The sequence below is a fragment of the Acidovorax sp. GW835-FHT14B10 genome (genome assembly GCF_058793725.1).
This window is the reverse complement of record NZ_JBXAGC010000015.1, coordinates 9,967-122,249: the sequence shown is the minus strand read 5'-3', so window position 1 is coordinate 122,249 and position 112,283 is coordinate 9,967. Positions and strand designations below refer to the sequence as shown.

General features: G+C 63.2%; 99 protein-coding genes, 5 tRNA genes and 3 pseudogenes. 45 read left to right on the top strand and 62 right to left on the bottom strand.

The features are described from left to right. Positions 1-77: 77 nt before the first annotated feature. Positions 78-317: pseudogene (locus AC1Q5S_RS13440) on the top strand (Tn3 family transposase); the annotation flags it as partial. A 103-nt stretch (positions 318-420) separates the two neighbouring features. On the opposite strand, the gene AC1Q5S_RS13435 reads toward AC1Q5S_RS13440, so the two are convergent. From AC1Q5S_RS13435 to guaB, 3 genes are all read right to left on the bottom strand, one after another. Continuing rightward, the gene (locus AC1Q5S_RS13435; protein ID WP_492239003.1) at positions 421-1,623 is read right to left on the bottom strand and encodes a tyrosine-type recombinase/integrase; all 1,203 of its coding nucleotides are present in this window, start codon (positions 1,621-1,623) and stop codon (positions 421-423) included. A gap of 307 nt (positions 1,624-1,930) precedes the next feature. Beyond that, positions 1,931-3,544, bottom strand: a complete 1,614-nt coding sequence (gene guaA / locus AC1Q5S_RS13430) for a glutamine-hydrolyzing GMP synthase (protein WP_492239002.1) — start codon at positions 3,542-3,544, stop codon at positions 1,931-1,933. Positions 3,545-3,615: 71 nt separating this feature from the next. After that, on the bottom strand, positions 3,616-5,085 hold the full coding sequence (gene guaB / locus AC1Q5S_RS13425; protein WP_303833346.1) for an IMP dehydrogenase: 1,470 nt from the start codon (positions 5,083-5,085) through the stop codon (positions 3,616-3,618). A gap of 107 nt (positions 5,086-5,192) precedes the next feature. Between guaB and AC1Q5S_RS13420 the strand changes: the two genes are divergently transcribed. After that, entirely contained in the window at positions 5,193-5,717 is a 525-nt protein-coding gene (locus AC1Q5S_RS13420; RefSeq protein WP_303833345.1) for a DUF4124 domain-containing protein, read from the top strand. 34 nt (positions 5,718-5,751) lie between these two features. Here the strand turns inward: AC1Q5S_RS13420 and AC1Q5S_RS13415 are convergent, their stop codons facing one another. Further along, positions 5,752-6,099: an RnfH family protein gene (locus AC1Q5S_RS13415; RefSeq protein ID WP_303833344.1), complete on the bottom strand. Its 348-nt coding sequence runs from the start codon at positions 6,097-6,099 to the stop codon at positions 5,752-5,754. Further along, positions 6,092-6,532, bottom strand: a complete 441-nt coding sequence (locus AC1Q5S_RS13410; protein ID WP_303833343.1) for a type II toxin-antitoxin system RatA family toxin — start codon at positions 6,530-6,532, stop codon at positions 6,092-6,094. The genes AC1Q5S_RS13415 and AC1Q5S_RS13410 overlap by 8 nt, the downstream gene beginning before the upstream one ends. 133 nt (positions 6,533-6,665) lie before the next feature. On the opposite strand from AC1Q5S_RS13410, the gene smpB reads away from it, so the two are divergent. The 4 genes from smpB (at position 6,666) to AC1Q5S_RS13390 (ending at position 8,991) form a co-directional block, all read left to right on the top strand. After that, positions 6,666-7,139, top strand: a complete 474-nt coding sequence (gene smpB / locus AC1Q5S_RS13405; protein WP_026437053.1) for an SsrA-binding protein SmpB — start codon at positions 6,666-6,668, stop codon at positions 7,137-7,139. Positions 7,140-7,238: 99 nt separating this feature from the next. Next, positions 7,239-7,604 (top strand): COG4315 family predicted lipoprotein, encoded by a 366-nt coding sequence (locus AC1Q5S_RS13400; RefSeq protein WP_492239001.1) that lies wholly within the window; start codon positions 7,239-7,241, stop codon positions 7,602-7,604. A 29-nt stretch (positions 7,605-7,633) separates the two neighbouring features. Continuing rightward, entirely contained in the window at positions 7,634-8,152 is a 519-nt protein-coding gene (locus tag AC1Q5S_RS13395) for an RNA polymerase sigma factor (RefSeq protein WP_303833339.1), read from the top strand. A 14-nt stretch (positions 8,153-8,166) separates the two neighbouring features. Next, complete coding sequence (locus AC1Q5S_RS13390) at positions 8,167-8,991, top strand: anti-sigma factor family protein (RefSeq protein WP_492239000.1); 825 nt, start codon at positions 8,167-8,169, stop codon at positions 8,989-8,991. Positions 8,992-9,037: 46 nt separating this feature from the next. Here the strand turns inward: AC1Q5S_RS13390 and AC1Q5S_RS13385 are convergent, their stop codons facing one another. The 16 genes from AC1Q5S_RS13385 to AC1Q5S_RS13310 all read right to left on the bottom strand — a co-directional run bounded on the left by AC1Q5S_RS13385 (position 9,038) and on the right by AC1Q5S_RS13310 (position 29,901). Then, the gene (locus AC1Q5S_RS13385) at positions 9,038-10,141 is read right to left on the bottom strand and encodes an enoyl-CoA hydratase/isomerase family protein (RefSeq protein WP_303833336.1); all 1,104 of its coding nucleotides are present in this window, start codon (positions 10,139-10,141) and stop codon (positions 9,038-9,040) included. Next, positions 10,138-11,010, bottom strand: a complete 873-nt coding sequence (locus AC1Q5S_RS13380; RefSeq protein WP_303833335.1) for a DMT family transporter — start codon at positions 11,008-11,010, stop codon at positions 10,138-10,140. The genes AC1Q5S_RS13385 and AC1Q5S_RS13380 overlap by 4 nt, the downstream gene beginning before the upstream one ends. Before the next feature lie 108 nt (positions 11,011-11,118). Beyond that, positions 11,119-12,942 (bottom strand): translational GTPase TypA, encoded by a 1,824-nt coding sequence (gene typA / locus AC1Q5S_RS13375; protein ID WP_303833333.1) that lies wholly within the window; start codon positions 12,940-12,942, stop codon positions 11,119-11,121. Continuing rightward, a complete protein-coding gene (gene truB, locus AC1Q5S_RS13370) occupies positions 12,939-13,931 on the bottom strand; it encodes a tRNA pseudouridine(55) synthase TruB (RefSeq protein WP_303833331.1) in 993 nt (330 codons plus the stop codon). The genes typA and truB overlap by 4 nt, the downstream gene beginning before the upstream one ends. 2 nt (positions 13,932-13,933) lie before the next feature. After that, positions 13,934-14,305 (bottom strand): 30S ribosome-binding factor RbfA, encoded by a 372-nt coding sequence (gene rbfA, locus AC1Q5S_RS13365; RefSeq protein ID WP_303833329.1) that lies wholly within the window; start codon positions 14,303-14,305, stop codon positions 13,934-13,936. A gap of 15 nt (positions 14,306-14,320) precedes the next feature. After that, entirely contained in the window at positions 14,321-17,182 is a 2,862-nt protein-coding gene (gene infB / locus AC1Q5S_RS13360) for a translation initiation factor IF-2 (RefSeq protein ID WP_492238999.1), read from the bottom strand. Positions 17,183-17,205: 23 nt separating this feature from the next. Next, the gene (nusA, locus tag AC1Q5S_RS13355; RefSeq protein WP_492238998.1) at positions 17,206-18,690 is read right to left on the bottom strand and encodes a transcription termination factor NusA; all 1,485 of its coding nucleotides are present in this window, start codon (positions 18,688-18,690) and stop codon (positions 17,206-17,208) included. A gap of 77 nt (positions 18,691-18,767) precedes the next feature. Next, on the bottom strand, positions 18,768-19,361 hold the full coding sequence (rimP, locus tag AC1Q5S_RS13350; RefSeq protein WP_303833324.1) for a ribosome maturation factor RimP: 594 nt from the start codon (positions 19,359-19,361) through the stop codon (positions 18,768-18,770). A gap of 363 nt (positions 19,362-19,724) precedes the next feature. Beyond that, on the bottom strand, positions 19,725-23,156 hold the full coding sequence (locus AC1Q5S_RS13345; RefSeq protein ID WP_492238997.1) for a DEAD/DEAH box helicase: 3,432 nt from the start codon (positions 23,154-23,156) through the stop codon (positions 19,725-19,727). A 123-nt stretch (positions 23,157-23,279) separates the two neighbouring features. Continuing rightward, positions 23,280-23,666, bottom strand: a complete 387-nt coding sequence (locus AC1Q5S_RS13340) for a thioredoxin family protein (protein ID WP_303833323.1) — start codon at positions 23,664-23,666, stop codon at positions 23,280-23,282. A gap of 14 nt (positions 23,667-23,680) precedes the next feature. Further along, positions 23,681-25,042 (bottom strand): cytochrome c, encoded by a 1,362-nt coding sequence (locus AC1Q5S_RS13335; protein ID WP_492238996.1) that lies wholly within the window; start codon positions 25,040-25,042, stop codon positions 23,681-23,683. A 12-nt stretch (positions 25,043-25,054) separates the two neighbouring features. Then, positions 25,055-25,825, bottom strand: a complete 771-nt coding sequence (locus AC1Q5S_RS13330; protein ID WP_303833321.1) for a c-type cytochrome — start codon at positions 25,823-25,825, stop codon at positions 25,055-25,057. Between the two features lie 94 nt (positions 25,826-25,919). Next, a complete protein-coding gene (locus AC1Q5S_RS13325; protein WP_303833320.1) occupies positions 25,920-26,498 on the bottom strand; it encodes an acetate and sugar kinases/Hsc70/actin family protein in 579 nt (192 codons plus the stop codon). 65 nt (positions 26,499-26,563) lie between these two features. Next, a complete protein-coding gene (locus AC1Q5S_RS13320; protein ID WP_492238995.1) occupies positions 26,564-27,100 on the bottom strand; it encodes a flavin reductase family protein in 537 nt (178 codons plus the stop codon). A gap of 53 nt (positions 27,101-27,153) precedes the next feature. After that, the gene (locus tag AC1Q5S_RS13315; RefSeq protein ID WP_303833318.1) at positions 27,154-28,626 is read right to left on the bottom strand and encodes an RNB domain-containing ribonuclease; all 1,473 of its coding nucleotides are present in this window, start codon (positions 28,624-28,626) and stop codon (positions 27,154-27,156) included. 54 nt (positions 28,627-28,680) lie between these two features. Next, positions 28,681-29,901, bottom strand: a complete 1,221-nt coding sequence (locus AC1Q5S_RS13310) for an MFS transporter (protein ID WP_492238994.1) — start codon at positions 29,899-29,901, stop codon at positions 28,681-28,683. Between the two features lie 267 nt (positions 29,902-30,168). On the opposite strand from AC1Q5S_RS13310, the gene AC1Q5S_RS13305 reads away from it, so the two are divergent. Beyond that, positions 30,169-30,795, top strand: coding sequence for a class I SAM-dependent methyltransferase (locus tag AC1Q5S_RS13305; RefSeq protein ID WP_303833315.1), 627 nt, complete (start codon positions 30,169-30,171; stop codon positions 30,793-30,795). Between the two features lie 40 nt (positions 30,796-30,835). Continuing rightward, on the top strand, positions 30,836-31,069 hold the full coding sequence (locus AC1Q5S_RS13300; RefSeq protein WP_492238993.1) for a P-type ATPase actuator domain-containing protein: 234 nt from the start codon (positions 30,836-30,838) through the stop codon (positions 31,067-31,069). Positions 31,070-31,226: 157 nt separating this feature from the next. Here AC1Q5S_RS13300 and AC1Q5S_RS13295 read toward each other — a convergent pair whose 3' ends face one another. Together AC1Q5S_RS13295 and dmeF are read right to left on the bottom strand one after the other, a co-directional pair. Beyond that, entirely contained in the window at positions 31,227-32,195 is a 969-nt protein-coding gene (locus AC1Q5S_RS13295) for a cation diffusion facilitator family transporter (RefSeq protein ID WP_422205526.1), read from the bottom strand. 90 nt (positions 32,196-32,285) lie between these two features. Further along, the gene (dmeF, locus tag AC1Q5S_RS13290; RefSeq protein WP_303833310.1) at positions 32,286-33,257 is read right to left on the bottom strand and encodes a CDF family Co(II)/Ni(II) efflux transporter DmeF; all 972 of its coding nucleotides are present in this window, start codon (positions 33,255-33,257) and stop codon (positions 32,286-32,288) included. Positions 33,258-33,324: 67 nt separating this feature from the next. Between dmeF and AC1Q5S_RS13285 the strand changes: the two genes are divergently transcribed. After that, positions 33,325-33,600 (top strand): metal/formaldehyde-sensitive transcriptional repressor, encoded by a 276-nt coding sequence (locus tag AC1Q5S_RS13285; RefSeq protein WP_303833309.1) that lies wholly within the window; start codon positions 33,325-33,327, stop codon positions 33,598-33,600. A gap of 40 nt (positions 33,601-33,640) precedes the next feature. Here AC1Q5S_RS13285 and AC1Q5S_RS13280 read toward each other — a convergent pair whose 3' ends face one another. From AC1Q5S_RS13280 to AC1Q5S_RS13255, 6 genes are all read right to left on the bottom strand, one after another. Further along, positions 33,641-35,248: an ABC transporter ATP-binding protein gene (locus tag AC1Q5S_RS13280; protein ID WP_303833348.1), complete on the bottom strand. Its 1,608-nt coding sequence runs from the start codon at positions 35,246-35,248 to the stop codon at positions 33,641-33,643. 95 nt (positions 35,249-35,343) lie between these two features. Next, complete coding sequence (locus AC1Q5S_RS13275; RefSeq protein ID WP_303833308.1) at positions 35,344-36,390, bottom strand: ABC transporter permease; 1,047 nt, start codon at positions 36,388-36,390, stop codon at positions 35,344-35,346. Next, on the bottom strand, positions 36,387-36,791 hold the full coding sequence (locus AC1Q5S_RS13270) for a type II toxin-antitoxin system VapC family toxin (RefSeq protein ID WP_303833306.1): 405 nt from the start codon (positions 36,789-36,791) through the stop codon (positions 36,387-36,389). The genes AC1Q5S_RS13275 and AC1Q5S_RS13270 overlap by 4 nt, the downstream gene beginning before the upstream one ends. Before the next feature lie 14 nt (positions 36,792-36,805). Continuing rightward, entirely contained in the window at positions 36,806-37,120 is a 315-nt protein-coding gene (locus AC1Q5S_RS13265) for a type II toxin-antitoxin system Phd/YefM family antitoxin (protein WP_303833304.1), read from the bottom strand. A gap of 58 nt (positions 37,121-37,178) precedes the next feature. Continuing rightward, positions 37,179-38,210, bottom strand: a complete 1,032-nt coding sequence (locus AC1Q5S_RS13260; protein ID WP_026437367.1) for a microcin C ABC transporter permease YejB — start codon at positions 38,208-38,210, stop codon at positions 37,179-37,181. A 116-nt stretch (positions 38,211-38,326) separates the two neighbouring features. Then, a complete protein-coding gene (locus AC1Q5S_RS13255; protein ID WP_422205514.1) occupies positions 38,327-40,126 on the bottom strand; it encodes an extracellular solute-binding protein in 1,800 nt (599 codons plus the stop codon). A 278-nt stretch (positions 40,127-40,404) separates the two neighbouring features. Between AC1Q5S_RS13255 and fabI the strand changes: the two genes are divergently transcribed. Together fabI and AC1Q5S_RS13245 are read left to right on the top strand one after the other, a co-directional pair. Beyond that, the gene (gene fabI / locus AC1Q5S_RS13250) at positions 40,405-41,205 is read left to right on the top strand and encodes an enoyl-ACP reductase FabI (RefSeq protein ID WP_026437365.1); all 801 of its coding nucleotides are present in this window, start codon (positions 40,405-40,407) and stop codon (positions 41,203-41,205) included. An 82-nt stretch (positions 41,206-41,287) separates the two neighbouring features. Continuing rightward, positions 41,288-42,139 (top strand): DNA ligase, encoded by an 852-nt coding sequence (locus AC1Q5S_RS13245; protein ID WP_026437364.1) that lies wholly within the window; start codon positions 41,288-41,290, stop codon positions 42,137-42,139. A 78-nt stretch (positions 42,140-42,217) separates the two neighbouring features. Here AC1Q5S_RS13245 and AC1Q5S_RS13240 read toward each other — a convergent pair whose 3' ends face one another. Continuing rightward, positions 42,218-44,581: an arginine/lysine/ornithine decarboxylase gene (locus AC1Q5S_RS13240; RefSeq protein ID WP_026437363.1), complete on the bottom strand. Its 2,364-nt coding sequence runs from the start codon at positions 44,579-44,581 to the stop codon at positions 42,218-42,220. Between the two features lie 140 nt (positions 44,582-44,721). Between AC1Q5S_RS13240 and AC1Q5S_RS13235 the strand changes: the two genes are divergently transcribed. The 4 genes from AC1Q5S_RS13235 (at position 44,722) to AC1Q5S_RS13220 (ending at position 47,102) form a co-directional block, all read left to right on the top strand. Next, positions 44,722-45,147, top strand: coding sequence for an NfeD family protein (locus AC1Q5S_RS13235; RefSeq protein WP_026437362.1), 426 nt, complete (start codon positions 44,722-44,724; stop codon positions 45,145-45,147). Positions 45,148-45,183: 36 nt separating this feature from the next. Then, the gene (locus tag AC1Q5S_RS13230) at positions 45,184-46,098 is read left to right on the top strand and encodes an SPFH domain-containing protein (RefSeq protein ID WP_026437361.1); all 915 of its coding nucleotides are present in this window, start codon (positions 45,184-45,186) and stop codon (positions 46,096-46,098) included. Between the two features lie 73 nt (positions 46,099-46,171). After that, positions 46,172-46,261: transfer RNA gene (locus tag AC1Q5S_RS13225), tRNA-Ser, on the top strand. A gap of 223 nt (positions 46,262-46,484) precedes the next feature. Continuing rightward, entirely contained in the window at positions 46,485-47,102 is a 618-nt protein-coding gene (locus tag AC1Q5S_RS13220) for a type IV toxin-antitoxin system AbiEi family antitoxin domain-containing protein (RefSeq protein ID WP_303833286.1), read from the top strand. 234 nt (positions 47,103-47,336) lie between these two features. On the opposite strand, the gene AC1Q5S_RS13215 is transcribed toward AC1Q5S_RS13220, so the two are convergent. Further along, positions 47,337-48,251: a LysR family transcriptional regulator gene (locus tag AC1Q5S_RS13215; RefSeq protein WP_092696604.1), complete on the bottom strand. Its 915-nt coding sequence runs from the start codon at positions 48,249-48,251 to the stop codon at positions 47,337-47,339. A 186-nt stretch (positions 48,252-48,437) separates the two neighbouring features. On the opposite strand from AC1Q5S_RS13215, the gene AC1Q5S_RS13210 reads away from it, so the two are divergent. From AC1Q5S_RS13210 to AC1Q5S_RS13200, 3 genes are all read left to right on the top strand, one after another. Further along, complete coding sequence (locus tag AC1Q5S_RS13210; protein WP_492239005.1) at positions 48,438-49,373, top strand: Bug family tripartite tricarboxylate transporter substrate binding protein; 936 nt, start codon at positions 48,438-48,440, stop codon at positions 49,371-49,373. 89 nt (positions 49,374-49,462) lie between these two features. Continuing rightward, on the top strand, positions 49,463-50,437 hold the full coding sequence (locus AC1Q5S_RS13205) for an NAD(P)H-dependent flavin oxidoreductase (protein ID WP_092696603.1): 975 nt from the start codon (positions 49,463-49,465) through the stop codon (positions 50,435-50,437). A 21-nt stretch (positions 50,438-50,458) separates the two neighbouring features. Further along, positions 50,459-52,342, top strand: coding sequence for an acyl-CoA synthetase (locus tag AC1Q5S_RS13200; protein ID WP_492238992.1), 1,884 nt, complete (start codon positions 50,459-50,461; stop codon positions 52,340-52,342). 343 nt (positions 52,343-52,685) lie between these two features. Here the strand turns inward: AC1Q5S_RS13200 and AC1Q5S_RS13195 are convergent. From AC1Q5S_RS13195 to AC1Q5S_RS13100, 20 genes and pseudogenes are all read right to left on the bottom strand, one after another. After that, positions 52,686-52,787, bottom strand: a pseudogene (locus AC1Q5S_RS13195) (IS5/IS1182 family transposase); the annotation flags it as partial. Between the two features lie 85 nt (positions 52,788-52,872). Next, a complete protein-coding gene (locus tag AC1Q5S_RS13190; protein ID WP_492238991.1) occupies positions 52,873-53,706 on the bottom strand; it encodes a glycosyltransferase in 834 nt (277 codons plus the stop codon). 92 nt (positions 53,707-53,798) lie between these two features. After that, entirely contained in the window at positions 53,799-54,677 is an 879-nt protein-coding gene (locus AC1Q5S_RS13185) for an alpha-1,2-fucosyltransferase (protein ID WP_492238990.1), read from the bottom strand. 22 nt (positions 54,678-54,699) lie between these two features. Continuing rightward, positions 54,700-55,605, bottom strand: coding sequence for a glycosyltransferase family 2 protein (locus AC1Q5S_RS13180; RefSeq protein WP_492238989.1), 906 nt, complete (start codon positions 55,603-55,605; stop codon positions 54,700-54,702). 86 nt (positions 55,606-55,691) lie between these two features. Then, positions 55,692-56,894, bottom strand: a complete 1,203-nt coding sequence (locus tag AC1Q5S_RS13175; RefSeq protein WP_492238988.1) for a hypothetical protein — start codon at positions 56,892-56,894, stop codon at positions 55,692-55,694. Between the two features lie 63 nt (positions 56,895-56,957). Further along, on the bottom strand, positions 56,958-57,833 hold the full coding sequence (locus tag AC1Q5S_RS13170; protein WP_492238987.1) for a glycosyltransferase: 876 nt from the start codon (positions 57,831-57,833) through the stop codon (positions 56,958-56,960). Then, on the bottom strand, positions 57,834-59,357 hold the full coding sequence (locus tag AC1Q5S_RS13165; protein ID WP_492238986.1) for an O-antigen translocase: 1,524 nt from the start codon (positions 59,355-59,357) through the stop codon (positions 57,834-57,836). A 2-nt stretch (positions 59,358-59,359) separates the two neighbouring features. Beyond that, positions 59,360-60,457 (bottom strand): DegT/DnrJ/EryC1/StrS family aminotransferase, encoded by a 1,098-nt coding sequence (locus AC1Q5S_RS13160; protein ID WP_492238985.1) that lies wholly within the window; start codon positions 60,455-60,457, stop codon positions 59,360-59,362. Next, the gene (locus tag AC1Q5S_RS13155; RefSeq protein WP_492238984.1) at positions 60,454-60,870 is read right to left on the bottom strand and encodes a sugar 3,4-ketoisomerase; all 417 of its coding nucleotides are present in this window, start codon (positions 60,868-60,870) and stop codon (positions 60,454-60,456) included. The genes AC1Q5S_RS13160 and AC1Q5S_RS13155 overlap by 4 nt, the downstream gene beginning before the upstream one ends. Then, on the bottom strand, positions 60,870-61,349 hold the full coding sequence (locus AC1Q5S_RS13150) for an acyltransferase (RefSeq protein WP_492238983.1): 480 nt from the start codon (positions 61,347-61,349) through the stop codon (positions 60,870-60,872). The genes AC1Q5S_RS13155 and AC1Q5S_RS13150 overlap by 1 nt, the downstream gene beginning before the upstream one ends. Before the next feature lie 313 nt (positions 61,350-61,662). After that, positions 61,663-61,800 (bottom strand): hypothetical protein, encoded by a 138-nt coding sequence (locus AC1Q5S_RS13145; RefSeq protein WP_492238982.1) that lies wholly within the window; start codon positions 61,798-61,800, stop codon positions 61,663-61,665. Continuing rightward, a complete protein-coding gene (locus tag AC1Q5S_RS13140) occupies positions 61,797-62,963 on the bottom strand; it encodes a DegT/DnrJ/EryC1/StrS family aminotransferase (protein ID WP_492238981.1) in 1,167 nt (388 codons plus the stop codon). Before AC1Q5S_RS13140 ends, AC1Q5S_RS13145 begins: the two co-directional genes overlap by 4 nt. Continuing rightward, complete coding sequence (locus AC1Q5S_RS13135; protein WP_492238980.1) at positions 62,960-63,892, bottom strand: GDP-L-fucose synthase family protein; 933 nt, start codon at positions 63,890-63,892, stop codon at positions 62,960-62,962. Before AC1Q5S_RS13135 ends, AC1Q5S_RS13140 begins: the two co-directional genes overlap by 4 nt. Before the next feature lie 14 nt (positions 63,893-63,906). After that, positions 63,907-65,037, bottom strand: coding sequence for a GDP-mannose 4,6-dehydratase (gmd, locus tag AC1Q5S_RS13130; protein ID WP_492238979.1), 1,131 nt, complete (start codon positions 65,035-65,037; stop codon positions 63,907-63,909). Positions 65,038-65,075: 38 nt separating this feature from the next. Next, positions 65,076-66,509 (bottom strand): mannose-1-phosphate guanylyltransferase/mannose-6-phosphate isomerase, encoded by a 1,434-nt coding sequence (locus AC1Q5S_RS13125; protein ID WP_492238978.1) that lies wholly within the window; start codon positions 66,507-66,509, stop codon positions 65,076-65,078. After that, entirely contained in the window at positions 66,506-67,615 is a 1,110-nt protein-coding gene (locus AC1Q5S_RS13120; RefSeq protein ID WP_492238977.1) for an MraY family glycosyltransferase, read from the bottom strand. The genes AC1Q5S_RS13125 and AC1Q5S_RS13120 overlap by 4 nt, the downstream gene beginning before the upstream one ends. Positions 67,616-67,638: 23 nt before the next feature. After that, positions 67,639-68,367, bottom strand: coding sequence for a polyprenyl diphosphate synthase (gene uppS, locus AC1Q5S_RS13115; RefSeq protein ID WP_492238976.1), 729 nt, complete (start codon positions 68,365-68,367; stop codon positions 67,639-67,641). Positions 68,368-68,369: 2 nt separating this feature from the next. Further along, the gene (locus tag AC1Q5S_RS13110; protein ID WP_492239004.1) at positions 68,370-70,589 is read right to left on the bottom strand and encodes a polysaccharide biosynthesis tyrosine autokinase; all 2,220 of its coding nucleotides are present in this window, start codon (positions 70,587-70,589) and stop codon (positions 68,370-68,372) included. 42 nt (positions 70,590-70,631) lie between these two features. After that, a complete protein-coding gene (locus AC1Q5S_RS13105; RefSeq protein ID WP_492238975.1) occupies positions 70,632-71,075 on the bottom strand; it encodes a low molecular weight protein-tyrosine-phosphatase in 444 nt (147 codons plus the stop codon). Between the two features lie 13 nt (positions 71,076-71,088). Next, entirely contained in the window at positions 71,089-72,333 is a 1,245-nt protein-coding gene (locus AC1Q5S_RS13100) for a polysaccharide biosynthesis/export family protein (protein WP_492238974.1), read from the bottom strand. A gap of 540 nt (positions 72,334-72,873) precedes the next feature. Between AC1Q5S_RS13100 and AC1Q5S_RS13095 the strand changes: the two genes are divergently transcribed. Then, a complete protein-coding gene (locus AC1Q5S_RS13095) occupies positions 72,874-73,056 on the top strand; it encodes a hypothetical protein (protein WP_303835810.1) in 183 nt (60 codons plus the stop codon). Between the two features lie 220 nt (positions 73,057-73,276). Here AC1Q5S_RS13095 and AC1Q5S_RS13090 read toward each other — a convergent pair whose 3' ends face one another. The 5 genes from AC1Q5S_RS13090 to AC1Q5S_RS13070 form a co-directional block, all read right to left on the bottom strand. Beyond that, positions 73,277-73,861 carry a hypothetical protein gene (locus AC1Q5S_RS13090; protein WP_303835808.1) on the bottom strand — a complete coding sequence of 195 codons (585 nt, stop codon included), beginning with the start codon at positions 73,859-73,861 and terminating at the stop codon, positions 73,277-73,279. Positions 73,862-74,031: 170 nt separating this feature from the next. Further along, positions 74,032-76,140, bottom strand: a complete 2,109-nt coding sequence (locus tag AC1Q5S_RS13085; protein ID WP_492238973.1) for a YjbH domain-containing protein — start codon at positions 76,138-76,140, stop codon at positions 74,032-74,034. Positions 76,141-76,462: 322 nt separating this feature from the next. Then, positions 76,463-77,155, bottom strand: a complete 693-nt coding sequence (locus AC1Q5S_RS13080; protein WP_303835805.1) for a hypothetical protein — start codon at positions 77,153-77,155, stop codon at positions 76,463-76,465. After that, on the bottom strand, positions 77,152-78,150 hold the full coding sequence (locus AC1Q5S_RS13075; RefSeq protein WP_492238972.1) for an MlaD family protein: 999 nt from the start codon (positions 78,148-78,150) through the stop codon (positions 77,152-77,154). The genes AC1Q5S_RS13080 and AC1Q5S_RS13075 overlap by 4 nt, the downstream gene beginning before the upstream one ends. A gap of 34 nt (positions 78,151-78,184) precedes the next feature. Next, positions 78,185-78,985: an MlaE family ABC transporter permease gene (locus tag AC1Q5S_RS13070; RefSeq protein ID WP_492238971.1), complete on the bottom strand. Its 801-nt coding sequence runs from the start codon at positions 78,983-78,985 to the stop codon at positions 78,185-78,187. Positions 78,986-79,283: 298 nt separating this feature from the next. Between AC1Q5S_RS13070 and AC1Q5S_RS13065 the strand changes: the two genes are divergently transcribed. The 7 genes from AC1Q5S_RS13065 (at position 79,284) to AC1Q5S_RS13035 (ending at position 84,421) form a co-directional block, all read left to right on the top strand. Further along, positions 79,284-79,943: a YitT family protein gene (locus tag AC1Q5S_RS13065; RefSeq protein WP_303835800.1), complete on the top strand. Its 660-nt coding sequence runs from the start codon at positions 79,284-79,286 to the stop codon at positions 79,941-79,943. A 47-nt stretch (positions 79,944-79,990) separates the two neighbouring features. Further along, a complete protein-coding gene (locus tag AC1Q5S_RS13060) occupies positions 79,991-80,389 on the top strand; it encodes a hypothetical protein (protein ID WP_303835798.1) in 399 nt (132 codons plus the stop codon). Positions 80,390-80,514: 125 nt separating this feature from the next. After that, a complete protein-coding gene (locus tag AC1Q5S_RS13055; protein ID WP_303835796.1) occupies positions 80,515-81,012 on the top strand; it encodes a cupredoxin domain-containing protein in 498 nt (165 codons plus the stop codon). Positions 81,013-81,053: 41 nt separating this feature from the next. Further along, positions 81,054-81,578 carry a DUF411 domain-containing protein gene (locus AC1Q5S_RS13050; protein ID WP_422204250.1) on the top strand — a complete coding sequence of 175 codons (525 nt, stop codon included), beginning with the start codon at positions 81,054-81,056 and terminating at the stop codon, positions 81,576-81,578. Continuing rightward, a complete protein-coding gene (locus tag AC1Q5S_RS13045) occupies positions 81,575-81,961 on the top strand; it encodes a copper-binding protein (RefSeq protein WP_422204252.1) in 387 nt (128 codons plus the stop codon). The genes AC1Q5S_RS13050 and AC1Q5S_RS13045 overlap by 4 nt, the downstream gene beginning before the upstream one ends. 99 nt (positions 81,962-82,060) lie before the next feature. Further along, positions 82,061-83,065: a P1 family peptidase gene (locus AC1Q5S_RS13040; protein WP_303835791.1), complete on the top strand. Its 1,005-nt coding sequence runs from the start codon at positions 82,061-82,063 to the stop codon at positions 83,063-83,065. A gap of 33 nt (positions 83,066-83,098) precedes the next feature. Beyond that, on the top strand, positions 83,099-84,421 hold the full coding sequence (locus tag AC1Q5S_RS13035) for a TAXI family TRAP transporter solute-binding subunit (RefSeq protein ID WP_303835789.1): 1,323 nt from the start codon (positions 83,099-83,101) through the stop codon (positions 84,419-84,421). A 62-nt stretch (positions 84,422-84,483) separates the two neighbouring features. Here the strand turns inward: AC1Q5S_RS13035 and AC1Q5S_RS13030 are convergent, their stop codons facing one another. Then, entirely contained in the window at positions 84,484-86,874 is a 2,391-nt protein-coding gene (locus AC1Q5S_RS13030; RefSeq protein WP_492238970.1) for a DUF1631 family protein, read from the bottom strand. 54 nt (positions 86,875-86,928) lie between these two features. Further along, positions 86,929-88,590 (bottom strand): energy-dependent translational throttle protein EttA, encoded by a 1,662-nt coding sequence (ettA, locus tag AC1Q5S_RS13025; protein ID WP_303835785.1) that lies wholly within the window; start codon positions 88,588-88,590, stop codon positions 86,929-86,931. Positions 88,591-88,833: 243 nt separating this feature from the next. On the opposite strand from ettA, the gene AC1Q5S_RS13020 reads away from it, so the two are divergent. Both AC1Q5S_RS13020 and AC1Q5S_RS13015 read left to right on the top strand, forming a co-directional pair. Then, positions 88,834-90,594, top strand: coding sequence for a DEAD/DEAH box helicase (locus tag AC1Q5S_RS13020; RefSeq protein WP_303835784.1), 1,761 nt, complete (start codon positions 88,834-88,836; stop codon positions 90,592-90,594). A gap of 344 nt (positions 90,595-90,938) precedes the next feature. Continuing rightward, the gene (locus tag AC1Q5S_RS13015) at positions 90,939-92,798 is read left to right on the top strand and encodes a M14 family metallopeptidase (RefSeq protein WP_422204314.1); all 1,860 of its coding nucleotides are present in this window, start codon (positions 90,939-90,941) and stop codon (positions 92,796-92,798) included. Between the two features lie 98 nt (positions 92,799-92,896). Here AC1Q5S_RS13015 and AC1Q5S_RS13010 read toward each other — a convergent pair. After that, positions 92,897-93,475 (bottom strand): annotated as a pseudogene (locus tag AC1Q5S_RS13010) (NAD-binding protein); the annotation flags it as partial. A gap of 157 nt (positions 93,476-93,632) precedes the next feature. Between AC1Q5S_RS13010 and AC1Q5S_RS13005 the strand changes: the two are divergent. The 17 genes from AC1Q5S_RS13005 (at position 93,633) to AC1Q5S_RS12925 (ending at position 111,730) form a co-directional block, all read left to right on the top strand. Beyond that, positions 93,633-93,709: transfer RNA gene (locus AC1Q5S_RS13005), tRNA-Arg, on the top strand. Between the two features lie 175 nt (positions 93,710-93,884). After that, complete coding sequence (locus AC1Q5S_RS13000; RefSeq protein WP_492238969.1) at positions 93,885-95,126, top strand: tyrosine-type recombinase/integrase; 1,242 nt, start codon at positions 93,885-93,887, stop codon at positions 95,124-95,126. A gap of 570 nt (positions 95,127-95,696) precedes the next feature. Further along, positions 95,697-96,017, top strand: a complete 321-nt coding sequence (locus tag AC1Q5S_RS12995) for a helix-turn-helix transcriptional regulator (RefSeq protein WP_492238968.1) — start codon at positions 95,697-95,699, stop codon at positions 96,015-96,017. Between the two features lie 9 nt (positions 96,018-96,026). Next, complete coding sequence (locus AC1Q5S_RS12990) at positions 96,027-98,483, top strand: AICE element replication initiation protein (protein ID WP_492238967.1); 2,457 nt, start codon at positions 96,027-96,029, stop codon at positions 98,481-98,483. Then, positions 98,480-98,851: a hypothetical protein gene (locus AC1Q5S_RS12985; protein WP_492238966.1), complete on the top strand. Its 372-nt coding sequence runs from the start codon at positions 98,480-98,482 to the stop codon at positions 98,849-98,851. The genes AC1Q5S_RS12990 and AC1Q5S_RS12985 overlap by 4 nt, the downstream gene beginning before the upstream one ends. After that, positions 98,844-99,272, top strand: a complete 429-nt coding sequence (locus AC1Q5S_RS12980; RefSeq protein ID WP_492238965.1) for a DUF5681 domain-containing protein — start codon at positions 98,844-98,846, stop codon at positions 99,270-99,272. Before AC1Q5S_RS12985 ends, AC1Q5S_RS12980 begins: the two co-directional genes overlap by 8 nt. After that, entirely contained in the window at positions 99,259-99,471 is a 213-nt protein-coding gene (locus tag AC1Q5S_RS12975; protein ID WP_492238964.1) for a hypothetical protein, read from the top strand. Before AC1Q5S_RS12980 ends, AC1Q5S_RS12975 begins: the two co-directional genes overlap by 14 nt. Beyond that, entirely contained in the window at positions 99,458-99,673 is a 216-nt protein-coding gene (locus AC1Q5S_RS12970) for a hypothetical protein (protein ID WP_492238963.1), read from the top strand. Before AC1Q5S_RS12975 ends, AC1Q5S_RS12970 begins: the two co-directional genes overlap by 14 nt. Before the next feature lie 9 nt (positions 99,674-99,682). Next, complete coding sequence (locus AC1Q5S_RS12965) at positions 99,683-99,871, top strand: hypothetical protein (protein WP_492238962.1); 189 nt, start codon at positions 99,683-99,685, stop codon at positions 99,869-99,871. A 35-nt stretch (positions 99,872-99,906) separates the two neighbouring features. Further along, the gene (locus AC1Q5S_RS12960; protein ID WP_492238961.1) at positions 99,907-103,227 is read left to right on the top strand and encodes a site-specific DNA-methyltransferase; all 3,321 of its coding nucleotides are present in this window, start codon (positions 99,907-99,909) and stop codon (positions 103,225-103,227) included. Beyond that, positions 103,227-104,447, top strand: a complete 1,221-nt coding sequence (locus AC1Q5S_RS12955) for an AAA family ATPase (protein WP_492238960.1) — start codon at positions 103,227-103,229, stop codon at positions 104,445-104,447. Before AC1Q5S_RS12960 ends, AC1Q5S_RS12955 begins: the two co-directional genes overlap by 1 nt. Further along, positions 104,444-104,974: a hypothetical protein gene (locus AC1Q5S_RS12950; protein WP_492238959.1), complete on the top strand. Its 531-nt coding sequence runs from the start codon at positions 104,444-104,446 to the stop codon at positions 104,972-104,974. Before AC1Q5S_RS12955 ends, AC1Q5S_RS12950 begins: the two co-directional genes overlap by 4 nt. Continuing rightward, on the top strand, positions 104,974-107,841 hold the full coding sequence (locus AC1Q5S_RS12945) for a BPTD_3080 family restriction endonuclease (RefSeq protein WP_492238958.1): 2,868 nt from the start codon (positions 104,974-104,976) through the stop codon (positions 107,839-107,841). Before AC1Q5S_RS12950 ends, AC1Q5S_RS12945 begins: the two co-directional genes overlap by 1 nt. A 2-nt stretch (positions 107,842-107,843) precedes the next feature. Next, the gene (locus AC1Q5S_RS12940) at positions 107,844-108,392 is read left to right on the top strand and encodes a hypothetical protein (protein WP_492238957.1); all 549 of its coding nucleotides are present in this window, start codon (positions 107,844-107,846) and stop codon (positions 108,390-108,392) included. Positions 108,393-108,485: 93 nt separating this feature from the next. Next, positions 108,486-109,343, top strand: a complete 858-nt coding sequence (locus tag AC1Q5S_RS12935) for an ImmA/IrrE family metallo-endopeptidase (RefSeq protein WP_492238956.1) — start codon at positions 108,486-108,488, stop codon at positions 109,341-109,343. A gap of 436 nt (positions 109,344-109,779) precedes the next feature. Further along, a complete protein-coding gene (locus AC1Q5S_RS12930; RefSeq protein WP_492238955.1) occupies positions 109,780-110,832 on the top strand; it encodes an extracellular solute-binding protein in 1,053 nt (350 codons plus the stop codon). Between the two features lie 139 nt (positions 110,833-110,971). Beyond that, complete coding sequence (locus AC1Q5S_RS12925) at positions 110,972-111,730, top strand: 3-hydroxyacyl-CoA dehydrogenase (RefSeq protein WP_422204318.1); 759 nt, start codon at positions 110,972-110,974, stop codon at positions 111,728-111,730. A 93-nt stretch (positions 111,731-111,823) separates the two neighbouring features. Here the strand turns inward: AC1Q5S_RS12925 and AC1Q5S_RS12920 are convergent. The 3 genes from AC1Q5S_RS12920 to AC1Q5S_RS12910 all read right to left on the bottom strand — a co-directional run bounded on the left by AC1Q5S_RS12920 (position 111,824) and on the right by AC1Q5S_RS12910 (position 112,143). Then, positions 111,824-111,900, bottom strand: a tRNA-Asp gene (locus AC1Q5S_RS12920). 51 nt (positions 111,901-111,951) lie between these two features. Next, positions 111,952-112,027: transfer RNA gene (locus tag AC1Q5S_RS12915), tRNA-Glu, on the bottom strand. A gap of 40 nt (positions 112,028-112,067) precedes the next feature. Beyond that, a tRNA-Ala gene (locus tag AC1Q5S_RS12910) sits at positions 112,068-112,143 on the bottom strand. Between the last annotated feature and the right edge of the window lie 140 nt (positions 112,144-112,283).

The window sequence follows — 112,283 nt, the reverse complement described above, 5'->3', positions numbered from 1 at the left end:
CGATCTACCAACACCACCTCCGCGCCAGTGCTAGCTTTTCGTACCGTCACTTATTGCACTGAAAACGAGGAGACCCCTACCGGGCTAGCGGCCTCAATCTGGTAACGGCTGCCGTCGTGTTGTGGAACACGGTCTATCTGGAACGGGCTGCGCACGCGCTGCGTGGCAACGGCCATGCCGTTGATGACGCGCTGTTGCAGTACCTGTCGCCGCTCGGTTGGGAGCACATCAACCTCACCGGCGATTACCTCTGGCGCAGCAGCGCCAAGATCGGCGCGGGCAAGTTCAGGCCGCTACGACCGCTGCAACCGGCTTAGCGTGCTTTATTTTCCGTTTTCTGAGGCGACCCCCTCAAGTGTCAATGACAGCCGAGGCCAAGGTCGCTGTTCTGGAGGCGCTGCCTACCTGCCCTCCTCTGACTTACGCCTTCGGCCGCTTGAGCGTCCATTCGTCGATCATGTCCGCCCAGTCCTGCAACATCGCCGTCCGCTGCTCGCGGTACTCGGCCTTGTTGTAGACGGCCCTGACGCCTCTCTGTTCGTGCGCCAGGCACTTCTCGATCCAGTCCGTGTTGTAGCCGGCCTCGTGCAACAACGTGCTGGCCGTGCGCCGCAAGTCATGCGGCCCGAACTTGGCGAGCGGCTTTCCCTCCTTCTGCGCCAGCCGATACGTCAGCGTCAGCACCTGGTTGAGCGTGGCGCTGCTCATGGGTAGGTCCGAGTCGTACCGCGACGGCAGCACGTAGTCCGATCCACCGGCGAAGGTTTTCAGGGCAATGAAGATATCCAGCGCCTGGCGGGACAGAAACACCAGGTGCGGATTGCGCCGCTTCATCCGCTCCTTCGGGATCGTCCAAAGCGCGTCGCTGAAATTGATCTCGCTCCAGGTCGCGTTGGTCAGCTCGCTCTTGCGCACCATCGTCAACAGCAGCAGTTTGGCCGCCGCCCGAATGGATGGAGCTGTGCCAATGCGTTCCATGTACTGGTACATCAGGCCGATCTCGTCGGGCGTCAGCGCACGGTCGCGCGGCTCGAATTTGGCGATGGACGTTGGACGCACCAGTTCCGCCGGGTTCTCGACCTTCTGGCCACGCTCGATGGCCCAGCGATAGACCTGCATCACCACCTCGCGGACATGCACTGCCGTTGCCGGCGCGCCGCGCTCCACGATGGCATCGGTCAGTGCCCGCAAGTCCTCGTGGGTAATCTCCACCAGCTTCTGGTTGCCGAATTTCGGCTTCAAGTCGCGCTCGTAGACTGAGCGGCGCATGTCGCGGGTGGAGTCGGCCATCTGGTAGCCGCGCAGCCACTTTTCCGCCCAGGCCCCGAACGTCTCCGCGTCCTTGACGCGGGCCTTCTCCCGCGCCTTCTCCTTGGCCGGTGACTTCCCGGCCGCGATCATCTTCTTGGCCTCGCCCAACCGCTCGCGGGCTTCCGCCAGGGTGATGCCGCCGACACCGTAGCGGCCGAAGGTGATGGTCTCCTGCCTGCCGTGGATCGAGTAGTTGTAGCGGAACGAGATCGCTCCGGCGGCCGTGACGGCTACATAGAGGCCGTCACGGTCATTCACCTTGTAGAGCTTGTCCTTCGGCTTGAGGTTGCGCAGCTTGGTATCGGTCAGCATGGTTCTCGCCCTGATTCAGCTCAAATACCATGATCCGAAAATCGGCCAATCATGGCGTAAAACAACAACAAAATCATTGTGTTACGCCAATTCAATACCATGAACATCCGCAAGGTGGTTGCATGGTATCGGCGACTTCTCATGGCATAGAAGCATTTAATGCCATCCATCATGCCATGAAAAAACGGTGCTTGGCGATGCCAAATGTTGCCAGGCGGTGCCGAACGAAATCACAAAAAAGCCCGCATTGACGCTGGCTTAGGTGTGTTTTCGTGCCACTAGGTGCCAGCCAGTGCCAGACGCCGAATCACTCCCACTCAATCGTCGCCGGGGGTTTGGAGCTGACGTCGTAGGTCACGCGGTTGATGCCGCGTACTTCGTTGATGATGCGCCCCGACACTTTCTTGAGCAGGGCGTAGGGCAGCTCGGCCCAGTCGGCGGTCATGAAGTCGCTGGTCTGCACGGCGCGCAGGGCCACCACATAGTCGTAGGTGCGGCCGTCGCCCATCACGCCCACGCTCTTGACGGGCAGGAAGACGGTGAAGGCCTGGCTGGTGAGGTCGTACCAGGTCTTGCCAGTGGCCTCGTCCACGTGGTTGCGCAGCTCTTCGATGAAGATGGCATCGGCACGGCGCAGCAGGTCGGCATATTCCTTCTTGACCTCGCCCAGGATGCGCACACCCAGGCCGGGGCCGGGGAAAGGGTGGCGGTAGACCATTTCGGGCGGCAGGCCCAGGGCCACGCCCAGTTCACGCACCTCGTCCTTGAACAGGTCGCGCAGCGGCTCCAGCAGCTTGAGGCCCAGTTGCTCGGGCAGGCCGCCCACATTGTGGTGGCTCTTGATGGTGACGGCCTTCTTGCTCTTGGCACCGCCCGATTCGATGACGTCGGGGTAAATGGTGCCCTGGGCCAGCCACTTGGCGCCCTTGGCGCCGTCGCCCTTGAGCTTGGCAGCTTCCTGCTTGAACACGTCGACGAACAGGCCGCCGATGATCTTGCGCTTTTGTTCGGGCTCGCTGACTCCTGCCAGCTTGCCCAGGAACAGGTCACTGGCGTCCACGCGGATGACCTTGGCGTGCAGCTTGCCAACGAACATGTCCATGACCATGTCGCCCTCGTTCAGGCGCAGCAGGCCGTGGTCCACGAACACGCAGGTAAGCTGGTCACCGATGGCGCGGTGGATCAGCGCAGCGGCCACGGACGAGTCCACGCCGCCCGACAGACCCAGGATCACTTCTTCATCGCCCACCTGCTGGCGGATCTGCTCCACCGCCTCGGCGATGTGGTCGCGCATCACCCAGTCGGGCGAGGTGCCGCAGATGCCGAGCACAAAACGATCCAGCAGCGCCCTGCCCTGCACGGTGTGCGTGACTTCGGGGTGGAACTGCACGGCATAGAAGCGGCGGTCTTCGTCGGCCATGCCGGCGATGGGGCAGCTCTCGGTGCTGGCCATGAGCTTGAAGCCCGGGGGCAGCTCGGTGACCTTGTCGCCGTGGCTCATCCACACGTTGAGCATGCCGTGGCCTTCGGGCGTGGTGAAGTCGGCAATGTCTTTGAGCAGCGCGGTGTGGCCGCGTGCACGCACCGCCGCAAAACCGAACTCGCGCTTGTGGCCGCCTTCGACCTTGCCACCGAGCTGGTGCGCCATGGTCTGCATGCCGTAGCAGATGCCCAGCACGGGCACGCCGAGCTGGAACACCGCCTCGGGGGCCTTGTCGGTGGTGTCCTCATACACGCTGGCGTGGCTGCCCGAGAGGATGATGCCCTTGAGCGAGCCGTCCTTGGCGTAGTCGCGCACCCACTCGTCCGTCACGTCGCAGGGATGCACTTCGCAGTACACATGGGCTTCGCGCACGCGGCGTGCGATGAGCTGGGTGACTTGCGAGCCGAAATCAAGGATGAGGATCTTCTGGTGTTGCATGGTGGGCCACAGGAAAAAGACAAAGGCCCGAACACCTGGACATCGGGTTCGGGCCTGTGGTTGCTGAAAAATCAGTCCGCGCGGTAGTTGGGCGCTTCCTTGGTGATCTGCACGTCGTGGACATGGCTTTCGCGGATACCGGCGGTGGTGATCTCGACGAATTCAGCCTTGTTGTTCATGTCCTCGATCGTGGCGCAGCCGCAGTAGCCCATGGCGGCACGCACGCCTCCGGCCATCTGGAACACGATGGAGACCATCGAGCCCTTGTAGGGGACGCGGCCTTCAATACCCTCGGGCACCAGCTTGTCGGCATTGGGGTTGCCCGTGGTCGATTCCTGGAAGTAGCGGTCGGCACTGCCCTGCTGCATGGCGCCAATGGAGCCCATGCCGCGGTAGCTCTTGTAGCTGCGGCCCTGGAACAGGATCACCTCGCCCGGCGCCTCTTCGGTTCCGGCAAACATGCCGCCCATCATGATGGTGCTGGCACCCGCGGCCAGTGCCTTGGCAATGTCGCCGCTGTAGCGCACGCCGCCGTCGGCAATCAGCGGCACGCCCGTACCGCGCAGCGCCGTGGCCACGCTGTCGATGGCCATGATCTGCGGTACACCAACGCCTGCCACAATGCGCGTCGTGCAGATGGAGCCAGGGCCAATGCCGACCTTGACAGCGTCGGCACCGGCCTCGACCAGCGCCAGCGCGGCCGCGCCCGTGGCGATGTTGCCGCCAATCACATCGACCTGTGGGTAGTTCTGCTTGACCCAGCGCACGCGCTCGATGACGCCCTTGCTGTGGCCGTGGGCCGTGTCCACCACGATGGCGTCCACGCCGGCCTTCACCAGGGCCTCGACGCGTTCTTCGGTGCCCTCGCCCACGCCCACCGCCGCACCCACGCGCAAGCGGCCGTTGCTGTCGCGTGCGGCATTGGGAAAGCTGGTCTGCTTGGTGATGTCTTTCACCGTGATCAGGCCCTTGAGCACAAAATCATCATTGATGACCAGCAGCCGCTCCAGCTTGTATTTGTTCAGCAGGGCCTTGGCCTCGCTGGCCGTGGCGCCCTCCTTGACCGTGATGAGTTTTTCACGGGGCGTCATGATCTGGTGCACCTTGACGTCGTAACGGGTTTCAAAGCGCAGATCGCGGCTGGTGACGATACCCACCACCTTGCCACCATCGCACACCGGAAAGCCCGAAATACCCAGCTGCTCCGACAACTCCAGCACCTGGAGCACGGTGTGCTCGGGGGTGATGACGACCGGATCGCGCACCACGCCCGACTCGTACCGCTTGACCTTGGCCACATGGGCGGCCTGCTCCTGGGGCGTAAGGTTCTTGTGCACGATGCCGATGCCGCCCTCCTGGGCGATGGCGATGGCCAGGCGCGCCTCGGTCACGGTGTCCATGGCGGCGGACACCAGCGGCAGGTTCAGCTGGATGTTGCGGGAGAGTTTTGTCGCGAGGGACGTGTCCTTGGGCAGGACCTGGGAGTACGCTGGCACCAGCAACACATCGTCGAAGGTGAGCGCTTTTCCAAGAAGGCGCATGAGAAAGCTCCAAAAAATGGATTGTACCCGCGCGGCCTGTGGCAAAAACGCTGCCACGGAAAGCAACTTGCTGGCAGCGCCATGGAGGCACAGCTAAACTTGCCGCCATGAAAATTCACAAGCTTGTGCTGCTGGCATTCGCCTGCACCTGGTCACTGGGCGCTTCGGCCCAATGGCAATGGATCGATAAGGATGGCCGCAAAGTGTTCAGCGACCGTGCGCCGCCTCTGGACATCCCGGACAAGAGCATCCTGAAGCAGCCGGGAAGCAAGCAGGGAGCCCGTATGGACCCAAGGCCCGCCCTGCCGGCTGGAGCCGCAGAGCCCGCGGCCGCCGCATCCACCCCCAAACTGCCGGCCCTTGCTGCCGGTGGCAAGGACAAGGAACTCGAAGAGAAAAAGGCACAGGCAGAGGCTGCGGAAACGGCCAAGAAAAAATCCGAAGAAGAGAAGATCGCAAAAACCAGGACGGACAACTGCACCCGCGCCCGCCAGGCCAAGGCCACACTCGGCTCTGGCCAGCCCATGATGCACACCAATGCCCAGGGCGAACGGGTTTACCTTGATGAAGCAAGCCGCGCCTCAGAATCCCAACGCATCGACAGCGTCATTGCATCCGATTGCGCGCGGTGATGGTCGGGCTGCCGCCGCCCCCGTTGTCGAGACTTCAGTAGCCCGATTTCCCGCCGGGACGCTGCCGCGCAAACAGGCCGGTGGTGCGGGCGCCCTGGCGCGCAAAGCGCTCGCGCCGGGCCACCTTGGGGTCCACCTTCAAGGGGCGATACACCTCCACCCGATCCCCCGAGGCAAGCATGCAGTCCGGTGCGACCTGACGCCCCCAGACACCGACAGCGGAAGAAGTCACCTCTGCAGCCAACGGTTGCAAGGCCGCGCACATGTTCAGCGCATCGGCCACCGTGGCCCCCTGTGGCAGCTGCAATGCCCACTCGACCGCACTGCGCGGTGCTGCGCAAACCACCACGGTGATGTGCAGCAACCCCTTGTCGTCACCCATACACCTGCTCCGCGCGCTTGACAAAGGCGTCCACCATGCTGGCGGCGATGCGGTCAAAAATGGGGCCCACCAATGCCGCAAGGGTGGCGCTGTCAAACCCGTAGTGCAGCAACAGCTCGACCTTGCAGGCGCGTTGACTGCCATCCGCCACCGGGTGGAAATGCCAATCGCCCTCCAGCCGGGAGAACGGGCCCTTGACCAGGTGCATCTGCACGCGCCGGCCCGCCTCATGGATGTTGCGGGTGACAAAGGTCTGGCGCAAACCGGCCATCGCGATGCCCACCTCGGCCGTCATCCCGTCATCGCCGCGTTCCAGCACCGCCGAGCGGTCGCACCAGGGCAGGAACTGGGGGTAGTGCTCCACCCCCGTCACGAGGGAAAACATTTCTTCGGGGCTGTACCAGATAAGGACGGATTTGTGGACGGTTTTCATGCAGATACGGCTTCGGCGCAACGGAGCGACGGAATCAGCCAGGGGATCCGGGGGAATTTAGAATCGCTCTAGCGAGACCCAACCATTGTAGGGAGGCCTTTTATCTCCCCGTTTGCGCCGCATCTAATCTCTCATGGCCAAAAAACCCGATCCCACGTCCCGCATTGCCGACAACAAAAAGGCTGCCTTCAACTACTTCTTCGAAGAACGCCACGAGGCCGGCATGGTGCTGTATGGCTGGGAAGTCAAGGCGCTGCGCGAGGGCAAGGTGCAGCTGACCGATGGCTATGTGCTCATCCGTGATGGCGAGTTGTACCTGCTGGGCTGCCTGATCAATCCCCTCAAGACCGCCTCCACCCACGTCAACCCCGAGGCAGCACGCACCAAGAAGCTGCTGCTCAAGAAGGACGACATCAAACGCCTGATCGGAAAGGTCGAGCAAAAAGGCTACACCCTGGTGCCCATCAACCTGCATTGGAAAAATGGTTTTGTGAAATGCGAGATTGCCCTGGCCAAGGGCAAGGCGGAACATGACAAGCGCGACACCATCAAGGACCGCGAAGGCAAGCGCGAGGTCGAACGCGCCATGAAAAGCCGCAACCGCTAGCGATCCTGGAGGGTGGCGGGAATAAATCACCGCCCCCATGTGTTTATCCGCATGCAGGCCGCATTTCGCGTTCGCCTGCCCCCTTGTCCGGAGAAACCCATGAAAAAACTCTTGCCCATCACCGCGCTCTTTGCGCTTGCCGCCTGCTCCTCCATGGCCCAGTCACCCGTCAAACCCATGGATGGCGTGCTGGTCGGTGCAGGCAACATGACGCTCTACACCTTTGACCGCGACATCGCGGGCAGCGGAAAGTCCGTCTGCAACGGCCCCTGTGCCACCAACTGGCCACCCGTGATGGCGGCCCCCGCACAAGCCGGCGGCGACTACAGCGTCATCACCCGCGACGACGGAAAAACCCAGCTGGCTTACAAGGGAAAACCGCTGCACTACTGGTCCAAGGACGCAAAACCCGGCGACAAGACCGGTGACGGCTTCAACCAGGTCTGGCACGCTGCACGCCCCTGAATCCTTCCCCCGGCCACTGACATCGCGCCATGGATCGCACCCAGGTTGTCGAGCAGCTTCCCGGTCTGCGCCGCTATGCCCGGGTGCTGACGGGCGACTCCTGGGCGGCCGACGATCTCGTGCAGGACACGCTGGAGCGGGCCTGCAGCAAATGGCGGCTGTGGCGCAGCGGCAGTGATTTGCGCGCCTGGCTGTTCACCCTGATGCACAACCTGTATCTCAACCAGCGCCGCGCCATGCCCTCCCTGCAGCGGCTGGAGCTGGAGGACGTTCAGGACACCCTGCAAGCCAGTGCACGCCCGTCGGACGATGCGCTCGATCTGGAGCGCTGCCTGCAGCGCCTGCCTGCCGAGCAGCGCGCCGTGCTGCTGCTGGTGACGCTGGAAGACCTCAGCTACGAGGACACGGCCCGCATTCTGGACATTCCGGTGGGTACCGTCATGTCGCGGCTGTCGCGCGCACGCAGCCGCCTGCGCGCACTCATGGAACGCACACCCGCGACCGCGCCCGTACCAGGCCAGCCCCCCGTGCTGCGCCGCCTCAAATGATTCCGGCCTCTGCCATGGACCACTCCACCCCCTTCCCTGCCGGCTCCGACCCTGCGTGGCACGCACTGGTGGATGGCCGGCTGCCCCCCGCCGACGCCCGGGCGCTGCAGCAGCAACTGGCCGCCGATGCCCCGGCACAAGCCACTGTCGCGCAATGGCAGGCGCAGCGCCGGCAGTTGCGCGCCCTGCACCAGGACATGCTGGATACGCCCGTGCCGGATGCGCTGCTGCAGACCCTTGCGCGCGCCACGGCGCGCAGGGCCGAGCGGCATCGCCAATGGTGGCGCTGGGGCGGCATGGCGGCCTCGGTGCTGGTGGCGTTTGCACTGGGATGGGCGGGCCGGGGCCAGTGGCCGGCGGCGGCACCCACCGGCCTCCTGGCCCTGAACGCAGGTACACCCCAGCAGCGATTTGCGGTGCAAGCCGCCATGGCCCATGCCGTGTACCAGCCCGAACAACGCCATCCCGTGGAGGTGCCGGCCGCCCAGCAGGAGCATCTGGTGCAATGGCTTTCCAAGCGCCTGGGGCGCCCCCTGACAGTGCCGGTGCTGACGGCACAGGGCTACGATCTGGTGGGGGGACGGCTGCTGCCCGGTGATACCGGCGCACGCGCGCAATTCATGTACCAGAACGGCGCAGGCGAGCGCGTCACGCTGTACCTGGGTGCGCTGGCGCCAGCGACCCAGCCCAGACATTCCGAAACCGCCTTTCGCTTTACCCAGGAAGGCACTGTCTCCGGTTTTTACTGGACGGATCAGGGCTTTGGCTATGCGCTCAGTGGACAGATCCCCCGCCCTGCACTGCAGGCGCTCGCCACTGCGGTGCACCAGCAGCTCTGAAGCGAGGCACCCGCCTTGGCGACACGCACCCAGCGCCGCGCGCCCGTCAGCGCAGCGCGGCCAGGGGATGTGCGTAGGCAGGCCAGGGGCTGGCGAAGAACGGGGCCACCATCTCCGGCGCCACGTCTTCGATGCGCGCAGGGTTCCATTGGGGGGCATGGTCCTTGTCCACCGCCAGGGCGCGGATGCCTTCCACCGTCTCGCTCTGGCCGGCACGCAGGAAAAAGCAGTGGCGCACCATGTCGCGCTCCATGCGCAGATCGTCGGCCAGGCCCATGCCGCGCGCACGGCGGATCTGCTCCAGCACCACATGCAGCATCAGCGGCGAGCGCTTGCGCAGCGTGGCCGCCGTGCTGCGCGCCCATTCGCTGTCTGCGGCGTCCAGTGCAGCCGTGATGGCGGCCACGCTGTCCAGCGAAAAATACTGATCGATTTGGCCTCTGATGCCCGCCATTTTTTCGTCAGCAGCTACCATTTTAGAAGCAATCAAGGCCTTCACGGCGGCACCGTCGGCAAAGGTCTGCGTGCTCAGGGCGTCCCAGACCGTGGCCTGTGCGTCCAGCGGCAGGCAGCCGTCAGCCAGGCCGAAGGCGATGGCGTCACCGGCGCCAATGGTGTCGCCGGTCAGGGCCAGCCACTCGCCCACATGGCCGGGGCAGCGGCTCAGGAAATAGCCGCCACCCACGTCGGGAAACAGGCCAATCGCCGTCTCGGGCATGGCCATCTTGGTGCGCTCGGTCACCACGCGCAGGGCTGCACCCTGGCTGATGCCCATGCCGCCGCCCATGACGATGCCATCCATGAAGGCGATGTAGGGCTTGCCGTAGTTGTGGATCAGGTGGTTGAGCGCATATTCCTCGGTGAAGAAGTCTTCGAGCAGCGGATTGCCCTGGCTGCCCGCCTGGTGCAGAAAGCGGATGTCGCCGCCCGCGCAAAAGGCCCCGAACGGGCCATCCTTGTTGCTGCCACGGATGGCCACGGCCAGCACGCGCGCGTCGTCCTTCCAGGCCAGCAGGATGGCCATGAGATCCCGCACCATGCCCAAGGACAGCGCGTTGAGCGCCCGCGGACGGTTCAATGTAATGAAGCCCACCTGGCCTCGCACCTCGCTCAGCACCTCACTCGATATCTGCATTGTCATCTCCGTCATTTTTGTTCCTTCCAAGCTAAAAACTCATTGAGCACCAGGGCGCCAACCACCAGCAGGCCCCCGGTGAGCACGGTCGAACCGGGGCGCTCACCGGCACCGGCCCAGGCCAGCAAGATGCCGAAGATAACCTCCAGCAGGCCCAGCAATGCCATTTCGGGCGCCTTGAGCACGCGTGCACAGCGCACCGCCAGCACGCACGGAATGGCCAGCTGAAACAGCCCGAGCAACGCCAGCAGCAGGATATCGTGGCCGGTGGCCTGAAACGGCCACGCCAGCGGCAAGGTGGCCAGCGCCGAAAACACGGCCCCCACCAGGACCGCAGGCACCAGGTCCACGGCATGGCCATGCTGCTGTGAAGATTGGACCACGGTCCAATTGGCAGCGGCCGCCACCGGTATGCACAAGGCTACCAGGGTACCCACCAGCGGCAGCCCGGCCATCTGCGCGCCGTACATCCACGCCATGCCCACGCCGGCAATGGCAATCGCCACCCAGGTGCGCAGCGCAATCCGGTGCCCGATGAAGATGCGCGCAAACAGGGCCGTGAGCAGAGGCCCCGCCGCCATGGTCACCAGCACATTCGCCACCGGCATGAGCATCATGGCGACCATGAAGGTGGTGAACATCACGCTCCAGCACAGGCCGGAGAGCCACAGGGCAGCGCCGCCGCGGCGCATGGCCGACAACACGCCGCGTCCCTGCGCCGCCGGCAGGATCACCAGCAGCGAGATCACGGTGAAAAAGCTGCGCCAGAAGGTCACTTCAAAGCTGCGCGCATGCTCCAGGTGGCGCGTCACCACGCCAGCCATGGACCACAGCAGCGTGATCAGGAGCATCAACACAACGGCCCGGGAATGCGTGAGTTTCATGAAAATTGCGCTGAACGGAAAACCTTCAAACGACAAAAAGGCCACTGCACTGCAGTGGCCCCTCGGAACCTGCCGCCTTCAAGGCCTCAGGCCCCGGGGAACGGCAGCTCAGCTGCGGCCAGCGCGCTTGCGCTCGTTCTCGGTCAGGTGGCGCTTGCGCAGGCGCACGGACTTGGGCGTGATCTCGACCAGCTCGTCGTCCTCGATGAACTCCACGCCGTATTCCAGCGTGAGGTCGATCGGAGGCGTGATCTTGATCGCGTCTTCCTTGCCGGAAACGCGGAAGTTGGTCAGCTGCTTGGTGCGCGTGGCGTTCACCACCAGGTCGTTGTCGCGGCTGTGGATGCCGACGATCATGCCTTCGTACACCGGATCGTTGGCCTTCACGAACATGCGGCCACGGTCGTCCAGCTTGCCCAGGGCGTAGGTGAAGATTTCACCGTCGTCCATGGAAATCAGCACGCCGTTCTTGCGGCCGCCGATGTCGCCCTTGTGCGGCTCGTAGCTGTCGAAGATGTTGCTGATCAGACCCGAGCCGCGCGTCAGGTTCAGGAATTCGTTGGTGAAACCGATCAGGCCACGGGCCGGGATGCGGTATTCCAGGCGCACGCGGCCACGGCCGTCGGACTCCATGTTCACCAGCTCGCCCTTGCGCTCACCCAGGGCCTGCATCACGCCGCCCTGGTGGCCTTCTTCGATGTCGGCCGTCACCAGTTCGATGGGCTCGTGCTTGACGCCGTCGATGTCCTTGAACACCACGCGGGGCTTGGACACGGCCAGCTCGTAGCCTTCGCGGCGCATGTTCTCCAAGAGGATGGTCAGGTGCAGTTCACCACGGCCCATCACTTCGAAGATGCCTTCCTCGGCGGTCTCGTTCACGCGCAGGGCCACGTTGTGCTGCAGTTCCTTTTGCAGGCGGTCCCAGATCTGGCGGCTGGTCACGAACTTGCCTTCACGGCCTGCCAGTGGCGAGGTGTTCACGCAGAAGTTCATGGTCAGCGTGGGCTCGTCCACCTTCAGCATGGGCAGGGGCGCGGGGTTGGCGGGGTCGGTCACGGTCACGCCGATGCCGATGTCCTCGATGCCGTTGATCAGCACGATGTCGCCAGGGCCGGCCATCGGCGTCTGCATGCGATCGAGGCCCTGGAAGGTCAGCACCTGGTTCACACGGCCCTTGACAGCCTTGCCGCCTGGGCCTTCCATGACGACCACGTCCATCATGGGCTTCAAGGTGCCCTGGCTGATGCGGCCCACACCGATGCGGCCCACGAAGGTGGAGAAATCGAGTGCCGAGATCTGCAGCTGCAGCGGAGCGTCTGGGTTGCCCGTGTTCGGTGGCACGTGCTTCAGGATGGTGTCGAACAGGGCCGACATGTCGGGACCCCACTGCTCACCGGGCGCGCCTTCTTCCAGCGACGACCAGCCGTTGATGCCCGAGGCGTACACCACGGGAAAGTCCAGCTGCTCATCGGTAGCGCCCAGCTTGTCGAACAGATCGAACGCAGCGTTCACCACCTTGTCGGGGTTGGCACCGGGCTTGTCCACCTTGTTCACCACCAGGATGGGGCGCAGGCCCAAGGCCAGGGCCTTCTTGGTCACGAAACGCGTCTGGGGCATGGGGCCTTCCTGCGCGTCAATCAGCAGCACCACGCTGTCCACCATGGACAGCGCACGCTCCACTTCACCGCCAAAGTCCGCGTGGCCGGGGGTGTCCACGATGTTGATGTGCGTGCCCTTCCAGCTCACGGCGCAGTTCTTGGCCAGGATGGTGATGCCGCGCTCTTTTTCAATCGCGTTGTTGTCCATCACGGTATCGACGACCTTTTCGTGGTCGGCGAAGGTGCCGGACTGGCGCAGCAGCTGGTCGACCATGGTGGTTTTGCCATGGTCAACGTGGGCGATGATGGCGATGTTGCGGATTTGTTTGCTCATAATGTTTCCATAATGCCGGCAGCCACTGGGCCCGGCGTACTTTGCAGGATTTGTTGAATTTCGATGGGGCTCAGCAAGCGATCAGGGATCAGCTCGCCTGCTACCGTATGGGCCACGCCCAGCAGCGCGCGCGGCGCCTGACCAAACACGGCCACGGCGCGGGCATCGGGCCACTGGCCACGTCGGCGCACCCCGGACAGGAAGCGTGCAGCATCTTCGCTGCCCAGTGTGACGGGCAGGTGATCGGCCAGCAGGGATTCTGCCGGCAGCAGGCAGGCCAGCCGCTGCGCTTCGTCCATGGCCTCGAGTGCGGGCAAGGTGACGCAGCGCGCGATGCCGAGACCGCCCGTGTCAATGCGGCGCAAAGAGGTCAGGTGGGCGCCACAACCGAGTGCCGCTCCGATGTCTTCGCCCAGCGTGCGGATATAGGTACCTTTGCTGCATGTAACTATTAATTTGAGAGCTGGTTGCGCTTGACCATCAAGCGCCAGAGCCACATTCAATGCATAAATTTGGACATTGCGCGCCGGGCGCTCGATCTCAATGCCCGCACGCGCGTACTCGTACAGCGCCTTCCCGTCTTTCTTGAGCGCGCTGTGCATCGGCGGTACCTGCGAGATCGGGCCGGTGAACCGGCGCTGCACATCGGCCAGTCGCTCGGGTGTCAGCATGGACCCATCGACCGCACACTCGCGCACCACCTCGCCCTCGGCATCCCCTGTGCTCGTGACCACGCCCAGACGCGCAACGGCCTCGTAGGTCTTGGGTGCATCCAGCTGCAACTGGCTGAACTTGGTGGCAGCGCCAAAGCACAGTGGCAATACACCGGTGGCCAGAGGATCCAACGTGCCGGTATGGCCCGCCTTTTCCGCGCGCAGCAGCCACTTCACCTTTTGCAAGGCGTCGTTGCTCGACAGGCCGAGCGGTTTATCGAGCAGCAACACCCCATGCACAGGGCGCCGCTGCACCCTGGTGCGTGGCGCGTTCATGGTCAGTCTTCCTTGGCGCGCGAGGAAACGGCCTTGGCGATCAAGGCGTTCATGTCGGCGGCACGCTCGGAAGTGCGGTCAAACACGAAATGCAGCGTGGGCACCGTGTGGATGTGCAGGCGCTTGAACAGCCCATTGCGCAGGAATCCCGCAGCCTGGTTGAGCGCTGCCTGCGTTTCCACGGGGTCGCCCATCAACAGGCTGAAGAACACCTTGGCGTGGGCGTAATCGGGGGTGACCTCCACGCCCTGCAGCGTCACCATGCCCACGCGCGGGTCTTTCAACTCGCGCGCGATCAGCTCCGTCAGATCGCGCTGGATCTGATCGGCCACCTTGAAGGCGCGGTTGGGGGTAGAGGATTTCTTCGCTGCCATAGAGTCGTCGTTGCCTTACAGCGTCCGGGCGATTTCCTTGATGTCAAAGAATTCGAGGTGATCACCTTCCTTGATGTCGTTGTAGTTCTTGAGCTTGATACCGCACTCAAAACCTTCCTTGACTTCCTTGACATCGTCCTTGAGGCGCTTGACCGAATCGACGTCGCCGGTGTAGACCACCACGTTGTCGCGCAACAGACGGAACTTGGCATTGCGGTGCACCATGCCGGACGTGATGTACGAACCCGCAACGGTACCGATCTTGGACGCCACGAACACGGTACGGATCTCGGCCGTGCCGATGATTTCCTCGCGCTGCTCGGGGGCCAGCATGCCGGACATGGCCACCTTCAGCTCATCGACGGCGTCGTAGATGATGCTGTAGTAGTGCAGATCCACACCATTGCTCTCGGCGAGCTTGCGCGCACCGGCGTCGGCACGCACGTTGAAGCCGATCACGATGGCCTTGGAGGCAATCGCCAGGTTGATGTCGGACTCGCTGATGGCGCCCACGGCGGCATACACCAGCTGCACCTTGACTTCATCCGTCGACAGTTTGAGCAGCGACTGGGCCAGTGCCTCCTGCGAACCCTGCACATCGGCCTTGACAATGATGGGCAGCATCTTGACTTCGCCCGCCGTCATGTCGGCAAACATGTTCTCCAGCTTGGCCGCCTGCTGCTTGGCCAGCTTGGTGTTGCGGAACTTGCCGGCACGGTAGGTGGCAACTTCGCGCGCACGGCGCTCATCGGTCAGCACCATGAAATCGTCACCGGCCTGCGGCACTTCGGTCAGACCCTGGATTTCAACCGGGATCGACGGACCCGCCGTCTTGGCGACCCTGCCGCCCTCATCGAGCATGGCGCGCACACGGCCATAGGTCTGGCCCGCCAGCACCACGTCGCCCACCTTCAGGGTACCGGACTGCACCAGCACGGTCGCCACAGGGCCGCGGCCCTTGTCGAGCTTGGCTTCGATCACCAGGCCCTTGGCCAGCGAATCGACGGGGGCCTTGAGTTCCAGCACTTCGGCTTGCAACAGCACCTGCTCCAGCAGCGTGTCGATGCCCATGCCGGTCTTGGAAGACACCGGCACGAAAGGCGAATCGCCACCGTACTCTTCGGGAACCACCTCTTCCACCACGAGCTCCTGCTTGACGCGGTCGGGGTTGGCATCGGGCTTGTCGGCCTTGGTGATCGCCACCACGATAGGAACACCGGCCGCCTTGGCGTGCTTGATGGCTTCCTTGGTCTGGGGCATGACGCCATCGTCGGCCGCCACCACCAGAATCACGATGTCGGTGGCCTGGGCGCCACGGGCACGCATGGCCGTGAAAGCCTCGTGGCCCGGGGTATCGAGGAACGAAATCATGCCGCGTGGCGTTTCCACGTGGTAGGCGCCAATGTGCTGCGTGATGCCGCCCGCCTCGCCCGAGGCGACCTTGGCACGGCGGATGTAGTCCAGCAGCGAGGTCTTGCCGTGATCGACGTGACCCATCACGGTGACGACCGGCGCGCGCGGCAGAACGGCCACGTCCTGCTGCGCCGAATCCTCGTCGGTGAAGGCTTCCGGATCGTCCAGCGCCGCCACCACGGCCTTGTGGCCCATTTCTTCCACCACGATCATGGCGGTGTCCTGGTCCAGCGGCTGGTTCATGGTGACCATCTGGCCCATCTTCATCAGCGCCTTGATGACCTCGGAAGCCTTGATGGACATCTTGTGCGCCAGTTCGGCCACCGTGATGGTTTCAGGCACATGCACTTCAATGGTGCGCGCTTCCACCGGAGCGGACTGCTGGTGGTTGTCGTCGCGGTGATCGCGACCGTCGCCACGGCGGCCACGCGGGCCACCACGCCAGTTGTTGCGACCGACACCGCCGCTGCTGTCGCCGCGGGTCTTGATTTCCTTTTTCTTGGCCGTGTCATTGGCCCAGCTGGAAGACAGCTTGGCCGACTTGACTTCCTTGCCGGCGGCAGCTCCCGGAGCGGCAGGCGTGCCCGGACGCGCAGCCACACCAGTCCCCACTGCAGGCTTGTGCAGCGTGCCTTTCTTGGCGTCACCCACGGCCGCAGGCTTGGCAACAGGCTTGAGCTCTTCCGGCTTCTTGGCCACCATGACCGCCTTCTTGGGCGTGGCCATCATGGAGCGGATGGCCGCAGCTTCTGCTTCGGCCTTGCGGCGACGTGCGTCGAGATCCGCCGCACGGGCCGCTTCCTCGTCAGAGCGGGCTTTCGACTCCACGGCAGCCTTCTCGCGTGCTTCGTTCTGTGCCGCAGCGCGCGCAGCCGCTTCAGCAGCCTGCTCGCGGGTAGCCTCCTGCTTGACGGCCGAGGCCTGGGCCTTCTTGCTGGCCTCCTGGGCGGCGTATGCGGCGGCGCGCTCTTCGGCTTCGCGCTCGCGCTGTTCACGGGCTTCGCGCTCGGCGCGCTTTGCGACCAGTTCGGCCTCCTGGCGGCGAATCAGCTCGGCCTGGCGGCTGGCCTCTTCCTCACGGCGGGCCAGTTCAATGTCTTCGCTGGACACAGCCGTTGCTTCTGCCATGGATTCTGTGGACTCGGCAGCCGCCTCAACACCTTCATCACGCTGGATGAACGTGCGCTTCTTGCGCACTTCCACCTGGATCGTGCGTGCCTTGCCGGTGGCGTCGGCCTGCTTGATCTCGCTGGTGGACTTCTTCACCAGCGTGATCTTCTTGCGATCGACCGAGGCCGTGCCATGGCTGGCCTGCAGATAGGCGAGCAGCTTTTGCTTGTCCGACTCGGTCAACGCGTCGGAAGGGGCAGCCTTGCCCACGCCCGCAGCCTTGAGCTGATCAAGCAGGATTTCAGGTGATTTTTTGAGTTCGGTTGCAAACTCGGCGACAGTATTACTGGACATATGTGGTTCGTGCCTCCCTGACCTTACTCTTGCCCTGCGAACCAGTGTTCGCGCGCCTTCATGATCAGGGCTTTGGCATCTTCTGCGGACTGTCCGGTCAGGTCGGTCAGTTCATCAATGGCCAGATCGGCCAAGTCGTCACGCGTGTGCACACCGTTTTCTGCCAGCTTGGCAATCAACTCGGGCGTGAGGCCTTCAAGGTCGCGCAGATCCTGCGAGACCTCGCCAACGCTTTCCTCGCGGACGATTTCCATGGTGAGCAGCGCATCCTTGGCGCGTGCACGCAATTCGTTCACCGTGTCTTCGTCGAAGCTTTCGATTTCCAGCATTTCCTGCAGCGGCACATAGGCCACTTCTTCCAGGCTGTTGAAACCTTCGGCGATCAGGATGTCGGCGATTTCCTCGTCCACATCGAGCTTTTCCATGAACAGGCGGCGGGCCGTGTCAGACTCGTTGGCCTGCTTCTGGGCCGACTCGGCGGCGTCCATGATGTTGATCTTCCAGCCGGTCAGATCGGAGGCCAGACGCACGTTCTGACCACCACGGCCAATGGCGATGGCGAGGTTTTCCTCGTCCACCACCACATCCATGGCGTGCTTTTCCTCATCGACCACGATGGAGGACACGTTGGCCGGGGCCAGCGCACCGATCACGAACTGGGCGGGGTCCTCGGACCACAGCACGATGTCCACGCGCTCGCCAGCGAGCTCGTTGGTCACGGCGTTGACGCGCGTGCCACGCACGCCGACGCAGGTGCCGATGGGGTCCACGCGCTTGTCGTGGCTCAGCACGGCAATCTTGGCACGCGAGCCGGGGTCCCGGGCGCAGGACTTGATCTCCAGCAGGCCCTGCTCGATCTCGGGCACTTCCTGGCGAAAGAGTTCGATCATGAATTCAGGGGCCGAGCGCGACAGGATGATGGGGGCACCGCGCAGGGTCAGGTCCACTTCCATGATCATGGCGCGCACGCGGTCACCGCTGCGCAGGTTTTCCTTGGGGATCATCTCGCCACGGCGCAGGCGGCCTTCCACACGGCCGGATTCGACAATGATGTCGCCCTTGTCCATGCGCTTGACGGTGCCGGTGAAGATGCGCTCGCCACGCGACATGAAGTCGTTGAGCAGCATCTCGCGCTCGGCGTCGCGGATCTTCTGCAGGATGACCTGCTTGGCGGCCATGGCGCCAATGCGGCCGATCGGCACCGACTCGACACCTTCTTCAATGTATTCCCCGACCTCGATGTCCGCAATGCGCTCCCTAGCGTCCATCAGCAGCTCCTCGGCTTCGGGGTTCTGCAGACCCGCCTCGTCCGGCACAACCAACCAGCGACGGAAAGTCTCATAGTTGCCGCTGTCGCGATCGACGGACACGCGAATGTCCACCTCGCCCTGGTACAGCTTCTTGGTAGCCTGGGCCAGGGCCGATTCCACGGCGCCCAAGACCACATCGCGCTCCACGTTCTTCTCGCGCGAAATGGCCTCAACCAACATCAACAATTCGCGATTCATGCGACGACTCTCCTGTTTCTATCACCCGCGGGCGGCAGCTGCCAACAGCGTCCACCCACTCCAAACCATCCAGCGACTCAGTCCGGTACCTGACCAGCCTTCGCCCCCCGCCCCTTGAAATCCACTATGGGCGCCAGCCGGGCATCCCGGAGTTCATCCAGCGCAAACCCCAGCGCCTGCAACGGGGCTGGGACACGTTTTTTGCTGATTTTCTGACCAGGCTTGGCAGCCGGCTCATCACTCCAGACGATCTGCCAGCCACCCGATTCGGCACGCTCCAGGGTGCCGCGAAATTTCTTGCGGGTGGCGTTGACCTGCCCGACTGCCGCAGCGCCGATGGGCGCTTTCAGGGTGAGGTCAATGACCGCGCCCTCAAAACGCACGAAATCCTGCTCATGGCGCAACGGACGATCGATACCGGGCGAGGAGACCTCCAGCCGCTTGTACTCGACACCATCCACCTCCAGCGCAAACTGCAGCTGGCGGGTGACCTTTTCACAGTCTTCAACCGTGACAAACTGATCCACCACGGGCTCGGGCGCATCGGCGGCCGGCTGCACCCAGGGCAAGTCGATGGTGACACGCAGCAAGCCACCGGCAGAGCGCTCAATCTCCACCAGGTCATACCCCAGACCCGTCACAATTTGTTCAACGACTTGCTGTAGTGCCACGTGTTCAGTTCAATCCCGGAAAAACAACACGACTTACGCAATGAGGAACAAGCCAATCGCCCGCCCCATGGAAGCACCCTGGGCGCATCCTTGTTTGCGTAAGTCCAAAACAAAAAACCCGATAACCCCCGGAGACCCTCCCCCGACAGCTTCGAGCTCCAAAAGCATTCGACCAAAAAAAACGGGCGGTAGGTACCCGCCCGTTTGGTCGTGAGATTCATATTGTAGCGCGTAAAGCATTGATTTGCAAAGACGAATCGGGGCAAAACTGTTGCCTGCGATTCGCCCCAGCCTGCGCATGCCAACCGCTCTCGGTTTTTCCGTAAAAAATGTGCTCAGTGCAAGCACAAGCAGCGCGGGCAGCTATGACAGTGATAGCGGTTGCAGCAACTCCGCCAGGTCGGTCTCGGTGAACAGCGGCTCCCTGCGCGCCGCAGACCCGCTGTAGAGGCTACCCGCCAGCTGGGCCTTGCGTTCCTGCAGCGCCAAGATCCGCTCCTCAATGGTGCCCTGCGCCACCAACTTGATCACCCACACGCTCTGCGTCTGGCCGATGCGGTGGGCGCGGTCGGTGGCCTGGGCTTCAACGGCCGGGTTCCACCAGGGGTCGAAGTGGATCACCGTGTCGGCCTGCGGCAGGTTCAGCCCCACCCCGCCCGCCTTGAGGCTGATCAGGAACAACGGCACCTGCCCGCTGGTGAACTGCTCGATGATCGCATCGCGCCGCTGGCTCTGCCCCGTGAGCTTGACCCAGGGCAGCTTGCGCTTTTTCAGCTCGACCTCGATCAGCGTGAGCATGCTGGTGAATTGCGAGAACAGCAAAATGCGCCGCCCCTCGGCCAGCATTTCAGGCAACAAGGCCATCAGCTGCTCCAGCTTGGCCGAGGCCTTGACCTTCCTGGCGGCATCCAGCGGCAGCAGCTGCGGGTCGCAGCAGACCTGGCGCAGCTTGAGCAGCGCATCGAGGATGGTGATCTGCGATCGGGCCAGCCCCTTGGACTGCAAGGCTTCACGCACGGTTTTTTCCATGCCCAGGCGGATGGTTTCGTACAGGTCGGCCTGCGCACCGGCCAGTTCCACCGGCATCACGGTCTCGATCTTCGGCGGCAACTCGCCGGCCACCAGCGCCTTGGTGCGGCGCAGCAGGAACGGTGTGATGCGCGCACGCAGCTGTGCCATGCGGGCGCTGTCGCCCAGTTTTTCAATGGGATTGCGAAACAGCTCCCTGAAGCGCTGCTGGCTGCCCAGAAAACCGGGCATCAGAAAGTGAAACAGGCTCCAGACCTCGCCGAGGTGGTTTTCCAGGGGCGTGCCGGACAGGCACAGCCGGTGCCGCGCATTCAACTGGCTGACCACCTGCGCGGCATGCGTGCTGGCATTCTTGATGTTCTGGGCCTCGTCGAGCACCACCAGGTGCCATGGTTGTGCCAGCCAGCGCTCGCGGTCGCGCTGGAGCAGCGAATACGGGACGATGACCAGATCGTGCCCGGCCGCCGCATGGGCCATCCCATGCCGGCCCGCGCCGTGCAGCACCAGGCTGCGCAGGCCCGGGCAAAACCGCGCCGCCTCGCGCTGCCAGTTGCCCAGGAGGCTCACGGGCGCAATGATGAGCGCGGGGTGCGTCAGGCGCCCCGCCTCTTTTTCCACCTGGATATGCGCCAGGGCCTGCAAGGTTTTGCCCAGGCCCATGTCGTCGGCCAGCACACCGGCCAGGCCGTGGGCACGCAGGAACTGCAGCCAGTTCAGGCCCTGCTGCTGGTAGGGCCGCAGCGTGGCGTGCACGCTGGCGGGCAATGGGACTTCGGGCAACGCCTTGGCCCCCCGCAGCTGCATCACCATGGCGCGCAGGGTGTCCGCCCCCTCCCACACCGCGCCCTCGCCCAGCGCGGCACTGGTGCGCAGGGCGTCCATGCGCGCAAGCCTGAGGTGGCCGCCATTGAAATCATGGGCCCGGTCACCCACCAGGTCGAGCAGCGCAGCCAGCCAGGGCCGCAGCGCATCGGTGGGCAGGCGCACAAAACCGGTCCCCGCCTGCGCCGGCAGATACACATGCGACGGCAGCTGGGGCAGGCCGGTGGCGGGGTCCGGCGGCTGGGTCGCAGCAGCCGCAATCAGGTCGGGCAGCCACGGCAGGATGTTGTGGCGCACCCCATCGATCTCCATGCCCAGCGACAGCGCAAACCAGGGCGAGGTGGCCTCCTCCTCGCCTTCGGGCTGCAGCGCCACATCCAGCGTGTCGGCGTGCCTGATCCAGCCGTTCAGCGCCGCATCCCATGTGACTGCGAAGCCCGCGCCACGCAGCACCCCGAAACCGTTGTCGGCCCAGTGCATCCAGTCGTGCTGCGGGCGTTCGCCGGGGATGCCGAACAGGCCGTCGTCGGTGGCCAGCAGGCCCAGGGCCATCAGCCGCTCGATGGCGCCGAGCTCGGCCCTGGGATCGCGCTGCAGCAGCACCTGGCCGCCGTCCTCCGCTGCCACCAGCACGTCCAGCGCCTGCCCGGCCCACCAGCCCACATGGCCCTGGTAGTCGAACCGCAGCCGGGCGGTGATGAGGCCCAGGTCTGGTACTTCACCCGCAGGCACGGGCGCCAGGTGCAGGCGCGCCACGGGCGCGATGCCCTGCACGCGGGTGAGCGGGGCCAGCACCGGCGGCAACGGCAGCACACCGCCCAGGCGGCTGGCAACCTCGGCCCGGTGCTTTTGCAGCGCTGCGGCGTCCAGCGCCGGTGCCTTGAGCAGCAGGGCCAGCTGGGCGGCGCTCAGGCCATCGGCCTGCACCGTGCCACACACACCCTGGGCGGCATCGAGGTACAGCGGGGGGCTGTTGCCGCACAGCGTGGCCGAAGCGCCTGGCAGAGTGGCGCCCAGGACCCAGGTGCTTTCGCCCCCGGCGGCAGGCGTGGCCTCGCGCCATGCCCAGGTGATGGGCAAAGGGTCACCCCAGCGCAGCGGGGCGCCCACGGTGGAGCCCCCCGCGTCGGCAAACAGGCGGCCGGTGCCGGCCGCCTGCTGCAGCGCCAGCACACCCACAGTCCCTTCCAGCACCGCCATTGGCGCTGCGCTGTAGGCCGAGTAGTAACCCATGCCGCGCGGCATGGCGCGCAGCAGTTGCAGCACCTGGCGGTCGGCTTCGCTGGCGCTGTCATACACCGCCTGCCCCGGGCCCGGCTGGGTGCGGATCTGTCGGGGCTTGGCCCAGCCGCCGGTGACCTTGGGGTAGGACACCACCGCCTCCAGCTGCATCTGCGGCAGGGTTTTCGAGGCCGCGCGCGGCAACCCCACGGTGGAGGCCAGGTACAGGTATTGTTCGGGCCGATCCGGTCGGGTGCCCGGGAGGGACGAGACAGGTTCGCCTGCGGCACGGTCCCAGTCCTGCAACCAGCGCACCAGCCGCGCATCGGCCTCGGCGCGTGCAGTGGCCTGCCTGCGCTCCTGCAGCGCTTTCAGGGCATCGACGGCTGGGGCAGACGTCTGCATGGACGCCGGATGTACGTGCGCAGCCTGCAGAGTCAACGCGATGGCGTGCTTGCAATCCACGCCCACGGGGCAGGTGCAGTCTCCTGACCACTGCTTGACCTGCCCATTGGGCGCCATGGCCAGCTCTGCCGACACCTGATAAGGCATGGACAGGCTGCCCTGCACCTCGCCCTCGATCCGCCAGCGCCCCTCCCCATCGGCTTCGATGTCGATGCGGACCACCTCCGCCCGGCCGTAGAGATCCATGCCACGCGACCAGGCGCCCTTGTCGCACCGGGCCTGCAGCGATGGGAGGTGGAACCACGGGGAGCACGCCATAGGAAATATCAAGCAAAAACTGCCTCTAGCGCTTTCAACATCAGCGCTGACAGCGATGAAACAGGAATAAAAGATCCGCACTGGTGGGCCCGCAAGAGCCCCGGTCGCCCCAGATTCCGGCCACTAGGCGCTGCGCGCTGCGCGCACACGCTCGAACACCGCCTGTGCTTCAGCGCCTGCCCCGCCTCCTGGTGTGGCGGCCTGCAGGCTGGCCAGCAGGCGCGCCAGCACGGGGGCCTGCGGCAGCAGCGGGCCCAGGAAGCGCGCCGTGGCGCCATCGGCGATCAGCAAGGTGGGAAAGGTCTCCACATCCAGGTCCCCGGCCAGCTCGGCCTCGTCCTCGATGTCCACCCACTCAAAGCGCATTTGCGGGTGCGCTCTGGCCAGTTCGTCGAACAAGGGCCGGTAGTCGCGGCAGGTCCCGCACCAGTTGGCGCACAGGCACACCGCCCACCAGCCGCAGCCAGGGGCCACGGGGGGGGATTCGGGCAACGCGGCCGGGCTGTGCATCGGGGGGTTCTCCTTCAAGACCCGCGCCGCTCCCGGGCACGGTAGACGCCGATGGTACCCACTGCGCCGGCCTGGTTGCCCCAGGCATTGCGCACAAAGGTGCTCACGGCCGCCACATCCTCGTCGCCCAGCACCTGCATGAAGGGCGGCATGCCATGCGGGCGCGGGTTGCCCGCCGTGGCCGGCAGATAGCCGCCCTGCAGTACCACGCGGACCAGATTGGTGGGGTCTTGCAGCACCACGGCGCGGTTGCCCGCCAGGGCCGGGAAGGCCCCCGGCTGGCCCTCGCCCCTGTCGCCATGGCACTGCGCGCAGTGCTGCTCGTACACCTTGCCCCCGCGTGCGAGCGTGGCGGCCGACGGCCTGGCAACCGCCGCGGCAGTGGGGGCCTGCTGCGGCAGCGCCCGCAGGTACACGGCGATCGCCTGCGCATCGGCATCGCTCAGGTACTGGGTGCTGCGAAACACCACCTCGGCCATGGGCCCGGTGACAGAGCCCTGCGGCGCCACGCCGGTTTTCAACAGAGCCACCACATCTTCGACAGGCCACTGCGCCACGCCCGCCTCGGCGGCGGCATTGAGGGCCGGGGCATACCAGTTCTGCACCGGAATCAGCCCCCCGCTGAAGGCCTGCGCCTGGCTGCTGGCGCCCAGCGCATTGCGCGGCGTGTGGCAGGCGGCGCAATGGCCCAGGCCGTTGACCAGATAGGCGCCCCGGTTGTACTCGGCACTTTGCGTGGATTCATGCGGTGGCGCACCGGGTACAAGGCTTGGCCCCCACGCTCCGCCGCTTCGCGGGTCGCTGCCCCCCGAGGTGGCCGCTTTTTTACCTTGGGGCGGCCCGGCGGTAAAAAACAGCGCCCGCCACACGCCCAGCGCGGCCTGGGTGTTGTAGGGAAAGCGCAGCGCATGCGGCCGGTTGGCCTGCTCCACGGCGGGCAGGCTTTGCAGATAGGCGTAGATGGCGTCGGAATCCTCGCGCGTCACCTGCGTGTAGCTGGTATAGGGAAACGCCGGGTACAGCAGGCGCCCGTCCTTGGAGCGGCCGTTGTGCAGCGCGCGCCAGAACTCGGCGGCCGACCAGAGGCCAATGCCGGTGGCCTTGTCGGGCGTGAGGTTGGAGGTGTGGATGACGCCAAATGGCGTATCGATGCCACGCCCACCCGCATAGGGTGCGCCGCCCTGCACGGTGTGGCAGGCCATGCAGTTGCCGGCGCGGGCCAGGTATGCGCCGCGCGCCACCCGCTCGGGCGTGCTTTGCAGGGTTTCACCGGTGGTCAACGGCGCTTCGCCGCGCAAATTCAGCGCCACCACGGCGGCGGCGCCCAGGCCCAGGGCCGCCATGGTGGAAGAGATCGTCCAGAGGATGCGTTTCATGCCATGCCCCCTTCAGCGCGCCGCCGCGCCAACCACCGGCACGCCATCCACCCCACCGCAGCGCACGGGCATCGGCCCTGCCAGCCGCTCGGCCGCCTTGCCGCCCCCGGGCACCGGCTGGGCCGCCAGCCAGGCCGATACGGCACTCACCTCCTCGGGCGAAAGCTGGCGCGCAATGGCGGCCATGCAATCGGGTGCCTGGGCGCGGCGCTGGCCGGTTTGCCAGGCCCCGAGCTGGCTGTTGAGGTAGTCGCGCGGCAGACCCAGCAAGCCGGGAATCGACGGGCTGAGCCCCGTCATCGCCGGGCCGTGGCACTGCACGCAGGCAGGCAGCTGGCGCGCCGCATCGCCCTGCTGCACCAGCAGGCGCCCGCGCTCCAGCACCTGCGGCGCAGCCTGGGGCGCGGGGGGCGGCGCATGGGGCACCTCCAGCGCGGCGAAATGGGTGGCGATCTCGCGCAGATAGCCGTCCGTGAGGTGCTCGATGAGGTAGGCCATCTGCGGGTAGCTGCGCCGCCCATCCCGGAAGTTGATCAGCTGGTTGTAGAGATAGCCCTCCGGCTTGCCCGCAATGCGCGGAAAGTAGCCGTCTTGCGTGGCGCGGCCTTGCTTGCCATGGCAGGTGGTGCAGGCCAGCACGCGGGGCGCCATGGCGCTGGCATTTGTGGCAGGGGTTTCGGGCGCAGCGCCGGCTGGCGCGGCAGCGAGGGCACATGCGCCCAGGGTGGCTCCCCACAGTAACGACAACAGGGTGCGCAGGGGGCGGCGCGGGCAATTCATCATGGGCAGACTCTGGCGGAAACAAAAGGAACACATACGGGCGTGCAACTCTACCCCGGCCACCAGACCCCATGGATCGAAAGACCCCGGGCCGCCATCACGGCACCACGGTGACCGCCCCAAACCGCAGGTGGTGCATGAACTCGCGCAGGATCAGCAGCGCGGCGGCGAAATCGGTGCCTTGCGGCAAACCCTCGCGCACGGCCGGGCGGCCTTCGGCCACGGCGGCCAGGCGCTCGAACACACGTTCCATGGCATCGAGCGGCATCGCCATGCGCTCACCCGGCGCCAGCCCTGCCAGCAGGGCCACCTCGCGCACCGGCGCATCGGCGCACAGCAAGGCCGTGCCTGGCGCCAGCACCGGTACCGCGCGGATCACCTCGTCCTCGACGGTGGCGATGGCGTGTTCCATCTCCAGCGGCGTGGGCGGGCTGCGCTTGAAAAATTGCCGCGCCGTCTTGTGCGCGCCAATGTCCAGCACCAGCCACGCGGAGGCCTCGTCGCCCTGCCCGGTGGCAATGGCCGTGTGTTCGGCGCCGATGTGCAGCACCGTGATGGCCACTTGCGGGCCGGCGTGGGCCCGCAGGTCATGGAAACGGGTGCGGATATCGATTTCGGCAGCCGCCGCCGCTGCGCCGGGGGCGGCGGAAGGATGAATGGGTGACGGTTCGTTCATGGAGGTTCCTTGCGCTGAATGCACCAGTGTGGCGGATGACCGCAGTGGACCAAAGGCGGACCTGGCTATTTCATTGTGAACGGCAGCCGGATCGTTTCGCCCGCCACCATGAAGGCGCCCCAGCCCCGGTGGTGCAGCGTGCGCGGGTCCTTGCAGGCCAGATCGGCCCAGGCCTGGACCACTTCCAGCACAAAGAAGCTGTAGCGGTTCACCAGGCGCGTGTCCACGACCTTGCATTCGAGGTGGGCATGGCACTCGGCAATCAGCGGCGCGGCCACCAGCGAGGCGGGCTCGGGCGTCAGGCCGAACGCCGTGAACTTGTCCACGCTGCGGCCCGAGCTGTTGCCGCAGGCCACCACCTTCTGCGCAAGCTCCACGGCGGGGATGTTCAGCACGCACTCGCGCGTGGTTTTGAGGGCCGTGAAGCTGAAATCGCGGCTGCTGACCACGCAGCCCACCAGCGGCGGCTCGAACTCCATCATGGTGTGCCAGGACATGGCCATGGCGTTGATGCGCCCCTTGTGCGCCGTGCTCAGCAGCAGCACCGGGCCGGGTTCGAGCAGCCCATACACCCTGGACAGGGGAAAGGATCGCTTGGCCATGGTGAAGTCTCCTGCTGGGGGCACGGACGCTGGCGCCGGATGGGCACCGAACTTCAGCGCGCCTGCTCGAAATCGATGAAACCGCGCTCCACGTTGGCGCTGGTCAGCTTCACGCGGATCTTCTGCCCCACCTCCAGGTTGAACTCGCCCGCCACCAGCAGACCCTCGGCCGGCGGCGTGAAGATGCGCACCCAGGTGGCGCTGTCGGTGCGGCCCGTGACGATGGCGTCAAATTTCTGGCCGATCATCCCCTGCAGGAACAGCGCTGCCTCGGATTTGCGCACGCTGCGCTCCACCTTCTGCGCCGCGTCTTCCTGGTGGGTGCAATGCTCGGCCAGCGTGGCCAGTTCGGCCAGGCCATAGGGCGGGCGCTCGCCCGACAGCAACGCCTTGACCATGCGCAGGCTGACGAGATCGGGGTAACGGCGGTTGGGCGCCGTGGAATGCGTGTAGTCGCGCACCGCCAGGCCGAAGTGGCCGATGGGCTCGCCCCGGGCATGCTCGACCACATACTCGCCCGACCCCATCAGCTTGATGATGACCAGCGACAGATCGGGAAAGCGCAGCGGATCGGCCTGGCGCTGGCGCGCCAGAAAACCCTCCAGCGCACGCGAATCGGGTGTTTTGGGCAACGCCTCGCCGTATTTGCTGGCCACTTCCACGATGCGCAGCCAGCGCTCGGGCGAGCGCACCACCCGCCGCAAGGCGGCGCCGCCGTGCTGCGCCAGAAACCGGGCCGTGCAGGTGTTGGTGGCGATCATGAACTCTTCGATGAGCTGGCGCGCCCGGTTCTGCTCCTGCTGGCGGATGTCCACCACGCGGTCGCCGTCGAACACGGCGCGGGGCTGGAAGGTTTCCAGGTCCAGCGAGCCCTGCTGGCGCCGGCGCGCGCGCATGCGCTGGGCCACCGTGTCCTGGGTGCGCAGCTGCGCGTCCATGCCGGGCACGGCGCGCGCGGCCTCGGGCAGGTCGCCCTCGCCCTCGATCCATGCGGCCACGGCGTCGTAGGCCAGCTGGGCATGGTTGCGCACCCGCGCCCGGTGCACGGTGGAATGGGTGACCGCGCCTTCGGCATCCACCACCATTTCGGTCACGATGGCGAGGCGCTCCTGCCCCGGGTTCAGCGACGTCAGGTCGGTGGACAGGCGCTCGGGCAGCATCGGAAACACCCGCGCCGAGGTATAGACCGACGTGGTGTTGGTGTGCGCATGCTGGTCGATGGCCGAGTTCTTCTGGACCAGGGCGTCCACATCGGCCACCGCCACAAAGATCTTCACGGCGCCATTGCCCAAGGGGCCGCAGGCCGTGAGCTGGTCGAGGTCGAGCGAGTCATCGTTGTCGATCGAGCACCAGGGCAGTGCCGTGAGGTCGCGGATGCGCGGGTCGTCATCCTGCCCGGCGGCCGCGATGGTCTGCAGTTGCTGCAGGGCGCGCGGCGGAAACTCGGGCTCCAGGCCGCGCTCCTTCATGGCATCGATGGCAATGCGCACCAGGTCGCTGCGGTGAAAGGTGTGTTTTTTCTCCATGGCTCCAATGTAAGTTGTCGCGGAAAGATGCGGTGCGCGGGCGCCCAGTGGTGCTCAGTGGCGCCCGGCTGCGGCAGGCCGAAGCACCCCCAACACCACCATGGCCGCCACCGACAGCACGGCAGCCAACCCGAAGGCCAGCCCCGGCGCCACCGCCCACAGTGCACCCGCCACCAGCGATGCGGGCAGATACAGGCCCCCCGTCACAAAGTTGTAGACGCCCATGGCGGTGGCGCGGCGCTCGGGTTCCAGATCGGCGATGAAGGCCTTGCTTTGCGAATCCTCGATGGCATAGAACACGCCGTACAGGCAGAAGATGCCCACCATTTCCCAGCGGCTGTCCGCCAGCACCAGCCACAGGTTGAGGGCCGCATACAGCGCATAGCCCAGCAGCACGATGCGGCGGCGCCCCACCCGGTCGCCCAACCTTCCCGCCAGCGGCGCGGCCACCACGCAAACAGCATTGAACAGCGCATACAGCAGCACCACGTCGGTCATGCCAAAGCCCACGCTGTGGGCCCGGAGCAAAACAAAGCCAAGGCTGAAGTACGCCAGGGCAAACACCCCCGCCGGCAGCAGAAAGCGCTTGAACGCCGGGCTGAGCTGCTGCCAGTTCTCGCGCACGCTCTCGCGCGCATGGGGCTGGCCGCGCTGGTCGGGGATGCGCGTGAGCACCACCACGCTGACCACCGCCGGCACGAACGCCACCAGGAACAACAGGCTGTAGGTGCTGGCCGATTCGCCCAGCCATTGGAGCAGGCCATAGGCCACCAGCGGACCCAGCACCGCACCCGCCTTGTCGAGCGCCTTGTGCACGCCAAACGCATAGCCGCGCGATGCTGTGGCCGCCATCGATGACAGCCAGGCATCGCGCGGCGGGCCGCGAAAGCCCTTGCCCAGCCGCTCGATGACCCGAAAGACCGCCAGCCCCGCGATCGACGACGACACCAGCAGGATCATCTTGGCCAGCGTGGAAAAGCCGTAGCCCGCCAGGGCAAACCACTTGCGCCGGCCGCTGCGGTCCGACAGCCAGCCGGCCAGGTAATTGAGCGACGAGGCCGAAAAATCGGCCAGGCCCTCGATCAGCCCCAGCAACGCCGTCGAGGCGCCGGCCACGGTGGTGAAGAAGACGGCAAACACCGAGAAGATCATCTCGGAGCTCAGGTCGGTGAGAAAACTCACCAGGCCCAGCTTGAGCACGTCCGGGTGCAGCCGGGCACGGAGGGCGCCGGCACGGACCGGGTTGGCGGGCGATTCGGCGGGGGGCTGGCTCATGGCGTTGGCTCCGGTTTCCTGACCGGCTGATTGTGCTGCGCCCAGGAGGCCCATTCCCCGCAGACCTGCGAGCAGATCAAATACTATCAATTCAACAGCTATCAGCGCTTTACGCAAGAGCGCCAAAGGCCATTTTCACTACAAAACCACCTCCTACGCAGGGCAAAATTGCGGCCTGTGGCGCCATCGGCCCACCATCACCGTGAACGACAACGGCAAGCGACCCGCCTGTTCGTTCCGACCCACCGATTGCACAAGGCATCCACCATGACCGCAACGCCCTTCCCCGACGCCGCTGCCACCTGGAACCAGCGCTACGCGAGCGACCCCCACCTGTTTGGCCAGGAGCCCAACGACTACCTGCGTGCCCAGGCCCACCATCTCGCGCCCGGTGGCCGCGTGCTGTGCGTGGCCGATGGCGACGGGCGCAACAGCGTCTGGCTGGCGCGCCAGGGCCTGCAGGTGGACGCGTTCGACATCTCGGACGTGGGCGTGGGCCGGGCGCGGGAAATGGCCGCAGCAGCCCAGGTCACCGTGCACTACAGCGTGGCCGATTGCGACCAGTGGCCCTGGCCCACTGCCGGCTACGACGCCGTGGTGGCCATCTTTGTGCAGTTTGCCGACCCCGCCATGCGCGCGCGCCTGTTCGCCCACATGGTGGCAGCGCTCAGGCCCGGTGGCGTGCTGGTGCTGCAGGGCTATACGCCCCGGCAACTGGAATACAAGACCGGTGGGCCGCCCATCCTGTCGCACCTGTACACGCCGGAGATGATCCGCTCGGCCTTCACCGGCCTGGAGATCATCGAGCTGCGCGACTATGAGGCGGTGCTGAGCGAGGGCACCCAGCACAGCGGCCCGTCCGCCCTGCTGGGGCTGGTGGCGCGCAAGCCCTGATCTGCTGCCGGGCAGCGCGCCCAAATCCACGCTGGCCATCGTGCGCGACGTGGTGCGCGGCGAACTGCGGGTGCTGCACGAGGGCGACCGCATCGCCACTGACGCCCTGCTGATCGAGGGCCTGCTCGAAACGGACGAATCCCTGCTCACCGGCGAAGCCGTGCCGATGGCCAAACTGCCCGCAGGACCGGACGAGCAAACCTTTGCAAGCATGGCGCAGCCGGCCGCCAGCGCCATGCCGCCCCAAGCAAGGCCAGCACGATTTCGACTTTGATTTCCTTGGCCTGGTGGCGCTGGCCGACCCGCCACGCCCCGAAGTGCCCGCCGCCCTGGCCGAATGCCGGCGCACGGATCGAAGCCTGGTGCGGCCCCGCCTGCCCGGGCCGGGTGGACGCTGACTCCGGCCCGCCCTGCGCCCCAGCAAAGAGCGCCTACGGCGCCACGGCGCTGCCGCGCACCAAAGGCGAGGCGTGGTCCCGATCGGGCCGGCGCCACGGGTCCACATGGGTCATGAGGTTGAGCACGCGGTGGCGCTGCAGCACGCGCTGGCGCGCCTGCACGGCGATGTCGTGGCCGGCTTCCACGGTGAGCGCGGCGTCCACCTCCAGGTGGGCATCGACCACGATCATGTCGCCCATCTTGCGCGTGCGCACGTCGTGCACGCCGCTCACGCCGGGGGTGCCGAGCAGCGTCTGGCGGATGGCCTGCACCTCCTGCTCGTCCACCGAACGGTCCATCAGGTCGTGCAGCGCATCCCAGCCAAACTCCCAGCCCATCTTGCCCACCATGAAGCCGACGATGAGCGCGGCAATCGGGTCCAGGATGGGATAGCCGGCCAGGTTGCCGGCAATGCCGATGCCCACCACCAGCGACGAGGCCGCATCCGAGCGCGCGTGCCAGGCATTGGCCACCAGCATGCTGGATTTGACGCGCTTGGCCACGGCCAGCATGTAGCGAAACAGCAGCTCCTTGCCTAACAGCGCAGCACCGGCCACCCACAGGGCCACCCTATGCACCTGCGGCACCGTTTGCGGGTTCTCCAGCTTGACCACCGCCGACCACACCATGCCCACGCCCACCGCCAGCAGCAGCAGGCCCAGCACCAGCGAGGCCGCCGTCTCGAAGCGGTGGTGGCCGTAGGGGTGGCCCTCGTCGGCATCCTTTTTGGCATGGTGGCTGGCGAACAGCACCACGAAATCGGCCACCAGATCGGACAGCGAGTGGATGCCATCGGCGATCAGGCCCTGCGACTTGGCCAGCACGCCCACCACGATCTGGATGGTGGACAGCACCAGGTTGACGCCCACGCTCACCCAGGTGCTGCGCGATGCGGCGGCAGCGCGCTCCTGGGGCGTGTGCACGGTGTCTTCGGTATCGCTGTCAAGGTCGCTGAATTGCATGGCCATGGGTCTGTGAAGGTGGTGCGCACGCGCGCCCTGCAGGGGATTCTGCCCCGGCACCAGGCGACGGCCGAAAGTGACGGCGGGAAATCAGGCCGGCACCGCCGCGCCAGGCGCATGGATCTCAACCGTGATGTGCACCAGCTCCTCGTGCACGCGCAGCTGCTGCTTGAAATATTCCGGCGCCACGCCGGGCGACGTGACCAGCGACAGGACGCACGCGTAGTCGCCCCGGCCCACGCGCCAGACATGCAGGTCGCTGATGCGCGCCGGCACGGGGCTGGCCGCGATGACCTCGCGGATTTCCGCCACCACCGGTGCGTCCATCTCGGCATCGAGCAGCACCTTGCCCGTATCACGCAGCAGGCCCTGGGCCCACACGGCCACCAGCACCGCACCCACGATGCCCATCACCGGATCCAGCCAGTCCGCCCCCCACAGCTTGCCGCCAAACAGCGCCACGATGGCCAGCACCGAGGTGGCGGCATCGGCCAGCACATGCAGGTAGGCTGAACGCAGGTTCAGGTCCTGGTGGTGGCCCGCATGCCCGTGGGAATGGCCGTGGTCATGCCCATGGGAATGGCCATGATCGTGTCCGTGGTGGTGACCACCGCGCAGCAGCCAGGCGCAGGCCAGGTTGACCAGCAGGCCCACCATACCAATGGCGATGGCCTCGTCGTAGTGGATGGGCTGGGGCGCCAGCAGCCGCTGCAGCGACTGCACCAGCATCACGCCCGCCACCAGCACCAGTGCCAGCGCGCTCGTGTAGCCTGCCAGCACCTCGATTTTCCAGGTGCCCAGCGAAAACCGCTGGTCGTGCGCGTAATGCCGCGCCGCCGCGTAGGCCATGGCCGACAGGCCCAGCGCCAGCGCGTGCGAACTCATGTGCCAGCCATCGGCCAGCAAGGCCATGGAGTTGAAAACCCAGCCCCCGGTGATCTCGGCCACCATCATCGCGACGGTCAGGGCCACGGCCCAGCGCGTGTTGCGCTCGGCCAGCGGGTTGCCCTGGTGGAAGTGGTGGGAATGGGCCCCGTCAGAGGATGTGGCAGTGGATGGCATGGAGTGGAGGGGGATGAAAATGCCCCGCAATATACTCCACCCCAGTATCCACCACCCCCCCAATTCCATGGCACACACCATCACCGGACACAAGCAGTTGCTGGCACGCGTGCGCCGCATCCAGGGCCAGGCCAGCGCGCTCGAAAAAGCCTTGCTGGCGCAGTCCGACTGCGCCGCCGTGCTGCAGCAGATCGCCGCGATCCGCGGTGCCGTCAATGGCCTGATGGCCCAGGTGCTGGAAGGCCACCTGCGCGAGCATGTGGGCGCGCAGGGGCTGTCGGATGCGGCACGCGACGAAGGCATGGAACAGGTGACCACCGTGCTGCGCTCCTACCTGCGGTAGGCAGGATGGCCGCACGACAGGCACTCGCGCGCGCAGTGCGTCAGCCCGGCACTGCGGCCGCTGCCACCAGGCGCTGGGTGTAGGCTTGCCGGGGCGCATCCAGCACCTGGGCCACCGTGCCGCTTTCCAGCACCTCGCCATCCTTCATCACCAGCACGTCGTGCGCCATGGCGCGGATCACGTCCACGTCGTGCGTGATCAGCAGGTAGCTCAGGCCCTTGTCACGCTGCAGGCGCTGCAGCAGGCCCAGCACCTGCTGCTGGATGGTGACATCGAGCGCGCTGGTGGGTTCGTCGAGCACCAGCACGCGCGGCCGCACGATGAGGGCGCGGGCAATGGCCAGGCGCTGGCGCTGGCCGCCGGAAAATTCATGCGGGTAGCGCGCCAGCAGGCCGGGGAACTGCGCCTGGGTCAGCCCCACCTCGGCCAGCGCAGCCTCCACCCTGGCACGACGCGCCGCCATGTCCAGCGCGCGCTCGTGCACCTGGAGGCCCTCGCCCACGATCTCTTCGACGGTGAGGCGCGGTGAGAGCGAGGAGAACGGGTCCTGGAACACCACCTGCACCTGGCGGCGCAGCTGCTGGTTGGCGGGCGTGTTGCGCGCGGCCGGCTGCTGCCAGCCCTGCCCCGCCACCGCCAGCTCGCCGCCATGCGGCAGCAGGCCCAAAATGGCCTGCGCCAGCGTGGATTTGCCCGAACCCGATTCGCCCACCACGCCCAGCGTGCGGCCGGGCAGCAGTTGCAGCGTGGCCCCCTGCACGGCGACGAATTCACCTTTTTTGAACCAGCCGCGCACGCCGGGCAAGGGCGTGGGATAAACCACGCGCAGGTTTTGCGCCTGCACCACAGGGGCAGTGCCTTCGGCGGGTTCGGCCTCCACCACATCGCGCCGGGGCTGGCTGGCGATCAGGCGGCGGGTGTAGTCATGCTGCGGGGCAGCAAACACATCGGCCACGCGGCCCTGCTCCACCAGCACGCCCTGCTCCATCACGGCCACGCGGTCGGCAAAGCGGCGCACCAGGTTCAGGTCGTGCGTGATGAGCAGCACGGCCATGCCGGTCTGGCGCTGCAAATCGGAAAGCAAATCCAGGATCTGGCCGCGCAGCGTGACATCGAGCGCCGTGGTGGGTTCGTCGGCCAGCAGCAGCGCGGGCTCGCTGGCCAGGGCCATGGCGATCATGGCGCGCTGGCGCTGGCCGCCGCTCAACTGGTGCGGAAAGCTGTTGGCCCGTCGCTCAGGCTCGGGGATGCCGGTTTTTGCCAGCAACTCAATCGCTTCCTGCGCAGACTGGGCGGGCGCCAAAGCCCTTTTCAACTCCAGAACCTCGGCAATCTGCTGGCCGATGGTCATCAGCGGGTTCAGCGCCGTCATGGGCTCCTGGAACACCATGGCGATGTCACCGCCGCGCACACCGCGCATCTCGCGCTCCGACAAGGAGAGCAGGTCGCGCCCGCGCAGCATGGCCTGGCCGCTGATTTTTGCATCACCCGCCAGGCGCAGCAGGCTCAAAGCCGTGATGGTCTTGCCCGAGCCGGATTCACCCACCAGCGCCAGCTTCTCGCCCGGCGCGATGCTGAAGCCAACACCGCGCACCACCTCCTTGGCGCCAAAGCGCACGGTGAGGTTGCGCACCTGCAGCAGCGGCATGCTGGCCGCCGAGCCGCCGCCGGGCGCGCTTCCGACGGCGGCGAGAGCCCCCTCGGGGGGCAGCGAGGACACGCCAGTGCCGAGCGTGGGGGCCATCATTTGTCGGCCTTTCGGGGGTCGAGCGCATCGCGCAGCGCGTCGCCCATGAAGGTCAGCAGCAGCAAGGTAACCACCAGCACGCCAAAGGTGCTGAGCGAAATCCACCAGGCATCGATGCTGTTCTTGCCCTGGCTCAGCAGCTCGCCCAGGCTGGGCGTGCCCGGCGGCACGCCCAGGCCCAGGAAATCGAGCGACGTCAGCGCCAGGATGGCCGCGCTCATGCGAAACGGCAAGAAGGTGACCACGGGCGTGAGGCTGTTGGGCAGAATGTGGCGCCCGATGATCTGCGCATTGCCCACGCCCAGGGCGCGCGCCGCCTTCACGTAATCGAGCTGGCGGTTGCGCAAAAACTCGGCGCGCACGTAGTCGCTCAGCCCCATCCAGCCAAACAGGCTCAGCAAGATCAGCAGCAGCGAAATGCTGGGCGCGAACACCGCGCTGAAGATGATGAGCAGGTACAGCTCGGGCATGGAGCCCCAGATCTCGATGAAACGCTGAAACGCCAGGTCCGTCTTGCCGCCAAAGAATCCCTGGATGGCGCCGGTGACCACGCCCAGCGCCACGCCCGTCACGGTGAGCGCCAGCGCAAACAGCACGCTCACGCGAAAGCCGTAGATCAGCTGCGCCAGCAGGTCGCGCCCGCGGTCGTCGGTGCCCAGCCAGTTGTCCGGCGTGGGCGCCGAGGGATTGGGCGCCTTGGCGAAATAGTTGAGCGTGTTCGGGCCGTAGGGGTTCAAGGTGTACAGCGCCCAGTTGCTGCCCTGCGTGATGCGCTCGCGGATGAAGGGATCGAGGTAGTCGGTGGGCGTCTCGAAGTCACCGCCAAAGGTCTTCTCGGGGTAGTCCTTGAGCATGGGAAAGTAGGTCTGCCCCTCGTAGCGCACGATGAGCGGCCGGTCGTTGCTGACCAGCTCGGCGCACAGGCTCACGAGCACCAGCGCGCAAAAAATGAGCAAACTCCAGTAGCCCAGGCGGTTGCGCTTGAAACGCAGCCAGGCGCGGCGGGAGGGGGAAAGCGATGCGGGGGCCATCGCCAGATTCATGGCGTGAAAGGATTCAGCACTGCAATGCCGCATCCATCAAAGTCGCGCACGTTGCGGGTGACCAGCGTGAGGGCGTGCACCTGGGCGGTAGCGGCAATCAGCATGTCGGCCAGATGGCGCGCTTGACCGCGCGCTGCGAGTTGGCCACGCATTTCTCCCGCCCGGCGGGCCACGGTTTCCGTTACATCCAGCACCACACTGTGGGCAGCAAGCACGTTGAAACGCTCCAGTGAGCGCGGCCAGGCCTTGTGCGAGAGGCCAAAGACGATTTCATGGAACGATACGACCGAAGCGGCGAAGTCCCCTGCCCCGCGATCGAGGCTTGCCGCCCAGCGCAGGACACCCTCGTGTGGCGCAGGGCGCATTAGTTCGCTAATAACGTTGGTATCGACAAGGTACATGGCTGAAGACTCACTCAGACAGGCGCTGCATCGGGTTCATCCCAGTAATGAGGATCATCCACAAGCGGGTTGTAGCGGTCGGAGCGTGGTGGCATTTCGATGCCATCCTGCGCTCCTTCCGCAATCAACGAGGCACGGATATCGGCAAACAACTCCAGGAGTGTTGGCCGCAGCCGCTCGGCCTTCCACTTCTTGAATTCCTCGAACTCCTCTGCGGAGATGACTACCGCCACCGGCTTATCTCGGTTGTAGATGGCCTGGGGCTCCTCGGCGGTCAGGCGCACCACTTCAGAAAATTGCTGCTTGGCGCTGGCGATGTTCCAGGTCATGATGAACCCCTCATATGGACAAGTTGGGCACTTATTATGTCCAACTCTCGATCGACCATCAATCGAATTTCACGCGCGGGTCCACCCACACGTAGCACAGGTCGGAAATCAGCTTGGTCACCAGCCCGATCAGCGTGAACAAATACAGCGTGCCCAGCACCACGGGGTAGTCGCGCCGGATCACGCTTTCGTAGCTCAAGAGGCCCAGGCCGTCGAGCGAGAAAAGCGTCTCGATCAGCAGCGAGCCCGCGAAGAACGCGCCGATGAAGGCTGCTGGAAACCCCGTGATGATGGGAATGAGCGCGTTGCGGAACACATGCTTCCACAGCACCTGGCGCTCGCTCAGGCCCTTGGCGCGCGCCGTCAGCACATACTGCTTGCGGATTTCTTCCAGAAACGCGTTCTTGGTCAGCATGGCCGTGACGGCAAAGCTGCCCAGCACCATGGCGGTGATGGGCAAGGTGATGTGCCACAGGTAGTCCACGATGCGCGCGCCCCAGCTCAACTCCTCCCAGTTCGACGAAGTCAGCCCGCGCAGCGGGAACCACTGCAACTGCCCGCCAAAGATGACCAGCAGCGCCACGCCCAGCACGAAGCCCGGAATGGCATAGCCCACCAGGATGAGCAGCGTGGTCACCAGATCAAAGCGCGAACCCGCGCGCACCGCCTTGGCCACACCCAGGGGGACGGCCACAAGGTAGCTGATGAAGAAGGTCCACAACCCCAGGCTGATGGAAACGGGCAGCTTCTCCACCACCAGCTGCCACACGTCCTTGTTCTGGAAGAAGCTCTTGCCCAGGTCAAAGCGCGCGAACTGGCCCAGCATCTGCCAAAACCGCTCGTGCGCGGGTTTGTCGAAGCCATACAGCGCCTTGATCTGCTCCAGCCGCTTCGGGTCCACGCCCTGCGCGCCCCGGTAGGCCAGGCCGCCGCCTTCGGCACCACCACCACCCGCGCCAGCCTTGGCCTCGGCCATGTACTGCTCCACCGGGCCGCCGGGCACGAACTGGATCACCACAAAGGTCAGCAGCAGCACGCCCAGCAGGGTGGGCAGCATGAGCAGGACACGCTTGAGGATGTAGGCGAACATATTGAATCAATCCCTGGTTCTTGTCGCAGGGCGGCCGGCCGCCGCGCCGGGCCGCCCCCAGCAAGGCCAGCCCCCTTGGGGGGCAGCGACCCCTGCAACGGTGGCGCGTGGGGGCATCATTTGCGTGCCCACCAGGTGTCGATGACCCAGCCCTCGCCGCTGGTGTAGGGCGGCACCGTGGCGGGTCTGGCCAGGCGCCAGCCGTTGTAGGCCATGCGGTGGGTGGGCGCCGTCCACTGGGGTAGCAGGTAGTGGCTGTGCGCGAGGATGCGCTCCAGGGCATGGCAGGCGGGCAGCAGCTGCGCCTCGGTCCTGGCCGCGGTCATGGCCTTGATCATGGCGTCCACCGCCGGGTTCTTCACGCCGGCGAAGTTGCCCGAATCCTCGGTATCGGCGGCCTTGCTGCCGAACAGGTCGGCAAACTCCTGGCCCGGGTTGTGCGTGCCCTGAAAGGCCATGGAGGTGATGTCGAAGTCAAACTTCTGCAGGCGCTGCTGGTACAGCGCAAAGTCCACCGAGCGGAAACGCAGCGTGATACCCAGCTTTTCGAGGCTGCGCATCCAGGGCGTGACGGTGCGCACGCCGCCCTCGTTGCTGTCCATGTATTCCAGCACCATGGCCTGCCCCTGGGCATTGCGCAGGGCCCCCTCGCGCACCTCCCAGCCCGCTTCTTTCAGCAGCTGCTGCGCGCGGCGCAGGTTGGCGCGCAGCGACGAATCCCCGTCGGTGCGCGGTGGCACGGTCATGGGGCCAAAGGCCGCAGCTGGAATGTCCTTGCGAAACGGCTCCATCAACGCCAGCTCCTGCGGCGACGGCGTGCCGCGGGTCTCGCAGGCGGTGTTGCCAAACAGGCCGTTGACCCGCTGGTAGGCGCCGTAGAACATCTGGCGGTTCATCCACTCGTAGTCGATCGCCAGGCCCAGGGCCTCGCGCACGCGCACATCCTGCAACAGCGGGCGGCGCGTGTTGAGCACATAGCTCTGGAAACCCGAGGGCAGCTTGTGGGCGAATTCGCCCTTGACCAGCTCGCCGGTGTCGAACTTCTTGCCATTCACGCGCCGCGCCCAGTCGCCCGCGCTGAAAAAGCGCATCAGGTCGAACTCGCCGGCCTTGAGGGCTTCGAGCCGCGCGGTGGCGTCCTTGTAGATCTTGACGGTGATGCGGTCGAAGTTGGCCGTGCCCTTGCGCACGTTCAGGTCGCGCGCCCAGTACTGCGGGTCGCGCACGTAGGTGATGTCCTTGCCGAAGCGCACCGGGCCGATCTTGTAGGGCCCACTGCCAATGGGAATGTCCATCACCACCTGGTCGAAGGGCTTGGCCTGGCCGTTCTCCACGCCCCAGTCGCGGCTGAACACCGGCAGGCCGCCCACGGTGAGCGGCAGCTCGCGGTTGGGTTGCCTGAAGCGGTAGCGCACCGTGCGCTCGTCCAGCACATCGACCCCCGCCACATCGATCAGCGTGGTCTTGTAGGCGGGCGACGTGAAGGGGCCCACCAGGGTGTCGTAGCTGTATTTCACGTCCTGCGCCACCACCTGCTTGCCGTTGTGAAAGCGCGCCTCGGGCCGCAGGCGGAACGTGGCCGAAAGCCCGTCGGGCGCCACCTCCACATCCTCGGCCAACAGGCCGTAGCCGGTGGCGGTTTCGTCCATGGAGCCCGCCAGCAGCGAGTCGAACATCAGCGACGACAGGTAGGCCGGCGCGCTGCCCTTGATGGTGAACGGGTTGTATTTGTCGAAAGTGGAGGTGCGCAGGTTGCTCACCAGCCGCAGCTCGCCGCCCTTGGGGGCATCGGGGTTCACGTAACTGAAATGCGTGAACCCGGCCGGGTAGCGCGGCGCGCCCCACAGTGCATAGGCATGCGCAGCCCAGGCTGGCACAGCACACCCCATCAGCAAGAAAGTCAGCCAAAACCGCATGCGACAATTCTGCACTACGTCGGCGGGGCATCAGGCAACGCTGAATAAGTCACCGCGATGGTGCACGCACTGGTTTGGGATGGGCTGCAAGGCGCAAAGCACAGCAATAGCCGCAGCTATTGCGAGCATTTGCAACGCTGCAGACCGCCCAAAGCCAGGGATGCGCGGCACGCGAGGGACTGGTTCAGCGTTGCCTTTGCGCAGACTGCGGGGACATCTCCCGCAGCCGTGCCGCCCCCGCCGTTGCCCCCCACATCGCATTCCACAGGAGAACAACCATGGGTTTTCTGACCGGCAAGAAACTGCTCATCACGGGCGTGCTGTCCAATCGCTCCATCGCCTACGGCATCGCCAAGGCCTGCCACGCCCAGGGCGCCGAGCTGGCCTTCAGCTACGTGGGCGAGCGCTTCAAGGACCGCATCACCGACTTTGCCGCCGAGTTCGACTCCAAGCTGATCTTTGATTGCGACGTGGGCAGCGACGAGCAGATCGATCGCATGTTCGCCGACCTGGCCCAGGCATGGCCCCAATTCGATGGCTTCGTGCACAGCATCGGCTTTGCGCCGCGCGAGGCGATTGCCGGCAACTTCCTCGAAGGCCTCTCGCGCGAAGGCTTTCGCATTGCGCACGACATCAGCGCCTACAGCTTCCCGGCCATGGCCAAGGCCGCCCTGCCCTACCTGAACGACAAGTCCTCGCTGCTCACGCTGAGCTACCTGGGCGCGCTGCGCAGCATTCCCAACTACAACACCATGGGCCTGGCCAAGGCCAGCCTGGAGGCCAGCGTGCGCTACCTGGCCGAGGCCGTGGGCCGCACCGAAGACGGCCGCAGCATCCGCGTCAACGGCGTCTCCGCCGGCCCCATCAAGACCCTGGCGGCCAGCGGCATCAAGGACTTCGGCAAGCTGCTGGGCCGCGTGGCCGACGCCGCGCCCCTGCGCCGCAACGTGACGATCGAGGACGTGGGCAACGTGGCGGCCTTCCTGCTGTCCGACCTGGCCAGCGGCATGACGGCCGAGATCAGCTATGTGGACGGCGGCTTCAGCCAGACGGCAGGCCTGAGTGCCGACCAGGTCTGAATACCGCCCGCCGGGATTCTTGGTCAAATCGGCGGCTGGCGCTTACAGATACAGCCCCAGCAGCCAGATGATCAATCGCACCATGCACCGCAGAAGCTGCCTCGCCCTGCTGGCGCTTGCCGCCCTTCCTGCCCTGCCCGCGCTGGCCGCAGACGCACCCGCCCTGCTGCTGGCCCAGGTCTATCGCCCCGGCCTTGCGCTGCAGGATTACTGGGTGAGCGAGAAATACGACGGCGTGCGCGGCTTCTGGGATGGCCGCACGCTGCGCACCCGGGGCGGCGAGACGGTGCAGGCCCCTGCCTGGTTCACCGCTGGCTGGCCCGAGGTGCCGATGGACGGCGAGCTGTGGGCCGGGCGCGCACGATTCAGCCACGCCCAGTCCACCGCGCGCCAGCAACAAGCCGACGACACGGCCTGGCGCCAGATGCGTTTCATGGTGTTTGACCTGCCCGCGCACGGCGGCACGTTCGACCAGCGCCTGCCGGCCCTGGCCGCCCTCGTCGAGCACCTGGGCCAGCCCTGGGTGCAGGCCGTGCCACAACGGCGCGTGGCCAGCGACGCGGCCCTGCAGGCGCTGCTGGCGCGCACCGTGCGCGCCGGTGGCGAGGGGTTGATGCTGCACCGGGGCGCATCGCTGTACCGCGCAGGCCGCAGCGACGATCTCATCAAGCTCAAGACGCACGAGGACACCGAGGCCCGCGTGGTGGCCCACCTGCCCGGCCAGGGCAAACACGCCGGGCGCATGGGTGCGCTGCTGGTCGAAATGCCCACCGGCCAGCGTTTCCGGCTGGGGGCGGGGTTCAGCGATGCCGACCGCGAAAACCCGCCGCCCGCGGGCAGTTGGGTGACCTACCGCTTTCGCGGCACCCACGACGGCGGCCTGCCGCGCTTTGCCAGCTTTGTGCGGGTGCGCGAGGACATGCCGGCAAGGTGAATTGAACGGGTTGAACGGGCGAGCGGCTGGCAGCCAATTCAACCAAAAATCCAGCGACCGCAACGGCCGCTGGAGCCGTCACACATTGCGGCCGTAAGGGCCATCGTCGCCCTTCTGAACCAGGTTGTCGGAAGTGGTCAGTGGCTTGGGTTGTCTGGCGAATTTTTCGGCCACGCAGTCGGCGTAATAACGCACCTGGCCGCTTTCATCCTCCACCTCGACCAGGCCGTGGATATCCGTCTCGAAGCCCGGGCACAGCTTGGCGAATTCGCGGGCGAACTTGAGGTAGTCCACGATCTTCTTGTTGAACACCTCGCCCGGAATCAGCAGCGGGATGCCCGGCGGGTACGGCGTGACCAGGCCCACGGTGATGCGGCCTTCGAGGTGGTCGATCTCCACGCGCTCGGTGGTGCGGTGCGCAATGTGCGCAAACGCGTCGCTGGGTTTCATGGCCGGCGTGAGGTCCGACAAATACATCTCGGTCGTCAGACGCGCGATGTCGTACTTGGCATACATCTCGTGCACATGCTGGCACAGGTCCTTGAGGCCCATGCGCTCGTAGCGCTTGTGCTGCTGGCAGAACTCCGGAAGGATGCGCCACATGGGCTGGTTCTTCTCGTAGTCGTCCTTGAACTGCTGCAGCGCCGTGAGCAGCGTGTTCCAGCGGCCCTTGGTGATGCCGATGGTGAACATGATGAAGAAGCTGTACAGGCCCGTCTTCTCGACCACCACGCCGTGCTCGGCCAGGTACTTGGTGACGATGGACGCCGGAATGCCGGTCTTGTCGAACTTGCCGTCCAGGCTCAGGCCCGGCGTGACGATGGTGGACTTGATCGGGTCGAGCATGTTGAAGCCGTCGGCCAGCTGGCCGAAGCCGTGCCATTTGCTGCCGTTCTTCTTGCTCTTGCTGTCGCTGCGGATGATCCAGTCCTCGGCCCGACCAATGCCTTCGTCCACCAGCTTTTCCGGCCCCCAGACCTTGAACCACCAGTCGTTCTTGCCAAACTCTTCCTCCACCTGGCGCATGGCGCGGCGGAAGTCGAGGGCTTCAAGGATGCTTTCTTCCACCAGCGCGGTGCCGCCGGGCGGCTCCATCATCGCGGCGGCCACGTCGCAGCTGGCGATGATGCTGTACTGAGGGCTGGTGCTGGTGTGCATCAGGTAGGCCTCGTTGAACAGGTGGCGGTCGAGCTTGGTGGTCTGCGAGTCCTGCACCAGCACATGGCTGGCCTGGCTGATGCCGGCCAGCAGCTTGTGGATGGACTGCGTGGCGTACGTCACCGAATGCTTGGGGCGCATGCGCTTCTTGCCCATGGCGTGGTAGCTGCCATAGAACGGATGGAAGGCCGCGTGCGGCAGCCAGGCTTCGTCGAAGTGCAGGTTGTCCACGTAGCCATCGAGCATGCCCTTGATGGTCTCGGTGTTGTAGAGCACGCCGTCGTAGGTGGACTGCGTGAGCGTGAGCACGCGGGGCTTGACCTTCTTCGGATCGACGCCTTTGAGCAGGGGGTTGGCGCGGATCTTGGCCTGGATGGCCGCAGGCTCGAACTCGCTTTGCGGAATGGGCCCGATGATGCCGAAGTGGTTGCGCGTGGGCTTCATGAACACGGGCACCGCGCCGGTCATGATGATGCTGTGCAGGATGGACTTGTGGCAGTTGCGGTCCACCACCACCACGTCGCCCGGCGCCACCGTGTGATGCCACACCATCTTGTTGGACGTGGACGTGCCGTTGGTCACGAAGAAGCAGTGGTCGGCATTGAAGATGCGCGCGGCATTGCGCTCCGATTCGCCAATGGCGCCGTTGTGGTCCAGCAGCTGGCCCAGCTCTTCCACGGCGTTGCACACGTCGGCGCGCAGCATGTTCTCGCCGTAGAACTGGTGGTACATCTGGCCCACCGGGCTCTTGAGGAACGCTACGCCGCCCGAGTGGCCGGGGCAGTGCCAGCTGTAGGAGCCGTCCTCGGCGTAGTCCAGCAGCGCCTTGAAGAAGGGCGGTTGCACGCCTTCCAGGTAGCTCTTGGCCTCGCGGATGATGTGCTTGGCCACAAACTCGGGGGTGTCCTCGAACATGTGGATGAAGCCGTGCAGTTCGCGCAGAATGTCGTTGGGCAGGTGGCGGCTGGTCTTGGTCTCGCCGTGCACGTAGATCGGCACCTCGGCGTTCTTGCGCCGCACTTCGCCAATGAAGTTGCGCAGGCTCAGCACGATGGGATCGAGCCCCTCGTTCGCGGTGAACTCTTCATCGTCAATCGACAGGATGAAGGCGCTGGCGCGGCTTTGCTGCTGGGCGAACTGGCTCAGATCGCCATAGCTGGTGACCCCGACCACCTCGAAGCCCTCGGCCTCGATGGCCTGCGCCAGGGCGCGGATGCCCAGGCCCGAAGTGTTCTCGGAACGATAGTCCTCATCGATGATGATGATGGGAAAGCGAAACTTCATGTGCAGCCTCCGTGCAACCGTGCCATGCCCGGCCAAAAAACGAAACAGGCGCGAAGTGTAAGGAATAAGCATGACGCGCCTTTGAAGTGCCATTCTTTTGACCCAGAATGTGGTGCACTAAAGACGAACAAGGAGTCCGCATGGAGGAATCCACTATCTGGTGGCTGTTGGCAGGCGTGGCGGTGGTGACCGAACTGCTGACCGGCACTTTCTATCTGCTGATGCTGGCGGTGGGGCTGGCAGCCGCAGCGCTGGCCGCGCACCTGGGCCTGCCGCTGGCCGCGCAGATCATCACGGCCGCGGTGGTGGGCGGCGGTGCGGTGGTGGCATGGCACCAGTTCAAGAAGAAACGCCCTGGCGACCCTTCTGCCCGCGCCGATCGCAGCGTGAACCTGGATGTGGGCGAAACCGTCATGATCGACAGCTGGAGTGCCGATGGCACGGCCAGCGTGAAATACCGCGGCACCCAGTGGACCGCCATTCATCGCCCCGGCGTCACGCCCTCCACCGGCATGCACCGCGTGGCCGAACTGGTGGGCAGCCGCCTGCTGGTCGATCCGCTCTGAAATCACCGCCCATACCCAACGCCCGGAAAGGCCCCCATGGAAATCGCCCTCATCCTCTTCGCCATCGCCGTCGTCTTCATTGCGCGCTCCGTCAAGGTCGTGCCCCAGCAAAACGCCTGGGTGAAAGAGCGGCTGGGCAAATATGCCGGCACGCTCACGCCGGGCCTGAACTTTCTGGTGCCGTTTGTGGACAAGGTGGCCTACAAGCACAGCCTGAAAGAAATCCCGCTCGATGTGCCCAGCCAGATCTGCATCACCCGCGACAACACGCAGCTGCAGGTGGACGGCATCCTGTACTTCCAGGTCACCGACCCCATGCGCGCCAGCTATGGATCGAGCAACTACATCATGGCCGTCACCCAGCTGGCCCAGACCTCGCTGCGCAGCGTGATCGGCAAGCTCGAACTCGACAAGACCTTTGAAGAGCGCGACATCATCAACGCCCAGGTGGTGCAGGCCATCGACGAGGCCGCGCTGAACTGGGGCGTGAAGGTGTTGCGCTACGAAATCAAGGACCTCACGCCCCCGAAGGAAATCCTGCACGCCATGCAGGCCCAGATCACCGCCGAACGCGAAAAGCGCGCCCTGATCGCCGCCTCGGAAGGCCGGCGCCAGGAACAGATCAACATCGCCACCGGCGAGCGCGAGGCCTTCATTGCCCGCTCCGAGGGTGAAAAGCAGGCCGTCATCAACAAGGCACAGGGCGAAGCCGCATCGATCAAGGCCGTGGCCGAAGCCAATGCCGAAGCCATCGAACGCGTGGCCGCCGCCATCCGCCAGCCCGGCGGCGAGCAGGCCGTGCAACTCAAGGTGGCCGAAAAAGCCGTGGAAGCCTATGGCAAGGTGGCCACCGACGCCACCACCACCCTCATCGTTCCCAGCAACATGACCGAGGTGTCGGCACTGATTGGCTCTGCCATGAAGATGGTTCAGACCCAGAAGGCCAGCTGAAGCCGGTTTTTTTGGGGCAAGCCAGGCCGCGAACCCCAACACACCCTGACCTGTGGCTATAATCGTGGGCTTCGGAGAGGTGGATGAGCGGTTTAAGTCGCACGCCTGGAAAGCGTGTGTGGGCTAATCCCCACCGCGGGTTCGAATCCCGCCCTCTCCGCCAGAACACAACCCCAAGTGATTGATTCACTTGGGGTTTTTTCTTTTTTGCCCCGGAGTTTTTTTCTCTGTACTGCACAAAGTACTGCAAAAAATTAGCCGTTGACGGGCCTGATGCAAGGCAGGGTCAGATCTGGGCTCGATAAACCAGCGTGATGCTCGGACTGCGAGTTGTTTTATCTAGTTGGTTGTTGACAAGTAACTAGCATTTACAACAAACTACTTGAATGCGCCATGCACAACATTCAACGCTGGAACAAGCCGTGCTCGCACTCGCCGAGCGCCAACCACTGCTGCGCGCACGCGACCTGACAGCGCAGGCGCTGCCGACCGTGGTGCTCAGCCGACTGGTCGCTGCGGGCAAGCTGGAACGTGTGGCCCGCGGCGTCTACAGCCTGCCGGGGCGTGCGCTCAGTGAACACCGGTCCCTGGCCGAAGTGGCCCTGCGGGCGCCGCGTGGCGTTGTGTGCCTGCTGTCGGCGCTGCGCGTCCATGGCATCGGCACCCAGGCGCCGTTCGAGGTCTGGCTTGCGATCCCTCCGCACACACCCACACCCCGGCTCGACCAGCCAGCGCTGCGCGTGGTGCGCATGTCGGGACTGGCCCTTTCCGAAGGCGTTGAACCCATCGACATCGATGGCGTGCAAGTCCCGGTGTTCAACGCCAACAAAACGGTGGCCGACTGCTTCAAGTACCGCAACAAGATCGGTCTGGACGTGGCGCTGGAGGCGCTGCGCGATGGCTGGGCTCAGCGCAAGCTGACCATGGATGCGCTCTGGCACTACGCCGCGGTCAACCGCGTAGCCAATGTGATGCGGCCCTACCTGGAAAGCGTGACAGCATGAGCCGCAACCTGGCCGCCTCCATCCGCGCCCGCTTGAAGCAACGCGCCGATGCCACGAAGCAGACTTCAACCTGACGCTCACCCACTACGGGCTGGAGCGGTTCGTGCTGCAGGTGGACATCGGTTTTGGCGATGCGGTCACACCTGAGCCGGAAACGGTAAAAACTGAGGCTTCATGCGGCCTTCTGGCTGAACACAGCTACCGTGACCAACCCCCCGCCCCTGCCACAACCAATCAAACGCCAGATCTCCTTACCATCCGCAGAAGCCCCATCTTGTCAGTCAAGAAATCGATGAAAGTGATGGCGGCGCGCGACTGATAGCGGTTGGGCATGTACATCAGGTACAGGTGGTTCCCGTCGATGCCGAACTGATATTCGGCAAGCACCTGCACCAACTCACCTGTCTGGAGACGCGGCCGGATCACATAGTCGGGCACCAAGCCCACGCCGATGCCGCTCAAAATGCAATCGAGCACAAAGGGGTAGCTGCGCGACATGAGGGTTGGAACAAACTCGATCTCCTCTTCATGGCCATTTTGAGCGGCAGTCATGCGCACACGGCCGCTCACCCCGCCCGATGTGATGATGGGCGTGCGCCTGAGCTCGCCCAAATTCTGTGGCAAACGTTCCCGGGCAGCCCATTCGGCGGAAGCGCACAAGGTGTAGTGAACAGGCCCCAAATCCCGGGCCACGACCATGGGGGGAGGCTCCGGGGTCACGCGGATTGCAACATCCACTCCGTCCTTGACCAGGTTGTCGATGAAGTTCTCCAGCCGCACCTCCAGGATGATGCCGGGGTACTTCTTCTTGAACTCAATTAGCCAAGGCCCCATGACCAGCTGCCCGAAACCGGTAGGCGCGCTCAGGCCGATCTTCCCTGTCAGCTGGTCTTCGCTCGCGCTGACGGCATCGCGCATCAGCGCTGCTTCATGAACGATGTTCCTGGCATGCTCGTAGACCTGCTGGCCCATATTGGTCAGCTCCACACCCTGCGGTGTACGGCGCAGCAACTCGGCATCCAGCGACTTCTCCAGCTGGGCGACGTGATAGCTGACATTAGCGCGTGACATGTTCAAGGCGCGGGCAGCCTGGCTGAGGTTTCCCCCGTCCACGATTTCTACAAAGATGGTCAGTGCGAGCAGGTCCATGTATGACGGCCACTTCATGTCAAATATTTTTGACCATGGTGTACATCAATGCTGTCGTTGTCAATGGCGATCTTGTCTGAAAGAATCACCAAACCACCAGCGAGCGGACAACACAAACTGGATATTCAAGGAGACATAATGACACTGACACGTTCAAAATTTTTGCGCACCTCGGCGCTTACGGCCATGGGTCTGCTGTTGGCTTCCACCACCCTGCAATCGTTGGCTGCAGACTGGCCCGATCGACCTATCAAGCTGGTGGTGCCATTCCCAGCGGGAGGCCCCACGGATTCCGCGGCCCGCGTATATGCCGAGGCGCTGAGCAAGCGGCTCGGGCAACCGATCGTGGTGGACAACAAGCCCGGCGCCTCGGGCGCGGTGGCGGCGGGCCAGTTCATGAACACGCCGGCTGATGGCTACACTTTCATGATGATGGTGACGCCCACCATCCTGGCGCCGCATTTCTTCAAGACAGCCACATTCAATCCCGCGACCAGTTTTGCCCCCATCACCAAGATCTACGACCTGCCCAACGTGATCGCGGTCAACAAAAACTCGCTGCCCGACCTGACCGATCTGAAGTCGCTGTTCGCCAAATCCAAGGCAAGCGCGCAACCGCTGATGTACACCAGCAGCTCGGGGCATCTGAGCATGGAACTGATGAAGTCCAAGGGCTTCAGCAACATGCAGCACGTTGCCTACAAGGGCAGCGCACCCGCGATGAACGACACGTTGGGCGGCGTGGTACCGGTGATCTATGCGGACATGGTCACGGCCCTGCCGCAAATCAAGGGGGGCCGGCTGAAGGCAGTGGCGGTGGGCACGCCCAAGCGTGTGAAGGTGCTGCCCGAGGTGTCCACCATGGCCGAGCAGGGCTTTGGCGGCTACGAAGCATCCTCCTGGGGCGGCCTGGTGGCGCCGAAAAACACGCCGCAGAACATCATTGACCGCGTGAGCGAAGAATCCCGGCAGATTCTGGCCAGCGACGAGATAAACCAACGCTTCGAGCAGATTGGCATTCTTCCCGCCTACCTCACCCCGGGCAAAACGCAGGAGCTGCTTCTGTCCGACTTCACCGGCTGGGGCAAGGTGGTCAAGGACAACCAGCTCACCGCCGAATAAACCTCTCCCAGCATCCAAACGGATCAGCCCACCCAGACGCGGCTAAGGGCAAGCCGCGTCTTCGCAATGGGAAAAACACCAGACGCACCATGAAAACACGTATCACAGAGCTGCTCGGAATCCGCTATCCCATCATTCAGGGTGGCATGCAGTGGGTAGCCCTCAGCCCGCTGGTGGCCGCTGTCTCCAACGCCGGCGGACTCGGTGTGCTCACCGCGTTGACGCAGCCTTCGCCCGAAGACCTGCGCAAGGAAATCCAGAAAACACAGGCGCTCACCAGTGCCCCATTCGCGGTGAACCTGACATTCCTGCCCGCGCAGAACAAGCCGCCCTATGACGAATTCATCGACGTCATCATCGAAAGCGGTATCCGCATCGTGGAGACCGCGGGCAACAACCCCAGGGAATACATGGGTCGGCTGCACCAGGGCGGCGTCAAGGTGATCCACAAATGCACTTCGGTGCGGCATGCGCTTTCGGCTCAGAAGATCGGGGTGGATGCCGTCTCGATCGACGGATTCGAGTGCGCGGGCCATCCGGGCGAAGACGATGTTCCGGGCCTGGTGTTGATTCCCGCCGCGGTCAAGGTCCTCGACATACCCGTCGTCGCCTCTGGCGGCATCGCCACGGGTGCGGGCATGGCGGCGGCACTGGCGCTGGGCGCCGAGGGCGTCAACATGGGCACGCGCTTTTTGGCCACCATGGAAGCTCCGGTCCACGATGACTTGAAGCAAGCCCTGGTCAACGCCAAGGAAACCGATACGCAACTGGTGCTGCGCAGCCTGAACAACACCTCCCGCGCACTGCAAAGCAGCGTGACACAAGAGGTCGTGGACATGGAGCGCCGTGCGGGAGGTTGTCAATTCGAAGACCTGCGCCACCTCGTCACCGGACAGCGCGGCAAGGCGGCGCTGCAGTCGGGCAACATAGACGACGCCGTGATCGCTACCGGCCAGTGCGTGGGGCTCATCGATGACGTTCCCACCTGCCAGGAGCTGATAGACCGCATGGTGCGTGATTGCCGCGCTGCCTTCGCGCGGGGAACCGGACTGTTCCTATCCTGATCGCGGCACCCTGGAGACACCATGTTCTATCCCATACGCGCCATACGCTGTCTCGCGGACATCGAGGCCATCGAGCAAACGCCGTTGGATGCGCTGATCGAGCCCCAATCCACCCATGCGTTGTTCGAGGCCTCGGCCCGCAGCCATGGCGCAGGGGTGGCCCTGACCTTCCTCAAGACCGCCGATGACGACGCCGACATCGAGCGCTACACCTACGCGCAACTGCTGGGCAAGATCAACCAAACCGCCAATGCGTTGCATAGCCTGGGGCTGGGCAGGCAGGACACCGTCGGCATCATGCTGCCGGGCTGCCCTGAATACCATTTCGCGCTGTGGGGCGGCGAGGCCGCAGCCATCGTGCAGCCGATCAATCCTTTGCTCACGGTAGAGAAAATCTCGTCACTGCTCAGTGCCACCGGTGCCAAGGTCCTGGTTGCCTGGGCAGACCGGGACGATGCCAGCATCTGGGGCAAGGTGGCGCAGCTCGCCACCGGCATCGAGCATGTTCTGTACGTGAGCCACACGGGCGCCGTGCCCGATGCCACTGGCATCCGCGCATCCGTGCAAAGCTTCTCCGAGCTCATTGCCCGCCAGCCTGCGGACCAACTGCTCTCGGGGCGCAAGATCCAACCGAGCGATGTCGCAGCCTACTTCCATACGGGCGGCACCACTGGCTCGCCCAAGTTGGCGGCACAGACGCATGGGGCCCAGGTCTATACCGCCTGGGCCAGCGTGCAGATGCAGGGCCTGACCCCAAGCGACCGCACCATCAACGGCTACCCGCTGTTTCACGTGGCCGGGGTGTTGCCTGGTTCGCTGGCCTGCTTCTCCGCGGGCGCCGAGGTCATCATCCCGACCAAGGAGCTGTTCCGCAACAAGGACGTTATTGCCAATTTCTGGCGGCTCGCGGACCGCCATATGCCGACCGTCATGTCCGCCGTACCCACGGTGCTGTCCGCGCTCTCGGACATCGACCTGGGTGGAGCAGATATCTCCTCCATCCGCTACTTCCGCACGGGCGCCGCGCCGCTCAGCCAGGAAACGGCACGACGCTTCAAGGATCGTACGGGTTTCCATGTGCACGAAAGCCTGGGCATGACCGAGATGACCGGCATCTCCACCATCACCCCGCCCGGCGTGCATGCCAGCGTTGGCCATGTCGGTTTCAGAACGCCGCATGCCCGCATCCGCATCGGCAAGATGGATGCCAACGGCAATCTCACGCCAGACGAAGCAGTGGCCGGCGAGACCGGCATGGTGCTGTTCAAGTCGCCCAATCTGTTTGCAGGCTACCTGGGTCAGATCGAGAGAAAGAGCTATTTCACGGACGACGGCTGGCTCATCTCAGGCGACCTGGGTTCGCTATCACCCGATGGCTTGCTCAAGCTGCAAGGACGCTCGAAAGATCTGATCATTCGCAGCGGCCACAACATTGACCCGCAAGTGATAGAACAAGCCCTGGAAAGACACCCCGCCGTGAAGGCCTGCGCCGCGGTGGGTGCGCCAGACCGGTATGCAGGGGAAGTGCCGGTGGCCTTCGTCACGCTCAAAGAAGGTCAGACAGCAGATGCCGAATCCCTGCGCGACTTTGCGGCACGCCACGTGGACGAGCCGCCCGCGCGCCCCAAATACGTCGAAATCCTGCCCGCACTGCCTACCACCAACGTGGGCAAAGTCTTCAAGCCCGAACTGCGCGGCATGGCCATGGAGCGGTATCTGGAGAAAGAACTCGCAACCATCATGCAGCGAAACCAGCAGCCAGCTTCTTGTTGGCCGCAAGTGCGCTTTGACGACGCACAAGGCTTCATCCTGCGGGATCCACAACGCTGCCTCTCGGATACAGACCTGCAAACGCTGGAAAAGCAGACGCAATTCACCGGGGCCCATATACATGTCGAAGCCTGATGCTTCTGCATGCGCGAAACATGTAGTTTGCTGACGCATCAGCGCCACAGGCACCACCATGCGCGCGGACGAGATGTCCCGCTCCACCTGGTTACCCCCAACCACCAGTGCACGCGCTCGACTCCGCCACCCAGCACAACCATGTCTGTGTATGGCTGCAGTCGCCCGGCCCATACAGCCTTTGGCGCCGAATACCGACTTTCCAAATGGCGCAGCAGAGCATCGGGCAGCGGCAGCCAGCCGACCAGCATGCCGAAAGCTAGCGCAGTGACCAACGCACGACGGGCCGCCACTGATCGGCTCAGCCGCCACCAGAGCGCCAGCAAGAGCAGCACAGCCACCCAAGTAAATCACCCCAAGGAACGACGCGTTCCATCTCGCCTAGGAACTCGCGCTTGCGCGTTCGTTTGCTCGACGACCCCAATCCCAGGCTTTGCTGCTTCATACGGATATCGTCTCAGCAGACGCGGCCACTGACAAGCACAGGCTGACCAGATTTATGCAGACCTTCCCTCGCCGGACCATTTCCGTCAATTTGCGCGGACGGTTCGTCTTCTTAAGGGCGACGCGTACATCAGGCGCACCAACCAGCGAGGTGCAATCCTTAGTGCAAATCTCAGTATTGGGTAGACGTACTTCCACGTAATGCCATTCAGAGCCCAGATGCCCGTTGTGTAACAGCGCAACTCGCTGAAGGATTTTCCGATGCTGCGCCTGCTCCAAAAATGAGGGCTAACCGTAAAATCGAGAAGAGGTTCATTGACATTGTCAAATCTGAAGCCTTCTTGCGCGCAGCGAAACCATAATGCAATATCCTCGTTAGTCCCTGACAGCGGATACCCACCGACACGGTCAAGGACGTGACGCCTGAAGCAGACCGTGGGGTGTGCTACCGGTACTCCTCGACAAAGCTTCGCGAGTGCATCATCGGGTCCACGACAGAAACTGATTCGGCGTCGGGTGCCCTTCTCAGTGTCAACTTCGATAATATCAGTGCCCAGAATATCGATGGACGGATGTTGCCGAAAATAGTCAAGCTGCACCTGGTAACGCCTGATATCCGAGCGATCATCGGCGTCCATCCGGAATATGAATGCCTCGTCGCTCAACTCTTTGATAAGTGAGTTAAGGGCTGCAGCTAGACCAAAGTTACGATCGAGTCGATGGATTCGATAGATACGTTCACCGCGTTCTGCGATCACGCGATTGATGCCCTCAGGCACTGGGCCATCGACCGCCAAGTAAAGGTGCGACTCGACTTCATCAGTGAACTGCTGACCTAGTACTGACTCAAGTGCCACAGCCAGAGCTTGCGGATCGTCTCCACGGTAGACAGCCATCAGGGTAGCGACCTTGGTTCTCATCGTTTCATATCTCGACTAAAGGTTGGCGTATCGGCGCCTATTGCACAATAGGCTCCAGAGGTTAAGGAGTTCGGGCGGCAAGTGTTGTGAATTCATATTCGCACCCATGATGGGGGAATCAAATCCTTGTCATTCGTGCCATTCAAAAACCAGCTTCGCGGCGCCACCACGAGCTTTTTTGTTGACGGGTTCAACCAAGCCCCCCACCAACTAAAACTGCTATTTGCAATGATGTGATGATCGGCCTGGGACATCAGCCGCATGTCGTTCGCACTCCGAGAGCCGCCGTTATGCCGAACAGTCTCGATCGGACCAAACTCGGAACCTAGCTGTGCATCCACCCAATCTGGGTCATCCGAGAAAGCGAATAGCCGCACACCTGGCACGCGCTGGCGTACCAAGCGAATGGCATCCCGGTAGTAATCAAGGCTACACAGCGCGAAAACACCCTGGTTCTTGGCGAGGGTGTAGTCTCCTCGACGCACGTGGAGGCTGGCGCTGGGCTGGGCCTGCATCCGCTCGCGAACAGCGAGGTCGGCTTCGTCCCAGGGCATGCGGAAGGTGAAGTCTGCGCGGATACGGTCAGCCACAGCCGCGAAATAGCGCTCAGACTGCCAATAGCCATGCAGATAGCTCGATGCCCGCACGTCATTGATGCCAGGCCAGTACTGAAAATACGGCTCATTGCTCCAGTTCCGGCCCGTTGCCCAGCGCATAGTCGGCCGGCCGAACACCCGTCGCAGTACCGGCGGTGCCTGCCAGCCTAGCAGACGCTTCAGCTCAACCTCGTTAGCCTGCGGCACTTCGACATGGAACACACGTTGTAGCTCGAAGCCGTTGTGCAGCGTGTAGCCGTCAAATTGGTCCGTAGCAATGCGCAGCGGCTGTTCGGTACGAAGGCTTAAGGCCCGGCCACAAGCGTACTGAAACATCTGATTGCCCAGTCCACCGATGATGTTGGAGATGATCATCTTGAATAAATAATTTGGCGCACTACGCCTTAGGCGACGCATTGAGCGCCTGACGCACTTCAGCGATCGGCACGGGATTTGGATAAAAAAGCGTTGCAATACGGGTCACCAAGCGCATGCCATACCAGCACGCGGCTTCGCACGCACGCAGCACTCCATGAAGTACGGGCTCGCCGGCTCGCGGCCCAAGCCAAACGCGAGCAGTTGGGTGTCGGTCTTGCAAATAGACGCGTTCCTCACGCTCTATTCCCGCGATTTCTGACCCGAGACTTGCTGTGATGGAGTCTGCGCGGCCCAGCAATGATCCGATCTGTATATGCGGACACGGTCTCAATAGCCTCGTCACCTTAAGCACGCGCGCATAAAGGTCCACGTCGATAAGCCACCGCAGCCTTCCGTCAAACCTTGGATACAAGGAGCGACGAATCACTAGCGTCGCGGTGGGGCCAACTACATTGCGCCGGAACAAGTAGTTAGGACAATGCCTAACTACGAAAGTCCTCAGCCACATCGGCAAATGGCGGCGACAGCTACCGCTGCCAGGATCTGCGAGAACGCAATCAAGCAACAGGATGTCAGTCTTAACATCCTGCCGCAGGGCTTGGACCAAGTTATGTACAAAATGTTCGCTTAAGGGGAATTCATCGTGATGCAGCAGCATACAGTATTCACCCCGAGCCGCATCAAGTAGCGCGTTCCAGTTAGCCGCAGCCCCTAAAGGTGGCTTGTTATGTTGATACTTTAACGTACATTTAGATCTAATTGCAAATAATGAAACAAGCTCTTGAATTTCATTGTCAGGAGAGTCGTCAAAAATAAGCAACTCCCACTCATTTAAATAACCCTCGCCAAGCGCCTTGAGAATTCGCTCCAACCCAGGCGCATAACAGTATGCCGGAATAAGGACACTAAGACGAGGGCGATTCACAGTCGATCACCAAAACAGGATTTCACAATAGCTTTCATCAAAAAATAGTTGAATAAGTTGAATGTAAAAGTAAATTATAAAAAGTATTACTTATTTAAAGAACTTTTATAAACAGCCTCATCTTTTTTTATTAATAATAAAACAAATGGAAACATCATTACATTAAATATTTTATCAAATCCACTATTTATAAATAATGGTGCTGCAAAAATAATAATTAATAAATAGAATTTGTTTCTATTCAACTTCAAGCGCTTAAGATTTTCGTACAAATATATTATGTAAATGCCCAGGCCTAAAATTCCGAAATCGGAGAAAAACCCAATGAAATGACCGTCCGCAGTAATTTTTTGTTGCCCATCTGCAGGGAAGCCGGTATTTAAACCCATTGAGTTGCCTATCAATTTGTCTACAACAGATGGATTATTTGATACAGCCGACCATCCATGAACCCTATCTTGATCTGAAGTATTTACGAATATTTCAAACAGGTTAATAAAACCAGCCCAGTGCTCCGTCAATAAATAACACAATAAAATAAATGTCAGCGACATGAATATTTTGTACATTATATTTTTGACGACAAATATTGAAATTATTAGTATTAAAAAAATCTGCAAGATAATTATTCGAGAAAAGCACAATAAAGCAGATATAAAAAAGATGGCTACTTTTTTTAATGAAACTCGTTCGCTGGGCGAAATTAATATCATCAAGAAAAACCCAATGAAAAACGAGTAGTCTATTACCGTTCCACCAATACCGCCGGTTGCCCTATCAATGCCCAATCCATTTGAGCTCACTATATTCCCCCCGTAATTCATAAAAATATTACTTAAAAAAGTATTACTTTGTTGAATTAAAGAAATGATTGTAGTAATGAATAGATATGACCATAAGATTAAAGAAATTCGATCTCTAAATATTTTACTAAAACTATTGCTTAATACAATGTTTGTCCCAACTATTAATAAAATAAATTTAACTAATGAAACGCTGGGTTGGTATATATTTGCACTAATTATTACTTCAACAACATATCTAAAAATAAGATACGCAATCAATAATTGCTCATAATTTTTAAATCTAAACTTATTCTTTATCAAATAAAAATAGGCTATGAATATAATGGCTAATTGAAGCTGCGTCAGACTAGCGTTACTTATATTCAGAAAATAGTCGGCAACAGGTTTTAAAATATTGATCAGGATAATCAACAGCAGTGCATATACAGCTCTTCTCTCACTGCCTGGGCCGACAACAATATTTTTTTGAGCGACTATGGTCATTATTATAATTTACGAAAACTTCTTATCAACTAATCAATTGACTCAATAAATTTATTAAGTCGATCATTTCATAACCAATTTTTTCAGTTCCCTTTTTTGAATAAAGGAGATAATTGGGTGAAGCGGTAGGATTAATATCAACATTAATATCTTTCCTGCAATGATTGTCGATAACAAGTAATATTCCGCATGCCATGCATCTATGCATCGCTGTTGGAACATCCTAATCCCATTAACTTTTCCGCTAAAGTACCTTGTTATAGAAAACTTTACGATTCTTGTGCTAATTCCGCTGCCGACTCGGTAAAGAACAAGGGGCTCATCTATATGCACTACTGGTCCAAGCAGCGTGCCACGAAATCCAAAAATTTGATCCTCGGCGGAAATATTGGTATTTAGTGGGCCAAAGGAGAGGACAAGTAATTTGGTCCACGCCTGCGTTGCCCCTATGGCGATGGGGTGAGGCGAGAGAGCGGAATTAATTTTTCTATTTAAATTTTTAATACCCGGACTATTAATTATTCCCGCAACCTCACTATTTAGATTAATTTTTTTAGCTGTAGAGAAAAAATAACTAGGGACCCTTGCGTAGCGCAAATACTCATCCACAATTACTTGAGTTCGTTGAGGCATAGAAATATCATCACCTGCCGCACAAACGATTAACTCTCCATTTGAGATCGAATTAATTTTATTAATGTGCCTTGCCAGGCCAATATTTTTGTCATTTCTTAAGCAAATTACTTTATGAGAACCACCATAAGAACTTACCATCTCTTTTGCAATTTCGAAAGTTCGATCAGATGAGTGATCATCTGAAATAATAATTTCTAAGTGCGAGTAAGTTTGTGAAAATGCACCCAAAATAGCTTCTTTTATATAATCTTCCTGATTATAAGAAAACAGCGCAAATGTGACTAATGGCATTATTTCGGACATTTACTTATACTTTAAAAAATTTACGCATATTTCTTTTACCTTCGCCAAGGTAAATTCAGTGATTCTAACCGCCGGCCCACCATAATTACTCGTACTCGCTATCCGGGCTAATGTATAAAGTGCGAATGCCAGTGATATTGCAACTGTAACGATTGCACCCGACCAATAGTGGGTGCTGATGATCGCAACCGCTATGCAAAGCACGAAAGTGATAACTATTAATTTCACTACACTACCGGACCATTGAAAACCAATTCGGCGCTTAGCTAGCAGATAAACTAACGGCAGATAAACTAAATAGCATAGCAAAAATGAAATACCGGTAATCTGTAGTCCAACGCTGGAGGAAAAACCTGCAATCAAGCCTCCCATCAGCATAAGCGCTACCGTTTCTGTCCAAAAGAAAGTCTTGCCGGCTCCCGCTGCCAAGATTACAAAGCCCAATGGCCAACTGGCCACCTTGAGAACGTCACCCAATATTTGCCAACGCAACACATCCACTGCGGGTGAAAATTCACCTGAATACAGCAGGTTAATCACCCAAGGGGCCAATCCGATCATGGCGATAAAAAGCGGCGCGCTAAGAAGAAGTGCAATTTCCGTTTGCTCATTGACCAGACGGGTTGCTGCTTTGTGGTCATTGATCACCCCGGTTAGCCGGGGGTAATAGTCTGCGCCCATGGCCGCTAACACAAATCCGATGTATTGCATCGAGATAGTCCATGCCGCCTGAAAGTGGCCGAGCGATTCTGCACCCAAGGCATGGCCCACTTCTACCCGTATCCAGAGTTGCACCAATGCCCCGACCAGCCCCGCGCCCATGAAGGGGACGCCCAGGCGCAACAATGTTTGCCACTGGTGCGCCATTTCTTGCATGGAAATCGGTTCAGAGGTCACCTTGGGCAAGCGCGACACATACAAGTGCCCTAGGAGAAAGTTCACGAGAGGGCCAATAAGCACGTAGGCCAATAAGCCCGCTTGCCCCCACTGCCACAACAAAGCCATACCCATCACGGTATTCAGTAATGCACCAAACACACTCAGCCGCGCCATGTCGCCGATACGGCGCATGCCTTGTATCAATGCACCTTGTGAGGCACCGGCTACAGACAAGGCAACGCCCAGTGCCAACCAACCAACCAACGTTGAGTGTTCGGCACCGCCCAGTACACGGACCGCCAACATTTCTCGTGACGACCAAACGACCAGCGCGCCGGCAGCGGCCAGCAACAACGCGCCCCAGGTCATTGCGCGGTGCACCACGGCCAGGGCACGTTCATTTTCCTGACTGAGTGCTTCGGCGATTTGACGTGTGCCCACAGTGCCAATGCCCATGGTGGCAACAGCTGTGGCCGTTGTGATAAGGCCCGTGTAGAGGCTGACAAGGCCAACGCCGGCTGGGCCAAGCAAAACGGCAAGGATTTTGGTGCGCACTAAACCGATCAAAATATTGATGACCGAGGCCCCACCAATAATAGAAGTGCTTTTGAGAATGCGCCGGTAGGACGCGACTTGTTCAGACACGCTTAGGCCCCTGCATTCATTTCGGCCACAACAGCGGCTGCACCCGTATCTTCCAAGTGCGGCCCTATCGGCAAGCTGAGGCACTGGTTCGCAATTTGCTCGGCGATAGGAAATTGACCCTGCACATAACCCGCTGCCGTATAAGCCTGCTGCAAATGCGGCGGAATGGGGTAGTGAATCAGCGTGCCAACACCTGCTTCACCCATTTTTGCAAGCAAGGCGTCACGGTGAGGGTGTTGCACCACATACAGGTGCCACACGGGTTCGGCCCAGTCGGGCACGTGGGGCAGGATCAGTCCGCAGTTGGCCAAGCCCTGCTGGTAGCGCGCGGCGATGGCGCTGCGACGGGCATTCCATTCGTCCAGGTGCGCCAGCTTCACGCCCAGGATGGCCGCTTGCAGCGGGTCCAGCCGGCTGTTGTAGCCCTGCACCTCGTTCACGTATTTCACGCGCGAGCCATAGTTGCGCAACACGCGGATGCGGTCGGCCAGTTGCGGGTCGCTGGTCGTCACCGCGCCGCCGTCGCCCATGGCGCCCAGGTTTTTGCCGGGGTAAAAGCTCCAGGCCACGGCGTCGCCATGCGCGCCCAGCCGCTGGCCTTTGTAGCGCGCACCGTGGGCTTGCGCCCCGTCTTCCAGCACGTGCAGGCCGTGCTTGCGGGCAATGGCCAGGATGGGGTCCATGTCGGCTGGCTGGCCATACAGGTGCACGGGCAGGATGACCTTGGTGCGTGGGGTGATGGCCGCTTCGATGCGGGCTGGGTCAATGTTGAAGGTGCGCGCATCGGGCTCCACCGGCACGGGCGTGGCCCCGCACTGGCTGACGGCCAGCCAGGTGGCGATGTAGGTGTTGCTGGGCACAATGACTTCGTCACCCGGCCCTACGTCCATGGCGCGCAGGACCAGGTGCAGGGCGTCCAGGCCGTTGGCTACGCCTACCGCCTGGGCTGCGCCGCAGTAGCTGGCAAAATCATCTTCAAATGCCTCTACCTCCGGCCCACCGATGTAGTAGCCAGAGGCCAGTGATCGGGCTACGGCAGTGTCAATCTCGGTTTGCAGCTCGCGGTAGGCCGCGCCCAAATCTAAAAATGGAATTTTCATGCTTGCCACCGTGCCCGCATGAATTCTGCGTAGTCGCGGTAATAGTCTGCTTCGTCGTATTTGTTGGAGGCCAGCACCATGCAGACGGAGCCAGACGAAAAGTTGTCCAGTTCGCGCCAGATCATGGGGCAGACATACAGGCCGTTGTATGAGCGGCTGAGGTGCACGCGCTTCTTGTTTTCCCCGTCATCCAGCACCACATCAAAGCTGCCTGACATGGCAATGATGAGCTGGTGCAGCCCTTTGTGCGCATGACCACCGCGCTCGGCGCCGCCCGGCACGTCATAAAGGTAATAGACACGCTGGATATCAAAGGGAATCTGGTTGCCGCCTTCCACAAAGGTCAGGTTGCCACGGGGGTCGGCGATTTTCGGAAGTTCAATTATTTTGCAGAGGTCGATATTGAATTTCATTAGATTTTTCTTGAGCTTGTTTGACTGATTACGCCGGCTGGGTTGCCCACAACCGTGGCGCCCGGTGGCACGTCTTTGGTAACCACCGCACCCGCCCCCACAGTAGCGCCAGCGCCAATAATCACGCCGGGCAACAACGTAGCGCCGCCGCCGATGCTGGCACCCGCTTCGATGCGTGTGGCGACCAGCTTGAAGTTAACGTTTCCGCTCTTGGGGTACTTGTCGTTGGTAAAGGTCACGTTGGGGCCGATAAAAACATCGTCACCCACGCGCAAACCGTCCCACAGCTGGACGCCGCTTTTGACGGTAACGCGGTCGCCGATGACCACGTCGTTTTCAATCAGGCAGTGCGCGCAGATATTGCAGTCCTGGCCGAGCTTTGCGCCGGGCAGCACGACGACGAACTGCCAGACGCGCGTGCCAGCGCCGATGGCAGTGGACTGGACGTCAGCCAGAGCGTGGATAAAGGGTTGATTCATCAATAGACCTTGAAAAGAAAAGTCTTCGGCGGCGCCTCAGACACTACCGTTTTGATAGCAAATATTTACCATCCTATGCTGACAGCAACCACATATTTCTCATTATTTCTGCCCGATGTGCTGCATGGGGCGTGGATTGCCGCGCTTCGCTCGCAATGACGCGGGGGCCGCGGCTTGGGGGTTCATTCTGGTTTGCAGAAGGCGGCATAGGCCAATGCCAGGCCGGCTTCCAGCTCCACCTTGGCGCGCCAGCCGGCTGTGCAGACGGGCGGAGTCCATGAGCTTGCGCGGTGCTCCGTCTGGTTTGCTGTGGTCAAAGGTGATGCTGCCCTGGAAGGGCCACGGTGCGGGCCAGCTGGGCGATGCTCACGTCGCCGCCAAAGCCGACGTTGATGTGGCTTTGCATGGGCTGGGCCTCGGTCGGGCGAAAGTAGCGCGGGTCCACTTTCACAATGAGCCAAGCTCCTTGATTGCTTCTTTAATGGGATAGTGATGATTGCCTACAAAGAGACCGAAGCGATCAATATGCTCTGCGTTAGTAAGTGTGCGGTGAACAGTGGAATCGAAATATTTAACCACTTCGTTTTTGGCGAAGTTGCCGGCCACGATCGGGCGACACTCAAAACCTAGCTCATTCAGCTTCACCACCAATGCCTTGCGCGTGAGTTTGCTACCGGGACGAATCACCAAACTGAAGCCGAACCAACTGCTTTCGCCAATCTCCTGCTGGATGATGATGTCTGGATGATTGCTCAACGACGCTTGCAGCAGCTTGCCGTTCTTGCGGCGCTCTTCAATCATCTTTGGCAAGCGTTTCAGTTGCTCGACACCCAGCGCGCCTTCCATTTCCAGCGGGCGCACGTTGTAGCCGGGCAGCACGAAACGGAATGATTCTTCGAACGGGTCATCGCTCTTGTCGCTACACACGTGATTTTTCTTGGGCAGGTTGCGCGTCCAGCCGTGAGCCCTGAGTGACAGCAGGATTTGGTAAATCTCGTCGTCGTCGGTAACAATCAGGCCGCCCTCCATGGTGGAGATGTGGTGGCTGAAGAAAGAACTGAAGCTGCCCATCACGCCGAAGGTGCCGGCTTGCTTGCCTTGATAGGTGGCCCCCATGGACTCGCAGTTATCTTCCATCAAGACGATGTTTCGCTTGCCAATGATCTGCTCGATGCGTCCGAAATCATTTGGATTGCCAAGCAGATTAACCGCCATAATCGCGCGGGTCTTGTCTGTGACAGCTTGTTCCAGTTGATCGAGATCGTAGTTCAAAGTTTGCAAGTCAATATCGACGAACTTGATCTTCAAACCGTATTGATACAGCGGGTAGTAGGTTGTGCTCCACGACACGGCGGGCACGATGACTTCATCGCCTCGTTGCAGTTTCAACTTCGGGTTCTTGGTGTAGAACAGGGCCGCCACCATCAACAGATTGGCCGAGGAACCGGAGTTCACCATCACGCAATGCTGACTGCCGACATATTGGGCGAAGTCACGCTCGAACGCTTGCACGTTCGCGCCCATGGTGTACATACCGGAGGCGATAACGCGCTGCATGGCATCGGTTTCTTCTCTACCCCACGAGGCGGTGGCTAATGGAAACTTGACATTCATTGTTGTTGCTCTTTCAAATAGTAGCTGTATGTTTTTTCGATACCGTCACGCAGGTCATGGCGTGCCGACCAGCCCCAAGCTTGTTGCCGCTCCACGCTGACCAGCTTGCGCGCCATGCCGACGGGTTTTCCGAGGTCATGAACGAAACCCCCGGTGTATTCCATCAATTCGGCTGCGGCTTGGTAGTATTCGTTGATGGTGTGGTCATGCCCCAAGCCAACATTCATGTAGGTGGGTAATGTGTCGAAGTTATTAACTGCTCGCACTATCGCGTCGGCCAAGTCGCCTGCGTACATGAATTCACGCCGCGCAGTGCCGTCACCCCATATCTCTACCGTCTCTTGCCCGCTCTGTTTGGCCTGATGAACTTTGTGGATGATCGCTGGCACGAGGTGCGAATGTGCCGGATCGAATTTGTCGTGACGGCCATAGATGTTGCAGGGGATGAGCGTCTTGTACTGATAGCTCGCATCCTCGCGCATGATGTAGTCGCACAACCGTGCCGTTACCACTTTGGCAAGGGCGTAGCCTTCGTTGGTTGGCTCCAATTCACCCTTGAGCACCATTTCTTCACGCAAGGGCTCGGAGTGGTTGCGCGGGTACATGCAGGAGCTGCCCAGATTGATCAGGCGCTTGATGCCGGCCTGATGTGCCGCCCAGACGATGTTGCGCCCCATGTCGAGGTTGTCCATTAAGAAACCCACCGGTTCGCGCATGTTGGCCTGGATGCCACCTACTTTGCCCGCTGCATGGATCACCATGTCTGGTTTGTTTGCCTGCAAATACGCTTGTACTGCGCTGAAATCACGCAGATCCAATTCGCTGCTGCGGGGCGCGAGGACTTCAAACTCGCCGATGGCGGAGTGCTCAAGCACGTTGCTCCCGACCATGCCGCCGCCGCCCGTTAATAAAATTCGAAGTTTGCCCATGTTCTTGACCCAGGCTATTCGGTGGCGTTGAAAACGGGATAGCCGTGTTGTTTGAGCAGTGCGTGCTGCTGGGCCTGGATCAGGTCACTGGCCACCATTTCCTGGCACATTTGCTGCGCGGTGATTTCTGGCACCCATCCGAGTTTTTGTTTGGCTTTGCTGGGGTCACCCAGCAGGGTTTCCACCTCTGTGGGGCGGAAGTAGCGGGGATCAACCTTGACGATGACATCACCCACCTTCAACGCGGGTGCTTTGTTGCCGGCAATGGCTGCGACGATGGCGTGCTCATTCACGCCTTGACCTTCAAAGCGCAGGGTAATACCCAGTTCTTGAGCAGACCACTCAATGAACTGGCGCACGCTGTATTGCACGCCGGTGGCAATGACAAAGTCTTCGGGTTGGTCTTGTTGCAACATCAGCCACTGCATGCGCACGTAGTCTTTGGCATGGCCCCAGTCGCGCAGGGCGTCAATGTTGCCCATATACATGCAGTCTTCCAGGCCCTGTGCCATGTTGGCCAGGCCGCGGGTGATTTTGCGGGTCACAAAGGTCTCGCCACGGCGTGGGCTTTCGTGGTTAAACAAGATGCCGTTGCAGGCATACATGCCGTAGGCCTCGCGGTAGTTCACCGTAATCCAATAGGCATAGAGCTTGGCTACTGCGTAGGGGCTGCGCGGATAGAAGGGGGTGGTTTCCTTCTGCGGAGTTTCTTGCACCAGGCCAAAAAGCTCGGAGGTCGAGGCCTGGTAAAAGCGTGTCTTTTTCTCCAAGCCCAGAATGCGGATGGCCTCCAGAATGCGCAGGGTGCCCATACCGTCCACGTCGGCGGTGTATTCAGGAGACTCGAAGCTGACAGCCACGTGGCTTTGCGCACCCAGGTTGTAAATTTCGTCGGGCTGGGTCTGTTGGACGATGCGTATTAGGTTGCTGCTGTCGCTCAGGTCGCCGTAGTGCAGCTTGAATCTAGCGTTTTCGGTGTGGGGGTCTTGGTAGATGTGGTCTACGCGCTGCGTGTTAAACGAGCTGGCGCGGCGCTTGATGCCGTGGACGATGTAGCCCTTGGCCAGCAGAAATTCGGCCAGATAGGAGCCGTCCTGGCCGGTGATGCCGGTGATGAGGGCGACTTTTTGTTGTGTTGTGGTCATGTCAGTGTGCAAGGTTTGAAGTGGGATGAGCCGCGGCTTCAGGCCAGGTTTTTAGCTCTTTCAATTGGAACGATGCGTCCATAGGCGTCGTCAAGGCGCACGATGTCGTCTTCGCCCAGGTAGCTGCCGGACTGCACTTCGATCATTTCCAGATCGGTCTTGCCGGGGTTATGCAGGCGGTGCACTTCACCAATGGGGATATAAGTGGACTGGTTTTCGGTCAGCAAGAAGGTTTCATGGCCGCGCGTGACTTCGGCCGTGCCTTTGACCACGATCCAGTGCTCAGCACGGTGGTGGTGTTTTTGCAGGCTGAGCGAAGCACTGGGTTTGACGGCAATGCGTTTGACTTGAAAGCGCTCGCCCATGTCAATGCTGTCATACCAGCCCCAGGGGCGGGCCACCTTGCGGTGCAGGGCGGCTTGCGGGCTTTGGCGGGCCTCCAGTTCGGCGACCACGGCTTTGACGCTCTCGGCATGGCTGCGCGCGGCCACCAGCAGGGCATCGGGTGTGTCGATGATCAGCAGGTCTTGCGTGCCCAGTGCCACCACCGGGCGGTGGGGGGCGTGGATGAAGGTTTGGCTGGCGTCGATGACCAGGCCTTGGCCATCGACACGGTTGCCATGCTCGTCGGGCGCCGTCAAATCAGCCACGGCATTCCAGCTGCCCACGTCGCTCCAGGCGCCGCTGAACGGCACAACGGCCACATCGGCATGGTGTTCCATCACGGCAAAGTCGATGCTTTCAGCGCGGCAGGCACTGAAAGCCTGGGGCTCGGGCCGGATGAAGGGCTGGTCTTGCGTGGCACCGGCCATGGCATGCTGGCAGCTGGCCAGAACGTCGGGTGCGTGCTGTTGCAGGGCCTTGAGCAAGACATCCGCCTGGCACAGAAAAATGCCGGCGTTCCACAGCACGTCGCCTTGCGAGATGAGGGCCTGGGCCTTGTCGGCAGCGGGCTTTTCGATGAAGCGGGCAACCGTGTGGCTGCCATCTGGCCGGGCTTGGCCCTGCTGAATGTATCCGTAGGCGGTGCTTGGGAAGCTGGGCACCACGCCAAACGTGACGATGGCGCCCTGCCCGGCTGCAGCCTGGCCTTGCTTGACCATAGCGGCAAAGGCCTGGGCATCGGGGATGTGGTGGTCAGCCGGGCAAAACAGCAGCAATTGCCCGGGCTGCACCGCCAGCGCGGCCAGCGCCATGGCGGCGGCTGTGTTGCGCGCCGTGGGCTCCAGAATGACGGTGCCACTCACTTTGGCGGCCTGCATGGCCTCGGTTACCAGAAAGCGGTGATCGTCCGCCGCCACGCACATGACGCTGGTAGCAGCCTGGCCTCCCAGTTGCGTGACGCGCTCCAGCGTAAGCTGCAACAGGCTTTTGTCACCCACCAGAGGCACAAACTGCTTGGGGAATGACTTGCGGGACAGCGGCCAAAGGCGGGTGCCAGAGCCGCCACAAAGAATGACGGGTTCAATCATGCGGTGCTTGTTTTGGTAGTTAAAGAGGCGGCGCTCAAGCACCAGCGGAACTGCGTCAACCGCGCATACGCGGCTGAATACAGCACGGCACAGACAACAAAGCCCAGCACCAGCATGGGGGTGCTGCTAGGCCAGTTCACCGCAATGACCGCGGGAATCAGCGCTGCCAACCACATGATGGCGCCGGTGGCCGAGTTGCGCGCCAGGTTGCTGGCGTTGGGCAACAAGAAGCGCACCAGGCGGCGCTTGACCAGGCTGTGCAGGTGCAAACGGTCGGGGTCGCCAGGGCTGAGGTTGCGGCGGCGGCGGCGCACGATGCTGAACAGCACCTCTAGCACCGGAAAGCCACACACCAGCATGGGCGCCCAGGCCGACACTTCAGGGTGGCGTTGCAAAATCAGCACGGCAATCCAGGCCAGGGCAAAGCCCACAAAGTAGGCCCCGCCATCGCCCAGAAATATCTTGCCCAGCGGCCAGTTGACCAGCAAGAAGCCCACCACGGCACCCGCCAAAATCAGGCAAACCAGGGCTAGGTCGTGGTCGCCCAGGGCGGTGGTCATCACACCAAAGGCGGTAAGGATGATGACGACAGAGCCAGCGGCCAGGCCGTTGAAGCCATCGACGATGTTGATGGCGTTGGCCACGCCGCCCACGGCAAAGGCGGTGAACAGCACCGAGATGGCGGTAAAGCCCAGCAGCCAGTCCAGCCCGGGCAGGTTGGCGTCGGTAATCGAAAAGCCGGTGATGGCCCAGCCCAGCACGCCACAGCCCATGGTGGCCAGCAGGCGGTTGCGCACGCTGACGCGCTTGGTAATGTCTTCAAGCAGGCCAAAGGCAAAGGCCGGGATGCCGGCCAGGATGAGCGGGCCCAGCAGGGATTTTCTGTCGGGGCTTGCCAGCAGGTAGCCCACCACAATGCCGGCCGCAATGGCAATGCCGCCCACGCGAGGCGTAGGTTCGGTATGGAACTTTTGAATCCCCTCGTCCGAATCCATGGTGTGACGGCCATGCCAGCCCTGCGTGACCACCAGCAACAGTGCTACCAGCAACGCTACGCATCCTGCAACCAGGGCAGGCAGTGGAATGAAGCCCAAAATATCAAGCATGGTCGAGCCTGTTCTGAAGAAAGTTAACTGGCCGCCAGCGCGCTGGAAACGCCAAAGCGACGGTCGCGTGCGCTGTACCACTGCAGTGCTTCGTCAAGCAGGAGCGCTGAGAAGTCGGGCCACAGCGTGTCGGTAAAAAACAGTTCGGTGTAGGCCATTTGCCAGAGCAGGAAGTTGCTGATGCGCGACTCGCCACCCGTGCGAATCAAGAGGTCGGGGTCGGGCGCGTAAGCCATGCTCATGTACGGGCGCAGCGCGGCTTCGTCCATGTCGATCAAGCTCAAGGCGGGGTTGTCAGCCTGCCAGGCCCGCACGGCCTGCACCATGTCCCAGCGCCCGCCGTAGTTGGCGGCAATGGTCAGGGTGATCTTGGTGTTGTGGGCGGTCAGGGCCTGTCCGCTGGCCATCAGGTTTTGCAGGCGCTGATCAAACCGGCTCAGGTCGCCCACGATCTTCAGGCGCACGCCGGTGCGGTGCATGTCGCTGATTTCTTTTTGCAGGTAGTGCACGAGCAAGCCCATGAGGCTGGTGACTTCCTCGGCCGGGCGCTGCCAGTTTTCGGTGCTGAAGGCAAACAGCGTGAGGTGGCTCACGCCAAGCGCAGAGCAGGCCTCGACGATCTGGCGCACGCGCCGCGCTCCGCTGGCATGGCCCAGGGCGCGCGGCAGGCTGCGCTTGGCGGCCCAGCGGCGGTTGCCATCCATGATGATTGCGACGTGTTGCGGCACTGCTGCTGGAGGGGTGGCCTGCATGTTCATTCCCGCCCACTGGTGTTGCCGTACTGGTAATTGGTGTACCGGTAGCGGCTGTATTTGTAGCCATAGCCGCCATAGCGCTGGCGGCTGGTGTCCAGGCCGTTGAACACCACGCCCTTGACCGGCACGCCGGCCTGGCCCAGGCGCCTGGTGCTCTCCAGCAGCTCGCCCAGCGCCGTCACCTCGGCCCGCGCCAGCAGGAACACCGTGCCGGCGTGGGGTGCCAGCACCTGGGTGTCCGACACCGCCAGCACGGGCGGAGTGTCGATCAGGACCAGGTCGTATTGGGCGGATGCGGTTTGCAGCAGCTGCACCATGGAGGGCGACAGCAGCAACTCGCCGGCGTTGGGCGGCAGCATGCCGGTGGTGACGAGGTCGAGGTGGGGTGCCACATTGCGGTGCACCACGTCACCCAGGGTGCGGGTGCCGGCAATCAGCTCGCTCAAGCCGTGGCCGCGCTGCAGTCCAAAGAACTGGTGGATGTGGCCTTTGCGCATGTCGGCGTCAATCAGCAGCACGCGCTTGCCACCCGCGGCCAGCACGGCCGCGAAGTTGGAGCTGGCAAAAGACTTGCCAATGCCCGGAGTGGGGCCGCTGAACAACACCACGTTGTTGCGCGCATCGAGCATGGCAAATTGCAGCGCGGTGCGTAGGCTGCGCAGGCTTTCAATGGCCGGGTCTTCGGGATGCACTACGGCGAGCAGGTGGTTGCCTGGTGCATGGCTCTTGATGAGCTTGGCCAGTTTGACCTGTTCCAGCGATTGCGGCACCGTGGCAAAAACGTGCAGGCCGGTGGCCGACTCGATGTCGGCGGCATCCCGGATACCGGGGCGCAGGCTGTTGCGCAGGAAAGCCAGGCCCATGCCCAGCAGCAGGCCCAGCACCAGGCTGATGGCCAGTATCTGCGCGCGCTTGGGCTTGACGGGCTTTTCAGGCACCACGGGGGCATCGACCACGCGCACGTTGCCTATCTTGCCTTCCTTGACCAGACGCAGCTGCTGGGCGCTGTTGAGCAGGTTGAGGTACAGCTCGCCATTGACCTTGACGTCGCGCGTCAGGCGCAGCAGGTCTTGCTCAGTGCTGGGCAGGGTTTTGACTTTGCTGGTGAGTACGGCGATTTCTTTGCTGACGGCGGCAATCTGGGCATCCAGTGTCTGGATGACGTGGTGGGCCGGGGTGAATTGCGCGCTGAGTTCGCGGCGCTTTTGCTGCAGCTCCAGCAGGCTGGCCTGCAACTTGACGGCCATGTCGAGGTAGTTCTTGCCTTCAACGCCCAGGTCAAAGGTGCCGTTGCGGTTGCGGAAGTTGTTGTACTTCTCCTCCGATTCTTCGAGCTGCTTTTTCAGCTGGGGCAGGAAGCCGCCCAGAAAGTCGAGCGACTTCTCGGCCTCGGCCGACTTGCGCTCGGTGTTCTGGCGCACATAGTTGGTGCCCACGGCGTTGAGGGTGCGGGCGATTTTTTCGGGGTCGTTGCCCTGCAGCGTTACGGCAATCACGCCCGATTGCTTGCCCTGCTCAGCAATGGCCAGGTCTTTTTGCAACTGCTCGATCACGCCCAGGCGTGAATCGCGCCGCACCGTGAAATGCGCGCCCGGTTTGGCCTGGAGCTCCTTCACCAGGATTCGCCCCTTGGCGTCGTCGCTGCCGAACTCCACGGCCACACCGGTCTGGCCTTTGACCAGGACCTGGTCGTCGGGGTCGCGCAGCTCAAAGCCGCCGTCGGTAGCCACCAGCAGCAGCGGCTTGCCTTGCAGCTCGGCGGGCACTTCAAGCAGCCCCAGGCGGATGGATTCGGTGCCCGAGACATAGCCCCCCAAGCCCCAAAAACCGGGGTTGGACAGCGTGGTGGCGCGGCGTGCCAGCCAGCCGCCCACCAGTGGCAGGTATTGGGGGCTTGCCGACACATAGAGCTGCAGGTCATCGACCGACTTGCCGACCACCAGGCGCGAGCGCAGGATTTCAATCTCGGCGGTGGCTGGCGACTTGATGTCGAACAGGCTTGCCGCCTCGCCCAGGGCGCCAGCGGCGCCGGGCTTGCTGTCTTCCACCTGGATCAGCGAGTCGGCCTCGTAGGTGGGGCTGGTGAGAAACGCATAGGCGCCACCAAGCAGCAGCACCAGTGCGGCCACACCGGCAACGAGCCAACGCGCCTCCAGCAGCACGTCGAGCAGGCCCAGCAGGTCGATTTCGTCGTCGTCCTGCAGCTCGGCCGGGGGCATGGTGGACACGGGTAATTGGGGGGAGTTCATACGGTCAGGCAATCACGAAACGAGTTGGATGCGGCGCACCCATTCGCCCACACCCAGGGCGATGGCGGCGTGGGCAGCTTCAAAGGCGGCGCGTGGCTCGCGGTAAGGGTCGGCAATGTCAAAGGCGCCCTGGGGGCCAAACTCGCCAAGGCGGCGGATTTTTCCGCGTGCCGTGGGGTAGAGTTTTTCGAGCTCTTGCTGGTGAGCCGCCTCCATGACCAGCACCAGGTCGGCATGGGCGCACATCCAGCCGGCCAGCTGCTGGGCACGGTGGGCCGACAGATCGAGGCCCTGCTGCGCGGCAATCTCGCAGGCCGTGGGCTCTGCGGGGTGGCCCACCACCGCTTGCAAGCCGGCGGACCAGACCTTGCGGCCGGGCAGCTGGTCTTTGAGCAGGGCTTCGGCCACCGGGCTGCGGCAGATGTTGCCCACGCACACCGTGAGGATGTTGTTCATTCCCGGCCCTGGCTCACTTGGCGGCGTCACGCGTGACGTTGACGGCCTGGGCGCTGGGCAGCACGAGGCTGATCACGCGGTTCCAGCGCACCAGCGGCACGGGATCGACATACACCACGTCGCGGGCCTGGAGCGCAAAGCCCTCGGCCAAAGCGTAGGCCAGAGGGGATTGGGCATCGAGGTGGTAAATCTCGGGCCCGGCAGATGCGGCACCGGCACCGGCTGCCGCCGCGCCCTGGGTGCCGCTGCGGCTGCGTACCACGAAAATCTGGCGCGGATCGCCCGAGGTGGCGTTGACGCCGCCGGACTCGCCCAGCGCCTCGTTGAGCGTGAGGCGGCCATTGCGCAAGGGCAAGGCGGCGGGCCGGGTGACTTCGCCCATGACGTACACCTTGGCGTCGTCGCGATTGCCCACGCGCACCAGGTCGCCAGCGGACAACAAAATACGCGACGGATTCACACCCATGGCCGTGAGTTGCGGCATGTTGACTTCGGTGGTGGCGCCGTTGCGGGTAATGGCGATGGTGGCCCGGTCGGCCACAGGGGTGAGCCCGCCAGCGCGGCTGATGGCCTCGGGCAAGGTCATGGGAATGTCGTTGATGGCCAGCAGGCCTGGAATGCGCACTTCACCATCCACATAGACCCGCCCGGCCCGGTAGGCCTGAACGCGCAGCGTGACCTGCGGGTCTTGCAGGAACTTGGCCAGGCGCTGGGTGAGCAGAGTGCGGGCCTGGTTTTCGGTAAGGCCGGCGATCTTGACGGTGCCGAGCAGCGGAAACTGGATGAGCCCCTCGGGGCTGACGTTGTAGCCGTTGCCCACAACGGCCAGGCCTGCGGCGTCCGTGGTCAGCGTTGCGCCTGCGGGGGCCAGCACCAGTTCGGGGTGATTCCAGACCACGATATTGACCACATCGGCGGGGCCGATGGTGTAGGGCCTGGCTTCGCCAAAAAGGCGCCTGACATCGTCGTCCACCTCGGTTTTTTGCCCGGCGCGCTGCTGGCGGATGAGTTCGGGGGTGATGCTGACCAGTGCGCCGGCAGGCGGCGCCTGGCCAACCGGGCCAGATGCATCAGAGGACGGTGCCGCACGCAGGGTGCTGATGGAATAGGGATTGGCCGACGGCTTGGCACCCTGCAGGCCCTGGCCCATGGAGAGGCCGGGCGCATAGGCACAGCCGCCCAACGTGGCGGCCGCAACAACGGCCAGAGCGCCGCGCTGCAATGTGTGCCTGGCAAGGAAGAGCGAGTTCAGGAACATAAGCGTTAAAGATGCTGCGCCGCATTGGCAACGGCTGCACGCAAAGAGCATTCAATAAACCAGCAATGGGGGGATTGGTGCCCGCTGAACGGGTACGCCAGATGGGTCAGCGCGGCAGTGGAGAGGGAAAACGTGAAGCGCGATGCTTCTGTCAACACACGCGCTCACACCACGCTGCATGGATATCCAAACATTATGCGCTCGAAATGTGTCAACTCGTTCTATTGGTTACAACCTCCACGGCCCCCATCCATGCTTTCCATGCGGGGGCGTGCCTTGCGGCATCGGTGCCCGTAGTGCCTTTCGCACCGACCGCACGCGCTGCCAATGCCCATCTTGCAGGGCAAGGCCTGCGATTCAGACCTCTGCGGGATGCGCCAAACATGTAACAAAACAACCTCACATCAAGCGTTGCAGGTTTCGCTGTTGTCTTACAGACGGAACCGGTACGGTTTGCTGAAATCTCACCAGCAAGCCATCGAGGCTCGCTGGAGGTTGTTGAGACTTTCCGATCGTTTTCCCTTGCGGAGGATTACCGCCATGAACCACCACCCCACTCCATCCGGTACCCGTGCCATCGCGGCATTCGCCGCCACGGTGGTTCTGTCGGTTTTGGCCGCGGTGCTGGGCTTGCTGCCCGATGTTGCGGTGCAGTCCGCCGATTCCATGACGCGTTTGCCCGACCAGCTGGACCAGTTGCTGCCGGCCGGGCTGTTCGACTGAGACGCGGCATTTGCGCCTACGGCCCGCCTATGGATTCGGCCCCATGAGGCTGGAACCGTGCGCCCTGCGCTGGTCGAATGGTTCTTCGGCAAGCGCAGCCTGAACGGCAAGGGACCACTCCGCAAAGGCGCATGCCACGGCCGAAAAACCCGGTACGGGCGGCAGACCCGCCCCGGGGCAAGGCGCCAGCCGCTTCAGGAGGCGACTGACAGGTGGCGAATTAACCGCCCGCACCGGTGGCGGAAACCACCGGTGTTGTGCCCACCGTGGCACCGTTCACCGCCACGGAACCGTCGGAGCCGATGATGGCGGGCAGTGTCAACGCAGCCGAGCTGGTGGTTCCCAGCACCAGGGTCACGGGCAGGTTGGTCGAGGTTCCAACCTGTGTGCCGCTGGTGCCCACGGTCAGGGAGCAGGGGTTGATCGTGGTGACTTGGCCCAGCGCCAGTGCATGGCCTGCCGGGAAGGTCGAGGCCTTCACGGTGAAGATGCAGGAGCCAAAGGTCATGTCACCGGTCGCGGTGGCACCCGCCGACCCGATGTTGAAGGTGGGCGCGGCACCGGTGCCGCCGATCGTCACGGTGGTGCTGCTGCTGGTGCCCAGCAGGGGCACGCCGGCGGAGAAGGTAATGGGCTTGTCGATCACGGCAGGAACGATCGCGGCCCCGGAGGTCTTGTCGATCGTTGCGGTGGTGTTCGTCTGTGCCACCATCGCAGGTGACGAGCTGCCGCCGCCACCGCAAGCGGAAAGCAGAATGCCGCCAGAGACAACCAGGCCGGCCATGGCCATTTTCTTCAGTTTCATCATTCTTACCCCTTTAGTTGAATTGAAAAACGTCCCATCGAGGAACTTGGTGAAAGACGCCTCCGCCTTCTCTTCGGGCCAGCGTCAAACTCTTGATGGATCAGCAACGCGCCTCAGGCTCCTCTGTGTCGATCCGTTGGCCCTGAGGGAGGTTGCCAATCCAGCACTCGCTACGGCATCAGCGGCAGCGCATGCAGATAAAACGATTCGCGCAACCGGGGCAGTTGCGAGCGCATGTAATCAGGTGTCACGCGGCCCGAGTTGAGCATTTCGACCTCGGGCTCGTAGGCCAGGTCGACGGGGCGCACGGCGTCGGGCTTGACGAAATTGCCACTGTTTCTGTCACTGGTCATCAGCGTACGAATGCCGGGGGCAAAACGCGGGCTGCCGGTGAACTGAACGGGCGCGGCACCCATGCCCTGGCGCGGGGCGATGGGCAGGCTCAGCTCCAGGCCGACAAAGGTGTTGCTCCCGCCACGGCGGGCATAGAGCTGCAGGGCGACATCACCAAACCAGCGTGTGAAGCCGAGCGACGGCCCGCTCGAACCATCGGTGTAGCGGTGCACGCCCCCCTCGGCCCAGGTGGTGGAGGACAGGCGCCAGCGGTAGAGGGCCGAGACGGCATCGACGGTGCGAGGCAGGGTGGTGTGGAGGGCGGCGTCTGCCGTGCGCCGGTTGACGCTCGCGCGCAGGTGGGCCGTGTCGTCCCGACCGGGGACGAAGAAGATGGCCTCGCCCTCGGCGCCGATCCGGTCATGCTGGTAGCGGCCGGCGCCCACGCTGGCAAAGACGCGCTCACCCAGCCAGAATGACTGCTGCAGCGCCAGGGTCTGCAGGCCGTTGCGGTGGCGCGAACCGGCATAGATGCGGCCTGGCTCCATGTTGTCGCTGTTGGCGACGCGCTGCACGAGGTCGGCATACAGCACGCCACCGCGCCACAGGTTGGCGCTGGTGCGGGCCTGCACGGCCAGCGAGTAGTCGAACAGGCCGAATTCGGTGGCGGTGGCGTGGTTCAGGAGCGGCGAGAAGGCCACGCGCACGCGGGTGGCGGAAGACGCCTTTGCCTGCAGCCACTGCACAGACTCGGATTCGTAACCCGGCAGGCGGCCAAAGCCCATGCTGGCCTGAACGGCGGCGGCATCGCCCTCGCGCAGGTAGATCCGGAAGGCAGCCAGGTTGACCGAGGTTTCAAACACGACCTGGCCAGCCTTGAGCGTGATCGCGTGGACACGGTGCACCCCGGACGGGGCCTGCTCGGCGGCGAGACCGAGCACGACCCCCAGGGCATCGACCTCGTTTTGCAGGTAGCGGTGGTTCTCATATTCGACCACCAGGTTGTCGCCCAGGGTGCCCACGCGCACGCGATCCAGGCCGGCCGATCGCAGCGAGGCCTGGAGCGCGGGCAGCGGGTCGGTCAAAGGCGCGGCAGCCACCGCCCCCGCGACAGGCGCCAGAGGGGGCAAGGCTGCCTGTGCCTTGGCCGCCGCGAGCGCGCGGCGATCGCGCGTGGCGTCGTCGGTTTCCAGCGGCAGCACCAGGGTGAGGTTGAAGCTGTTGGCGTCGGCCGGGCGGCCCAGCGTGCCGGTGGCGCCGAAAGAGCGCTGCACGGAACCGATCAGCTGCGCGTCGCCCAGCCAGGGCAGAGGCTCACTGTAGTAGCGCAGGCCGGCGTGGCGGCGCGTGCCATCGTTCTCCAGCAGTGCGGTGGCGCGCGTGTCCCACAGGCGCATTTCAGCGCCGCCAAACAGGCCGTCGAGCACGCGGGCCTGGCCACGGGCTTTGCTGTGTGCATAGCCCAGCGACCAGCGCAGGGGGCCCCAGTCGTCGCTGGCCACTGCATAGGCGGACCGGAAAAAGGATGCACCTCCTTGAACGTCGGTCAGACCGACGGCCAGCCTGGGCAGGGGCAAGCCAAGCCCTTCGGTGGGCAACTGCCATTTGACGTTGGCGGACAGGTCACGCACCCCGTGGGCATTGGGCAGGCCGGGAGCCGCGGGAAACGTGGTGGTGTATTCAGCCAGTCGGCCGAACAGTTCGACGCCGCTCCCCAGGCCAAAGCCCAGCGTGTAGTTGCGCCGGCGGCTGAAAGTGCCGAGCTTGGGGTCTTGTTCGCTACCCAGGCTGGCCGCCATCTCGCCGGTGCCGAGCACATAGGCCGAGGGGATATGCAGCCCCCCCGTGGCGCCAATACTGGCCACACCCAGCCCCTGGGCCTGAGCGGCCGAGGCAAGCCACAGCAGCAGACTGGCGAGGGGCAGGACGATGTGAACGTGTTTCATGCGGTGGGACAAAGGAGATAAAACCAAAACGCGCCGCTTCCGAATTTGTCCGAACACCGGTCACATTGATACGGAGTGTAACGATATCAATACGACTGTTCTGTGAAAAGCTGAACAGAATCAAGCGGTTAGGCGATATGGCTGATTTTTCGTGGCTGCGATCGCACTGCGAGGCGCATGAAACCCCGGTTTTCTCGGCCCCGAGATTGAAAAATCAGTAACCCCATGTATACCACGGTATCGGATGGAGATGCCTTCTTGAGGATGCCCATGCGCACGCCGGTGGCGACTGTGCGCCCGCCCTGCCTCCTCGGCTCTCCCCTCAATCAGGCTTGCCGCCGCGCTCCACGATGGCGATGCGCCGCTGCAGGGCGGCAGCGGCCCCGGTATCGCCTGCGGCCTGGGCGCGCTCGGCCTGCACCATCAGCCAGGCCAGCAAGGGTCGGCGCCAGCCCTGTGCCGATGCGGTTTCCACCGCCACCGACAGGGTGGCCGGTGTGGCGCGGCCGGTTTTCAGCAGCACGCCCGCGGCCACCAGGCGCGACAAGGGATCGTGGATGCCGGAGAGCCCGGCCCCGGCTTGTGCCGGCCCCGCCTGGGCCATGCTGCGCTGGGCGGGGGGCAGTTGCGCTGCATCCTGTGCGGGCAGCTGGCCGGCCAGGTAATCGGCGTAGGCCTTTTCGCGGGCGGGGGCATCGCGCCGCAGTGCTTCAAACGCCGCGCAGGGCTCGAACACCAGGCTGGCCACGCGCCCGGCGCAGCGCAGCAGCTCCAGCCGGGCCAGCAGATCCAGGCGGCCGGTGCGGGCCAGGGCTTCGCGGGCCCGGTTCCATTCGAGTTGTTCCACCCGGTTGTCGCCAGCAAGGTAGGCGTCCTGGGCCTTTTGCGATGCGCCATGGGCGTCCATCTGCCATTCGGGGGTGGGCGGGCCGCTGGCACAGGCCGCCAGCAGCCCAACCACGGACAGCACGCTCCAGCGGGCCAGTGCCTTGGTCGATGCAGGGGCGATGGTCATGGCAGTTGCAGTTCCGTGTTGCGCGCAAAGGGCCATTTGCGGTTGATTTCGTTGACCAGGCTTTCCACCTTGCGCAGATTGCTTTCCACCTCGGCGCGCAGGGCGCCCAGGTCGGTGGTGGCCTCGCGGGCGTTGGCGCCAATGGCCTGCGCCTCGACCAGCACCGCATCCACCTTGCGCAGGCTGGCCCGGGTTTCGGCCAGCAGGCCGTTGAGCTGCACCACGGTGGCGCGGACCTCGGGCACCAGGGCATCCTTGCCGCCCTGGCCAAACACCTGGCGGTCGGCGCGCGCCACCATGCCGTCCAGGCGGGCCAGCAAGGCGTTGGTGCGCTCCAGCGTGGCCACCACTTTGCCGGCATCGGCTTCGTTGCCCATGAGCACGCCTAAAGCGCCACCCGGCCCGTTCAGCCGCTTGGCCAGTTCCTGCACCTGCCCGAGGCTGCTGCCCAGGGCGGCGTCCTGGGCCGTGAGGGCGTTGAGGTTGCCCAGCAGCTCGCGCGCCGATGCCATGAGCTGGGGGATTTCGGCCGTGGCGTCGCCGCGCAGCACGGACCGCACGGCGCCGTCGGGCAACAGCGGGTCGGACAGCATGCCGCTGTAGGCGCGGATATTGGTGCCCCCCACCACGCCGCGCACCAGGGTGAACACGCTCGACTGGCGCAGCCAGTGCGCGTCCTTGCGCGGCACGTCCACGACGATGCGGACATTGCCGTCGTCGGACAGCTCGATGCGCCGCACACGGCCGATCGGAAAGCCCGAGAACGTCATGTCCATGCCCACCACCACGCCTTCGGAGTCGTCGGCCGTGAGCACCAGCGTTTGCGTGGGCTCGAAGGCGCCGCGCGCATACAGCAGGTACAGGCCCGAACCCACGATGAGCGCCAGCGTGAACAGCAGCAGCGCCGTGGCCTTGAGCTGCAGATGGGCCACCGGGCGCAGCGTTTCCACCAGCGGCGGCGGTGGCTGCGGTGAGGAAGGGGTAGGTTCTGTCATGGCGCGTTGCAGGGGTTCGGTAAAGCCATCCATCTCAATAGTAGTTGCCGACGAGCGAGCCGACCTCGATCAGCAGCAGCACCGCAAACATGCGCGCGAGGCCACCCAGCTCGGAGTCGGGCGCAGCGCCCTCGCCCGCGTCGTACATGCCGGCCGCCGTGGGGATCAGGGCCACGGCCAGGCTGGAAAACAGCGTTTTCAGGACAAACACCAGCGTCACCGCCGGCGAGAACACATGGCCGAACATGCGCGTGTAGCCGGGCAGGCCGGCCAGGTTGAAGCCATACACGCTGATGTAGGCCATGACCAGCGCCACCACGCACGACAGCGCGGCCAGCGTGATGCTGGCAAACACACCGGCCACCACACGCGGCAGCAGCTCCATGCGTACCGGGTCGCCCCCGTGGGCACGCAGGGCCTCGAAATGGCCCGACTGGCGCAGCAGCGCCAGTTGCGTGCCGTGGGGGATGGTGCAGCGCATGGCCACGAACAGCGTGGCCGTGAGCGGGATGAGTTCGAGCACCAGCACACGAATCACCATTTCGAGCGCGTAGCGCGACAGGCCATAGCTCAGCGCCGTCACCACCACGATGCGCGTGATGACCAGGGCCAGCAACGCCGCCAGCACCGTGAACCCCAACAGGATGGGCGCCGTGTCGAGGTAGATCTGGCGCGCCAGCGTGCGGCGGGCCGACGGGCTGTAGCTGGACGGCGACAGCACCAGCACCAGCACCACCGCGCCCAGGTACACGATACGCCCCCAGGCCAGCGCCCAGCGCCGCACGGTGCGCCACAGGCGCTCGGGCAGCGAATATCCGGGCAAGTGGAAAAGCATGGGCGGATCATAGCGACCAGCCACCAGGGTATTTGAAACAAAATACCACGCAAGCGTTTGATGCATATGCGCAAGCAGCTATTAATTAAGTAGCAACCTGGTTTTGGGCAGAGGCCTCCGATCCCGGAGACGCAAAGGGTCGGACAACCCTGCAAAACAGGCCCAGGCGCTTGCCCACCCAGCGCCAGCAGCTGTCCATCGGATGGCAAAACCAGCCCGCCGCCCGAGCTTGACGCAAAGCAAGCCGGGCACGGCCCCTGCATGGTCCAATCCACTCCCGCCACGCCAACGCCGCCCTATGACCCGCTCGACCACCGCCCCCGCTGCCCCCTCCGCCCACGCTGCCCCCGCCACACCGCAGGCCGCCGTGCCGCACACCGCCACCGAAGATGCGGTGGCGGTCTTCACCGGCGTGCTGCTGATCTCGGTGGGTGTGGCCTTTTTCACCAGCGCCGGGCTGCTGACAGGGGGCACGGCGGGTTTGGCCTTCTTGTTGCACTACGCTACGGGCATCGGCTTTGGCAAGATCTTCTTTGTGCTCAACCTGCCGTTTTACTGGCTGGCACTGCGCAAGCTGGGGCGTGAATTCACGCTCAAGACCTTTGTCGCGGTGCTGCTGCTGTCGGTGCTGACCGAATGGCAGGCGCAGTTCTTGCAGTTTTCCCACTTGCAGCCGCTGTATGCAGCCATCGCGGGTGGCCTGATCACGGGCACGGGCTTTCTGGTGCTGTTCCGCCACCGCTGCAGCCTGGGCGGCGTGGGCATAGCGGCCCTGTACCTGCAGGACCGCTACGGCTGGCGCGCGGGCAAGGTGCAGATGGCGGTGGACTGCTGCATCGTGCTGCTGGCGCTGTGGACGGTGGAGCCGGTGCGCGTGGCCTGGTCGATTGCCGGCGCCGTGGCCCTGAACCTGGTGCTGGCCATGAACCACCGGCCCGGGCGCTACATGGCGGTGTAGCGGCGGGCGGCATGGAACCTTTTGGCCCTGGCGCCTATCATTCAGGCATGCGTCGCATCCTGTCCCTGGCTTTGGTGGTCATGCTGGTCCTTCGGGGCCTCGTGGGCACCGCCCTGGCCGCCGGGGTCATGCCCACCCTGCCGGTGCAGGGCGCAGAAATGCAGACGCCAGCGGGTTCCGCCGGGAACCACGCAGTGCATGCCGACCATGGCGATGCCCACCAGGCCGCAGCCCCGGCCAGCTGCCACGGCACCCCCGCCACCGACTGCAGCCCGCACCAGCACAGCCCCAGCTGCGCTGACTGCGACGTCTGCCATTCGGCGGTGCTGGCGCCGCCTGCATTGCCACTGCAGCCCCTGCATCTGCGCAGCACAGTGCGGCCTGCGAACACCGTGCCATTCGCCAGCGTGCAGGCAGCGCGCACCATCAAACCACCCATCGCCTGATCTCTGACGCCCGAAGTGCGTCTGCCATGGCCTGCCCGGTCGCGCCTGTGCGCGCGGCCATGCGGGCATAACGGGGGAAACATTCTGCCGCCCACGGGCACCCATGCTGAAACCAGAAAAGAACCATGAAAACCATTCAATTCATAGCTACTTGCGCATTACTGGTAAGCACCACAAGCTCTTTTGGCCATGAAAACATGCCCCACCACAACGCCAGCGCCCCCGTGGCCAAGGAACAGAAAGACTGGGGCATTGCGGGCGATGCCAAGGCCGTGCGCCGCACCATCACGCTGCGCATGAACGACGACATGCGCTTCACCCCCAGCCACATCGAAGTGCGCGAGGGCGACACCGTGCGCCTGCGCGCCGAGAACCACGGCAAGGTGCTGCACGAGATCGTGCTGGGCACCCAGGCCGAACTGGCCCAGCATGCGCAGATGATGCAGAAGTTTCCCGACATGGAACACGACGAGCCCTTCATGGCCCATGTGCGCGCAGGCCAGCGCGGCGATATCGTGTGGCATTTCAACCGCGCCGGCACTTTTGACTTTGCCTGCCTGATCCCCGGCCATTACGAGGCCGGCATGACCGGAACCATCACCGTGCGGCCCCGCAACCGCTGACCCCTTTCACCCTCCATTCATTTGTCCTCCAGGTATCCACCATGCACAACACCCCTGCTTTCTCTGCCCCCGCCACGCCACACAGCGGCCTGCGCCGCCGCCACCTGCTCGCCGCCCTGCCCCTGGTGGGCGCGGCCCTCATCGCGCCGCGCCTGGTGCGCGCCGCCACGGGCACGCCCATCGAGGTCTGGAAAGACCCGAACTGCGGCTGCTGCCACGACTGGATTTCGCACATGGAAGCCAACGGCTTCAGCTTCACCATCCACGACACCGGCAACAACGCCGTGCGCGCGCGCCTGGGCCTGCCGCAAAAGCTGGGCTCGTGCCACACCGCGCTGGTGGGCGGCTACCTGATCGAAGGCCATGTGCCCGCCAGCGATGTGCGTGCCCTGCTGCGGCAAAAACCCCAGGCCCTGGGCCTTACGGTACCGGGCATGCCCGTGGGTTCGCCCGGCATGGACGGCGCGGTGTACGGCAACCGCCGTGACCCCTACGATGTGCTGCTGGTGGCGCGCAATGGCAGCACCCGTGTGTTCAAAAGCTACCACCAGAAGGCCTCGTCATGAAGCCACTCGCCTACGGCACCGTCGCCCTGCTGCTGGCTGGTGCACTCAGCCCCGCTTGGGCGCAGGCCCCGGCGGACGCGCACGACAGCCACCACCCGGGCGCAGCCTCTGCCGCACAGGGCGCGCAAGGCAACCCCGGCAGCACATCGGCAGACCAGAGTGAACTGAGCGAAGGCGAAATCACCCGCTGGGACCCGCGCACGCTCAAGGTCACCCTGCGCCACGGCGAGATCAAGAACCTGGACATGCCGCCCATGACCATGGTGTTCCGCGTGAACGACGCCAGCATGCTGGCCCCCTTCCAGCCCGGCGACAAGGTGCGCTTTCGGGTGGAGCGGCGAACCACCGGGTACTTCATCACCCGCTTGGAAGCCGCACGTTAAGAACCTGTTCAAAGAACGGCCGGCGCGGGGTGATGGGCACGCGCGAAGGGTTGGCCGCGGCGCGTGCCATGGCTCCGCCGGGCACCATAATCACCGGCCATGAACGCAGACCTTCCCGCCAGCGACGCTGGCAGCATCACCCGCGTGGCCGGCATCGAGGTGGGCCACTTCACCGACACGCGCCGCCCCACCGGCTGCACCGTGGTCATGGCGCGCGAGGGTGCGGTAGGCGGTGTCGATGTGCGCGGCGCCGCACCGGGCACGCGTGAGACCGATCTGCTCGCCCCCTGCAATCTGGTCGAACAGGTGCACGCCATCGTGCTCGCCGGCGGCAGCGCCTGGGGGCTGGAAGCCGCCACCGGCGCGGTGCGCTGGCTGGAGGAACACGGCGTGGGGTTCGACGTGGCCGTGGGCCGCCTGCCCATCGTGCCCGCCGCCGTGCTGTTTGACCTGCTGGTGGGCGACATGCGCATCCGCCCTGACGCCGCCGCAGGCTATGCCGCCTGCGCCGCCGCGTCGCGCGATGACCCCGCCGAAGGCAACGTGGGCGCCGGTACCGGTGCCGCCGTCGGCAAGGTTTTTGGCATGCAGCGGGCGATGAAGGGCGGCGTGGGCACCGCTTCGATCACCGTGGGCGGCGTCACCGTGGGGGCGCTCATCGCCTGCAACGCCGTGGGCGATGTGCTCGACCCCGACACCGCCCAGGTGATTGCCGGTGCGCGCACCGAAGACGGCCTGCGCCTGCTTGACACCCGCCGCGCCCTGCTGCGCGGCGAGCGGCCCCAGCCGTTGCTGGCCGGCACCAACACCACCATCGGCGTGGTGGCCACCGACGCCACTATCAGCAAGGTACAGGCCCACCGCCTGGCAGTGACCGCCCACGACGGGCTGGCGCGCAGCATCAATCCGGTGCACACCCTATCGGACGGCGACACACTGTTCACCCTGGGCACCGGGCTGGCAGGCAAAAACCCTGGCATGCTGGTGCTGGCCACCCTGGCCGCCGAGGTCACGGCCATCGCCACCGCCCGTGCGGTGCGCGCCGCACGGGCTCTCACCACTTCCGACGGCCTGCACCTGCCCTGCTTTGCCGATCTGGCCTGACCCGCGCCCACGGCACCATTCACCACCCCGACCATGCCCCAGGCTTTTCGCAACACCCTGCTCACCCTGCGCGACCTCATCGTCTCTGCCGGCCCGCTGGCCTTTGTGGCTGTGGGGCTGGTGGTGGCCGCCTACTGGTGGCTGAACCCCAACCCACCCAACCAGGTCACGCTGGCCACCGGCCCCGCGCAAAGCGCCTACGAAGAGTTTGGCAAGCGCTACCAGAAAGCCCTGGCCGCCGACGGCATCGAGGTGGTGCTGCTGCCCAGCGAGGGTTCGTTGGCCAACCTGCAGTTGCTGCGCGAGGGCAAGGCCGACGTGGCCTTTGTGCAGGGCGGCACGGCAGAGCTGCAGCCAGACGATCCCGATCAGCTGGTGTCGCTGGGCAGCCTGTTTGTCGAGCCGGTGTGGCTTTTTTATCGTACCGATGCGGCCCTGAAAGTGGCGGCCAGCGGGCGCCTTGACAGCCTGCGCCAGTTGCGCGGCCTGCGCGTGAACGTGGGCTCGGAAGGCAGCGGCGTGCCCACCTTGATGGACCGCTTGCTCGATGCGAACCGGGTGGAAAAAGGGCAGGTGAAACTGTCGCGGCTGGAGCAGACGCCCGCCACGATGGCCTTTCTGGCGGGCAAGCTGGACGCGCTGGTGTTTGCCTCGGCGCCCGAATCCCTCATGGTGCAGATGCTGCTGCAGACCCCGGGCGTGCACCTCATGGACTTTGCGCAGCACGAGGCCTATGGCCGCAAGTTTCCCTTCCTCACCCCCGTGACGCTGCCCCGTGGGGTGGTGGACCTGGCCGGCAATGTGCCCGCACGCGATGTGCGGCTGGTGGCCTCCACCACCTCGCTGCTGGCCCGCGAGGGCACCCACCCCGCGCTGTTGACGCTGTTTGCCCAGAATGCGCAGGCGCTGCATGGGGATGCAGGCTGGTTCAACCGGGCGCGCGAGTTTCCCAGCACCCGGCACAGCGAGCTGCCCATTGCCAAGGAGGGCGAGCGCGCCATCAACGAGCCGGTGCCCCTGCTGCAACGCTACCTGCCGTTCTGGATTGCCAACCTGGTCGAGCGCATGTGGCTGGTGCTGGGCATCTTGCTGGCCGTGATGCTGCCGCTGTCGCGGGTGGTGCCGCCGATCTACCAGTTCAGGGTGCGCTCCCGGGTGTTCCGCTGGTATGGGCGTCTGCGCGAAATCGAAAACGACTTCGAATCAGGCAAGGCCTTGCCGCAAGACCTGCTGATGGCGCTGGACACGCTGGAAGCCCAGGCCGAGAAAGTGAGCGTACCGCTGTCGTATGCCGACGAGCTGTATGCGCTGCGCAACCACATCCATCTGGTGCGCAAAAAGATCTTGCGCACCTGAAGGGGAGCACCTGCCGCAAGGCAGACTGCATGCATGCCTGGGTTTGGGCTGGGTCGGTCTGCTCAGCGGGCTTTGCCAGACTTGCCAGGCTTTTTTGCCTGCAACGTCGCCGCCCTTGCATCCGGGGTGCGGGCCGCCGCCTGTGGTGCATCGGGCACCACGCGCAGGGCCCCCTCGGATGCCAGCTTGCTGCGCATGCGCCGCGTCATGGACTGGGTGCTGCCGTCGGCCGCGGTGAACAGGAACAGGGTTCCATGGGGGTTGGCCCAGGTCAGCTGGGTGCGCACGGCACGGCGGTTGGTGATCAGCTCGACCCAGACACCGACCACCAACTCGGGGTAGAGCTTGTCGTCTGCCGGCGCTGCCGTGCTGCTCTCTGGTGCCTCCATTTCCGAAACCGCCACCGCGGGCACCTCGCCGGCCGGTTCGACAACGGGCAATGCAGGTTCAGGTTCGGAAACCACAGCAACAGGGGCTGGTTTTTCGAAAGCCTCCTGGTGCAGATCCACGAGCCGCTGCAAGAAGCTGCTGGTATGGGCCGGGGAATGCGCGATCGTCTTCAGGCCTGCGCGCACCGTGGCCAGAATGCCGGGCATGACCTGGGTGAGGCGGTCAGGTTCGGCACGCGCCAATGCGGGCTGCACGCTCCACAGCAGCAGGGGCACCAGGGCCAGATATCCGCCAGGATCCTCTTCGGAGCCGTTCAGTCCCTCTGGCTGCGTCACCTGGGCCAGCGCCACCACATCGGCCCACGGGCCAGTGACAAAGTCCAGGATGTCAGCGGGCACCTGGTCCAGATCTGGCAGCTTGCGGAAATCCGCCGCAATTTTCCCGGCCAGCATTTCACGCTGTTCGGCCTGCAGCAGGATTTTTTCCTGGGCCTCCTGCTGGGTCCTGATCTTTTCCTCCTGGGTGTCCCAGACCGCATGCAAGGCCCTGAGCACTGTGTCAAAAGGCCCTGCGTCCTGGATTTCCGTGACAGCCAGATGCTCGACCGCCTGGTTCAGCAAGCGCATGAACTGGCTGAAACCTGGAGCGCGCTCGGTGGTGAAAGTGCGGCTGCGCTGGGTCAGTTCGTCCAGCAGGCGCCGCGCCGGGTGCGCTTCATCGGTGAGAAAGTGTCCGTCATGCCGCACCAGCTTCTTGATCGCCGGCTCCAGGTTTTGTACGGCACTCTGGACAGGCGCAAGCAGGCGAGCGTCCTGCGCAATGTTTTCCATCATGCGGTCCACCACTTCCATGGCAGCCGCCGACGAGTACGCCTGTCCATCGGCGGGAGGGGCACAGGGAACCGCAACGGCCCCAACCCGACCAGAACCGCCTGCGGCAGGGTTGTCCGACAAGCGCCCCACCAGACGTTCGAGCTGTGCCATGTCCTGCATGGCCTCAGCCACTGCACCCGCCGAAGAAAATTCGCTCGCCTGGCCAGCCAGCCCGGCCTGCGCACTGGCGTCCGGAGGATCGGACCATGCAGAGTGCACACTGGCGGGCTGCGAATCCCCACCCGCATGGGCACGCGCATCAAAGGCATAGGGGTTGCCGCCGCTGGCCAGCATCTGGCGCAGGATGCCTACCGTCAACAACGCTTCCTCGGCCGCAGAGGAAATGGGCGCCGGCAACGAATCGCCTTGCCCCCCGGTCGCGGCACCCGCGCCCTGGCCATGGGCTGTCGGCATGCCGTACCCGCTCACGGGCCCGCCCATGGAATGTCGGTCATAAGCGGTCGAATAGCCCCCGCCATACCCCGTGCGCTGGTGGGACCCACCGTATCTGCTGCGTCCGGCACCACCGGCGGGCACGCCGAGAACGGCATATCCCACAGGTTCGATGCCATGCTCCCGCAGACTGGCGCAGGCGCTCTTGTACTCTATTACCAGCAACCGGCCCAGAACTTCGCACATGTGCTGCATCCACAGTTGCCGCACTGGCGGGGCAATCCCGGTCTCGGCCACCACCCCCTGCAATGCGCGGATGTAGTTTTCCGGACGCAGGGGGTTGCGCTCGGGTTGAACGCTGCGCAAGCCCTGGGCGGAGCTGACCAGGGTGTTGAGCTCCGTCAGAACGGCATCGGTGGCATGCGCGGCCAGTTGCTGGGCCCGGGCCAGTTCCATCTGGTCCTGCACCTCGGTTTCGCCCATGAGCGAAAGTTCACCGAAATGCATGCCCGAGTCATCGGCTGCGTGCGCACCCGTTGTTGTGGAGGGCCCTTCGGCGAAGATTTCCAGCAGGGCCATCGGATATGCCTTGGCCAGCGATGGCTCGTGCTGTGCCAGCAACCGCAGAGCATCGTCCACCAGAGAGCGCCGCTGGATATCGTGGGTGGACGATTCCTCGCCTGCCAAAGCGCTCTTGGTGGCCCGCACCAGCTGCCCCATGAGGGCTTCGCCCCCGCGCACTGCATTGACAACACAGGCACGGAATACCGTTCGCGATCGGGACGCTGTTGGGGACATGCGGGGAGAATGAAAGAAAAGCTTCCAGTTGCAATGCTACTGGAAGCTTTTCCTTTACTTCAGCGCCTTGAAACGCATGCGCTTGGGCTTCGCGCCCTCTTCACCCAGGCGCCGCTTCTTGTCGGCCTCGTACTCCTGGTAGTTGCCGTCGAAGAAGGTCCATTGGCTGTCCCCCTCGGCGGCCAGAATATGGGTGGCAATGCGGTCCAGGAACCAGCGATCGTGGCTGATCACCAGCACCGTTCCGGCGTACTCCAGCAGCGCATCTTCCAGGGCGCGCAAGGTTTCCACGTCCAGGTCGTTGGAGGGCTCGTCGAGCAGCAGCACGTTGCCACCGGAGATCAGTGTCTTGGCCAGGTGCAGGCGTCCGCGCTCGCCGCCCGAGAGCATGCCCACCTTCTTTTGCTGGTCGCCGCCGTTGAAGTTGAAGCGCCCCGCGTAGGCCCGGCTGGCCATGGTGAACTTGCCGATGTTGATCATGTCCAGGCCGCCGGAGATGTCTTCCCAGACCGTCTTGTCGTTCGCCAGCGCATCGCGGTGCTGGTCCACAAAGGCCATCTTCACGGTGGAGCCGATCACGACTTCGCCGCTGTCGGGCTGCTCGCGGCCGGCAATCAGCTTGAACAGGGTCGATTTACCGGCGCCGTTCGGACCGATGATGCCGACGATGGCGCCGGCCGGGATGTTCATGCTCAGGTTATCGATGAGCACACGATCGCCGAACGACTTGGTGACGTTCCTGAACTCGATCACCTGGGTTCCCAGGCGGTCGGCCACGGGAATGAAAATCTCGTTCGTTTCGTTGCGCCGCTGGTATTCGAAATCGGACAGCTCCTCGAAACGCGCCAGGCGGGCCTTGCTCTTGGCCTGGCGGGCCTTGGGGTTCTGGCGTGACCATTCCAGCTCTTTTTTCAGGGCCTTGGCGCGCGATTCCTCGCCCTTTTGCTCGGACTCCAGGCGCGCCTGCTTCTGGGTCAGCCAGTCGCTGTAGTTGCCCTTGTACGGAATGCCATGGCCCCGGTCGAGTTCCAGGATCCACTCGGCCGCGTTGTCCAGGAAGTAGCGGTCGTGGGTGATGGCCACCACCGTGCCGGGATAGCGCTGAAGAAACTGCTCCAGCCAGTCCACCGATTCGGCGTCCAGGTGGTTGGTGGGCTCGTCGAGCAGCAGCATGTCGGGCTTGGACAGCAGCAGGCGGCACAGTGCCACGCGGCGCTTTTCACCGCCCGACAGCACACCCACCCGGGCATCCCAGGATGGCAGCCGCAGGGCGTCGGCGGCGATTTCCAGCTGGTGCTCGGAATCGGTGCCCGCAGTCGCAATGACGGCTTCCAGGCGGGCCTGCTCGGCGGCCAGCGCATCGAAGTCGGCGTCGGGTTCGGCGTAGGCCGCATACACCTCTTCGAGCTTGGCCTTGGCAGCAAACACCTCGCCCATGGCTTCCTCGACGCTTTCACGCACCGTGTGGTCCGGGTTGAGCTGCGGCTCCTGGGGCAGATAGCCAATCTTGATGCCCGGCATGGCGATGGCCTCGCCTTCGATCTCCTTGTCCACACCCGCCATGATCTTGAGCAAGGTGGACTTGCCGGAGCCGTTGACACCCAGCACGCCGATCTTGGCGCCGGGGAAGAAGCTCAGGGAGATGTCCTTCAAGATCTGCCGTTTGGGCGGCACGGTCTTGCTGACACGGTTCATGGAAAATACGTATTGGGCCATTCGTTCTCTAACCTGCAAAAGTGGGCAGAAATTCTGCGTACAAACCGCGATTATCGGCCCATGCGACAATACGCGGCGTTGCGGGCTCCAGTTGCCCGCCACATCAGCAGTCTGCTGGGGACGAAGGAAGAGCATCTTCCGGGCTCCCACCCTTGAACCTCATCTGCCTGAGACTGGCTCGGCAACCCACCGGTTGCCACGACAGGCCGATACCCAGCGCCCCGGACGGGCGCATTCACTGACATGAAATTTGAAGAACTGAACCTGGCTCCTGCCATTTTGAAGGCCGTGCTCGAACAAGGCTACGAGACCCCCACGCCCATCCAGGCACAGGCCATTCCAGCCGTGCTGGCGGGCCACGACCTTCTGGCCGGCGCACAGACCGGCACCGGCAAGACCGCCGCGTTCACCCTGCCCATGCTGCACCGCCTGTCGCAAAGCGCCGCGCCCAAAAACAAGTTTGGCGGCAAGGGCATCCGCGCCCTGGTGCTGACCCCCACCCGCGAACTCGCAGCCCAGGTGGAAGAGTCGGTCCGCGAATACGGCAAATACCTCGATATCAACTCCACCGTGGTCTTTGGCGGCGTGGGCATGAACCCGCAGATCGACCGCATCAAGCGCGGCGTGGACATCCTGGTGGCCACCCCCGGCCGCCTGCTCGACCTGCAGCAGCAGGGCTTCCTGGACCTGTCCACCGTGCAGGTGCTGGTGCTCGACGAAGCCGACCGCATGCTGGACATGGGCTTCATCCACGACGTGAAAAAGGTGCTGGCCCTGGTGCCCCGCGAAAAGCAGAGCCTGCTGTTCTCGGCCACTTTCAGCGACGAGATCCGCGATCTGGCGAACACCCTGCTCAAGAGCCCCCAAAGCATCCAGGTCACGCCCAGCAACACCACGGTGCAGCGCATCACGCAGGTGATCCACCCCGTGGGCCGCGGCAAGAAAAAACAGGTGCTGCTGCACATCATCCAGCAGCACAACTGGAGCCAGGTGCTGGTGTTCACCCGCACCAAGTTCGGCGCCAACAACGTGGCCGAGTTCCTGACCAAGAACGGCGTCAACGCCATGGCCCTGCATGGCAACAAGAGCCAGAGCGCCCGCACGCAGGCCCTGGCCGGCTTCAAGAGCGGTGACATCCGCGCCCTGGTGGCCACCGACATCGCTGCGCGCGGCATCGACATCGACGAGCTGCCCCACGTCGTCAACTACGAAATCCCCAACGTGTCGGAAGACTACGTGCACCGCATCGGCCGCACCGGCCGCGCGGGCAACAGCGGCGAAGCCGTCAGCCTGGTCTGCATGGACGAGGAAGGCTTCATGATGGACATCGAGCGCTTCACCAAGCAGCAGATTCCGGTGCAGGTCATCGAAGGCTTCGGCCCCGACGTCGGCGAAAAGGCCGAACCCATCGCCATGGGCCGCCAGACCATCTGGGGTGGCGCAGGCAAGCCTCCGAGCCGCGATGTCATGCAGGCGGCAGCCAAGGCGGCGCGCAGCGAAATGATGGAACGCATCCGCACCAACAAGGCCGGTCAGGGTGGTGGTGGCGGTGACCGCGGCCCACGCCAGGCCAGCGGTGGTGGCAATGGCGGTGGCAATGGCCCCCGCTCCGGCCGTGGTGGCGGTGGCGGTGGTGGCGGTGGTGGCGGCCAGGGCGGCGGCGCACGCGGGGGTGCCCAGGCGCCTGCACGCGGCCGCGCCCGCCCGGCCGGCGGTGGTTATGAAGGCGGCAACCGCTACGACGACGCACAGCCCCCGCGTCCCAATGCCCACCTGGGTACCCATTCGGGCCACAGCAATCCGGGCCATCGCAACGCCGGCCATTCGGCTGGCGGCCAGCCCGACCCGATGCGCACCAGCGTGGACAGCATGGCGGGCAGCGGCCGCCGCGGCGGCGGTGGATACCGCGGCAACTCGGGCGGTGGCGGCTATGGCGGCGGCTCGGGTGGCCGGGGCAACGGATCCCGTGGACCGGGAGGTTCTCGCGGCTCTTTCAACCGCTGAGAGCACCCCAGGCAGGCAACTCCCTTGCCTGCATGCAGTGGAGCGCCAGGCTCCACGGCCCTGGCGGGCAACAGGATGGCGCAGACCGTGACGGCTCTGCGCAACCACCTTCCATGGCCGCGCGAAAGGCGCGATGGAGCGGGGTCTGCAGGCCCTGGGCTGGTCCAAGCCCGGTAACTGTCCAAGGGGTGGTGCTGGCGACAACAGACACCTGCCTGCCCCGGCGCCAGGGCGGCGCGCGTCCCCTCCGACAGACTTTCGACGCGGCGGCCACTGACACACCAGCCAAGGCGCACGCAGTTAACATCGCGCCAAGTTCGACAGGCTCCCAGGCAAGGCACACCATGACCCAGCGCCCCACGCTCTTTGTTTCAATCCCCTCCCGCACAGCACAGCCCGCACCGCTGATGGCGCGTCGCACACCGTGGCGCAGTTCCCTGGCCCTGGCGACCTTGCTGCTGTCCGCCTGTGCCAGCACGCCACTCCCTCCCTGGCCCGGCACGCCCTCCGCCGCGCAAGCCCGTGCACCAGAGGCCCTGCCGCGCGTGCAACGCGGCACCGTGGTGCCCGCACCGCTGGGACAGGCGCGCGACAGCGTGGTGGTCACACCGCTGCCGTCCAGCCCGCCGACGCCCGCCGCTGCGGACACTGCTGCGGCCGCGCCCTATGGTCCGGCCGTGGCTGCGCGGTTTGCTGCCCCGCCCACCGCCTACAACACGCCTGGGCTCGCCGCAGAACGCAGCAGTTTCACCACCAACGCCGAACTGGGCGCTTGGCTGCGCGACCTGGCCGGCCCGGCGCCACGGGGTGCCACGCTGGCCCGTGTTCTCAGCCTGGGCACCTCGCAGCACGGTGAGCCCATCGAAGGTCTGCTCCTGACCCGTGCCAAGGACACGGACATTGCCAGCCTGGAAGCCAATGGCCGTTCCACCGTCGTTCTCATCGGCCAGCAGCATGGCGACGAACCGGCGGGCAGCGAAGCCCTGCTGGTGGTTGCCAGAGAACTCGCACACGGCCTGCTCGAACCCCTGCTCGATCGCATCAACGTGGTCGTGATTCCCCGGGCCAACCCCGACGGCGCCGCCCGCGGCACGCGCACCACGGCCAATGGCGTGGACATGAACCGCGACCACCTGCTCCTGAACACCCCCGAAGCCCAGGCATTGGCGCGGGTGGTGCGCGATTACCGCCCCATCCTGGTGCTGGATGCGCACGAATTCACCGTGGTCGGACGCTACCTGCAGAAGTTCAACGCGATTCAGCGCTACGACGCCCTGCTGCAATACACCACCACGGCCAACTACCCCGAATTTCTGACCAAGGCCTCCCAGGAGTGGTACCACCAGCCCATGCTCGGCGCACTCCAGTCGCAGGGCCTGTCGAGCGAGTGGTACTACACCACCTCCACCCGGCCAGATGACCGGCGCATCTCCATGGGCGGTGCGCAGCCCGACACCGGACGCAACGTGAACGGCCTGAAAAATGCCGTCAGCCTGCTGGTGGAAACCCGTGGCGTGGGCCTGGGGCGCATGCACATCCAGCGCCGCGTCCACACCCAGGTCACGGCCATCACCAGCGCCCTGCGCAGCACCGCCGAGCGCGCCACCCATCTGGAACAGGTGCGCTCTTTTGTGGCGCGCGACATCGCCTCCAAGGCCTGCAACGGCCAGGTCGTGGTGGAGGCCCAGGCCACGCCCATGCAGCGCGAGCTGACCATGCTCGACCCGGAGACCGGTGCCGACCGCACGCTGAAGGTGGACTGGAATTCGTCGCTCGCCCTGCGCACGGTGAAATCACGCGCCCGGCCCTGCGGCTACTGGCTGGCGCCCAGCGCCACCACGGCGGTGGAGCGCCTGCAACTGCTGGGGGTGCAGGTGCTGCGCATCGCCGAACCCGGCGCGTTGCTGGCGGATACCTACAACGAAACCGCACGCGAAACCACCGAACGCGCGGACGTGCGCGGCACCGTTGCGGGTGGCGCCAGCATCATCCGCAGCCAGGTGACGCCGGTGCGCCGCGCCATCGACGTACCCGCCGGCAGCTTTTATGTGCCGCTGAACCAGGGCCTGGCCAACCTGGCCGTTGCGGCGCTGGAGCCCGACACCCAGAGCAGCTACTTTGCCAACCACCTGATCGATGACCTCGCCAGCACGGCGCGCGTCATGACGGTGCCCTCGCTGGTTTTTGAAGACACGGACGAATAGCGCTGTTCCAGCGCTGCATGTCAGCGCCTGCCGGCACTATCAAAACCGCAGCATTAAGCGCCTTTCAAATAAGCGCTACAGGTCTTCTTGGCTATGAATCAAGCCGATTCATGCAGCGCACCGGGAGCCGTCGCAACGGGGCCCCGGGCAGATGCACGGGCCAGCACATGGCCCGCCATGGCCTGGGCCAGGGCCTCATCGCCCAGGAAGACCGCACTGCCGCACTCTTTTTCGAGCCGTTGCGCCTCCTCTTCGCCGTGGCTGCGCACCACGGTCTCAATGGTGGGGTTGAGCAGGCGCGCCGTGGCGATGATCTGCTGCACATTCAGCGTGTCGGGCGTGGCAATGACGAGCATGCAGGCGCGTGCAATGTGGGCCTGGATCAATACCGCCGGCTCCACCGCATCGCCAAACACCGCCGCCATGCCCTGTGCCCGCAGCCATTCCTGCAAGGGTGCCATCCCACGAAAAGCCAGCGGATTGAGCGCAATCGATAGCAGCGCCCCGGCCAGTACCAGGCTGGCGCCCTCGGGCGGCTACCCCCATGAAGCTCCCAGTCCCACCAGGATGAAAGAAAACTCGCCAATCTGCGCCAGACTGGCCGATACCGAGAGCGCCGTGGAGAGCGGATAGCAAAACGCCAGCACCAGCGCCAAGCCCAACGCAGCCGCAATGGTGTTGATCAGGGTAAGGCTGTGCGGCATGGTCCATGCGGCCAGCGCGGCGCAATGCCGCCCTCTTGCCCAAAGCCAGCCCTGCGCCGGGTATGATCCATCCCCTCGGGTCAGTGCCTCACTGCACCCGGGGCGCCAGTCAGGCGCCCAGCACATCCATCTGCCCGTAGCTCAACTGGATAGAGCAATAGCCTTCTAAGCTATAGGTCGGGGGTTCGAGTCCCTCCGGGCAGGCCAAAATGGCCCCTCAGACAACCTCACAACATCTCAAAACCCGCACGTTTACTAGCGTTGCGGGTTTTTTGTTGCCTCACATGGTCTCACTGCGTACCATGACATACCAACAAAAAGTTGGTACTTCTGCAGGTATCTCGACATACCAACCATGCAGATACCAACAAAAGGGGCACGCATGGCACTCACGGACACCTTTGTTAAGAACGTCAAGCCTTCGGGCTCAGCCACGGGCGAGAAGCATGCCGATGGGCATGGGCTGTACCTCCATGTGAAGGAGGCGGGGAAATATTGGCGCATGAGCTACCGCCATCTAGGCAAGCAGAGGACGCTGGCACTGGGTGTGTACCCAGCAGTTTCTCTGGCCAAGGCCCGCAAGCGCCGTGACGAAGCCCGCGAACTGCTGGCTGAAGGACTCGACCCCAGCGCGGCCAAGAAGGCCGAGAAGCTGGCAACCCGCGTGGCCGCAGCCAACACCTTTGAGGCGGTGGCCCGTGAATTCCACGCCACCCAGGCCAGCGGCTGGAGCCCCCGCTACGCAACCCGGTGGATCGAGCGCATGGAGAAAGACCTGTTTCCGTACATTGGCAAACTGACGCTGCCCGCCATTACCGCCCCGGTGCTGCTGGATGCCCTGCGAAAGGTGGAAAAGCGCGGTGCCAATGAAACCGCCCACACCTTAAGGCAGACCGCGGGCCAAGTTTTTCGCTACGGAGTGCAGACTGGTCGTTGCGATCGCAGCCCAGTGACTGACCTGCATGGCGCCCTCAAGCCCATTGTGGTGAAGCACATGGCGGCGGTGCTGGAGCCTGCCAAGGCGGGCGAGCTGCTGAGGTCCATTGATGGCTACGCCGGCCAGCCCATGACCAAGGCGGCGCTGGCGCTGTCTGCCCTGCTCTTTCAGCGCCCCGGCAACATCCGGCAGATGGAATGGGCGTGGATCGACTTCGACAAGGCCCTGCTGACCATCCCCTCCCAAGATATGAAGCGGCGGCTGGCGCAGAAGATCAACGGCAGGCCGCACTTTGTGCCCCTGGCACCGCAGGCCATCGCCATCTTGAAAGAGCTGCAGCCCCTTACGGGCCATGGCCGATACGTGTTCCCCAGCCTACGCACCGGCGAGAGGGCCATGAGCGACAACACCATCAATGCTGCCTTACGACGCATGGGTTTTGCCTCAGAAGAAATGAGCGCCCACGGGTTCCGTGCGATGGCGCGCACGCTGATGATTGAGCGCATCCACGGCATATCCGCCGACGTGATCGAAGCCCAACTAGCGCATGGCAAATCTGGGCCGCTGGGGGCCGCCTACGACCGTGCTGAATTCATGGAGCAGCGGCGCAGGATGATGAGCGAGTGGGCAGACTACCTAGACAAACTGCGGATGGGCGCAGAAGTGATTCAATTCAAAAAAGCGTGAGGGGCGGGGGTCTATCACCATCCCCTGGGGGGCCTGCTCCACTCCTCCACAACCACCATGCCATCGGGCAGACTCGTTGTTTTCCTAGTACCTGGGGGCTCCGAGCGGCGCGGCTCCTGACCCGGCCAAGGTTCGGGCACATACAGCGCGCGGCCCACGCGCAGCACACGCCCCTCTTTGATCAAGGTTCTTAAGCGGTCATCCACTGTCGTTTCCGGCAGGGGTATCGACCGCAGCAAATCGACCCGCGACACTTTCACTCGCCTTCCGCCTAGCGTGTGCAGCCGCACAAGCGCATCCAGAACCATGAGGCTTGTTGCGCTATGCGGCGCACGTCTTTTGGCAAGCTTTTTCATGATGTAAATCTCAGAAACAAATTTGCACGTAACTTATTGATATTAATGTCAATTCATCTCATTTATAACCAATAAATCTCAGAAGTTACCCCCCACTCCGGTTTGGCTCTGATGGCTTGAATTTGCACACTGGATTCGTGCGCACTTTCAAGTCATCGCACAGCAAGCAACCACTGGCCATGGCTGCTCGCTGTGCATCACCGGAGTCACAGAGATGCCCAGCCAACCAACGCCGCAAACGGCCCGTAAACAACTGAAGAGAACAGCCCAGCCCCTGGCAAAGCTGGAAGTGCACGCTGCACAAATCCCGAATTTTGATGACTTGCCGGATTCCGCTTGGGTCCGGCAGTCTCAGTTGGTGCGTGATCCCAAGCACCCAACCCGTCCCACTCCCCTGCCCTTCAGCCCCGCCACTTTCTGGCGATTGGTTGCAAGCTCTAAATTTCCGAAGCCGACGAAGCTGTCTGAGCGAGTGACGGCCTGGAAAGTTGGTGACGTGCGTGCGTGGATCAACCAACAAGCCGAAGCGGCTTAAAGGACGGTCATGAACACAAACACCGCCCAAAAGAACATTCCCAGCGAGGACGGCACCAGCTATTGCGAACTGATTGGCCCCATCGCCCGCCATTTTTGGGGCGACCCGAATGAGCAGCTTTCCAAGCCCAGCGAGCTGCGCTTTGGCAGCCACGGCAGCAAATCCGTTGACTTAGAGAAAAACCAGTTCTTCGACCACGAAGCCAATGAGGGGGGCGGCGTCATCAAGCTTGTGCAGTACGGCACCGGCATCAGAGAACGCGGCGCTGCGCATCAGTGGCTGGTGCAAAACGGCTACATCGGAAGCGACCGCACCAACATTCCAGCCGGACGCGAAATCATGCAAGTCATAAAGTCATGCCCGGCCGCTGCCAAGGAAGCGTACGCCCCCAAGGCCAGTAAAGCCCCGGCCAAGATCGTGACCTCCTACGACTACCGCGACGAGCAGGGCGAACTGCTGATGCAGGTCGTTCGCATGGACCCCAAAACCTTCAAGCAGCGCCGTCCGGATGGCGAAGGCTGGAGCTGGAGCGCCAAGGACGTGCGCGTGGTGCCCTACCGACTGCCCGAGCTGCTGGCAGCGCCCGATGCTGTGGTGTACCTGGTGGAGGGAGAAAAGGACGCAGACCGCCTTGCATCCCTGAGCCTGGTGGCAACCTGCAATGCAGGTGGCGCTGGCAAGTGGCGCAAGGAGCATTCCGAGTTCCTGCGCGGCCGCCGTGTGGTCATCCTGCCCGACAACGACGATGCAGGCCGGGAGCACGCAAGGAAGGCCGTCAAGGCCCTGCTCGGCATCGCTGCCAATGTTCGCGTCATAGCGCTACCCGACCTGCCCGAGAAAGGCGACGTGTCGGACTGGCTGGACGCGGGCGGTAGTGTCGCGGCGCTGCAGGACATGCTGAAAGAAGCGCCCGCCGCGAACGCTGAACCTGGCGAGGACGAGCCCGAGAAGAAGCCTTCCCAGACTGACCTGCTGGTCAAGTTCGTTCGCGAGCGCTTCGACCTGCTGCACGACAAGAACGGCGACACCTACGCTCGCGACCGCCACACCGGCGAAGTGCGCCGCATGGGTGCGCGCCAGTTCCGTGACCGCGTGACGGCAGGTTTTTTCGCACAAATGGAAATTGCAGTGCGCGACCAATCCTGGCGCGAAGCCCTGGGCACGTTGCAAGCCCTTGCCCGGTTTGAGGGCGACCCGCAGGACGTTTACATCCGCGTTGCAGGCCGCGATGGTCGCTATTGGATCGACTTGTGCCATGCAGGCAATAGCAATGCTGTGGAGCTGACCAGAACCGGCTGGAGGGTCGTAGAACGTCCTCCGGTGTTGTTCGTGCGCGGAGAGTCCATGCAGCCCCTTCCCATACCTGTGGGTGGCGGCAGCATCGCGCCCTTATGGGAGATCGCCAACGTCCCCGAGCAGCAGCGTCTGCTGGTGCTGGCCTGGCTGGTGGACTCCCTGCGCCCGGACTCACCCTTCCCTGGCCTGGAGCTGGTGGGGGAGCAAGGCAGCGGCAAGAGCACCACCGCTGCAGCCCTGCGCCGCCTGATCGACCCCAACGGCTGCAACCTGCGCAGCGCACCCAAGACCGTAGAGGACATTTTTGTGGCGGCCGGACAGAACCATGCAGTCTGCTACGAGAACGTGAGCCATCTTGCTGGCCCCATGCAGGATGCGCTGGCGATTTTGAGCACCGGCGGTGGCTACGCCAAACGCCAGCTTTTCACCGACTCGGAAGAACACATCATCAGCGTGTGCCGCCCATGGATGGTGAACGGCATCAGCATCAGCGTGACGCAGCAAGACCTGGTGGATCGGGTCATCAGCGTGGAGTGCCCGGTGATCGACACGCGCCAGTCAAGCAGCCAGCAGTGGCAAGCGTTCGACCGTGCATTGCCCGGCATGCTGGGCGCCCTGTTCGACCTGGCGACGGGGGCGCTGCGTGAGCTGCCCAACGTGAGCCTGCCCCGTGAAGATCGCCCGCGCCTGGTGGAGTACGTACTGCTGGGCATGGCACTGGCCAAGGCATCAGGGACGCACCCGGATGAGTTCCTCCAGCAGTTCAAGACCACCCGCGCCGAGACTGTGGCCCGCACCCTCGATGCGAGCCCCGTAGCGTCTGCGGTGCTGGAGTTCATCGAAGCCAACCCCTACGGCATCGAGGCGAGCGTGAAGGACATTCTGATGCGCCTGGAGCACTACAAACCTGCGGGTGCTGAAGCCTGGCCGCGTACACCGAAAGGCCTGGGCGATGCGCTGCGACGTGCGTCACCAGCGCTGCGCCAGCTAGGCGTGGAGTGCAAGAGCCTTGGCAACATCGGCGGCAAAGTGAAATGGGTCATCAAAGGAAAACTGCCGAATCCATTTCATGTAAGTCATGAAGTCATCGTTCCTTCTGATGCCGGGCATGACATCAAGACATCCATGACTTCGAGTCCGGCTGGGACATTGGCGACGGAGGAGCTGTGACTCCAGAAACCATTCTTGCCGACCTGCTGGCGTCGGGCATTGAACCCAGCGTGACACCTGACCATACCGGCATCGTGGTTCCTGCCGGAAAGCTGACGCCCGCGCAGCGCGCTGCCGTGCTGGCCCACAAGCCAGACCTGATCGCGTACTTGCTGGAATCGAGCCGCATCACGGTGCAGCTACTTGAAGCCGCCATGCGCCGGTGCGATCAGTTCAACGATAGCGAGAAAGCCCGCCAGGACATGCGAGAGCAAGTGCTGGAAACACCACTGCACCTGCGACAAGACCTGCTTGGGCACTTCTTGGGCAAGCCGACTCAAGCACCCGTCGCACCCCTGAAAAAACAACGGGAGAACAACCATGACTGAAAAGAAGAAGACGCCCCAGGGCCACGGCTGGAAGCCGGGTCAGTCCGGCAACCCCAAGGGTCGCCCCAAGGGATCAGGTGACGTTGCGCAAATCCGATCTTCCATTGCCACGCGCATCCCCGAACTGCTGGAAGCCATGATGCAGCGTGCGCTCGATGGCGATGTAGGCGCCGCCCGCCTGCTGCTGGAGCGCACGGTTGCGCCCCTCAAGGCGACCGATATGGGCCAACCCCTCAACCTGCCCAATGGCACGCTGACCGAGCAAGGCCGTGCCGTGATGGCGGCCGTGTCTACTGGGGTTTTGGCGCCAAGCCAGGGTGCCGCCTTGGTGGGTGCGCTCGGTACGCTGGCCCGCGTGGCCGAGGTGGATGAACTGGCCGCCCGCGTGGCAGCGCTGGAGAAGCACCATGGCAAGTCTTGAAAAGCGCATCAAGGTGCTGGAGGTGACCAGCGTCCCAGTGGTGCCACCGCGCATCCACATCACGTTCGTGTGCCCAGTCCGTGGCACCGTCAGTGCAAGGCTCTGGAGTGGAAGCATGGTGGATCGCAGGAACGATGAAACCGAAGCGCAATTCCTGGCACGCGTGGAGCATCTGGAGGCAGCCCATGCCCAGTCTTGACACGCGTGTGGCCAAGTTGGAAAAGGCTGCGGCCCATGTGGACCTCAAGGCCATGACAGACGATGAGTTGCTCGCGTATGCGGGCAAGTTCCCCATGTTCTCCAGCGAGATGTATGCGGCGATCGTCACCCTCGTACTGCGCCGCCCGAGTGCGTTTCCAGTCGTGTACGACGACCCTGACTACGAATCGACGGACTATTAGGAGTGAAACATGGCATCCATCAAAACCCGTGTTGCGGGCCTGGAGGAGGTAAGCAGAGCAACTGTACGACGCCAGCTGACCGACGCAGAGCGTGCGGTTCGCGTGACCCATATCCTCAACCATCCTGAGTCTTCGCCGGTGTATGGGCCATTGAGTGAATTTCTGAAACGGGCTTTGGGTCGTAATGTCCTGCTATAACTTCCCTCTTATCGAGATCAGAGGGGATGGGGCGAATGACCAACGAACAACAACAGCATCAAACGCTGTTGCTCAACCTGCTGCCAGCAGACCACACCACCGTGGGCAACATCACGCTGCTGGAGCAATTTTTGGCCGCCGCCCAAGCCGCTGGGCACCAGCCTCCCGCCACGGAAGACGACTTTAAAACCGCGCGCGAAGCGCTGGTGGCAGCGGGCCTGGCCGTCAAAGGTAAAGGGCGCGGCGGCTCCACCGCCCGGGCCACCGGTGCGGCACGCCCCGCGTTTGCGCTCGATGCCCCAGCAGTACCAGCGCCCAATGCCTCCGCCGCAGCCGTCAAGCAGGCCAAGCCCGCCAAAGCCAAACCCGCACCGGCGCAGCCCGACACCGGCGACGCCCAGGTGCTGGCCTACCGCCACCCCGACCGGCGCAAGAACAACCCCGAAGTGGGCCTGGTCAACACCGAGAGCGACCCCGAGCAGCCCAAAACCGCCTGGGCCTACGACCCGCACCTCGACCCCGCCTTGCAATTTGACAGCGCCCGCGCCCAGGCCGATGCGCTGATTGCTGACGCCCTGGCCGGCAACGACCCCGCCGCCATGCGCCACGCCCTGCAAACCCTGCAACGCATGGGCGCGCCCTATTTGCAATGGACCGGCAAGGCCGAGCGCACCGCCTTTGAGGTGGACACCGTGAGCCTGCATGTGCACGAGCGCATCGACGCCATGAGCATCCTGAGCAGCGTGGGCAAGCGCCAGAATGCTATCAATTCAATAGCTGGTAGCGCAAGCAGGGCAAAGGCTGGAGGCCAAAAACACCCCAACTTCTACCAACCCGGCCTGTTTGAGGCCCCGTTCGAGAACGTGCCCCTGCGCTCTGCGCTGGACTTCTACAAACACGACCGCGGCTGGGCCAACCGGCTGGTGGCCGGCGACAGCCTGCTGGTGATGAACAGCCTGCTGCAAAAAGAAGGCATGGCCGGGCAGGTACAGATGATCTACATCGACCCGCCCTACGGCATCAAGTACGGCAGCAACTTCCAGCCCTTCGTGGGCAAGCGCGACGTGAAAGACCGGGCCGACGCGGATTTGACGCAAGAGCCCGAAATGATCAAAGCCTTCCGCGATACCTGGGAACTAGGCATTCACTCGTATTTGACGTATTTGCGCGACCGGCTGCTGCTGGCGCGCGAGTTATTGAGCGAATCGGGCAGCGTGTTTGTGCAGATATCGGATGAGAACGTCCACCTTGTGCGAAATCTGATGGACGAATTATTCGGCGTACAAAATTTCGTTTCTCAAATTGCATTCACAACGACAACAAGTGAAAAAACCAATCGTGTCGCTGGCATTTGTGATTACTTGGTTTGGTACGCGAAGGATGAAAGTTCCGTTAAATTTCGACCAATTTTTACCGAGAAAGAATTGGGCGGAGAAGGTGGTTCAAAGTACCGATCCATTCAAATGCCAAATGGTCGCGTGCGCACAGCCAAGGAAGCAGAAGGAGATTCAGATTTTTCAGATGGCAGGGCATTTCGTCTGGACACGATCACATCTCAACGGCCTGGCGGGCGATACCAAATTGAACTAAACGGTCAAAAATTTAATCCGGAACCCGGATATTGGAAACCCAGCGAAACAGGTTTTAGCCGCTTATTGCTCGTAAATCGTGTCCGCATTGAAGGGAAGCGCCCGGCATATGTGCGCTACTTCAACGATTTCACGGGCTATCGAATTACCAATGTATGGAATGATCTTTCCGGGGTTCAAAGTCGAAGCGACTCCAAGGTTTATGCAGTTCAAACACCTGCGACGCCTATCGAGCGCTGCATATTGATGACCACCGACCCCGGCGATTTGGTTTTAGACCCCACCTGCGGTTCGGGCACCACGGCTTATGTCGCCGAGAAATGGGGCCGCCGCTGGATCACCTGCGACACCTCGCGCGTGGCCATCACGCTGGCCAAGCAGCGGCTGATGACGGCCAGCTTTGATTACTTTGCGCTGCGCTACCCCAACGAGGGGCTGCGGGGGGGATTCATCTACAAAACCGTGCCCCACGTCACGCTCAAAAGCATTGCCAACAATGCCGAGATCGACGCGATCTACGAGCGACTGCACCCCGGCATCGCCACCGCGCTGGCCGACCTGAACGCCGCGCTGCACGCCCATGCCCCGGCAGCGCCCTTCCCCGTGACCGAGGGCGCGCGCAAAGGCCAGAAGCTGGCGCTGGGCAGCAAGGGCCAGGACTTGCACGAATGGGAAGTGCCGTTTGACCTGCCCCCGGACTGGCCCGCCGCGCTGCAAGCGCCGCTGGCAGCCTTCCACACCGCGCGGCAAAAGATGCAGGCCGAGATGGACCGCAGCATTGCCGCCAACGCCGACAACGAAACCCTGTACGACCAGCCCGAGCGCGACAAGGCGAAGCTGCGCGTGTGCGGCCCGTTCACGGTGGAGGCGGTACCCTTCCCCACCGTGCTATCACTTGAGGAGCTGCCTGCGCAAGCGGGGAAAGCGCAAGCGGCCGATTTGGCTGATATGAGCCTGGCCCGCAGCGGCCACACCAGCCGCCAGCACGCCTGGCGCGACGAGCTGCTCAAAACCGGCATTCGCGGCAAGGGCGGGCAAATGCTGCGCTTTGCCGAGCTGGAGGTGTTGCCCGGCACCACCAGCGTGCACGCCAGCGGCAGCCTGGACACCGGAGAGCGCGTGGTGGTGAGCTTTGGCCCCGAGCACGGCGCGCTGGAGCAGCGCCAGGTGGAGCGTGCGTTGAACGAGGCCAGCGAGCTGTTCCCCCGCCCCAAAATGATCGTGTTCTGCGCCTTCGCCTTCGACCCCGAGGCGGCCAAGGACATCGACGCCCTCAAGGGCATCACCGCGCTGAAGGCGCAGATGAACACTGACCTGCTGACCGAAGACCTGAAAAAAGCGCGCAGCAGCAACCAGAGCTTCTGGCTCATGGGCCAGCCCGATGTGCTGCTGTCGGCCACCAAAGATGGCCTGTGGCAGGTGGAGGTGAATGGCTTTGACTACTTCGACACCGCCAAGGGCGAGCTGGTGTCGGGCGGCAAGGCCAAGATTGCGGCTTGGCAACTGGATACCGACTACGACGGGCGCAGCCTGTTCCCACACCAGGTGTTCTTCCCCATGGCGGGCAAGGACGAGGGCTGGATGAAGCTGAAGAAGGACATCCGCGCCGAGCTGGATGCGGACCTGCTGCAGGCATTTACCGGCACCGTGTCGCTGCCGTTTGCCGCGGGCGATAACCGCATGGTGGCGGTGAAAATTGTGGATGACCGGGGCATTGAGTCGCTGAAGGTGATGCGGCTGGATGCAAGCACACAAGGAGGCCAGTGATGGCAGTTCGTAAAAGCAACCGCCTGAGCCTGCAGCAGGTGGGGCCCATCAAGGCGGCCGATGTAGTGTTTGGCGACCTCACGGTCATCGTCGGCCCGCAGGCCACGGGCAAGAGCATTTTTTTGCAGACGCTCAAGCTGGTGCTGGACCGCGACCACATCCACGACACCTTCCGGCACCACAGCGTGTCGTTCAACGGCGACAGCGGCGCCTTTCTGGGCGGCTACTACGGCAAGGGCATGGCCGCAGCGTGGAACAAGGACGGCTCTCAACTGCGCTGGAACGGCAAGCAGGCCACGTTGCCTGACCTGGCCAAGCCCAGCAAGGGCAAACAGCGCCAGGAAAAGCTGTTCTTCATTCCCGCCCAGCGGGTAATGAGCCTGACGCGCGGCATGACGCAGAACTTTGGCCAGTTCGACTATGGCGACCCGTACACCCTGCGTTATTTCAGCGACACGGTGCATGACCTGCTGCAAAACGAGTTTGGCGCCAAGGGGGAGCTGTTTCCGCAACCCAACCGGCTGAACGACACGCTGCGCAAGCCCATCACGCAGCACCTGTACGGCACGGCCAAGCTGGCGGTGGACTCCAAGGATTTCACCAAGCGCCTGGTGCTCAATGTGCCGGGGCACAAGGAAGGGCTGCCCTACACCGCCTGGTCGGCGGGGCAACGGGAGTTCACGCCGCTGTTGCTGGGCTTGTACTGGCTGTGCCCTGCTGGCGGCACGTCCCGGCGCGATGACATTGAATGGGTGGTGATCGAGGAGCCCGAGATGGGCCTGCACCCACAAGGCATCGAGGCGGTGTTGTTGCTGGTACTGGAGCTTATGAAGCGGGGCTACAAGGTGGTGCTGTCCACCCACTCGCCGGTGGTTCTGGATCTGGTGTGGGCCTTGCAGGAATTCAAACAGCTGGGCGGCACAGAGTCGGATGTACGCAGACTATTGAACCTGCGCGCTGGTGGCTATGCCAACGAGCTGGGCAAAGCCGTGCTGAAGAAGGACTTGCGCGTGTACTTCTTCAGTCGGGACAACGAGGTGAAAGACATTTCCCGTCTGAGCCCCTTGTCTGACGAAACCGCTGAGGCCGAATGGGGCGGACTGGTGGGTTTTGCCAGCCGCACAGGGCAAGTTATTGCCGATGTGGTGAATCGCACAGAAAGCCAGCCCAAGGCCAAGCGCCGCAACAAGGCTGCGAAGGTGGAGGCCCCCGCGCAATGAGCACCAAGAAGCAGGGAGGAAACCGAAAAGCACCCGCAGCGCCTGCGCTGTCCGCTTTTGAGAAGGCCGCAACGGCAGCCGGGTTGACTGCGGCACCAGGCAAGTCAGCCGTGGAAAACCGCTACCGCGGCAGTGTCGAGGGCAAGACCGCCACAACGCGGTTCACGGGAAGCCTGGATATGGACGCGGCTTTCAAGCAGGCGGAACCTGAGGCGAACCGTTGGGATTTCGGTATTGGCATGCACAAGCCCGGAAAACAGGAGTTTGCGGTATGGGTGGAGCCTCACTCGGCGTCCAGCCTGGGTGAGGTCAAGATTATTTTGGCCAAGCTCGACTGGTTGCAGGGCAAACTGGATCAACCGGAATTTCGGCAACTCAAGGCCCTGACCGATGCCTGCGCCGCTCAGGGGCATCAACGGTTTCATTGGATGGCAACCGCCCATGTGGGGATTCGCCCCGGCAGCAGGGAGGCCAACATGCTGGCGGCGCGCGGCTTGAACCCGCCATCAACCCGGGTGGTGATCTGATGGCTGCGCCCAACTCTCTCATCATCAACTCGGCCTTCACCGAGCCGCAGCAGCACTGGGCCGAGAACGCTGACCGCACCCTGCGGCTGGAGCCCGCACGCCGCCCGGCGGGCTACGAAATCATCGACACGCGCGAGAACACGCGGCGGCAGGTTTCCATCCCGCTGGTGGATACCATCCGCGACCGGGTGCGCCTGTGGCGGGCTGATGGCTGGCCGGGCACCACGGCGGTGACGCTGGGTCTGCTGCAGCACTGGTGGGATGCAGACAAGGTGTCGCGCCGCCAGTACCCTTTCTACTTCTGCCAGCTCGAAGCCATCGAGACGCTGATCTGGCACCTGGAGGCGCTGCCCGAATACCGCCAGGGCATCTACATCCAGGGCGACGGCGGTGAGTTTGAGCGGCTGTGCAACAAAATGGCCACGGGCAGCGGCAAAACCACGGTGATGGCCATGATCATCACCTGGCAGGTGCTCAATGCGCTGACCTACCCCAAGTCGCCGCGCAAGTATTCGAGCGCTGTTTTTCTGGTGGCGCCGGGCCTGACGGTGAAGTCGCGCCTGCAGGTGCTGATGCCAGGGCATGAGAGCAATTACTACGACCAGTTCGAGCTGTGCCCTTCGGAGGCGCTGCGGCAAAAGCTCAACCGGGCCGACATCCTGATTGAAAACTGGCACACCCTGATGCCGCTGAAAGAGCAAGAGCGCTCGGTGGTGAAAAAGGGCAAGGAGAGCGACGAGGCCTACACCCGCCGCGTGCTGGGCACGCTGGCCAACGCCAAGAACCTGGTGGTCATCAACGACGAGGCGCACCACGCCTACCGCAAGCCCGCCGACATCAAGGTGAGCAAGGCCGATGCCGAGGCCTTTGGCATTGACCTGGACGAGGCCACCCGATGGGTGGAGGGGCTGGACCGCATTCACAAAACAAGGCGCATTGCGCGCTGCTTTGACCTGTCGGCCACGCCGTTTGCGCCCACGGGACGCACCAACACCGAGGCGGGCCTGTTCACCTGGGTGGTGTCGGACTTTGGCCTGAACGATGCCATCGAGGCAGGGCTGGTGAAAACGCCCCGCGTGGTGGTGCGCGACGACGCCCTGCCCAACGCGCAAACGCTGCGCCCCAAGCTCTACCACCTGTACCGCGAGCCCGACGTGGCGGAAGACCTGAACCGCAAGGCCGAGGCCCACGAACCCCTGCCTGCGCTGGTACAACAGGCGTACACGTTGCTGGGTGCCGACTGGCGCGCCACAGCTGCCGAATGGGCGGCGCAGGGGCACCTCTCGCCCCCGGTGATGCTGACGGTGTGCAACCGCACTGAAACCGCAGCGCGGGTGGAGCACTACTTCACCAAGGGCCACGCGCAGTGGACCGAGCTGCACGATGCCCACCGCACGCTGCGGGTGGACTCCAAAGTGCTGGAAAAAGCCGAGGTGGGCGAATCTGCGTCAGCGGACAAAGACTACGACGCGCGCCTGCGCAGCATCGTGCAGGCCGCGCGCATTGCGACCACGCACAAAGAGCGTTGGCTGGCCAGCAGCACCAAGAAGGAAGAAGTGCTGCGCGAGCTGGTGGACACCGTGGGCAAACCTGGCCAGCTGGGGCAAGACCTGCAGAACGTGGTGTCGGTGGCCATGCTGTCGGAGGGCTGGGACGCCAAGACGGTGACGCACATCATGGGGCTGCGCGCCTTCACCAGCCAGTTGCTGTGCGAGCAGGTGATTGGCCGAGGCCTGCGCCGCGTGGCCTACGACATCGACCCAGAAACGGGTTTGTACGCGCCCGAGTTTGTGAACGTGTTCGGTGTGCCGCTGTCCGTGGCCATGCCGCCCGGTGGCGACGGGCCGCCACCCCCGCCGCCCAAGCCCAGCGTGCAAATCAAGGCCCTGCCCGAGCGGCAGGTGCACGAGATCAAGTGGCCCAACATCCTGCGGGTGGACCAGGTGGTGCGCCCGCAACTGGTGGTGGAGTGGAGCAAGGTGCCGCCGCTGACGATTGACCCCGCCAAGGTGGCACTGCACGCGGACATTGCCCCCGCGCTGGGCGGCGCAGCCGACTGGAGCCAGATCACCACCATCGACCTGGAGCAATTGCCCGAGGAGTTCCGGCAGCAAAGGCTGGTGTTCAAGGCGGCGCAGAAGGCGTTTGAGCAGTTGCAGGAGCAGTTCAAGGGGCAGCGGGAATACCTGCTGTTTCAGTTGGTGCGGCTGGTGGAGACGTTTCTGGCGTCAGACAAGATCGATATTCCGTCGCTTTTCCACCAAGACCCGCTGCGCAAGCGGATTCTGTTCTCGATGCACATGGATGCCATCGTTCAGCACCTGATGGCCTATGTGATCGAGCAGAACACCTTGCGGCTGGAGGCCGTGTTTGATGGCGAGCGGCCGGTGGGCAGCACCCGCGACATGCGCACCTGGTACACCACGCGCGTAGCCGAGCCCACGCAGCGCAGCCAGATCAGCCACATCGTGGTGGACAGCGGCTGGGAGAAATACGCCGCCAACGTGGCCGAAACCCACCCAGATGTGGCGGCCTGGGTAAAGAACGACCACCTGGGCTTCCACATCCTGTATTTGTGGAACGGCACCAAGCGCAAGTACATCCCCGATTTTTTGGTGCGCTTCCAATCGGGCAAGACCCTGGTGCTGGAGATCAAGGGGGAGGATTCACCCCAGGACCAGGCCAAGCGGCGCGCAATGGACCAGTGGGTGCAGGCCGTGAATGCGCAAGGCGGTCTGGGCCATTGGGCCTGGGATGTGGTGGTGGGCAGCATGGCGGGCCTGCAGGACGTGATGGGCAAGCATGCCTCACAAGCAGAAATGGATGATGTTCGTCACCCAGAAAATTTAACCTCCGAAACGGCGTAACCATGTCTTTGCCCGACGGCCGCCTCAGCTGCACCGCGTGCGACTACCGTGGTTTTCTGGTATTCCGGCGCATCACGCTGGCGTATCACTTTGTGGATGGGACCACTGTCAATGGCCACCGCGAGATGCGTTGGTGCAGCGACTGTCGCAATCCCCGCGATGTGGAGGGCGCCCAACCTGCGATTGCCCCCCTGCAGACCGAACTGGACGCACTGAACGCCACCTTTTCCACCCCTGTCCATCAGATTAAGCGCTGGGTCTATCGTCTATTTGGTCAAGGTCCGGACACACTACAAATGCGAGCAGAGGAATTGAGCGGGCAGATCAGGCTGGCCCAGACTCGCGGTAATGAATGCCGCTGCTTGACTTGCGGAAGCGCCAAAACCCAACCCCTCAAGTTTGATGACAACGGGGGGTGCAGCGCGTTTCAGCATGAGTGCGGTGGGCACTTGCGGCTGGAGCCGGTAGACATGGATGCGCCGCGATTCAACTACGGGCGAGAAACCATTCACCTGGATGAGGCAGGCCAGCGCATTCAGTGGGGAGCGTAAGCGGCAGACATCTGCAGGAGGCTAGTTGGCGGGCTTTTCGAGAGCGCGACACCTGCGCAGTGTCACTAAATTCGCAGTCACGATGGGGGAGTCATGCAGCAAATGGACCTTTTGGAAACCGAAGCAGCCAGGGCCCTGCTGGACCAGCTTCTCGCGGATTCACGGCTGTATCGAACAGGCAAAGACTACCGTGCGCTGCTCGATTTTGTGATCCGGCTGCGCAACTTCGCACCGTTCAACGCGATGCTTCTTCAAGTGCAAAAGCCTGGGCTGATGTACGCAGCATCACGGCTAGATTGGCTGGAGCGGTTCAACCGCACCGTGAAGGATGGAGCACGGCCACTATTGATCCTGTGGCCGTTTGGCCCTGTGGCACTGGTCTATGACGTGGCCGATACCCAGGGTGATCCTTTGCCAGACGGTGTTTCGGCATTTGCTGCCCACGGTGCAGTGGACGCCGCCACCTTGGCAGGCTACGCCTCAAGAATGGCTAAAAAACACATCGTATGGAATGAGATCGATGCGGGCGACGGCAAGGCGGGATCGATCAGGGTGGCTTTGCGAGCGACGAAGCCTGAGCTGCCCACCAGCTATCAGATGAACGTCAATCGCAACCATGGTGCCAACGTGCAGTTCGCCACGGTAGCGCACGAGCTGGGTCACCTATTTCTTGGGCATTTGGGGAAGGACAAGTACCTGAACATCCCGGAGCGCCCGCCACTCCAGCATTCGCAAAGGGAGCTGGAGGCAGAGTCTCTTTCGTACATCGTCTGCGCCCGAAACGGTGTGCTCAGTCAGTCAGAAAGCTATCTATCCACGCATGTCAAAAGTGACACGACCGTCGACCAGATTGACCTGTACCAGGTCATGCGAGCCGCAGGACAAGTGGAGACGCTGCTAGGGCTGACTGCACATACCAAATACGAACGGCCTCAAAACGCTGGACATTGAGGTGTCATGTTGCTCTCGGAACCTGCTAGCCGGTCAGATCCCAAAGACCATCGCAGGTCAGTTCGCATCCAAGTGACTCATCCATGCCACAACGAGACGGATTGGAAAATGATGGTACTTTTGACGGTACTTTTATAAATCAAAAACTAGAAACAAAGCATTCATGCGGGTTTCAAAGCACTATTGGAACTCCTCCGGGGGCCAGGCCTGAATCTGCTGCGCTTGCGGACACAATCCGAAGCCCCCCGTGCACCGTGCTTCCTTGCGCCTGCGGCAGCCATCTTTCCCGATGGTGCCAAGCCGGCCCACGCGCCATTTCCAGTGGGACTCAAGACACGTGACCTCTTCCTATGCGCGGGCTCGTTGCGCGAATTTATTGCGAATAATTCGCGTTTGCCTTATCATCTAACCACTCCAACCTCCAGAGATGTAACCCATGTCGAAGACTGTCAAAGCCCTGCTCACCGCCTGCGCCCTGGCCGCTGCAGCGGGAACCGCCATCGCCCAGGAACCGGTGGTCAACCTCTACTCGGCCCGCCACTATTCCACCGATGAAGCCCTGTACACCGGTTTCACCAAGGCCACGGGCATCAAGATCAACCGGGTGGATGCGGACGATGCGGGCATTCTGGCGCGGCTGAAGGCCGAAGGCACGGCCTCCCCCGCCGACGTGATCCTGCTGGTGGATGCCGCACGGCTCCACCGGGGCGAGACAGATGGTCTGTTCCAGCCCATCCGCTCCAAGGTGCTGGAAGATGCCATCCCTGCCAATCTGCGCAGCCAGCCAGCAGCGGACGGCGGCATTTCCTGGTTTGGGCTCTCCACCCGCGCACGGCTGATCGTGTTCAACAAGGCCAAGGTGCAGAAAAGCGATGTGGACACCTATGAAGAACTCGCCGATCCCAAGAACAAGGGCAAGCTGTGCATTCGTTCGGGATCGCATCCCTACAACCTGAGCCTGTTCGGCTCCGTGACCGAGCACCTTGGCGAACAGAAGGCCGAGGCCTGGCTCAAGGGCATGGTGGCCAACCTCGCACGTGCACCCAAGGGCGGCGACACCGACCAGATCAAGGCCGTTGCGGCGGGCGAATGCGACATCGCCGTCACCAACAGCTATTACCTGGCGCGCCTGATGCGCTCCAGCAAGCCCGAAGATGTGGCCGTGGCCAACAAGGTGGGCGTGGTGTTTCCCAACCAGCAGTCCTGGGGCACCCACATGAACATCGCCGGTGGCGCCGTTGCCCGCCATGCCAAGAACCAGGCCAACGCCGTCAAGTTTCTTGAATACCTGGCCAGCCCTGAAGCACAAAATTATTTTGCCAATGGCAACAATGAATGGCCCGCAGCCAAGGGGCTGAACATCGACAATCCTGCGCTCAAGGCCATGGCGCAGGGCCAGCCCTTCAAGAGCGAAACCATTCCGATCAGCGCAGTGGGCGCCAACGTCACCAAGGTGCAGCAGATGCTGGACCGGGTGGGTTTTCCGTAAATTCACGCTTTGATCACCCCCTGCCAAGGGGGTTGTCTGAACCTGCCCGGCACTGTCCGGGTATTTTTTTGCCCGTCAGTGCCGCAATCCATGGGTGATAATTGACGTGAACGTCAACGTCACTTACTGGAGACAAAACATGGAAATCAAAGGCAAGGTATTCATCGTGACCGGCGGCGCGTCGGGCCTGGGCGAAGGCACGGCACGCATGCTGGCGGCGCAAGGCGGCAAGGTCGTCATTGCCGACATGCAAGCGGAAAAAGGTGAAACCGTGGCCCAAGAAATCGGCGGCGCCTTCGTGAAATGCGACGTCAGCAGCGAAACCGATGGCCAGGCCGTGGTGGCCAAAGCCGTTTCGCTGGGCAAGCTGATGGGTTTGGTGAACTGCGCAGGCATCGCGCCCGCGGAAAAGACCGTCGGCAAGAACGGCGCCCATGCCTTGGCTGTTTTCAGCAAGACCATCACCGTCAACCTGATTGGCAGCTTCAACATGATCCGCCTGGCCGCAGAGGCCATGTGCAGGAATGAACCCGAAGCCACCGGCGAGCGCGGCGTGATGATTTCCACCGCCAGCGTGGCGGCCTATGACGGCCAGATCGGCCAGGCAGCATATTCGGCGTCCAAGGGCGGTGTGGTGGGCATGACCCTGCCCATCGCCCGCGACCTGGCCCGCAACGGCATCCGCAACATGACCATTGCCCCCGGCATCTTTGGCACCCCCATGCTGTTTGGCATGCCACAGGAAGTGCAGGACGCGCTCGCGGCCGGCGTGCCTTTCCCCAGCCGCCTGGGCACACCGCAGGACTATGCCAAGCTGGTGCAGCACATCATTGAAAACGACATGCTCAATGGCGAGGTGATTCGCTTGGACGGGGCCATCCGCCTGGCGCCTCGCTGAAGAAAAAATCCCGCAAGCAAAACTAGCGGGCTTTTTCTTGCAAGAAAGCACAAAAAAACCGCTGCGGCCTTGCGACTGCAGCGGTCTCTTATCTGGCGGAGTGGACGGGACTCGAACCCGCGACCCCCGGCGTGACAGGCCGGTATTCTAACCAACTGAACTACCACTCCTGGCAGGCAGCTTTTCGCTTGCGTTCTTCACACAAGCCAAGCGCTACAACTTGGCGACCCCACGGGGATTCGAACCCCGGTACTCACCGTGAAAGGGTGATGTCCTAGGCCTCTAGACGATGGGGTCAAAACCTTGGAACTAACCGATAACAACAACCGACAAATTTTGGTGGAGGTAAACGGGATCGAACCGATGACCTCTTGCATGCCATGCAAGCGCTCTCCCAGCTGAGCTATACCCCCAAACCTCTCTGGTTTTCACCAAAGAAAAACCCTTGCACAGCAAAGACCTGCAAGGGCTTTTGACTGGCGGAGTGGACGGGACTCGAACCCGCGACCCCCGGCGTGACAGGCCGGTATTCTAACCAACTGAACTACCACTC

What these genes read in the sequence shown, in the direction of transcription:
- AC1Q5S_RS13435 (WP_492239003.1), bottom strand. Translation starts at nt 1,623, where the DNA reads ATGCTGACCGATACCAAGCTGCGCAACCTCAAGCCGAAGGACAAGCTC.
- guaA (WP_492239002.1), bottom strand. Translation starts at nt 3,544, where the DNA reads ATGCAACACCAGAAGATCCTCATCCTTGATTTCGGCTCGCAAGTCACC.
- guaB (WP_303833346.1), bottom strand. Translation starts at nt 5,085, where the DNA reads ATGCGCCTTCTTGGAAAAGCGCTCACCTTCGACGATGTGTTGCTGGTG.
- AC1Q5S_RS13420 (WP_303833345.1), top strand. Translation starts at nt 5,193, where the DNA reads ATGAAAATTCACAAGCTTGTGCTGCTGGCATTCGCCTGCACCTGGTCA.
- AC1Q5S_RS13415 (WP_303833344.1), bottom strand. Translation starts at nt 6,099, where the DNA reads ATGGGTGACGACAAGGGGTTGCTGCACATCACCGTGGTGGTTTGCGCA.
- AC1Q5S_RS13410 (WP_303833343.1), bottom strand. Translation starts at nt 6,532, where the DNA reads ATGAAAACCGTCCACAAATCCGTCCTTATCTGGTACAGCCCCGAAGAA.
- smpB (WP_026437053.1), top strand. Translation starts at nt 6,666, where the DNA reads ATGGCCAAAAAACCCGATCCCACGTCCCGCATTGCCGACAACAAAAAG.
- AC1Q5S_RS13400 (WP_492239001.1), top strand. Translation starts at nt 7,239, where the DNA reads ATGAAAAAACTCTTGCCCATCACCGCGCTCTTTGCGCTTGCCGCCTGC.
- AC1Q5S_RS13395 (WP_303833339.1), top strand. Translation starts at nt 7,634, where the DNA reads ATGGATCGCACCCAGGTTGTCGAGCAGCTTCCCGGTCTGCGCCGCTAT.
- AC1Q5S_RS13390 (WP_492239000.1), top strand. Translation starts at nt 8,167, where the DNA reads ATGGACCACTCCACCCCCTTCCCTGCCGGCTCCGACCCTGCGTGGCAC.
- AC1Q5S_RS13385 (WP_303833336.1), bottom strand. Translation starts at nt 10,141, where the DNA reads ATGACGGAGATGACAATGCAGATATCGAGTGAGGTGCTGAGCGAGGTG.
- AC1Q5S_RS13380 (WP_303833335.1), bottom strand. Translation starts at nt 11,010, where the DNA reads ATGAAACTCACGCATTCCCGGGCCGTTGTGTTGATGCTCCTGATCACG.
- typA (WP_303833333.1), bottom strand. Translation starts at nt 12,942, where the DNA reads ATGAGCAAACAAATCCGCAACATCGCCATCATCGCCCACGTTGACCAT.
- truB (WP_303833331.1), bottom strand. Translation starts at nt 13,931, where the DNA reads ATGAACGCGCCACGCACCAGGGTGCAGCGGCGCCCTGTGCATGGGGTG.
- rbfA (WP_303833329.1), bottom strand. Translation starts at nt 14,305, where the DNA reads ATGGCAGCGAAGAAATCCTCTACCCCCAACCGCGCCTTCAAGGTGGCC.
- infB (WP_492238999.1), bottom strand. Translation starts at nt 17,182, where the DNA reads ATGTCCAGTAATACTGTCGCCGAGTTTGCAACCGAACTCAAAAAATCA.
- nusA (WP_492238998.1), bottom strand. Translation starts at nt 18,690, where the DNA reads ATGAATCGCGAATTGTTGATGTTGGTTGAGGCCATTTCGCGCGAGAAG.
- AC1Q5S_RS13345 (WP_492238997.1), bottom strand. Translation starts at nt 23,156, where the DNA reads ATGGCGTGCTCCCCGTGGTTCCACCTCCCATCGCTGCAGGCCCGGTGC.
- AC1Q5S_RS13340 (WP_303833323.1), bottom strand. Translation starts at nt 23,666, where the DNA reads ATGCACAGCCCGGCCGCGTTGCCCGAATCCCCCCCCGTGGCCCCTGGC.
- AC1Q5S_RS13335 (WP_492238996.1), bottom strand. Translation starts at nt 25,042, where the DNA reads ATGAAACGCATCCTCTGGACGATCTCTTCCACCATGGCGGCCCTGGGC.
- AC1Q5S_RS13330 (WP_303833321.1), bottom strand. Translation starts at nt 25,825, where the DNA reads ATGATGAATTGCCCGCGCCGCCCCCTGCGCACCCTGTTGTCGTTACTG.
- AC1Q5S_RS13325 (WP_303833320.1), bottom strand. Translation starts at nt 26,498, where the DNA reads ATGAACGAACCGTCACCCATTCATCCTTCCGCCGCCCCCGGCGCAGCG.
- AC1Q5S_RS13320 (WP_492238995.1), bottom strand. Translation starts at nt 27,100, where the DNA reads ATGGCCAAGCGATCCTTTCCCCTGTCCAGGGTGTATGGGCTGCTCGAA.
- AC1Q5S_RS13315 (WP_303833318.1), bottom strand. Translation starts at nt 28,626, where the DNA reads ATGGAGAAAAAACACACCTTTCACCGCAGCGACCTGGTGCGCATTGCC.
- AC1Q5S_RS13310 (WP_492238994.1), bottom strand. Translation starts at nt 29,901, where the DNA reads ATGAGCCAGCCCCCCGCCGAATCGCCCGCCAACCCGGTCCGTGCCGGC.
- AC1Q5S_RS13305 (WP_303833315.1), top strand. Translation starts at nt 30,169, where the DNA reads ATGACCGCAACGCCCTTCCCCGACGCCGCTGCCACCTGGAACCAGCGC.
- AC1Q5S_RS13295 (WP_422205526.1), bottom strand. Translation starts at nt 32,195, where the DNA reads ATGCAATTCAGCGACCTTGACAGCGATACCGAAGACACCGTGCACACG.
- dmeF (WP_303833310.1), bottom strand. Translation starts at nt 33,257, where the DNA reads ATGCCATCCACTGCCACATCCTCTGACGGGGCCCATTCCCACCACTTC.
- AC1Q5S_RS13285 (WP_303833309.1), top strand. Translation starts at nt 33,325, where the DNA reads ATGGCACACACCATCACCGGACACAAGCAGTTGCTGGCACGCGTGCGC.
- AC1Q5S_RS13280 (WP_303833348.1), bottom strand. Translation starts at nt 35,248, where the DNA reads ATGCCGCTGCTGCAGGTGCGCAACCTCACCGTGCGCTTTGGCGCCAAG.
- AC1Q5S_RS13275 (WP_303833308.1), bottom strand. Translation starts at nt 36,390, where the DNA reads ATGAATCTGGCGATGGCCCCCGCATCGCTTTCCCCCTCCCGCCGCGCC.
- AC1Q5S_RS13270 (WP_303833306.1), bottom strand. Translation starts at nt 36,791, where the DNA reads ATGTACCTTGTCGATACCAACGTTATTAGCGAACTAATGCGCCCTGCG.
- AC1Q5S_RS13265 (WP_303833304.1), bottom strand. Translation starts at nt 37,120, where the DNA reads ATGACCTGGAACATCGCCAGCGCCAAGCAGCAATTTTCTGAAGTGGTG.
- AC1Q5S_RS13260 (WP_026437367.1), bottom strand. Translation starts at nt 38,210, where the DNA reads ATGTTCGCCTACATCCTCAAGCGTGTCCTGCTCATGCTGCCCACCCTG.
- AC1Q5S_RS13255 (WP_422205514.1), bottom strand. Translation starts at nt 40,126, where the DNA reads ATGCGGTTTTGGCTGACTTTCTTGCTGATGGGGTGTGCTGTGCCAGCC.
- fabI (WP_026437365.1), top strand. Translation starts at nt 40,405, where the DNA reads ATGGGTTTTCTGACCGGCAAGAAACTGCTCATCACGGGCGTGCTGTCC.
- AC1Q5S_RS13245 (WP_026437364.1), top strand. Translation starts at nt 41,288, where the DNA reads ATGCACCGCAGAAGCTGCCTCGCCCTGCTGGCGCTTGCCGCCCTTCCT.
- AC1Q5S_RS13240 (WP_026437363.1), bottom strand. Translation starts at nt 44,581, where the DNA reads ATGAAGTTTCGCTTTCCCATCATCATCATCGATGAGGACTATCGTTCC.
- AC1Q5S_RS13235 (WP_026437362.1), top strand. Translation starts at nt 44,722, where the DNA reads ATGGAGGAATCCACTATCTGGTGGCTGTTGGCAGGCGTGGCGGTGGTG.
- AC1Q5S_RS13230 (WP_026437361.1), top strand. Translation starts at nt 45,184, where the DNA reads ATGGAAATCGCCCTCATCCTCTTCGCCATCGCCGTCGTCTTCATTGCG.
- AC1Q5S_RS13220 (WP_303833286.1), top strand. Translation starts at nt 46,485, where the DNA reads ATGCGCCATGCACAACATTCAACGCTGGAACAAGCCGTGCTCGCACTC.
- AC1Q5S_RS13215 (WP_092696604.1), bottom strand. Translation starts at nt 48,251, where the DNA reads ATGGACCTGCTCGCACTGACCATCTTTGTAGAAATCGTGGACGGGGGA.
- AC1Q5S_RS13210 (WP_492239005.1), top strand. Translation starts at nt 48,438, where the DNA reads ATGGGTCTGCTGTTGGCTTCCACCACCCTGCAATCGTTGGCTGCAGAC.
- AC1Q5S_RS13205 (WP_092696603.1), top strand. Translation starts at nt 49,463, where the DNA reads ATGAAAACACGTATCACAGAGCTGCTCGGAATCCGCTATCCCATCATT.
- AC1Q5S_RS13200 (WP_492238992.1), top strand. Translation starts at nt 50,459, where the DNA reads ATGTTCTATCCCATACGCGCCATACGCTGTCTCGCGGACATCGAGGCC.
- AC1Q5S_RS13190 (WP_492238991.1), bottom strand. Translation starts at nt 53,706, where the DNA reads ATGAGAACCAAGGTCGCTACCCTGATGGCTGTCTACCGTGGAGACGAT.
- AC1Q5S_RS13185 (WP_492238990.1), bottom strand. Translation starts at nt 54,677, where the DNA reads ATGATCATCTCCAACATCATCGGTGGACTGGGCAATCAGATGTTTCAG.
- AC1Q5S_RS13175 (WP_492238988.1), bottom strand. Translation starts at nt 56,894, where the DNA reads ATGACCATAGTCGCTCAAAAAAATATTGTTGTCGGCCCAGGCAGTGAG.
- AC1Q5S_RS13170 (WP_492238987.1), bottom strand. Translation starts at nt 57,833, where the DNA reads ATGTCCGAAATAATGCCATTAGTCACATTTGCGCTGTTTTCTTATAAT.
- AC1Q5S_RS13160 (WP_492238985.1), bottom strand. Translation starts at nt 60,457, where the DNA reads ATGAAAATTCCATTTTTAGATTTGGGCGCGGCCTACCGCGAGCTGCAA.
- AC1Q5S_RS13155 (WP_492238984.1), bottom strand. Translation starts at nt 60,870, where the DNA reads ATGAAATTCAATATCGACCTCTGCAAAATAATTGAACTTCCGAAAATC.
- AC1Q5S_RS13150 (WP_492238983.1), bottom strand. Translation starts at nt 61,349, where the DNA reads ATGAATCAACCCTTTATCCACGCTCTGGCTGACGTCCAGTCCACTGCC.
- AC1Q5S_RS13140 (WP_492238981.1), bottom strand. Translation starts at nt 62,963, where the DNA reads ATGAATGTCAAGTTTCCATTAGCCACCGCCTCGTGGGGTAGAGAAGAA.
- AC1Q5S_RS13135 (WP_492238980.1), bottom strand. Translation starts at nt 63,892, where the DNA reads ATGGGCAAACTTCGAATTTTATTAACGGGCGGCGGCGGCATGGTCGGG.
- gmd (WP_492238979.1), bottom strand. Translation starts at nt 65,037, where the DNA reads ATGACCACAACACAACAAAAAGTCGCCCTCATCACCGGCATCACCGGC.
- AC1Q5S_RS13125 (WP_492238978.1), bottom strand. Translation starts at nt 66,509, where the DNA reads ATGATTGAACCCGTCATTCTTTGTGGCGGCTCTGGCACCCGCCTTTGG.
- AC1Q5S_RS13120 (WP_492238977.1), bottom strand. Translation starts at nt 67,615, where the DNA reads ATGCTTGATATTTTGGGCTTCATTCCACTGCCTGCCCTGGTTGCAGGA.
- uppS (WP_492238976.1), bottom strand. Translation starts at nt 68,367, where the DNA reads ATGCAGGCCACCCCTCCAGCAGCAGTGCCGCAACACGTCGCAATCATC.
- AC1Q5S_RS13110 (WP_492239004.1), bottom strand. Translation starts at nt 70,589, where the DNA reads ATGCCCCCGGCCGAGCTGCAGGACGACGACGAAATCGACCTGCTGGGC.
- AC1Q5S_RS13105 (WP_492238975.1), bottom strand. Translation starts at nt 71,075, where the DNA reads ATGAACAACATCCTCACGGTGTGCGTGGGCAACATCTGCCGCAGCCCG.
- AC1Q5S_RS13100 (WP_492238974.1), bottom strand. Translation starts at nt 72,333, where the DNA reads ATGTTCCTGAACTCGCTCTTCCTTGCCAGGCACACATTGCAGCGCGGC.
- AC1Q5S_RS13095 (WP_303835810.1), top strand. Translation starts at nt 72,874, where the DNA reads ATGAACCACCACCCCACTCCATCCGGTACCCGTGCCATCGCGGCATTC.
- AC1Q5S_RS13090 (WP_303835808.1), bottom strand. Translation starts at nt 73,861, where the DNA reads ATGAAACTGAAGAAAATGGCCATGGCCGGCCTGGTTGTCTCTGGCGGC.
- AC1Q5S_RS13085 (WP_492238973.1), bottom strand. Translation starts at nt 76,140, where the DNA reads ATGAAACACGTTCACATCGTCCTGCCCCTCGCCAGTCTGCTGCTGTGG.
- AC1Q5S_RS13080 (WP_303835805.1), bottom strand. Translation starts at nt 77,155, where the DNA reads ATGACCATCGCCCCTGCATCGACCAAGGCACTGGCCCGCTGGAGCGTG.
- AC1Q5S_RS13075 (WP_492238972.1), bottom strand. Translation starts at nt 78,150, where the DNA reads ATGACAGAACCTACCCCTTCCTCACCGCAGCCACCGCCGCCGCTGGTG.
- AC1Q5S_RS13070 (WP_492238971.1), bottom strand. Translation starts at nt 78,985, where the DNA reads ATGCTTTTCCACTTGCCCGGATATTCGCTGCCCGAGCGCCTGTGGCGC.
- AC1Q5S_RS13065 (WP_303835800.1), top strand. Translation starts at nt 79,284, where the DNA reads ATGACCCGCTCGACCACCGCCCCCGCTGCCCCCTCCGCCCACGCTGCC.
- AC1Q5S_RS13060 (WP_303835798.1), top strand. Translation starts at nt 79,991, where the DNA reads ATGCGTCGCATCCTGTCCCTGGCTTTGGTGGTCATGCTGGTCCTTCGG.
- AC1Q5S_RS13055 (WP_303835796.1), top strand. Translation starts at nt 80,515, where the DNA reads ATGAAAACCATTCAATTCATAGCTACTTGCGCATTACTGGTAAGCACC.
- AC1Q5S_RS13050 (WP_422204250.1), top strand. Translation starts at nt 81,054, where the DNA reads ATGCACAACACCCCTGCTTTCTCTGCCCCCGCCACGCCACACAGCGGC.
- AC1Q5S_RS13045 (WP_422204252.1), top strand. Translation starts at nt 81,575, where the DNA reads ATGAAGCCACTCGCCTACGGCACCGTCGCCCTGCTGCTGGCTGGTGCA.
- AC1Q5S_RS13040 (WP_303835791.1), top strand. Translation starts at nt 82,061, where the DNA reads ATGAACGCAGACCTTCCCGCCAGCGACGCTGGCAGCATCACCCGCGTG.
- AC1Q5S_RS13035 (WP_303835789.1), top strand. Translation starts at nt 83,099, where the DNA reads ATGCCCCAGGCTTTTCGCAACACCCTGCTCACCCTGCGCGACCTCATC.
- AC1Q5S_RS13030 (WP_492238970.1), bottom strand. Translation starts at nt 86,874, where the DNA reads ATGTCCCCAACAGCGTCCCGATCGCGAACGGTATTCCGTGCCTGTGTT.
- ettA (WP_303835785.1), bottom strand. Translation starts at nt 88,590, where the DNA reads ATGGCCCAATACGTATTTTCCATGAACCGTGTCAGCAAGACCGTGCCG.
- AC1Q5S_RS13020 (WP_303835784.1), top strand. Translation starts at nt 88,834, where the DNA reads ATGAAATTTGAAGAACTGAACCTGGCTCCTGCCATTTTGAAGGCCGTG.
- AC1Q5S_RS13015 (WP_422204314.1), top strand. Translation starts at nt 90,939, where the DNA reads ATGACCCAGCGCCCCACGCTCTTTGTTTCAATCCCCTCCCGCACAGCA.
- AC1Q5S_RS13000 (WP_492238969.1), top strand. Translation starts at nt 93,885, where the DNA reads ATGGCACTCACGGACACCTTTGTTAAGAACGTCAAGCCTTCGGGCTCA.
- AC1Q5S_RS12995 (WP_492238968.1), top strand. Translation starts at nt 95,697, where the DNA reads ATGCCCAGCCAACCAACGCCGCAAACGGCCCGTAAACAACTGAAGAGA.
- AC1Q5S_RS12990 (WP_492238967.1), top strand. Translation starts at nt 96,027, where the DNA reads ATGAACACAAACACCGCCCAAAAGAACATTCCCAGCGAGGACGGCACC.
- AC1Q5S_RS12980 (WP_492238965.1), top strand. Translation starts at nt 98,844, where the DNA reads ATGACTGAAAAGAAGAAGACGCCCCAGGGCCACGGCTGGAAGCCGGGT.
- AC1Q5S_RS12975 (WP_492238964.1), top strand. Translation starts at nt 99,259, where the DNA reads ATGGCAAGTCTTGAAAAGCGCATCAAGGTGCTGGAGGTGACCAGCGTC.
- AC1Q5S_RS12970 (WP_492238963.1), top strand. Translation starts at nt 99,458, where the DNA reads ATGCCCAGTCTTGACACGCGTGTGGCCAAGTTGGAAAAGGCTGCGGCC.
- AC1Q5S_RS12965 (WP_492238962.1), top strand. Translation starts at nt 99,683, where the DNA reads ATGGCATCCATCAAAACCCGTGTTGCGGGCCTGGAGGAGGTAAGCAGA.
- AC1Q5S_RS12960 (WP_492238961.1), top strand. Translation starts at nt 99,907, where the DNA reads ATGACCAACGAACAACAACAGCATCAAACGCTGTTGCTCAACCTGCTG.
- AC1Q5S_RS12955 (WP_492238960.1), top strand. Translation starts at nt 103,227, where the DNA reads ATGGCAGTTCGTAAAAGCAACCGCCTGAGCCTGCAGCAGGTGGGGCCC.
- AC1Q5S_RS12950 (WP_492238959.1), top strand. Translation starts at nt 104,444, where the DNA reads ATGAGCACCAAGAAGCAGGGAGGAAACCGAAAAGCACCCGCAGCGCCT.
- AC1Q5S_RS12945 (WP_492238958.1), top strand. Translation starts at nt 104,974, where the DNA reads ATGGCTGCGCCCAACTCTCTCATCATCAACTCGGCCTTCACCGAGCCG.
- AC1Q5S_RS12940 (WP_492238957.1), top strand. Translation starts at nt 107,844, where the DNA reads ATGTCTTTGCCCGACGGCCGCCTCAGCTGCACCGCGTGCGACTACCGT.
- AC1Q5S_RS12935 (WP_492238956.1), top strand. Translation starts at nt 108,486, where the DNA reads ATGCAGCAAATGGACCTTTTGGAAACCGAAGCAGCCAGGGCCCTGCTG.
- AC1Q5S_RS12930 (WP_492238955.1), top strand. Translation starts at nt 109,780, where the DNA reads ATGTCGAAGACTGTCAAAGCCCTGCTCACCGCCTGCGCCCTGGCCGCT.
- AC1Q5S_RS12925 (WP_422204318.1), top strand. Translation starts at nt 110,972, where the DNA reads ATGGAAATCAAAGGCAAGGTATTCATCGTGACCGGCGGCGCGTCGGGC.